The sequence below is a fragment of the Streptomyces sp. CY-1 genome (assembly GCF_047218265.1).
In the GTDB taxonomy this organism is placed as follows: Bacteria; Actinomycetota; Actinomycetes; order Streptomycetales; family Streptomycetaceae; genus Streptomyces; species Streptomyces niphimycinicus.
In genome coordinates this window covers 6275377-6390719 of the sequence record NZ_CP178393.1, presented here as the reverse complement: position 1 = coordinate 6390719, position 115343 = coordinate 6275377, and the positions used below count along the sequence as shown (strand labels likewise).

The following is a 115343-nucleotide window of genomic DNA, read 5'->3' as shown; positions in this document are numbered from 1 at the left end:
GACTCCGGCCACCACGCCTATCGTGACCAGGGCGGATTCATCCCCGTCGGTTTTGGCGGCGGAGGCGGCCGGGGTGGCGGCCGCATGGCGGCGGGGGGCGGACAACTCGGCCGAGGCCGGTGGCGCGGCCCGGTCCGCCAGCGCCTTGGCCGGGGCGATCACCCCATATCCATAGCGCGGGTCATGGCCCGCGGAGCCCTTGCGGTCGGCGGTGTCGATCAGCTTCTGGACCACCTGGTTGGCGTTCCAGCGGGGGTGCTCCGAGCGCAGCAGCGCGGCGCCCGCCGCGACCCAGGGCGCCGCGAAGCCGGTGCCGTCGCCGGTCCAGTAGTCGTCGTTGCCCGAGGTGGTGAGGATGGAGACGCCGGGGGCGGCCAGGAGGGTCTTCCCACCGTGGTGGGAGGAGGTCCAGACAGCGCCCTTCTTGTCGGTGGCCACCACGGCGACCACCCCGGGGAGGGCGGCGGGGTAGGTGGGCTTGTTGCCTTCCTTGCCGTTGTCGCCGGCGCCGGCCACGATCACGGCGTCCTTGGCGACGGCGTACTTGACCGCGGATCGCAGTGCGGGGGTCGGACGCTTGAAGGAGACGGCCAGATCGATGACGCGGACGCCCTGGCCGACCGCGTGACGTATGGCCTTCGCGGTGGGGTCGGCGAGGGCCTTTCCATCCCGGTAGACGCCGAGCGGCATCACCTTGGCCTGGGGGGCGAGGCCGTACACCCCGTCGCCGCGGTAATTGCGGCCGGTGCCGGCGATGATTCCGGCGGCATGGGTGGACTGCTCGGCCGCCTTGCCGCCGTCCCGGGTGCCGAAGCCGCCGGTGCCGCCCGCGAAATCCTTTCCGCGGACCACGCGCCCGCGCAGATCCGGATGTGTTGCGTCGACCCCGGTGCCGATGACCGCCACGGTCACTCCGGCACCTTTGCTGATTTTCCAGGCGCGTTCCGCTTTGAGCGCGGTCAGCGCCCATTCGGAATCATGCAGCCCACCGGAATGGGAATCACTTGCCGCAGCCGGCGTGGCCAGTGCGAGTGTCATCGCTGCGATGACCGCTCCGGCCCGGCCGGCGAATGGATGGCGTGACATCACGTGACCTGACATTACGTCACCTACTCTCTTCGCACGGGACGCAAGGCCGTCGGGCCCATTTCATCTTGGGCATCCCCCGCAGGTACTGACACCCGCGAGAGGGTGAGCGACCCGTCCCTTCTTTGGGGGACCGCTCGGGATACCCCGCACCCCGCTCTCCCCAATACGGGGGAGCGGCGGGGTCCGCCGAAGGTGTACCAACCGCTCCCCCGGTCGCGGGTACTACCTCCTTTTCGGGTGACGCACTCTTGGGTCAACGGCGATAAGAGCCTCCTGTAGAGGGAGTCGCGATGCAGCGTTTCCGAACGTTCAGCGAGCGCACCGGAGATCCGGACGAAGAGGCGGATACCTCCGCCGGCAAGGCCCGTAAGCGGACCGGAATACTCTCGCGAGTCCTCCCGGTCCGGAACCCGATGGCCGGTATGCCCGGGCTGGCCCTTCGGTTCGCGGTCGTCGGCGGGGGCGGTGTGCTCGTGAACACGGTGGTCCTCTTCGTTCTTTATCACTGGGCCGGACTTCCGCTTCTGGCGGCGTCGGCGATAGCGGTGGAACTCGCCGTGGTCCACAACTATCTGCTGAACGACCGGTGGACCTTCGCGGCCGGCACTCCGTCCCTGCGGCGATTCATCAAGTTCAATGTCTCGGTCCTCGGCGGACTCGGGGTCAATGTGCTCATCGTCTGGTCACTGGTGCGCGGCGGTACGCATCTGCTGCTGGCGAATTGCCTCGGCATCGCGGCGGCTTTCGCGGTCAACTTCGCGTCGAGTACCGGCTGGGTCTGGGGGAGGCGGAGCCGATGATTGTCTCCATCATCTACCTGGTGCTGATCGTGGTCTCGATTCTGCTCACCGTGCAGTCGGCCCACGTCCTCTACCTCATGCTCTACACCTGGGACCGGGCGGATGCCGAACGGAGGGCCAGGGCGCCGGATGAATTCCTGCCTCCCCAGATCTCCTTCAGTGTCCTGCTGCCCGCCCGGCATGAGGAAGACGTCATCCAGAGCACCATCGAGCGCGTGGTGGGGGCCAACTATCCGGCCGAGCTGCTGGAGGTCTTCGTGATCTGCTCACAGGACGACGACGGCACGATCAAAAAGGCCGAGGAGAAGATCGACGAGCTGAAGCGGAAAGGGCTGCGCAATGTGCGGGTCGTGGTGTTCGACGACAAGCCGATCAACAAGCCGCACGGCCTCAACACGGCCCTTCCGCACACCGCCAACGAGGTGGTGACGATCTTCGACGCGGAGGACGACATCCACCCGGAGATCTTCAGCATGGTGAACACCGTGATGGTCCAGGAGAAGGTCAAGGTGGTCCAGGCCGGTGTGCAGTTGATGAACTACGAGTCCAACTGGTACTCGACGCTCAACGTCCTGGAGTACTTCTTCTGGTTCAAGAGCCGGCTGCACTACCACGCCCACTACGGCTCGATCCCGCTCGGCGGCAACACCGTCTTCTTCGCCCGTGAGCTGCTGCTGCGGCTCGGCGGCTGGGACGACCGCAACCTCACCGAGGACGCCGATATGGGCCTGCGGATATCCGCCATGGGCGAGCGGGTGCGCGTCGTCTACGACGACCGGTACGTGACCAAGGAGGAAACCCCGCCGACCCTCGGCCACTTCATCCGGCAGCGCACCCGCTGGAGCCAGGGCTTTATGCAGACCCTGAAGAAGGGCACCTGGAAGAAGATGCCGACGCGCAAACAGCGCTGGCTCGCCGTCTATGTCCTGGCGTTCCCGCGCGGACAGGCGCTGCTCGGCCTCTATTTGCCGATCTCGCTCGGCATGATTCTGATCCTCAAGGTGCCGGTCCTGATCGCGCTTGTCTCCTATCTGCCCGTCCTGCTGCTGGCCGCGCACTTTCTGGTCCAGGCGGTCGGTCTCTACGAGTTCACCAGTGCCCATGGGCTCGAAGCCTCGCCGAAGGCCGTCCTGCGCATGGCCCTCGCCTGGTTCCCCTTCCAGATGGTCCTCGCGTACGCCGCGCTGCGGGCCATGCGGCGCGAGATGCTCGGCCGCCACGACTGGGAGAAGACAGCGCACGTAGGCGCCCACCGGGCCACCACCGAGGAGGCGGAGTCGCGTGTCGGATAACCCCACGCCCTCGCGGCCGACGGCCGCCGACGCGGAAGGCCGGAAGACCGCGGCGAGGAAGAGTACCGCGCCGGGCAGGAAGACCACGGCGAACAAGAACGCCGCGACAGGCAAGAACGCCACGACGGCCAAGACCACCGCCACGAGCAAGAGCACCACGACGGCCAAGACCACCGCCACAAGCAAGACCACCGCGACAGGCAAGACCACCGCGACAGGCAAGAAGACCGCAGCGAACAAGAACGCCGCGACAGGCAAGAACGCCGCGACAAGGAAGAACACCACAGCAGCCAAGACCACCGAGGCCCCCGCGCGAGGTCCGCGCCGCCGCCCGCGGTTCTCCGTGGAGCGCGGCTGGTTCCCGCCGCTCGGGACCAAGGGCCGAATCGCCCTGGTCGCCTCCCTGCTGACCGGGCTGCTCACCCACGGCTACCACCTGTTCCGCTACCCCCTCTACCTCACCGACGAGGGCATCTACATGCAGCGGGCGTGGTCGCTGGTGCGGGAGACCAGCCTGTCCCCGTACACCTACGACTACGACCACGCCCCGCTGGGGTGGATCACCCTGGCCGGATGGGTCCTCCCGCTGCCGAAGCAGTTCGAGACCTTCGGGAACGCGATCAACACCGGACGGTTCCTGATGCTGCTGGTGCACGTCGGCAGCGTCTATCTGCTGTTCGAGATCGCCCGGCGGCTGTCCGGCAGTGTGCTGGCCGCCACCGTCACCGCGTTCCTCTTCAACGTCTCGCCGATCGCGGTCTACTTCCAGCGGCAGGTCCTGCTGGACAACCTGATGATGCTCTGGCTGCTGCTGAGCCTGTTCATGCTGCTCAGGCGAGAAGTCACGATCAGATCGGTGTTCGGCGGCGGGATGGCGCTGGGGGTCGCCTTGATCACCAAGGAGAACGCGATCTTCTTCTTGCCCAGCTTCATGTACCTGCTCTACCGGAGGGTCAAGGGGTCGGCCAGCAGCCGGTTCACCAGCACCCTGTGGCCATTCGCCGCGGCGGCCCCGATCGGCGCCTATGTGACCTACGCACTGCTCAAGAACGAGCTGCTGCCGAGCGGTTTCGACTTCGATCTGAACAATCCACCAGCGGACCACGTCTCGCTGCTCTACACCCTGTGGTGGCAGCTCAACCGCAGCCAGGGCACCCTCTTCAGCCACTCCGGGCTGTTGCAGACGAGCTGGCTGGTCCGGGACAAGTTCCTGCTGATCGCCGGGGTGTGCGCGATGGTGATCTGCCTGTGGATCGGCATGCGGGACCGCAGGCGCAATCTGGGCTTTCTGATCGCCGGGACACTGGCCCTCGGATACGCCTTCTATCTGGTGCGCGGCAGCGTGGTGTTGGACTTCTATGTCACCCCGCTGATTCCCATGCTCGCGCTGAACCTCGGTATGGTGACGGACCGGCTGCTCAAGGGCACATTCGCCAATCGGTTCATGCGCGGCGCGCATTCTGTGACCCGGGTCGCCGTGCCGTCGTTCGTGGCCATTGTGCTGCTGGCGTCACCGGCCACCGGATATCTCGTCCACACCAATACCGAGGGCCATACGCAGATCGCCGACCAGTACCAGTCGAAGATCAATCTCACCGGAATGCAGCATGCCCAGATCGCCTGGGTGCGAAAGCACGTACCACCGAATTCGCGCATCATCATGGACGACGACCTGTGGGGTGACCTGCACGATGTGCGCCCGTTCTACCCGTACGCGCATTCCCACTGGAACGCCTCGTCCGACCCGGATGTCCGCGACAAACTGTTCAAGAAGAAATGGCAGTACGTGGACTACATCATCATGTCGAACAAGATGCGCAGATCCATGATGCTCAACAATGGCGACGGCCGAGAGAACTGGATTCTCAAGGCGCTGCAAAACTCCACCCGCGTCTGGTCGGAGACCCGGGGAAATATCAAGCTGGAAATCTACCGTGTGCAGTAGCCATGGGAAGAGGAGGTGAAGGCCATGCCTGAGTACGACGACGACTGGGATGTTCCGGAGGACAGGGATGATCCCGAGAACGAGGAGGATATCCTCGAGGACGAGGAAATCCCCGACGAGGAGAACACCCTCGAAGAGGAGGAAATCCCCGACGAGGAGAACACCCTCGGCGAGGAGGACACCCCCGACGGTGACAAGAAGAAAAAGCTCACCTGGAAGACCGTCCTGCTGGCTCTCGTGGTCTTCGCGATCGTCGGATCGCTCGTCCAGGTGGTCGCGCGCGGCGGCTTCGGAGGCGCCCTGAACACCACCGGCGGCGGCGGAGGCGGGAGCGCTCCGAAGAAGGAGCACTCCCGGCAGGAGCAGGAGATACGCCCGCCCAAGCAGCCCAAGACCATCAAGCTGGGCAACCAGCGGGTCCCCCAGGCATCGGGTCCGATCATCGTGATCAATCCGGGTCTGGTGAACCCCGGCGGCAGCGCCGCGGTCGAGGGCGGTGGCTTCGACAAGAAGGCCACGGTGGACATCCTGCTCAAGGCCCGGAAGTCGGACACCAAGGGCCGCGCCATCGGCAGCGTGCGCTCGGACAAGTTCGGATCGATCTACGCCCGGTTCACCATGCCCGAGAGCGCGGGCAACCGGCCCGCGACCCTGGTCGCCCAGCAGCGCGGCAGCACCAAGGCGGCGGAGGCCAAGGTGATCACCGGTGGCGCGGTCGGCACCGCGAAGATCAACAAGCTGGTCGGCCGCCCCGGCGACGTGGTGACGGTCACCGCCCGCGGCTTCCGCCCGGGTGAGACGATCGACGTCTTCTGGGGCCGGACCACCGGTATCCCCGTCACCACGCTGCACACCGACAGCAGCGGCGGCGTCGGCCAGGCGGCGATCAAGGTCGGCGTGGCCCCGACCGGCTCCAGCACCCTGGTCCTGGTGGGCAAGCGCAGCAAGACCACGGCCACCGCGCCCTTCCAGATGCTGGCCATGTACCCCTCGATGAAGTCCAAGCCGTACGCGCTCAAGGCCGGCCAGCGGATCACGCTGTCCGCCAACAAGTTCGCGCCCGGCGAGCGGGTGCTGGTCTACATCAACTCCACCGGCGGCCTGCCGGCCTTCACCGCCCAGGCCAACGGCATGGGGCAGATCCGCGATGTGGCGTTCAACGTCCCGTTCGGCCTCAAGGGGCGGCAGACGCTGATGGCGATCGGCGACCAGAGCCGGGCCGTGGTCCGCTCGGGCTTCACCGTGCTGCCGTACACCCCGTCCGCCGAGCCCAGCGCCTTCGGCGGCAGGGCGGGCACCACGCTCAGCTTCTATGTCGCGGGGTTCGCCCCGGGCGAGATGGTGAACGCCTACGCCGGATCGGGCTCGAAGGGCCAGCGCAAGATCGGGACCTTCCAGGTGGACAGCCGGGGCAAGGCGTCGGCCGTGGGCTCGTACAAGATCACCACGGCGGACGAGAGCGGTGTGGCCTTCCAGCTCATCGGCCAGAAGAGCGGTGGCGTCGCGAAGGCGAGCATCAACATGTCCCAGGGACGCGGAGATTAGGTACGGCCAACGGCACCGAGGAAGAACGTGGGCCGGACCGTGCCGGACGGCGACTACGGCCCGAAGGCAAGGCCCACGTTCCAGGGAGCGGCCGGCCGCCGGCGGCCGTAGGGCGGCTCACCAGTTCCGTAGATGTACCATGCGTCCTGGAGTGTCCTATGAGCGTAGTTTTCGGCCCTAACTCACGAAGAGTCCTACAATTCCTGACCCATATCGAGGACCTCACCCCAGAGGAAATCGACCGGGTGGCCGATCTGTGGAAGCAGACGTCCAGCCAGACCCGCGCCGAGGGCTGGGCAGTGGTCCATCGCACCACCACGCCCGAGGAGCGGTACCGGATCCTGGTCGCCGCCTCGGTGGCGCGCCGGGCCGCCCTGGACACCGCGCGGAATCACCAGAGACACGACTGGGCCTTCTGGGCCGCGGTATGGGACGCCGCGACGGCGGTCGCCGTATGCGACCGCATCGGAAGCCACTACAACGTGCTGGTCGCGCCACTGGCCGCGGTCATGCCCTCGCTGGCGCACTGCCGGCGCGATGAATTCAGCCCCCGCGAATTGCAGGGTGCCGTCCTCAAGGGAGGTGGGTAGTGATGGGCGACAACCGGATCGATGTTGTGGTGGCCGATGACGACCCGGCCGTCCGGGAGGCGCTCGCCGACCTCATCGACTCCCACCCCGACCTGGAGCTGGTGGGCCTGGCCATCAACCATGAGCAGGCCGTGCGCGCGGCGGTGGACCACCACCCCCGGGTCGTGATCATGGACGTGCATATGCCCCGGGGCGACGCCCCCAGCAGCGTCCGGGCCATCCGCGACCAGGTCCCCGACGCCCGGGTGGTGGCGCTGTCCGCCCACGGTGAACGCGAGACCGTGCTGAACATGCTCGCCGTCGGGGCCAGCGGCTATCTGGTCAAGGGCACCCCCGCGGAGGAGATCCTCGAAGCGATCATCCGGGCCGCGCGCGATCAGTTCAGCATGTCCGCGGAGCTGCTCGCGGACTGCGCCGAGCCGCTGCGCCGCGCCGAGCGCGCCTCCTGGCGGTTCGAGGACCTGGTCGGCAACCGCCTGGAGGACTCGTTCCTGGAACTGCTCGGCCACGCGCCGTGCGGCGTCCTGATCGTCGGCCCCCGCGGCCGGATCGAGTACGCCAACGCCCACACCCGGCACATGTTCGGCTACAGCTCGGCGGAGCTGCGCGACAAGCGGCTGCGGGACCTCGTCCCCGAGCGCTACCGCACCGCCTCCGAGCAACTGATCGGCCGGGTCTTCACCTCGCCGTCGGCGATGAGCGGGCGCCGCCGCGACGGCACCGAGTTCCCCGCCCAGTTCAGCGGTGGCCATCTTCAGGGCCGGCAGCCCCGCGGAGTGGTCTTCATCGCCGACCTGAGCCAGCTCCGGGCGGCCGAGAGCCGGTTCCGCCAGCTCATCGAGTCCTCCCCGGACGCGATGCTGATCGTGGACACCGGCGGCCGGATCCAGGCGGCCAACAACCGCACCGAGGCGCTCTTCGGCTACGACCGCGACCATCTGATCGGCCGGGCCGTGGAGGCCCTCCTCCCCGACCAGCCGCTCACCGTCTCGCTGCGCGAATGGGACGACAGCCTGGAGGAGCCGGTGGGCCACAGCATGGAGCTGGTGGGCCGGCGCAGCGACGCCAAGCAGTTCCCCGCCGACGTCAGCATCAGCCCGCTGCGTACGGAGGAGGGCCTGCTCACCGTTCTGACCATCCGGGACATCACCGAGGTGCAGCGCGCCCAGTTCGTCCTGGAGCGCAGCCTGGAGCTGCTGGAGGTCACCGACCGCGACCGCCAGGCGCTGCTCAGCCATCTGGTCCACGCCCAGGAGGCCGAGCGGGGGCGGATCGCCGCCGACATCCACGACGACACCATCCAGGTGATCACCGCCGCCAGCCTCCGCCTCCAGCAGTTGCGCCGACGGCTGCGGGACCCGGACGAGCAGCGGGTGATGGACAAGCTGGACGAGACCCTGAAGCTCTCGCTCAGTCGGCTGCGGCAGCTCATCTTCGACCTGCGGCCGTCCAGCCTGGAACACGGCTGCCTGGCCGGGGCGCTGCGCGGACTGCTGGAGCAGATACGCACCGAGACCGGTATCACCTACCGGCTGGAGGACCGGCTCACCGCCCACCCCCCGGCCGAGACGATGGCACTGATCTACCGGACCGCCCAGGAGGCGCTGGTGAACGTGCGCAAGCACGCCCACGCCAAGACGGTCCACGTACAGCTTCTCGGGCTCGACGACGGCTGCCTGGTGCGGATCGTCGACGACGGCGAGGGCTACAACCCGCTCGAGGTGGAGTCCCGCCCCGGCCATCTCGGGCTCTCCCTGATCCAGGAGCGGGCCCAGATCGCGGGCGGCTGGTGCCGGATCGAGAGCGAACCCGGCTCCGGCACCACCGTGGAGTTCTGGGTGCCGCTCGGCGCTCCCCCGGGCGCCTCGCTCGACCCCGCCGACTCCCCCGAAGGGGACCCCCAGCCGTGACCGCACCTCCCGAACTGACGAAGGTGCTGATCGTCGAGGACCACCGGGTGGTGGCCGAGGGGCTGTGGGCCCTGCTGGCCGAATACTCGGACCTGACGGTGGTCGGCTGGGCCGACTCGGTCGCCGAGACCGTGCCCATGGCCAAGGAGCTGAAGCCCGACGTGGCCCTGGTCGACTTCCGGCTGCCCGACGGCACCGGGGCCGACGCGGCGGCCGGCATGCGGGCCCATGACCCCTCCGTCGCCATCGTGATCCTCAGCGCCGACGCCAGCGACTCGGCGCTGCTGGCCGCGGTGGAGGCGGGCGCCTGCGGCTATCTGCTGAAGTCGGCGGGCGGCGACGAGATCGCGTCCGCCATCCGCTCGGCCGCCGAGGGCGAGACCCTCATCCCGGCCAGCACCCTGGTGGAGGTGCTGGCACGGCACCGCGAGGACGCGCGGTCGACCGCCGAGCAGACCGAGCGCCTGGACAGCATGACCCCGCGTGAGCAGGAGATCCTCACGCTGATGAGCCAGGGCCTGGACAACCGGGCCGTCGCGGAGCGGCTGAGCATCAGCTACGCCACCGTGCGCACGCATGTGCGCAGGATCCTGGAGAAGCTGGACGCGCGCTCACAGCTCGAGGCGGTCGCGAGGGCCGCCGAATTCGGCTTCAAGCCCGCGCAGCCGGAGGGGCCGGAGGAATGACGGACCGACCCCCGGAGCCGCCTTCGGCTTCGGGTACGGCCATGGCCCCCTCCGGCGCGGGGGCCATTCGCTTTGGGCCCCATCCCGTACGTACGGACTCCCCCGTCCGGGTCCGTACGAAGAGGGCGGGACCACCTGGGGCGGACCCCCGAGGGCCGAATGGGGCAGAAAGTCCCCCTTAGGATGGAATCGCTGGCATACCGAGACGGGTTTCCTCCCCATGCGAGTCCATGGACGGATCCGATGCCCGCTCAGCCGCGGACACACGATCGCCTTCCTGGTGGCCGCCGCCTGTTACGCGGCGGTCCTCGCGGCCGTCCTCACCGGCTCGCAGCTCGTCCGGCTCGACTGGCAGGTGGCCCTGTTCAAGCCGTACAAACAGTGGCCGCGGCTCCGGCCTTTCCTGGACGCCTTCGTCATCGCGGGCCAGCGCGGCCCCACCGCCCTGGCCGCCCTGGCCTGGGTCTGCCGGCGCGCGGGACGGACCCGAAGCCCGCGCCCGCCGCTGGTCCTGGGCCTGGCGCTGCTGCTGCTCAATATGAGCGTCGGCGCCGTCAAGATCCTCACCGGGCGGGTGGGCCCGCACTACGCCCAGACCCCCGGGTCCGCCGAGCTGTTCCACGGCGGAATGGTCTTCCCCTCCGGTCACACCGCCAACGCCGTCGTGGTCTGGGGCACCGTCGCCTATCTCGCCGGCCGTCACCGGCGCACGGGCGCGCTGATCGCCTGTGTGATGGCGTTCGGCGTCGGTCTGACCACCGTCTATCTGGGCACCCACTGGGTGAGCGACGTCCTGGCCGGGTGGCTGGCGGGCGTCCTCGTCCTGCTGGTCCTCCCCCTCTTCGAACCGCTGATCGCGACCGTTTCCGCGTCCGTCTCCGCTCGTGCGGCGATGTACTCCATGGGCAGGTGAACCAAGTGGCGCTTCGCGTGCTGATCGCAGACGACCATGCGGTGGTCCGGCAGGGCCTACGCATGATTCTTGGCCTCGACAACGAAATCAAGGTGGTGGGCGAGACGACCAACGGCCGGGAAGCCGTGCGGCTGGCCCGGGAGCTGTGCCCCGACGTCGTCCTGATGGATCTGCTGATGCCGGTGATGGACGGCGTATCGGCCACGGCCGAGATCCGCCAGGACCTCCCCGAGGTCGAGGTGGTGGCGCTGACCAGCTCCCTCGACGACGCCATGGTCATGGGCGCGGTCCGGGCGGGGGCCATCGGCTTCCTGCTGAAGAACGCCGAGGCCGACGACCTCCGTAACGCGGTGAAGGCCGCGGCCGCGGGCCAGATCCATGTCTCCCCGGCCGCGATCTCCCGGCTGATGGGCCAGGTCAGGGAGCCGAGCGGCCCGGAGCAGCTCACCGAGCGGGAGACCGAGGTGCTCACCATGCTCGCGCGCGGCAAGGCCAACAAGGAGATCGCCCACGATCTGCGGATCGGCCAGCAGACGGTGAAGACGTATGTCAGCCACATCCTGACCAAGCTGGGGGTGCACAGCCGGACCCAGGCGGCGGTCTACGCGGTGCAGTCCGGCCTGGTACCGGCGGGTGAACTCACCCCTCCGGAAGCACTGGAGTCGACGACGAGGGAGCAGTGGTGGTCGGCGTGATCAAGACACGATGGACCCCGATCCGGCGGCGACGGAGCGCCACCGCGCTCGCCGAGGTCACCCAACACATCCTGGCGGGCGAGACCGCCGACGACACGCTCCGGCTGATCGCCCGCCGGTTGCGTGAACTCCTGGGCGCCGATATGGCCCGGGTGATGGTGCTGGAGCCGGGCGACGTCCTGACGATACGAGCCACCGACGGCGCCCCGTGGACCGCGCCGAGCGGACCGCTGACGCCCGGCGGCTCCTCCCCCGCCCGCCAGGCGATCCGCGCCGGACGGCCCACGGTCTCCAGCCACGACCGGCGGCCGCGCCGGCTCGGCCGGGACCCCCGGCACGCGGTCCCGGCCTCGGTGCTGGACGCGCCGCTGCTGGTGCGCGGCCACCCCGTGGGGGTGATCGAGGTGGCGAACCGCGGCGGCGGGCGGCGGCTCAGCCACGCCGATGTGAGCACCGTGGGAAGCTTCGCGGCCCCCGCGGCCCATGCGGTCGCCCAGATCCGGCACCGGGAACATCTGCGGCGGCTGGCGTCCGCGGCCGCCGGGCCGGGCTCCGGCGGCTCCCCGGGCGCCACGGGGTCTTCGGGCCTGCCGGACCCTTCGGGGTTCGCGGGGGCTTCCGGTGCTTCCGGGGCTTCGGGGTCTTCCGGTTTCGCGGGGGCGTCCGGGTTGGCGGGAGCGTCGGGCTTTTCGGGTGCCGCTTGGGGCTCGTCCGGTTCCTCGGGGTTCACCCGTTCCTCCGGCCCCTGCGTACGGCGGACCCTGGACTCCCTGGCCGCGGGCGCGGTGGCCCGTACCGGCGCCGCGAGCTGCACGGTCTATCTGCTGGAGCCCGGACCGTCGGCCAACCTCCGCCTGGTCGGCGGCGGCCACGGCCACACCCCGCCGTCCCGGAAACCGGCGCTGGAGGCGATCGCCGGGGCCGCGCCCGTCATCCACGGCGGCGGCCGTACCGGCGCGGCGGGCGAGGGCCCGGCGCGGGGCGCGGTGGCCGCCTGGCCGCTGCTGCGCGAATCCACCGCGATCGGCGCGATGTGCTGCCATTTCCCGCCCGGCCGCGACCCCGGCGAGGCGGACATCACCCTCCTGGAGGTGATCGCGGGGCATGCGTCCTGCGCGGTGGAGAACGACCGGCAGCAGGGGGCCACCCAGGAGAGGTCCGTCCGGGAGGAGCGGCAGCGCATCTCGCGCGAGCTGCACGACTCGGTCTCGCAGGCGCTCTACGGCATCGCACTGGGTGCCCGTACCGCCCGCGAAATGCTGGAACGCGACATGGACAGCGCGGAGCCGGTGGGACGGATCGAGACGGCGAACCCGGTGGAAGGGGCGGTATGGGTCGATCCGGCGGGCGGCCACGAGGCCGTCGGGGAGGTGGTGGACCTCGCCGAGCTGGCCGAACTGGCCGAGCCCATCGAGTACATCCGGCGGCTCGCGGACGCCGCGATCGCCGAGACCCGGACCCTGCTGTGCCGGCTGCGGCCCGAATCGCTGGAGACCGAGGGCCTGGTCGCCGCGCTCACCCAGCATATCGAGGCGCTCCGGGCCCGGTACGGAATCGCCACCGAGGCGAAGCTGGACGCCGAACCGGAGACCACACCGGAGGCCAAGCACGCCCTGTACCGGATCGCCCAGGAGTCGCTGCACAACATCGCCAAGCATTCGCAGGCCCGGAACGTACGGCTCCATCTGCTCAACGAACCGGGCGCCGTCACCCTGACGGTCGCCGACGACGGCGTGGGCTTCGACTGCAAGGGCTCCTTCCCCGGCCATCTCGGGCTGCTCTCCATGCGGGAGCGGGCCCGTGAGGTGGGCGGCACGCTGAACGTGGACAGCCGTCCCGGGCAGGGAAGCCGCATCCGGGCCAGGGTTCCGGCCACGCCGGATTCCTGAGCCGCCGTCCTGAGACCGGTCACCGACGACATATGAGACATTTCTCCTCATGCAGCCGACCGTGCGGGACCGCGCGCTGGCGGACGGCCTCCGGGCCGGCCAAGCGGCGGTCGACGAGGGCCTGTTGAAGGCCACCAAGAGCGATGTGCCGTTCATCAACGAGGCCGCGCGGGAGCTGACCCGCACGGCCGGGCGGCGGCTCCGCCCGCTGCTGGTGCTGCTGGCGGCGCGGTTCGGCGACCCCGGCGCACCGGGCGTGGTGCCCGCCGCCGTCGTCGTCGAGCTGACCCATCTGGCCACCCACTACCACGACGGCGTACGGGACGAGGCGACCGTACGGCGCGGCGCCCAGCGCCCGGACGCCAACTGGGACAACACGGTGGCGGTGCTGATCGGTGACTTCCTCTTCGCCCGCGCCTCGCACATCCTCGCCGACCTGGGGCCGCAGGCCGTGCGGCTCCAGGCCGAGGCGTTCCGGCGGCAGGTCACCGGCCAGATCCTGGAGACGGCCGGACCGCGCCACGGCCGCGACCCCGTCGAGCACCATCTGGAGGTGCTGGCCGGCCGCACCGGCTCGCTGACCGCCGTCTCCGGACGGCTGGGCGCGCTGGCCTCGGGCGCGGACCCGAGCGCCGTGGAGGCCCTCGCGCGATACGGCGAACGGCTGGGCGTGGCGAGCCATCTCGCCGACGAGGTGGCGACCCCGACCGCCCGCCGCCCCACCCTGCCCGTCCTGCTGCTGGCGGAGCGGGCGGGGGCGGGGTCGGCGGAGCGCGCGGATCCTGGGGACCCCGGGGATCGTGCGGGCCGTGGGGAGCCTGGGGATCTTGGGGACCGGGAGCTGTACGAGCTGCTCACCGGGCCCGCCGATCGGCCGGGGTACGCGGAGGCGGTGGCACGGCTGCGCACCCATCCGGTCCTGGACCGCGCCCGCGAGGAGACCGCCCGTCAGGCCGACGCCGCCCGCGCGGCCCTGTCGACGCTCCCCGACTGCCCGGCGAGGGCCGCCCTGGAATCGCTCTGCGAGGCGGTGGTGCGGCGGGCCGCCACCGTTCCGCCGGCCGGGCCGGACGACCCTACGGCACCCAGTAGTTCTGGCTGACCACCAGCATCGACTGGAGTTGCACCCCGGCCGCGTAGGCGCGCGCCGGATCGGGCGGGGAGCCGCACATCCGCGCCCACAGCGCGTCCAGCCAGCCCTGCGCGGCCTCGCCCTCCCCCTCCCCCTCGCCCACGTCATCAGCCTTCTCCCCTTCCGTCATCGCGGCGACCGCGAAGGGCGCGAAGAAGGCGGGCGAGCCCACATCCCCATAGGCCGTGCCGTCGAGCCGGTATCCGCTCCGGATTGCCCCGGGGTCACCGCCCGTCGCCGTCCTCGCCCAGCGGCTGAGCCCGCGCGCGGCCGCCCGGGTCCGTGCGTCGCCGCTGGTCACCGCGTCGGCGCCGAGCCGCCAGGGGACACGGCAGGCGTTCCAGTGGTAGTCGCCGTCATGCGGGCTCTCCAGCACCTTCCCCGGCGCGGGCCTCGGCTCGCCGGACGTGGTGTCCACGACGAAGTCGGGGAGCAGCCCGGTGGCCGGGGCATGGCGGGTGCGCAGCGCACCGGCCAGCGCGAGATGCGCGTCCAGCACCTCGTCCCACCGCGGATCGCCGGTCGCCGCCCGGAACGCCCGGAAGTGGTCCGGCATCCAGTCCGATGTACGGGAGACCTCGTCGAAGCGGCCCGAGGACCAGTCGCCGAGCTTGGTCAGCCGGGTGCCGGGGTGCACCTCGCGCTCCATGACGGCGTCGATCCGCCGCAGTGCGAGCGCCTTGTAGTCGCCGTGGCCGCCACCCCACTGCCGGTCCGCGAGCAGCAGTCCGTACGCGATGTCGAGGTCGCCGTCGGTCGCGGAGTCCCGTCCCCCGACGTCCCGGCCACCGGCGTCCTGCTGGGCGGCGTGCAGATCGGAGTGGTTCACGGAGGGGTGGGCGAGCACATGCCGGAGGATGCCGTCGAAGAGGGCGTGGGCGTCGGGGTCGGCGCCCGCCATCAGCGCGGTGATCACCAGTCCGTAGCCCTGGGCCTCTGCGACGAAGGGGTGTGCCGCGTCGGGGGTGAACACCGCGCATCGGCCCCGGCCGCCCACCTCATCGCCCGACCGGAGGAAGGACGCCTTCCACCGCCGGTAGTGCTCCAGCACCTGCCGGTCGGCCGCCGCCGGGTCGCCGGAGGGCCGGAGCGTACCGGGGGCGTACGGGACGGAGTGCGCCCCGAACGGCACGCGGGCCGCATCGCGTCCCGTCATCGGATCCGGTGCCGCCGGGACCTCCGCGCCAGCCGCACAAGACCGAGGACGATGTCGACCACCAGCACCACCACACCGATGATCAGCAGATAGCCCAGCCCGTGCACCACCCAGCCGATGAGGCCGAGCACGATGGCCACGATCACCAGGAACAGGAAGAGCGCCACGGCCGACACCTCTCCTCGTACGTCAAGCGTCCTCGGCCATCAGCGGCGTGCGAGCTGCCGCCCGCCGCCCGGACCCGACTGGTACGTCTTCCCGTAGTGCTGGAAGATCGCCCCCTCCTGCTCCGCGGGCAGCACATCGTCGATGCCGAGCGAGGGGGCCTTCTTCACCAGCGACCGCGTGTAGGAGACCTTCACATAGCCCGGCCCGACCACCGCGTCGTCCACCGGGACGAACACCAGCCGGTGGCGGGTGGGCAGTCCGGTGCGGACCGTGGCCATGGCGGGTTCATCGGTGGCGGTGGCCACGTAGATCGCCTCGAGCACCCCGATCTTGCGGCCCTGCTCATCGACGACATCCCGGTCACGCCACTCACGGATATCGGCTGGCTGGATCATGACGTATCACCCTCTGACCTCTGCCCCTCCAGCCTGCCTCCGCTCACCGTGAGACGCCACGCCATCCAGCCACCAGGGGTAACGGGAGTGTTCGAAACAGCATGAATTGATCAGGTGTGCCGGATTCCCGATGGGGTACTCGCGGCGTCGAGGAGGTTGGTAATCATGGTTCCCCTGCTAGTCGTTCTTCTTCTCGCACTGCTTCTCTTCGGCGCCGGATTCGCCTTGAAGGCTCTGTGGTGGATCGCGGTCATCGTGCTCGCCGTCTGGCTGATCGGCTTCGTGGCCCGGCCGACGGTCGGCGGGCGACGTGGACGGTGGTACCGCTGGTAGCCCGAAGACCGTGCGGGACAGACCCGACACGGCGCAGACCGTAGGGGCCCGGCCGGAGATTTCTCGATGCTGACTCTGTCGGGGATCTTGGCGGTCTGTTCAGTCTTTGGCGGACCGCCAAGACCTCGGCCGGGTGATTCCGTGCTGGTCCAGGTAGTTCTGGAAGGCGGTCGGCGGCCGGGACGGAGGTGCTTCTCCGGTCGGCGGCCGTCGGCTGAGGCGCTCGATGTTTGCGGCGATGGCCGTGAACACGTGCTGTAGGTGGGCTTTGTGCTGTCCCCGGTAGCGGCAGTGGCGCATGCCGTGTCCGTGGGCGAGCTCGTTGACGGTGCCTTCCACTCCGGAGCGGACCGCATAGCGGGCCTGCCATTCGGATGTCTGCTGCTCGGCACGGACGCGGAGTTGCAGGTCACGGAGTTCTCGCGGGGGAAAGCCCACGCTCCGGGCGCTGTCGGCGGTGGTCGTGCAGCGGGTGCGGACCGGGCAGGGACGGCACTGGCCCTTGGTGAACCGCGCGATGATCAGAGGTGCCGCGGTGGGTGAGGAAGCCGGGTAGGGGCCGTGCCATCCCGCGCTGGTCTCGCCCTGTGGGCAGGTGACCTGCCGGCGGTCGAAGTCGATGTGGAAGTCGTCGCGGCCGAACCCGTTGTTCCTGCGGTGCTGGCGGGTGGTGTTGACCGGCAGTGGTCCGGTGACCGTGATCTGGTGTTCGCGGGCTGCCTGTTCCAGATGGACCAGGGAGGTGTAACCGCCGTCGACCAGGTGCTCGGCGGGCAGCAGCCCGCGGCGCCCCAGCCGGGTGTGGATGCCGGGCAGAGCCTTCGCGTCGTAGCCGGTGGCGTCGGTGGTGGCCACATCCGTGATCACGTTGACACCGTCCGGGTCACAGGTCTCGGTGAGATGCGCGACGAAGCCTTTCCAGCGGGTGTCGCCGCGGCGCGCGTAGCGGGCCGTCGGATCGTAGGGCGAGACGACCGCGACGGCCGAGGGCGGCAGGCCGCCGTCCTCGGCGGTGCGCCAGCGCAGGCGGCCGGCCCCGTCGCGGCAGTAGTTCTGCACCATGATCTGCCGCAGGGCCTGGACGCGGGGCCCGGACAAGCGTTCCGGCCCGTGCTGCCCGAGGTGCTCGATCAGCCGGACGGCATCGCCTCCGGTGGCGAGGATCCTGGACTTGGGGCGGGTGGGGTTCTTGCCCAGACGGACCGGACGGCCGTAGCGGCGCCCCCACTCCTCGTCGACCAGGCCGGCCAGCAGGTGCGGAGCTGTGCCGGCCAGTTCTTCCAGCGCGGCGCGGACCGCCTCGGTGACCAGTTCCAGCCGGGTCAGGTCGCGCACCGCGGCCAGGACATGGGTGGAGTCCGTGCGCTGGGTGGTGCGCTCACGGACGAGACCGGCCTCCTTCAGGCGCGCGAGCGCGAGGTCGAGGAGACGGTCGGCTCGGCCGTCCTCGGTGAGACGCTCACGGAAGTCGGCCAGCACGCTGTGGTGGAAGCCGGGGTCGTCCAGTTCCATGGCCAGCGCGTACTTGAAATCGATGCGGCAGCGAACCGCTTCGGCTGCCTGCCGGTCCGACAGACCGAGGAGGAACTGAAGCACGCAGACGGTGGCCAGCTGGGCGGGCGAGAGACCCGGGCGGCCATCACGCGGGTACCAGTCGGCGAAGTCCTCGTCACGCCACAGCCCGCCCAGGTGGTCTCTCACCCACATCGCCGTCGTACCGCCCGGATTGCTCGCCCGCGCCATCTGCACGGTCAGAGAAGGGACTTGCTCACCGGAACGGGGGCGGAGCGACAACGGGCACCTCGACAACTGCATTGGTTCTTGAACAGAGCCGAGCATGCCCGTTGATCACACTGCCCCGCCGGGGATCCTCAAGATCCCCGACAGAGTCAGCATCGAGATTTCTCCGGCCGGGCCCCTACGGTCTGTGTGTCTAGTCGCTAGTCGCTAGTCGGCGAGCATTCCGCGCCGCAACCGGCCCAGCGCCCGACTGAGCAGCCGGGAGACATGCATCTGGGAGACGCCGAGTTCGGCGCCGATCTCCGACTGGGTCAGCTCCTCGCCGAACCGAAGCTGCAAGATGCGGCGGTCCCGCTCACCCAGCTCTTCCACCAGCGGCTTGAGCGCGTGCAGATTCTCCACGGTCTCCATGGCCGGGTCGACGTCGCCGAACCGGTCCGCGTACGTGGTCACCCGCGTGGCCCCGCTCTCCTGCTCGGCGGGCGCGTCCAGCGAGGTGGTGAGATAGCCGTTGCTGGCCACCAGTCCGTCGACGACCTCGTCCTCGCTCAGCTCCAGATGCTCCGCGAGCTCGGCCGTGGTGGGCGACCGGTCCAGCCGCTGGAACAGCTCCTCGTTCGCCTTGGCGAGGTCGATCCGCAACTCCTGGAGACGGCGGGGAACATGCACCGCCCAACTGGTGTCGCGGAAGAACCTCTTGATCTCGCCGACGATGTACGGAACGGCGAAGGTGGTGAACTCGACCTCGCGGCTCAGATCGAACCGGTCGATCGCCTTGATCAGCCCGATGGTGCCGACCTGGACGATGTCCTCCATCTCCACCGAGCGGTTGTGGAACCGCCGGGCGGCGTACCGGACCAGCGACAGGTTGAGCTCGATAAGGGTGTTCCGCACGTACTGGTACTCGTGCGTCCCCTCCTCCAGCTCCGTCAGCCGGTCCAGGAACGTCTTGGTCAGCGCCCGCGCGTCCTTGGGCGCCACCTTTGCCGGATCGTCCACCGTGGGCAGATCGGACAGTCCGGCGTTCTCCATTCCATCCAGTGCAATGTCGCGTACCTGAACACCATGTGCTTGCTCAGCTTCGGCTGCCGTCAGTGTCGACATTGTCACGGGTGCCGTGTCGTTCACCGTCGCACTCCCTGTATCGGCTGCATGCATAGGCTGATTGGGGACCCGCCTACCCACCCTCGATGCCCCCATGCCTACTTCTTGCGGACGGATGGCGGGCCGGCGAGCACCACCAGCCCCCGACGAGGGCCAACGCCATGAGCACGGCCCCGAATACGGTCGCCCCCGTCGTCAGCCCCGCCGCATCGCTGAGGTAACCCGCCGTTACCGGCAGCACGCCCGCGGGCACATAGCCCCCGACGTTGAGCGCCGCGTTGGCCTCCGCCAGGCGGCTCGCCGGAACACTGGAGTTGAGCAGCGACAGCCCGCCGAGCTGCCCCATCCCCTGCCCCGCCCCGGCCAGCAGCGCGGCGGTGACGAGCAGCGGCACGGAGGAGGCGCGGACGGCGGCGATGAGCGCGCCCATGCCGATCGTCGTACTGACGGCACCGGCCATGAGGATCGTCCGCCGGTCCAGCCGCTGGACGGCGAACTGCGCACCGGTCGCGGTGAGGAACATCACGAAGGCCATGGCGCCCGCGGCCACCGGGCTGGTGGTGTCCAGCAGCCCCGAGAGCAGCGACGGCCCGAGGGACAGTACGAAGGAGGTGGCGGTGATGCCGGGCGCGAAGACGGCGATGCCCATGAGGAGTTGCCCCCCGCTGCCCCGCGGCACCCCGGGCATCCGCACCCACGCCCCCTTCGCGGGCGCGACGGGACGCCGTACCGGCATCCGCACCACGACCACGACCGCCGCCGCCAGCAGCACCGCCTCCAGGACGAACACCCCCTTGCCCAGCACCCCGGCGAGCAACGGCCCCAGCCCGGCCCCGAACACCATCGCGCACGAGGCCAGCAGCGCCGCCAGCCGCCGGCGCCCCGGCCCGGCCACATCGGTCACCGCCGCCATCCCGGCGGAGACGACGGCGCCCACCGCGATCCCGCTGAACAACCGCGCCACGATCAGCGCCGCCACGGCCGACGCACTCGCGAAGATCGCGCATGCCGCCATCGCGAGCCCGAGCGCGGGCAGCAGCACGGGCTTCCGTCCCACCCGGTCCGACACCACGCCCGAGACCAGCAGCGAACCGAGCAGCCCGACGATGTAGCAGGCGAAGATCACCGTCAGGGTGCCCTTGGAGAACCCGATCTCGCGCTGCCACCGCACATACAGCGGCGTCGCCGCGTTCGAGAGGACGAACACGGCGGTCACCGGCCATGCGGCCGTCCACACCCACCGGGTCGCGGCCGCCCCCTCCGCCTTCTCGCCCCTCTCCTCATGTGCCTCCCGCGCACCCGGCACCGCCACGGCCCGACTCCCCGTCACGACAGCTCCTCCCGACGACCTCAGTACGACTTAAATCGAACTTAGCATGCAGTACGATCGGACTCGTACAGCGAGCCGCGCGACGAGGACCCGACAATGACCGCTCAGACCACTCAGACCGCCCATCCACCGCAAACACCCCAAAGCGCCCGCCCCGCCATCAAGGCGCTCCCCGAACCCCCCGACCTCCCGCCCCCGCTCCCGGAACCGGCCGTGGAGGAGATCCGGCTGGAAACGGTCCTGGGCGCCCTGAGCGACCCCCTCCGCCTCCGCATCGTGCGCAAACTGCTCCTCGAATCGGAGCGGTTCGATCACACCTGCGGCTGGTTCGGTCTGGACCGCCCCAAGTCCTCGCTCACCCACCACTTCAAGGCCCTCCGCGAAGCAGGCGTCACCCGCCAGCGCCAATACGGCCTGGAGCGCCGCAGCCACGTCCGGATCGCCGACCTCAACGCACGCTTCCCAGGTCTCCTGGACCTCGTGGCCGACTGGACCCCGGCCGAGGGGTGACGGCGGGCGTTAGCCGGACGTTAGCGAATCGCCAGCGGTCGTTAAGAGAACGCCAGCGGCGGCCGACACCATGGATGGTGCGTGAGCAGGAACCGCACAAACCGGAAGCCCATGGGGGTCGTCATGTCGCACCACACTCTCAACCGCCGGGTCCGCAAGGCCGGTGTGGCCGCGCTGATCGCCGCCGCCTCGGCCGTCGCCCTCACCGCCTGCGGGAGCGACGACTCGTCGTCCGACGCCAAGGGGAGCTCCTCCTCCCACGCGTCGTCCTCCGCGAAGTCGTCGCAGTCGGACGCCTCGATCCACAACCAGGCGGGCCAGACGGGCAAGCAGGCAACGGCCCTTGGCTCGGGGTCCGACAAGGCGCAGGCGACCTCCGAATGCCAGCCGGGGACGCTGCGGGCGACCCTGGACTCGGCCGGCACCTCCCAGGCGGGGATGAACCACCGGGGCACATTCCTGCGGGTGAAGAACACCGGCGACGAGACCTGTGTGATCAGCGGCTACGCCGGGCTGGCACTGGAGGGCGCCGGACACACCGCCATCAAGACCACCGCCCGCCACGGCAGCACCTACTTCGCCACCGACCCGGGCTCCCACCCGATCACCCTCGGACCGGGCAAGAGCGCCTGGGCCGACCTGGTGTGGACCACCACCGGCGCCTCGACCGCCCACGCGAAGTACCTCCAGATCTCCCCGACGGGCAGCAACTCCCACAGCACCGTCGCCTTCGGCGAGGACCTCGACAACGGCACCCTGTCGCTGACCGCCTGGTCGTCCAAGCCGCCCATCAATAGCTGACAGCACGGCTGACGGCATAGAGAACCCCAGATCGGACCCGGTCCGTGCTGGGGTTCCGCGCGTCCCGGCCACCGGCGCGGGCCTCAGCCTCAGCCTCAGGTCACCAGACCCCGGCGGTAGGCGTAGACGACCGCCTGGACTCGGTCGCGGAGTCCGAGCTTGGCGAGGATGCGTGAGACGAAGGTCTTGACGGTCTCCTGGCTGATCACCAGGGTCGCGGCGATTTCGCTGTTGGAGAGGCCATTCGCGATGAGACGGAGGACTTCCAGTTCGCGGGGGGTCAGCGGGATGTCGCGCGGCGGCCCCTCGGCGGGCCGGATGCGGGCGGCGTACGTGCCCACGAGCTGCCGCGTCACCTCGGGGTCCAGCAGTGCCGCGCCGGTGGCCACGGTCCGGATGCCGTGCAGCAGTCGGGACGGCGGCGCGTCCTTGAGCAGAAACCCGCTCGCCCCCGCGCGCAGCGCCTCGTAGACGTACTCGTCCAGATTGAACGTGGTCACCACGAGCACCTTGACGGGATGCGGCACCCCGGCACCGGCCAGCAGCCGGGTGGCCTCGATGCCGTCGAGCACCGGCATGCGTACGTCCATCACCACGACCTCCGGGCGCAGCCGCCCGGCGAGTTCGACCGCGGTCCGCCCGTCCCCGCACTCACCCACCACTGCGAGATCGGGCTGGGCGTCGATGATCGTCACCAGCCCGGTGCGGACCAGTACCTGGTCATCGCAGACCAGCACCCGGATCGGCTCGGTCACGGCGCTCGGCTCGGTCATGACGGGCGCCCCGCGGGTATCCGTGCCCGTACGACGAAGCCGCCGCCCGTCCGCCCGCCCGCGCTGAAGTCACCGCCCAGGACGTCGACCCGTTCGCGCAGCCCGGCCAGGCCCCGCCCGCTCCCGCCGGGGGACCCGGCCCGCGAGCCGGAACCGTCCGTGCTGACCTCCACGGTGATCTCCCTTGCGCCGTGGTGCACCTGGACCGAGGTGCGGCTGCCGTGAGCGTACTTGAGGGCGTTCGTCAGGGCCTCCTGCACCACCCGGTAGGCCACGAAGTCGGCGCTGCCGTTCGACTCCGTCGGCGTGCCCTTCTCGGCGAACTCCACCGGCTGCCCGGCACGGCGGGTCTGCTCCACGAGCGTGAGAAGCCTGCCGACGGCCGGCGTCCTGGCCTCGGTGCCGTACTCGGGGTTGAGCAGATCGAGCAGGTGCCGCAGATCGGTGATGGCCCGTCGGCCGGTGTCGGTGACGGCGGTCAGGGCCTGGTCGAGCCGGTCGGGCGCGGCGGTCAGATAGCGTGCCGCCTCGGCCTGCACGACCATCGCGGTCACATGGTGGGTCACGACGTCGTGGAGCTCGCGGGCGATACGGGTGCGTTCGGCGGTGCGGGTGTGCTCGGCGACAAGGCGGCGGCGTTCCGCCTCCGCGGCCCGGGTGGAGCGCAGCCACGACCCCATGCCCCATGGGAGGGCCAGCGCCAGGTAGTACAGCGTGAACTCACCCGGCGATTCGGCGCCCGAACCGAGCCGGTAGAGCGCCACCGCCAGCGGCACATACGCCGCGGAGAAGACCAGCGCGGTGGGGCGCCGGTGCCGTTCCAGATGGGACCCCACGCTCAGCAGCGCGACGGGCACCGCGGTACCCGCGAACGAGTGGTAGCCGCGGAGCTGGTCGACGGCGAAGCCGACCGACACCAGGGCGAGACAGAGAACCGGCCACCGCCGCCGCACGGCGAGCGGAAGGCACTGGAGGGCGACCGCCACGACGGCCAGTGCGTCGAAGGGACGGCCCGGCAGCCCGCCGAGCTGCGTCCCGTGGTTGTGGAACGCCGGTACGAGCGACCCGGCGAAAATCAGCAGCCCGAGCGGCAGATCCCGGACCGTGACATCGAACCTGCGCCACAGCTCCGGCACCCGCCGAACACCGATCAACGGCACCGCCCTCATCATCGACTCCTTCGCCCCTCCGCGGCCAAAGCACCGCGGCCGAAGGGAACGCTACGCAGCGAGATCTCCAACGCGGGCCCTACGCGCGATCCGCGGCCTGCGAAGCGACGCGCTCGATCGCCCGAACGGCAACGTCAGGCTGATCCACATAGATGTAGTGCTCGCTGTTCTTGGCGGTGCTCAGCCTGCTGCGGCTGGAGACCGCGAGCCACTTGCGCTGACCGTTGGACCACGCCCGCTCCAGCCCCGGCCCGTATTCGGGAACCGCCGCGAGGTACTGCTTCCCGTGGTGGATCACCTCCACCGGAATGCTCCCGGCCGAACGGACCTTCCCATCCGGCACCGTGAGCATCTCCGGCTCCCCTCCGTGAAGGATCGCGAGGGTCTGATCACGCAATGCGACTGCCGGGCCGGTGGCGGATTCAGGAATCCCCTTGTTGAGATCGGCGGTCTGCGTCGGCGAGGTGGCATCCATCAAGACCAGCCCCTTGACCCTGTCCTGATGGTCGGGGGCATACCGGGCGGCGATCAGCCCGCCCAGCGAATGCCCCGCCAGCACGACCGGACGGTCACCGGCGACACGATCGAGCACCGCGGTCAGCACCTTCCCCGTGCTGTCGAGCGTCTGAGGCCCATCGGGCTGATCACTGGCCCCCTCGCCAAGCCGGTCGTAGGAACAGACTCGGTTCTTCTTGCTCAGGGTCTTCTGGATCCCGGCCATCTTCTCCAGCCCGTCGCCACCCCCGGCCACCAGCGTGATGACCGGCCTGCCGTCCGCCGAAGTCCCCGAACAGGAGACATTCACCAACCGGCCGCCGACCTCGATCTTCTTGGTACCGGTGAGCAAGCCCTCATCAGCCGCCTTCCCCGGAGCAGTAGTGGACCTCCCACCGGCGGACGCCTCCGCATCCGCCTTCGTGGAGTCCTCACAGCCGACCAGCCCCACACCTGCCACGGCACACGACAGCGCGAGCACAGCGGACAGCCGACCATTGCGGACCATGTTTGCTCCCCAGTAAGAGAATTGACGCCGAAAAGGCTGCATTCCGTGGCGGTCGACCCAATGCGCCGCCACATCCGCGGCCAAAGCGCCGCGGCGATCCCGAACGCTACGGATCCGACCCCCCGGAATCGTCACCACACGGTGGACACCCACACGTAGCTCCCCCGGGGGACAGCCCCCACAAGCCCCGGCCCAAGCCGGGTCACGGCATCCGCGCCAAACAAAAAAGGCCCAGGTCACAGAAAATGTGACCTGGGCCTCAAATGAGCCGCCTAAGGGAATCGAACCCTTGACCTACGCATTACGAGTGCGTCGCTCTGGCCGACTGAGCTAAGGCGGCATGCTGCGGTGCCGGATTGGCAGCAGCAGCGTCGCCAAGTCTACACAGCTTCGAGGGGTGCTCCGTACGGGGCCGGGTGGGGCCCGGGCGGGGCCGGGGCTGGTCAGCGGCAGCGGGTGTGGGGGGTGGGTGGGCGGCCGGTGAGGAGGTAGGTGTTGATCGCGTTGTCGATGCAGTTGCTGCCGCGGCCGTAGGCCGTATGGCCGTCACCGTCGTAGGTGAGGAGGGTGGCGGAGGAGAGCTGGGTGGCCAGGGCACGGGCCCAGGGGTAGGGGGTGGCGGGGTCACGGGTGGTGCCGACGACGACGATGGGGGCGGCGCCCTTGGCGTGCAGGGCGTGGGGGGTGCCGGTCGGGCGGACGGGCCAGTAGGCGCAGTTCAGGGCCGCCCAGGCGAGGGCACCGCCGAAGACGGGGGATGCCTTCCGGAAGGCGGGGAGGGACTTCTTGACCTCGGCGGGGGTGCGGAAGGCGGGTGGGAGGTCGAGGCAGTTGACGGCGGGGTTGGCGTACATGAGGTTGGCGTACGAGCCGTCGGCGTCGCGTTCGAAGTAGAGGTCGGCCAGGTTGAGCAGACCGCCGCCGTGGCCGCGCATCGCGGAGCGGAGGGCGGTGCGCAACTGGGGCCAGGCGGTCTCGTCGTACATTGCGGAGATCACGCCCATGGTGGCGAGGGGCTCGCCCAGGGCGCGGGACTCGCCGGTGGGGACCGGGTGGGAGTCGAGGCGGGTGAAGAAGGCGCTGAGCCGGTCGCGGGCGGCGGCCACGGAGCCGGTGCCGAGGGGGCAGCCGGTGCGGCGTACGCAGTCCTCGGCGAAGGCGGTGAAGGCGGTTTCGAAACCGGCGGTCTGGTCGCGGTTGATACGCCGGGAGGACAGCGTCGGGTCGAGGGCGCCGTCGAGGACGAGACGGCCGACGCGGTGGGGGTAGAGGTCGGCGTAGGTGGCGCCGAGGAAGGTGCCGTAGGAGGCGCCGACGTAATGGAGCTTCCGGTCGCCCAGCGCGGCGCGCAGCACATCCATGTCGCGGGCCGCCTCGACCGTCGAGACATGGCGGAGGATCCGGCCCGAGCGGGCCGCGCAGCCGTGGGCGAACTTCTTGTAGGCGGCGACGAGACGATCGGTCTCGCCGCGGCCGTCGGGCGTCTGGTCGGTCTGGGTGAAGGCGTCCATCTGCTTGTTGCTCAGACAGGTGACGGGCTCGCTGTCGGCCACGCCGCGCGGGTCCATCGCCACCATGTCGTAGCGGGCGCGCACCCGGGTCGGGTAGCCCACGGCCGCGAAGCTCTGTAGATAGCCGACCGCGGAGCCGCCGGGGCCGCCGGGGTTCACCAGGAGCGAGCCGAGGGGGCGGCCGGGGCCGGTCGCCTTCTTACGGGAGACGGCGAGTCTCAGATCCCGGCCGGTGCCGGGTCTCGCGTAGTCGAGCGGGGCCTTGAGGGTGGCGCATTCGAAGTCCGCGCCGCCGCAGGGACGCCAGCTCAGCGACTGCTCGTAGTACGGCTTGAGGGCGGCGGGGACGGCCTTCTTCGACATCGACGCGGCGGGCGGCGAGGAGACGCCGGCGGAGCAGCCGGAGGACAGCGGGGCGGCGGAGGCGAGGGCCGCGGAGACGAGGGCGGCGCCGAGGGTCCGGAGCGGGCGGCTGCTGTGCGGGGCGTTCATGGGCTGATCCCTCGGTTCGCGCGGTCGAGTCGCGGGATCGCACCGGTCGGATCATCCGGATCATGTCGAGCACGGTGATCCGGGTGGCCAGGGTCGTCAGGGTGATCACCCGGATCGCTCGGATCCTGGAGACCGGGCCCTGGAGATCGGGCCCCGGAGACCAGGTCCCGGAGACCAGGTCCTGGCGATACGGCCGGCTTGCCCCCTTACGGAGAGTATCCGCTCGGACACGCTTCATGCGCCCGATGGCGAACCCGTACGGGTGACTCAGCCGGCCCGCAGCGCCATGGTCATCGCCTCGACCGCCAGCAGCGGCGCCACATTGCTGTCCAGCGCCTGACGGCACGCCGTGATCGCCTCGATCCGGCGCAGCGTCCGCTCGGGCTTCGAGCCCGACGCGATCCGCTCCAGCGCGTCCCGTACGTCCGTGTTGGCGAGCGCGACCTGGGAGCCGAGCTGGAGGGCCAGCACATCGCGGTAGAAGGCGATCAGATCGGTGAGCGCGAGGTCGAGGGTGTCGCGCTGGGTGCGGGTGGCGCGGCGCTTCTGACGGTCCTGGAGATCCTTCATGGCCCCGGCCGTACCGCGTGGCAGCCGCCCGCCCGTACCGGCCGCGGCCCCCAGGGCGGCGCGCAGCTCCTCGGTCTCCTTGACGTCGACCTCCTCCGCCACCTGCTTGGCGTCCTCGGCCGCGGCGTCGATCAGCTCCTGGGCCGCCTTGAGGCAGCCGCCCACGTCGTCGACGCGCAGCGGGAGCTTCAGGACGGCGGCGCGGCGGGCGCGGGCCCGCTCGTCGGTGGCCAGTCGGCGGGCGCGGTCGATATGGCCCTGGGTGGCGCGGGCGGCGGAAGCGGCCAGCTCGGGGTCGATGCCGTCGCGCCGGACGAGGAGGTCGGCGACGGCCTCCACCGGGGGCGTGCGGAGGGTGAGGAGACGGCAGCGGGAGCGGATCGTGGGCAGCACATCCTCCAGCGAGGGCGTGCACAGCAGCCATACGGTGCGCGGCGCGGGCTCCTCGACGGCCTTGAGGAGAACATTGCCCGCACCCTCGGTAAGGCGGTCGGCGTCCTCCATGACGATCACCTGCCACCGGCCGCCGGCGGGCGACAACTGGGCACGGCGGACGAGCTCCCGGGTCTCCTTGACGCCGATGGTGAGCATGTCCGTACGGACCACCTCCACATCGGCGTGGGTGCCGACGAGGGCGGTGTGACAGCCGTCGCAGAAACCGCAGCCGGGGGCGCCGCCGAGCGCCCGGTCCGGGCTGACGCACTGAAGCGCGGCGGCGAAGGCGCGGGCCGCGGTGGCCCGGCCGGAGCCGGGCGGGCCGGTGAACAGCCAGGCGTGGGTCATCTTGGACGACGCCATGGGCTCCGCGGCCGGAATCGCCTCGCCCGCGGCCGTGACCAGGGCGTCCGCGTCCCGCGCGGCAGCCGTGAGCTGGGCCGCTACTCGGTCCTGCCCGACCAGGTCGTCCCACACCGCCATTGGCTGCCTCCGCCGTTCGTGCTTACGGCATCCCATTGTGGGCCACCCCACCGACAGCCGAGCACGACCGCCGCCGACGCGCCCGGTCGGCCGGGCCGCCAGCGGGTCGCCGTCGGTGCCCTGCCGTCTGGGGCTCTCCGTCAGCGGGCCTCGTCGGCGCCTGCCGTCACCGGCCACCCGCCAGCGCCCCTGCCGCCGGCGCCCCAACGCGTCACCGTGCCGTCGGCGGCGACCCTGTCCGCGGCCCCGTCCGTGACGTCCTCACCGAGATACGCCTATACGCCTCGGCGCCGCGCTCGTGCTTCTGCATCACCCGCGCGGGGGCCTCCCGCGCGGTGTAGCGCTTGCCGTCGATGCCGCCGGTGACGTGGTTCCGCCACCGGTCCTCGCCCATGTGGCCGTCGGCGGCCTGCCGTCAGCGGCGTCGGCCGTCCTCGTCGTCGCGCGGGCCGAGCAGCTCGTCGGCCAGCGACGGGAGGTCGTCCAGCGGGGTCTCCTCCGCCCACTCGGGACGGCGGCGGCGCGGACGCGGCGGCTCCGCACCGCCCTGCGCCTGGCCCTGGCCCGGACCGTGGCCGTACTGCGGCATCTCGCGTGTGCGCTCGTTCTCCTGGGCCTGGGCCTGGCCCTGGCCCTGCGCCTGGCCCTGGCCCTCGTCCGGCCGGAACAGCCACGGCGGGACCCGGTCCACCGGGTCGGCGGAGCGCTCGTCCCGTACGGGCGGCAGCACGGCCGTCTCCTCGGCCGCGTTCGTGGGCGGCTCGGCGGGCGGCTGGGGCAGGACGGCCGTCTCCTCGGCGTCCGGGCCGCCCCGGTGCCCCGGGCCGTCCTGGGGCCGTACGGGCGGCAGCACGGCGGTGTCGCCGGCGTCCGGGCCGTTCTGGGGAGGCACGGGCGGCAGCACCGTGGTCTCCTCCGCGTCCCGCCCGGTGGCAGAACGGTCGGTGGCGGGACGGCCGGAGCCGCCCTCGCCGACGTACTCCGCCCACGGGTCGAACCGCGGCGTCTGGACCGTCTTCGTCGAGTCCGGGTCGCCGGAGGCGGGACCCGCCGCGTCCCGGGCACCGCCGGTGTCCTGGGCACCGTCCGCGCCCCGCGAGCCCCTGGCGCCATCCGCGTCGTGCGGCGGCGGGGCCGGGGTCTCGGTCTCCACGGTCGGCGCATCGGCCCCGGAGGAGGACGCCGTATCCGCCGCGTCCGCCGCCAGCCGCGCCTGCTCCGCCCGCAGCAGCGCCTCCTCTGCCCTGCGCTGCTCCTCCTGGCGGCGCGCCTCGGCCTCGGCCCGCCGCAGGGCCTCCGCCTCCGCCTCCAGGCGGCGCCGCTCCTCGTCGGCGGCGCGGGCGCGGTCCTCGGCCTCGATGCGCTTACGGTCCTCCTCGGCCCTGCGGCGCGCGTCCTCGGCCCGCTGACGGGCCGCCTCCGCCTGTCGCTCGGCCTCGCGCCGGCGGGCCTCCTCCAGCTCGCGCCGCTTGCGCTCCTCCTCCTCGGCGCGCGCCTTGGCGAGCGCCTCCTGGCGCTCGCGCTCCAGCCGCTCCTCCTCGGCCTTACGCGCGGCCTCTTCCTCGGCGCGGCGGCGGGCCTCCTCCTCGGCGGCCTTACGGGCCTCCTCCTGGGCCTTCACCTCCGCCTCGGACAGCGGCAGCATCTGGTCCAGGCGGTGGCGCACCACGGAGGTGACCGCCTCCGGAAGCTGCCCGGCGTCGACGACGAGATAGCGGGCCGGGTCGGCGGCGGCGAGGGCCAGGAATCCGGCCCGTACGCGCTGGTGGAACTCGGCGGGCTCGGACTCGAGCCGGTCCGGGGCCTCGGTGAAGCGCTCGCGGGCGGTCTCCGGCGAGACGTCCAGCAGCACCGTCAGATGCGGCACCAGGCCGTTCGTCGCCCAGCGCGAGATACGGGCGATCTCGGTCGCGGCGAGGTCGCGCCCCGCGCCCTGGTAGGCCACGGAGGAGTCGATGTAGCGGTCGGAGATGACGACCGCGCCGCGCTCCAGCGCCGGGCGGACGACGGTGTCGACGTGCTCGGCGCGGTCCGCCGCGTACAGCAGCGCCTCGGCGCGGTGCGAGATCCCGGCGGACGAGACGTCGAGCAGGATCGAGCGGAGCCGCTTGCCGATCGCGGTCGCGCCCGGCTCACGGGTCACCACGACCTCGTGGCCCTTGGCCCTTATCCACTCGGCCAGCGCCTCCACCTGCGTGGACTTGCCCGAGCCGTCGCCGCCCTCGATGGCGATGAAGAAACCGGTGGCGGCCGGGCCCTCGTCCGCGCCCCCGCCACCGAGCAGCGCCTCGCGCAGATCGCGCCGCAGCGGCACTCCCTGCCGGTCGTCGGTCCGGCCGAGGACCAGCGCGGCGACGGGCAGCAGCAGCGCGCCCACCAGCATCAGGGTGAAGGCCGCGCCGCCGTGGGCGAAGACGAAATCGCCCCCGCCGAGCCGGTGCGGTCCGATGACGGCGGCGAGCAGCGGCGCGACGACCGCGCCGAACCCGACGCTGACGCGGACGACGGCCTGAAGATGCGCGGTCATCCGGGGCCGGCGGGCCTCCTCGGACTCCTGGTCCAGGAGGGCGTGGCCGGTGTGGGCGGCGATACCGGCCAGCACGCCCGCGACCCAGGCGATCAGCACGACGGTGGTCGTGTCGTGCACCAGGCCCACCGTGAGCAGCGCGAGCCCGGTCAGCGCGACCGACAGCGCCAGCAGCCTGCGCCGCGACAGACCCGGCAGGACCTTCGGGGCCCAGCGGATGCCCAGGGCCGGACCACCGGCCAGGACGAGGGCGAGCAGCGCGAAGGCGACCGGCCCGCCGCCGAGGTCCATGGCCTGAAGCGGTGCGACGCCCACGGCCGCGGCGATCGCGCCCGCCACCCCGGCGCAGGCGAGCACCAGCAGCGGAACGGCACCGGTGCGGCCCTTGTCGGCGCCGGTACCGGAGGCGGCGCGCGGGCGGCGCAGCCCCTCCAGGGGGGAGCGGGTGCGGCTGGTCTGCCCGCCGGGCAGTTCGAGGAAGGTGAGGATCGAGATCGACGCGGCGAAGAGTCCGGCGCCGACATACGAGCCGAGGGCGGCCTGGTGGGTGTGGAACCACTCCACACCGGTGCCCAGCAGCCTGCCGATGAGGGTGACGACGAGCAGCCCGGCGGCGGCGATCGGCAGCGTCAGGAAGTTCGTACGGAGCGAGAGCCGCCGCAGCGCGTCCAGGTGGTCGGGCAGCGGGCGCACGGCCGCGCCCTCGGCGGGCGGTGCCGGGAGCAGCGAGGGCGCCGCGCCGTCCTTGGCGACGGTCCAGAAGCGCTCCGCGACGCCGACGACGAAGGTCGTGATGAGCAGCCAGGCGACGGCGTCGGCCGGGGCCCAGTCGATCCACAGCGGCGCGATGAGGAGCAGCACCAGCCGCAGACCGTCCGCGCCGACCATGGTCCAGCGGCGGTCCAGCGGACCGGAGGGGCCGATGAGCGCCGCGAGCGGCCCGAGGAGCACCGCGCCGAACAGCACGGTCGCCAGGAGCCGTACGCCCAGCACCACCGCGACCGCGAAGGCCGCGCCGCGATACCCGCCGCCGAAGGAGTCGGCGGCCACGGACGCCTGGAGCGTCAGCAGCACCAGCACCAGCACGGCGAGCGCGTCCCCCGCGCCGCCGACGAGTTGGGCGCTCCAGAGCCGTCGCAGCGGCTGATAGCGCAGCAGGGCTCGTACGGCCCGCTCGCGGGAGTCCGCGGCAAGGGCACCGGAAGTGGCGGTCACGTCCGTTGGCTGCTCTCGCGTCATCCCGCCAGCCTATCCGGATCACATGAATCCACGGCCCCCCGGCCGAACAAACGGGCGGTGAGCCGTGGATGGCGCGGGGATTGCTCCGCCTTGCTCCGCTTTCCTACTCGGCGTTGGCCGACGACTTCTTGGCCGCTGCCGTCTTCTTGGCGGCGGTCTTCGCGGTCGTCTTCTTGGCGGTCGTCTTCTTCGCCGCGGTCTTCTTGGCGGCCGTCTTGGTCGCCGTCGTCTTCTTGGCCGCGGTCTTCTTCGCCGCCGTCTTCTTGGCGGTCTTCTTGGCCGGGCCCTTGGCGCGCTTCTCGGCGAGCAGCTCATAGCCGCGCTCGGGCGTGATGGTCTCCACGTCGTCGTCGCGGCGCAGCGTCGCGTTGGTCTCGCCGTCCGTGACGTACGGGCCGAAGCGGCCGTCCTTCACCACCACGGGCCGCTCGCTGACCGGGTCGGTGCCCAGCTCCTTCAGCGGCGGCTTGGCCGCGGCCCGGCCACGCTGCTTGGGCTGGGCGTAGATCGCCAGCGCCTGCTCGAGCGTGATGGTGAAGAGCTGCTCCTCGCTCTCCAGCGACCGCGAGTCCGTGCCCTTCTTCAGGTACGGGCCGTAGCGGCCGTTCTGCGCGGTGATCTCCACGCCCTCGGCGTCGGCGCCGACCACGCGCGGCAGCGACATCAGCTTGAGCGCGTCCTCCAGGGTCACCGTGTCCAGGGACATCGACTTGAGGAGGGACGCGGTGCGCGGCTTGACGGCGTTCTTACCGGTCTTGGGAGTGTCCTCGGGGAGCACCTCGGTGACATACGGGCCGTAGCGGCCGTCCTTGGCCACGATCATGCGACCGGTGTCGGGGTCGGGGCCCAGCTCGAACTCACCGCTCGGCTTGGCGAGCAGCTCCTCCGCGTATGCCACCGTCAGCTCGTCCGGCGGCATGTCGTCGGGGACGTCGGCGCGCCGGCCGGTGCCGCCCTCGATCTCCGTCGGGCGCTCGACGTACGGTCCGTAGCGGCCGACGCGCAGCACGATGCCGTCGCCCACGGGGAAGGACGAGATCTCCCGGGCGTCGATCGCGCCCAGGTCGGTGACCAGCTCCTTGAGGCCGCCGAGGTGGTCGCCGTCGCCGTTCCCGGCCTCGGCGGCGCCGGCCTGCGCACCCTCGCCGAAGTAGAAGCGCTTCAGCCACGGCACGGCCTCGGCCTCGCCGCGCGCGATGCGGTCGAGGTCGTCCTCCATCTTGGCGGTGAAGTCGTAGTCGACCAGCCGGCCGAAGTGCTTCTCCAGCAGGTTGACCACGGCGAAGCTGAGGAAGGAGGGCACGAGCGCGGTGCCCTTCTTGAAGACATAGCCGCGGTCGAGGATGGTGCCCAGGATCGTGGCGTAGGTCGAGGGGCGGCCGATCTCGCGCTCTTCGAGCTCCTTGACCAGCGACGCCTCGGTGTAGCGGGCCGGGGGCTTGGTCGCGTGGCCGTCGGCGGTGATCTCCTCGGCGGAGAGCCGGTCGCCCTCGGTGACCTGCGGCAGCCGGCGCTCGCGGTCGTCGAGCTCGGCGTTCGGGTCGTCGGCGCCCTCCACGTATGCCTTCATGAAGCCGTGGAAGGTGATCGTCTTACCGGAGGCGGAGAACTCGGCGTCCCGGCCGTCGCTCGCCTGCCCGGCGATCTTGACGGTGACCGAGTTGCCGATCGCGTCCTTCATCTGGGAGGCGACGGTCCGCTTCCAGATCAGCTCGTAGAGCCGGAACTGGTCGCCCGTGAGGCCGGTCTCCGCCGGGGTGCGGAAACGGTCTCCCGAGGGGCGGATGGCCTCGTGCGCCTCCTGGGCGTTCTTGACCTTGCCCGCGTAGGTGCGCGGCTTGTCGGGCAGATAGTCCGCGCCGTAGAGCTGCGTGACCTGCGCCCGGGCCGCCGTCACCGCCGTGTCCGACAGGACGGTGGAGTCCGTACGCATATAGGTGATGTAGCCGTTCTCATACAGCTTCTGCGCGACCTGCATGGTGGCCTTGGCCCCGAAGCCCAGCTTGCGGCTGGCCTCCTGCTGGAGGGTGGTCGTACGGAACGGCGCGTACGGCGAGCGGCGGTACGGCTTGGACTCGACCGAGCGCACCGTGAAGGCGGTGTCGGCGAGAGCCGTGACCAGGGAGCGGGCACCGGCCTCGTCCAGGTGCAGGACGTTGACGCCGCCCTCCCGTCGCCCACCACCGCCCTCAATCGAGGCTTCGCGCTGTCCATTCTTGAGCTGCCCGAGCGAGGTGAAATCGCGCCCCTGGGCGACACGGAGACCGTCGACGGCCGTAAGGCGGGCACCGAAGGTGCCGGGGTCGCTGACGTCACCGGCCCGGCCGGTGGCGAAGGTGCCGGTCAGGTCCCAGTACTCGGCGGAGCGGAAGGCGATGCGCTCGCGCTCGCGCTCGACGACGAGACGGGTGGCGACGGACTGGACCCGGCCCGCGGACAGGCCGCGCATGACCTTCTTCCACAGGACCGGCGAGACCTCGTAGCCGTAGAGGCGGTCGAGGATGCGGCGGGTCTCCTGGGCATCGACCAGGCGCTGGTTCAGCTCGCGCGGGTTGGCCACGGCGGCCCGGATGGCGTCCTTGGTGATCTCGTGGAAGACCATCCGGCGCACCGGCACCTTGGGCTTGAGGACCTCCTGGAGGTGCCAGGCGATGGCCTCGCCCTCGCGGTCCTCATCGGTGGCCAGGAAGAGCTCGTCGGAATCGGCGAGCAGCTCCTTGAGCTTCTTGACCTGGCTCTTCTTGTCGGAGTTGACCACGTAGACGGGCTGGAAGTCGTGCTCGACGTCCACGCCGAGCCGCCGGACCTCGCCGGTGTACTTGTCGGGGACCTCGGCCGCACCGTTCGGCAGGTCCCGGATGTGCCCGACGCTGGCCTCGACCACGTAGCCCGGGCCGAGGTAGCCCTTAATCGTCTTCGCCTTGGCAGGCGACTCGACGATGACGAGTCGGCGGCCGCCCTGTGCGGTCTCGCTGGTGGTCGGGGACAACTTGGCTCTTCTCTCCGGTCGACGCTCGGTGAACGGGCAGTGCCGTGTGGGTAACGCTCACACGGCCTCCCTCTGCGGTGACGCTGCGGAGTGTGACGGTACATCCCGCCCCCGTGTCAAACGGAAAAAGCCCGCAACGCCACTCGAACGGTAACCCGACAACCGACCTGTCTGCCGCCCGGACCGGCACGAGGCCGCGCGGAAGGCCCTGTCAGGCGTAACCGAGGCACCAGATTCCGCCGCCGAGCGCGGCGACGCCGAAGAGAAGGGAGAGCGCCGCGGAAGCGACAGGACTCACACCATGTGCCACCGGTGCGCGCAGCCTCAGGCGCGCCGCCGTCCACAGCAGCAGCGCGGCGCCGAACAACACGAATGCCGTTCCGGCGAAGATCGCAGGTCCGCTCTCCATGACGGGAGCGTGGCACGCACGGGAGGCGTGAGCGCGAACCCCGGGTGAACAGCGCGCGTCACCTCGTAGGGCCGTGTCCCGGGGGCCTGTTCCGCGCCCTGGCGGCAGCTTTCTGCCATACGGGGGCGCGGGGGCGGGTGCTGTACCACCGGCGCACGCCCCCAGCGCCCACCCGGTGCGCTCTATCGCGCCGCTATGCCGTCGTCATCGACCGGCCGCAGAAAACCCTGCTCGATCAGGAGCCGGATGGACTGCGGGGTGCGGTCGCGCAGCACCACCTGGTCCTCCCCGAGCAACTGGGCGATGGCGTCCAGGATCCGGCCCGCGCTCAATGTGCCGTCGCACACACCCGCGAAGCCCGCCCCGACCGTGTCCACCGTCGTCGCACGCCGCATCCCCCGGTACTGCCTGAGCACCACATGCTCGGGGTCCTCGGCCCCGGGCGGGCCCACCTGCTCCTGGACCACCTCGTCCGCCAGCCGGAAGCGGGCGGTCAGCAGCGCCGCGTCGTCATGCGTGCGCAGGAAGTCCTGCCGGTCGAAGTGGGCCATGACCTCGCCCCCCAGCGGCTGCTCGACCGGATGGGGCCACTCCTCCACGGTCACCGAGGGCCGGTCGGCGCCGGACTTGCGCAGGGTGATCCAGCCGAAGCCGACCGCCGTGGTCTTCCGCGCCTCGAACTCGTCCAGCCACGCCTCGTAGCGCGCCGCGTACGCCTCGGGGCCGGCCAGATGCTCACCGGCGTCGCGCAGCCACAGCTCGGTGTACTGGCTGACGTCCTGCACCTCGCGCTGCACCATCCACGCGTCACAGCCGGACGGGACCCAGGAGGCCACCCGCTCGCGCCAGTCCTCCCCCTCGACGTGCTGCCAGTTCGCCAGCAACTGACACCAGCCGCCGTCGGCGAGGTGCGCAGCGGACTGCTGGACGAGGGTGCGGCACAGGTCGTCCCCCGACATCCCACCCTCCCGGTAGACCAGCTCGCTGCCCTCCGGGGAGCGGGGAGAGATCACAAAGGGCGGGTTGGAGACGATCAGGTCGTACGTCTCGTCCCCGACGGGCTCGAACAGCGACCCCTCCCGCAGCTCCGGCTCCGGCGCCCCGGACAGGGCGAGGGTCAGCCGGGCGATCGCCAGGGCGCGCGGATTGCGGTCCGTGGCGGTGACGCGGGTGGCGTGGCGGCCCGCGTGCAGCGCCTGGATGCCGGAGCCGGTGCCGAGGTCGAGGACCCGGCCCACGGGCGCGGGCACGGTGAGACCGGCGAGCGTGGTGGACGCGCCGCCGACCCCGAGGACGAGCCGGGAGCGGTCCTCGCGGTCGCGCGCGCCGCCCGGGCCGCCGATCCCTCCGGCGCCGCCGACCGCGCAGCCCAGGTCGGAGACGACCCACCAGTCCTGGCCCTCGGGACCGCCGTAAGGCCGCACATCCACACTCGCGCGCACCTCGTCGCCCTCGCGCACCAGCCAGCCGTCGGCGAGGCAGTCCTCGGCCGGCAGGGCCGCGGCCGCCCGTCCGTACGCCACGGGGCGCTGCAACAGAAAGAGCCGCACCAGGGTCTCCAGCGGGCTACTCTCGCCCCGGGTGGCGCGCAGCGCCGGGACGGTCTCGCCGCGCGCCAGGGCCGCGTAGGCGGACGAGCCGAGCAGATCCAGCAGACCATCGGCGGTGAAGGAGGCAGCCGACAGCGCCTCACGAAGGCGGGCGGTGCGCTCGGGGTCGGCGACGGGGAGGCGGAACGGAGGCTGGTGCGTACTCACGCCCCCCATTGTCGGGGCAATGACCGACAGCGGGCGACGCCGGTCGGCATCGGGACGACATCGCCCGCGTCGCCCTGGCTGACGAGCCGACAAAGGGGGCGCGAGGCGGCGGCGTTGCCCCTGGGGCAGAACCTGGGCGGCCCTGGACAGCCCGAGGCGTTCCAGGGCGGCCCCGGGCGGTGCCCCCTGGGCAGCTCGCGGCGGTCCTGTGCGACCCCGGGCAGCCCGTCAGGACTGCGTCGTGGCGCCGCCGCTCGTCTTCGGCTTCTGGCAGCCGGACTGCTTGGCCATCGCCGAGCCGACCTTTCCTTCCTGGAGCTTCTGCAGGGCCTGGTCACCCGACTTGCTGAGCTTGTCGAGCTCGTCGGCGACGCCCTTGAGCCCCTGGGCGAACTTGGACTTGTCCGAGGTGTCCAGCTTGTCGACGGACGTCTTCAGCTTCGTGTACGCCCCCGAGGTGGCGTTGAGCTCCTTGACCGCCTGCTGCTGGGTCTTGTCGCCGTTGTCGACGGGCGGGGGGCCCGCCTTGTTCACGGCCTTGGCGAGTGCCCCGTAGGACTCGGAGATCTCCTGGAACGCCTTGGCGTCCGTCTGCTGAAGCTTCTTGGAGTCCTGCTCGTCGGCTGCGCCCTGGATCGCGGTGTTGGCACCCTGGATCTTCTTGAGCTGAGGCTGCACCTCGTCACAGACCGACTTGGCCCAGTCGTTGACCTTCTTGTCCTCGTCATCGCCGCCCCCGCAGCCGGTCAGCGCCAGTACGAGTGCCGCACCGCCGGACAGTGCAGCCACAAGCTTCTTGTTCACCGGATTGGTCCCTTCCATGGCTCTCGGCCCCGGAACATACACGTCCATCCGGCGAGACCCACCCGACGAGCGCCCCGTATGGATACTTTTAGGGCTATTTGCACCCCGCTCGCTGTGGACATGGCCTCATCGAGCGGACGGGACACCCCGGACAGGGACACGGGCGGACGATGTGCTGTCGCACCTCGCCCGCCCGCATGTCGCAGGGGCTTTCCCGGCCCCCTTGTCCCTTCCGGGGCTAGGACACCACCGCCGCGTCGGCTGACTTCGCCACGCGCTCGGAGTTGTCTTCGTCACCTACGACGATTCCGCGCCGCTTGGAGATGTAGACCGCGGCCACGATGATCACGACCGCGAGCCCGGCGACGGCCGCACGCAGCCCAGGGCTGGCGTTGTCCCCGTAGGAGAACTTCACCACCGCGGGCGCGATCAGCAGCGCCACCAGGTTCATCACCTTCAGCAGCGGGTTGATCGCGGGGCCCGCGGTGTCCTTGAAGGGATCGCCGACCGTGTCGCCGATCACCGTCGCGGCATGCGCCTCGCTCCCCTTACCGCCGTGATGACCGTCCTCGACCAGCTTCTTGGCGTTGTCCCAGGCACCGCCGGAGTTGGCGAGGAAGACGGCCATCAGCGTGCCGGTGCCGATCGCGCCCGCCAGGAACGAGCCGAGCGCGCCGACCCCGAAGGTGAAGCCGACGGCGATCGGCGCCAGGACGGCGAGCAGACCCGGTGTGGCCAGCTCGCGCAGCGCGTCCTTGGTACAGATGTCGACGACCCGGCCGTACTCGGGCTTCTCGCTGTAGTTCATGATCCCGGGCTTCTCGCGGAACTGCCGCCGCACCTCGAAGACCACCGCTCCGGCCGACCGCGACACCGCGTTGATCGCCAGCCCGGAGAAGAGGAAGACGACGGCAGCGCCGAGGACGAGGCCCACCAGGTTGTTGGGCTGCGAGATGTCCAGGTTCAGATTCATCTCCCCGGCCACCGAGGTGTGCACCTCGCTCACGGCCTCCGCGATGGCGTCGCGGTACGAGCCGAAGAGCGCGGCCGCGGCGAGCACCGCCGTGGCGATCGCGATGCCCTTGGTGATCGCCTTGGTGGTGTTGCCGACCGCGTCGAGGTCGGTGAGCACCTGCGCGCCCGCGCCCTCGACATCGCCGGACATCTCGGCGATGCCCTGGGCGTTGTCGGAGACCGGACCGAAGGTGTCCATGGCGACGATCACACCGACCGTGGTGAGCAGGCCGGTGCCGGCGAGCGCGACGGCGAACAGCGCCAGCATGATCGAGGTGCCGCCGAGCAGGAAGGCGCCGTAGACGCTCAGCCCGATCAGCACCGCCGAATAGACGGCCGACTCCAGACCGAGCGAAATGCCGGAGAGCACCACCGTGGCCGGGCCGGTCAGCGAGGTCTTGCCGACATCCCGCACGGGACGCCGGGTGGTCTCGGTGAAGTAGCCCGTGAGCTGCTGGATGAGCGCGGCCAGCACGATGCCGATGGCGACGGCGACGAGCGCGAGGACCCGCGGGTCACCGCTGTGGCCGAGGATCTCGCGGCTGGTGACGCCGTGGAGATCCGCGTAGCTGGACGGCAGATAGGTGAAGACCGCGACCGCCACCAGCGCCATCGAGATCACGGCCGAGATGAAGAAGCCGCGGTTGATGGCGCTCATTCCGCTGCGGTCGGCGCGGCGCGGGGCCACGGCGAAGATCCCGATCATGGCGGTGATCACGCCGATGGCCGGCACGAGCAGTGGGAAGGCCAGCCCGGAGTCACCGAAGGCCGCCTTGCCGAGGATCAGCGCGGCGACCAGGGTGACGGCGTACGACTCGAAGAGGTCGGCGGCCATACCCGCGCAGTCGCCGACGTTGTCGCCAACGTTGTCCGCGATGGTGGCGGCGTTGCGCGGGTCGTCCTCCGGGATGCCCTTCTCGACCTTGCCGACGAGGTCGGCACCGACGTCGGCGGCCTTGGTGAAGATGCCACCGCCGACCCTCATGAACATCGCGATCAGCGCGGCGCCGAGCCCGAAGCCCTCCAGCACCTTGGGCGCGTCGGCCGCGTAGACCAGCACCACGCAGGAGGCGCCCAGCAGTCCGAGGCCCACGGTGAACATGCCCACCACACCGCCGGTACGGAAAGCGATCTTCATCGCCTTGTGCGAGACGGCCGTGAGATCCACGCTCGGCTTACCGGGTGCGGAAGCGGCCGAATCGCCATTGACGGGTGTGGTGGGGGGCTCGGGGGTGGCCTCACGGGCGGCGGCGGCGACGCGCACATTGCTGCGCACCGCGAGCCACATCCCGATATAGCCGGTGGCGGCCGAGAATGCCGCACCGATCAGAAAGAACACCGAACGCCCGATGCGCTGCGACCAGTCGTCCGCCGGCAACAGCATGAGCAGGAAGAACACCACCACGGCGAATCCGCCGAGAGTGCGCAACTGCCGGGCCAGATAGGCATTGGCGCCTTCCTGAACGGCCTCGGCGATCTTCTTCATACTGTCCGTGCCCTCGCCCGCCGCGAGGACTTGTCGTACCAGCACCACCGCGACCGCGAGCGCCGCGATCGCGACGGCGGCGATCACCAGCACGATCACACGGTTGTCGTCGGTCAGCTCTGCGGCGGCCAGGGTTGGGGTGAGGTCAAGCTGATGAGGGGTGAGAGGCCCCGCCATTCGTCCTCCTTGACGTTTGGCACATGGGCGCGCAGCAGTTCTGCGACCGCAGAAGAGCCGCCGCGCTCAGGCGTCCTGAGCTCGAGATGTGGACGGATTGTAGGGAGCGTCACACGATCAAAACAGGGCGCCGGAATGGGAATTCGCCCGCACCAGCGAAGATCAATTGGTTTGGCGGTATGAATTCCTTCGGAAGAAGGAAGGTCGACAATTCACTGACGGATGTAAAATGATCTCTACAAATGATCTATATAGATGATCTAGCGGCAGTCTTGTGCCGTCGAGAAAAGCGCTGTTCAGAGCCTAAGCCAGAGATCGAAAAAGCGCGCGCCGAGAGGTGCGCCGGGACCATGCCGCCCACGGGGCGCGAGCATGCCAACAGCCGGACCGGCGATCATGAAACGGCAGGTTCGGTGGGTTCCAACGGGTCCTGCGGGTCGGGAGAGGGATGACGGACAGATGACCCTCAAGAGGGACCCGGCTTCGGCGATCAGGACGGGTGAGGCCCGCTCCCGGCCCCAGGAGAGGGCCTGCTGCTGTGTGCGAACAGGGCTCAGCCGGGCGCGAACAGGACTCAGCCCGGCGCGAGCAGTGCCCGAACCGGCGAGAGCAGAACGCAGCCGGACATGGCCAGGACCCGAACGAAGCAGGGCAAGAACCAGCCCCCTACAAGCAGGACCCGGCAAGGCGGGGCAGCACCAAGCAGCCCCAGTAGGACAGGACCCGGCACCGCGGGCAGAACCCAGCGGCCCCAGTGGGGCAGGGCCTGGCGCGGTGGGGCAAGACCCAGCAGCCAGGGCCCCTGGCGTCGGTGGGGCAAGACCGAGCAGCCCCAGTGAGGCAAGACCCAGCAACCCGCGGCGGGGCAGGACCCGGCGCGGTGCGCGGGCTAGGACACCAGAGGCTGGGGTGACGTCGGCCAGCTCATCCGGATCACTCCACCGGACTCGCTGCTCGTCACCTCGACATCGTCGACGAGCCCGCTGATGACGGCGAGACCCATCTCGTCCTCGCCCTCGGCCTCGTCGTCCACCTCCGGATGGGAGCCGGACGCCAGGGCCGCCGAGGTCGGGGATTCGTCACCGACCTCGATGGAGAACTTCTTCTCCTCCTCGGTCAGCGTCACCCGCACCGGTGCCTCCACCCCATTGCTCAGGTGGAGCCCGACCGCACGCGTGCAAGCCTCGCCGACCGCGAGCCGCACTTCGTCGAGCACGGCCTCATCCACCCCCGCCCGACGCGCCACGGCGGCCGCGACAAGACGAGCGGTCCTGACGTGCTCAGGCAGCGCGCTGAAGCGGAGTTCGACGGTGGCCATGCCATCCCCCTCGGGCGTATGGGCGTGCTTATCGGGAGGGCCGGGCGTACGCCGCCCGGAACCCCCTTCTGTGTCTTCCTTCGGCGATCTTGTCAGTCGGTCGCCGCGACAGCGTCCTCGACCGAGGTGTGAATCGGGAACACCTTGGTCAGGCCGGTGATGCGGAAGATCTTCAGAATGCGCTCCTGGTTGCAAACCAGGCGCAGCGAGCCCTCGTGGGCCCGCACTCGCTTGAGCCCGCCGACGAGCACGCCGAGTCCGGTGGAGTCGAGAAAGTCGACGCCCTCCATGTCGACGACCAGGTGGTAGTTGCCGTCGTTGACAAGCTCGACCAGCTGCTCGCGCAGCTTGGGCGCGGTGTATACATCAATCTCGCCACCGACCTCGACGACCGTGCGGTCGTCGACGGTCCGAGTCGACAGGGACAGGTCCACGGATCCTCCAGCACCTTGCATCGAGCGGTCGCCCCCCATGGATCGGCAGCCGCGATGGCATTCAATCACTTACCAGCAGGCGTGCACGACGCCTTGAGACCATTGTCCGTCAGACCAGTGACACACTCGGTGTCGATGGCCCACGACCAAATCCCGCGGCAGGCGGGCATACGCCCCTCACCCCGGGCCGTCCTCGGTCGGCTGAGCACCGGGGCGGGCCGGGGCGCGCGCATCACTCATACGGAGCACTTGCCCCCGCGTCCGGGAACCCATGCCGACTGGCCCTCGGCGATCCGGCCGGAGGTGATCAACGCCATTCGCGCGGCCGGCATCGAGCGCCCGTGGGCCCACCAGGCGCGTACGGCCGAACACGCGCTGCGCGGGGAATCCGTGGTCGTGGCCACCGGAACCGCCTCCGGCAAGTCCCTCGCCTATCTGGCCCCCGTCCTCAGCACCCTGCTGGATGGCTCGGAGGAGCCCAACGGGCGGGGCACGACCGCCCTGTACCTCTCCCCCACCAAGGCGCTCGCCGCCGACCAGCGTCGCGCGGTGGCCGGCTTCACCGCCCCGCTGGGCACCGGCGTCCGGGCGGCGGTCTACGACGGCGACACGCCCGTGGAGGAGCGCGAGTGGGTGCGCCAGTACGCGAACTACGTGCTCACCAACCCCGACATGCTCCACCGCGGCATCCTGCCCGGCCACCCCAGATGGTCCTCGTTCCTGCGCGCGCTGCGCTATGTGGTGATCGACGAATGCCACACCTACCGGGGTGTCTTCGGCTCCCATGTGGCCCAGGTGCTGCGCAGGCTGCGCCGCGTCTGCGCCCGCTACGGCTCCTCTCCCGTGTTCCTGCTCGCCTCGGCCACCGCCTCCGATCCGGCGGTCGCCGCGAGCCGGCTGACCGGCCTGCCCGTGGTGGAGATCACCGAGGACTGCTCGCCCCGCGGCGAGGTCGTCTTCGCCCTCTGGGAGCCGCCGCTGACCGAGCTCCACGGCGAGCAGGGCGCCCCGGTGCGCCGCACGGCCACGGCCGAGTCCGCGGACCTGCTCACCGACCTGGCCGTCCAGGGCGTCCGTACGGTCACCTTCGTGCGCTCCCGGCGGGGCGCGGAGCTCATCGCGCTCATCGCCCAGGAGCGGCTCGCCGAGGTGGACCGCTCGCTGCCGGACCGGATCGCCGCCTATCGCGGCGGCTATCTCCCCGAGGAGCGCCGCGCCCTGGAGAGGGCCCTGCACTCCGGTGAGCTGCTGGGGCTCGCCGCCACCACCGCCCTGGAGCTGGGGATGGACATCGCCGGGCTGGACGCCGTGGTCGTGGCGGGCTATCCCGGCACCCGCGCCTCCTTGTGGCAGCAGGCGGGCCGGGCCGGGCGCACCGGCGAAGGGGCCCTGGCGATCCTGGTCGCCCGGGACGACCCGCTGGACACCTATCTCGTCCACCATCCGGACGCCCTCTTCCGGCAGCCGGTGGAGTCCACCGTCCTGGACCCGGACAACCCCTACGTCCTCGCGCCGCACCTGTGCGCGGCCGCGGCCGAGCTTCCGCTCACCGAGCCGGACCTGGAGCTCTTCGGCCCCGCCACCGAGGAACTGATGCCGCAACTGGAGCAGCGCAAGCTGCTGCGGCGCCGGGCGACCGCCTGGCACTGGACCCGCCGTGAGCGCGCCGCGGACCTCACCGACATCCGCGGAGCGGGCGGCAGCCCGGTCCAGGTCGTGGAGGCGGCGACCGGGCGGCTGCTGGGCACCGTGGACGCCGCGGCGGCCCACACCACCGTCCACGAGGGCGCCGTCCACCTGCATCAGGGCCGGAGCTATCTCGTCCGGCAGCTCGACCTCGACGACTCGGTCGCCCTGGTGGAGGAGGCCGCTCCGCCCTACTCGACCACGGCCCGCGACACCACGGCGATCTCCATCCTGGAGACCACCACCGAGATCCCCTGGGGGGATGCGCGGCTGTGCTTCGGCTCGGTCGAGGTCACCAACCAGGTGGTCTCCTTTCTGCGCCGCAAGCTGATCACCGGTGAGGTCCTCGGCGAGTCCAAGCTCGACCTTCCGCCGCGCACCCTGCGCACCCGGGCCGTGTGGTGGACGGTCACCGACGACCAGCTCGAGGAGGCCCGGGTGCACCCCCAGGCCCTCGGCGGCGCCCTGCACGCCGCCGAGCACGCCTCGATCGGCATCCTGCCGCTCTTCGCCACCTGTGACCGCTGGGACATCGGCGGGGTGTCCGTCCCGCTGCACGCTGACACGCTGCTGCCGACCGTCTTCGTGTACGACGGGCATCCGGGTGGCGCGGGCTTCGCCGAGCGCGCCTTCCACACGGCCGCCCGCTGGCTGGCGGCCACCCGCGAGGCGATCGCCGCCTGCGAGTGCGAGGCGGGATGCCCGTCCTGCATCCAGTCGCCCAAGTGCGGCAACGGCAATGACCCGCTGGACAAGAAGGCCGCCATCCGCCTGCTGACGACCCTGCTCGCCGGGGCCCCGGAGCAGCCGCCGGCCGCCGAGTGAGCGATCCCCGCCGCCCGGCGCCGGCGCCGGTCCGGTGACGGGGGTGCCCGCTGGCCCCGCCCGCGCCCTGGCCCGGAGCGTGAACGGGCCGGTGCGCACCTCCGCCGTAAGGTCCGCGATCTCGCCGCTCAGGGTGCATCGCACCACGCGCGCCCCCTGAGCGGAGGCCACCCGCCGGGCGAGACCACAAGCCGTACGAGCCCCCTCCAGGCCGTGGTCCGCCGCCGCGAGCGCCGCCAGATCGGCGGCTCCGCCCGCCCGATGGCGCGCCACCATGGCCTGCCCGGCCGCCAGTACGACCGCGAACACCGCGCACAGGGCCGTCGCGGCCAGCGCCACCCAGACCGTGGCCGACCCCCGGTCGTCCGCCCTTCTCACGGGACCGCCTCCCGGGCCGCACCACCCGCGTCCACCGCGCCCACCGTGTCCTCGGCGAGCGCGGCCGCCTCGCCGCGCAGATTCACCGCCAGCGGACCGGGACCGGCGGCATGGGTCCGGACTCGCACCCGCACCAGGTCTCCGTCCCGCCACAGCTCGACCCGCGCTCCATCGGGTGCGGCCGAGCGGGCGGCGGCCATCGCGTCCGCCTTCGGCTCCGAACGCGCCGCCGCCCTCGCCCCGGCCCTGGCCGCGTCCACGCACTGAAGCTGCGCGGCCGCGGCCATCAGCCCCCAGATCAGCATCAGGGCGAACAGCGCCAGCACCGGCAGGGCGACGGCCGTCTCCGCCGTGACGAAGCCGCTGTCCCGCCCCGCGCGCTGGGCCCTTAGGACGCCTCGGGGTCCTAAGGCACCTCGGGCCCTCGGGACGCCTTGGGCCCTTGCGAGGGCCGGGCTCCGTGCAAGGCCCGGGGTCCTTGGGACGCCCCAGAGCCTTGCGAGGCCCCGGACCCTTGGGACGCCCCGCGCGCCGCTCCCGGCGCGCGGGCCCGTCCGCTCCGCCGTCGCCGACGCCTCAGAACTGCGCATCGAGCGCCCGTCCGATGACCGACTGAAGCGCGCCACTGACGGTCCCGCTGGTCACCACCTTGTAGAGCACCGCGGCGAATCCGCATGCCGCGATCGTTCCCATCGCGTACTCGGCGGTGGCCATGCCCGCCTCGGCCTTCGCACGCGCCGCCGCGTACCGCCGTACCCACCACTGCTTCACCATGTCGGCCCCCCTTGCCCTGCCCGCGGTGTCACTGACCGCGGTTCGTCGTTCGTCGTGCTGTTGTCGTGCCGCTGTCGCTCGTGCGGTGTCATCGCTGCTGGTGTGGTTGTTGCCGGTGTAATTGGTGGTCTGGCCGGGGTTCAGGGGCCGTGGCCCATCAGGCCGCGGGCCAGCCCGATCATCACCGGGGCCAGGCCGACCAGCAGGAACGCGGGGAGGAAGCAGCCCGCGAGCGGCGCGTTGACCAGCACACCGGTGCGGTCGGCCCGTTTCATCGCCGCCCGCCCCTGCTCGGCCCGGCATTCGGCCGCCAGTCGGGACACCGGCTCCACCGCCGGAGCGCCCGTTGTCCCGGCGCGTTCCAGGGCGCGCGCCAGCCCCTGTGCTCTGGGCAGAGCCCCGATACGTCCCCAGGCGTGGGCGGGTTCGCCTCCCAGCCGCAGCTCCGCCGCGGTCTGGGCAAGCCGCTCGCCGACCGGGCCGCCGAGCGAACCTCCCACCGCCTCCGCCGCTTTCCGTGGGCCCGCTCCGGCCGCCAGGCAGGCGGTCAGCAGATCGGCGGCCAGCGGGATTTGACGCGCGGCGAGGGCCTCGATGTACCGGTCACGACCGGAGCGCCCGGCCGTCGCGCGGCGGTGCCGTTGCCACCACCAGAGGCCGCAGGCCACGGTGAGCCCCAGCACCCACCCCGGAGGCCCTCCGACGAGGACGACGGCGATCGTCACAGCGCCGCACGGCGCGGCCCAGAAGGGCAGCGCGCCCCCAGTGGCCCTGGCGCGTCGGTGCCGCCACGGCCGGGCCCGCCTCGGCCGCCGGTCCTTCGCGCCCGGAAGCAGCGCCGTCAGCCGTCGCCGGGCGCCTCGCTCCCGATGGGCCTCGACCGTCGCCATCGCCGTGCACAGGACCGCCGCCAAGACGGACAGCGAAATCCCCAGGCTGTGGACAACCTCAGCGCTCATCGGCCACCGGCCGCCCCGGCTCACGCGCCGCCCGCACCATCCGGCCGGTCCACACCAGGCCCGCCCACTCCAGCAGGCCGCCCACCAAGAGGCAGCTCAGCCCGGCCGGGGTGTGCAGCAGCTCATGCAGTGGATTGGAGCCCAGCAGACCGCCCAGCACCAGCCCGACGACGGGCAGCACCGCCAGTGCGACGGCGGTGGCCTTGGCCCCCGCCAGCTTGGCGTCCAGGCTGTCCCGCTGGTCCCGCTCGGCGCGCAGCGCCGCCGCCACCCGGTCGAGCCCCGCCGCCAGCCCCGCTCCCTCGTCGACCGCCACCTGCCAGCAGGCCGCGACCCCGGTCAGCCCCTCGGCACCCGGCAGCCGGGCCACCCTCCGCAGCGCGTCCGGCACTTCACCGCCGAACCGCGCCGCGGCCGTCACCAGCCCCCAACGCTCCCTCAGGTGCCCCGGGTCCACCGCCAGCAGCGCCTCGCCGGGATGCCGCCCGGCCCGCAGCTCGCCGGCCACGGTGGCACAGAGGTCGATCACCCCGGCGGCGCGCCGCACACGGTCCCGCTCGCGCCGCCGGGACCGCAGCCACCGGCCGACGACCGGAGTGGCCACCACCGCCCCGAGCAGCGGCAGAACCGACGCGCCCAGCAGCGCGATCACACATCCAACCGGCAGACACAGCAGCTCACGCCCCATCCGCCCGCCATAACCGACCCGCCAGCGCTCCCGTAGCCAGGCGGCCGTCTCGGACAGCCGCCGCACCGGGTCGGGTCCCGCCGGCTCGACGGGTCCGCCGCCCGCGAACAGCAGCCTTACCCGGCGCAGCTCCCGGTCCCGCCCGGCGAGCAGCCATACGGCCGCCCCCGCGCACAGCATCGCGGCGCACAGCGTCAGCGCCCCCTGGTCCGCTCCCGCGCCCGTCATGCCGCGCCTCCGCCCCGTGCGCACAGCCGCTGGAGGCGCTGCCAGCCCGCCGCCCGTTCGAAGCCCTCCGGGCTCCAGAGGGCCGCGGGGACGGTCGTGACGAAGCCCGCCCGGTCCCGGTCCAGCACATGCAGCTCGGCGATCCTGCGCCGCCCGCCGCGGTCCCGCACCAGATGGACCAGGACCGACAGCGCCGCCGCCAACTGGCTGTGCAGCGCGGCCCGGTCCAGACCCGCGGTCGAGCCGAGCGCCTCCAGCCGCGCGGGTACGTCGGCCGCCGTATTGGCATGGACGGTGCCACAGCCGCCCTCATGGCCGGTGTTCAACGCCCCCAGCAGATCGGTGACCTCGGCGCCTCTCACCTCCCCGACCACCAGCCGGTCGGGGCGCATCCGCAGCGCCTGCCGCACCAGATCCCGCAGGGTGACCTGGCCCCGGCCCTCCTGGTTGGCAGGGCGGGTCTCCAGCCGGACCACGTGCGGGTGGTCGGGCCGCAGCTCGGCCGAGTCCTCGGCGAGGACGATCCGCTCCTGCGGGCCGACCAGCCCCAGCAGGGTGCTCAGCAACGTCGTCTTGCCCGAGCCGGTGCCGCCGCTGATCAGGTAGGACAGCCGGGCGTCCAGCATGGCCCGCAGCAGATGCGCGCCGCCCGGCGGCACCGTCCCGGCCGCCTCCAGCTCCGCGAGGGAGAACGCCCGTGGGCGCACCACTCGCAGCGACAGACAGGTCGAGCCGACCGCGACCGGGGGGAGCACCGCATGCAGCCGGGTCCCATCCGGCAGCCGGGCGTCCACCCACGGCCGGGCATCGTCCAGCCGCCGCCCGGCCACGGCGGCGAGCCGCTGCGCGAGCCTGCGCACGGCGGCCGCGTCCACGAAGGTGACGGCCGTGCGCTCCAGCCCCGAGCCGCGGTCCACCCACACCTCGTCGGGCGCGGTGACCAGGACGTCCGTGACATCGGGGGCGGCCAGCAGCGGCTCCAGGGGCCCGGTGCCGACCAGCTCCGAGCGCAGCGCCTCCACCACCCCGAGCACCTCGGTGTCGCCGAGCAGCCGCCCCTCCTCGCGCAGGGCCGCCGCCACCCGGGCGGGCGTGGGCTTCGCGCCGCTCCCGGCGAGCCGCAGCCGCACCGCGTCCAGCAGATCCGGCGATACGACGCTCATGCGGTGACACCTCCCTCGTCGGCGAGGGCACGCGCCCAGAACTCGGCGCAGAACCGGCCGAGCGGTCCGCGGGGGCTGCCGCCCGGGGGCTCCCCGCCCTCGAAGGCGTCCGCCAGACCGGGCTCCGGTGGCAGCTCACCGGCCAGCGGCAGCCCGAGCAGCCCCGCGATCTCCTCGTCGCCGAGCTCCGGCCCGCACGGGCCCCGCACCACCGCGCGCAGGTCCCGCAGCACCATGCCCACCGTGGACGCCACCCGGTGGGCGGCCGCGACCGCTCGCAGCTCCGCCGGGACGACCAGCAGCCCGAGGTCGATCTGGGCCAGGGCCTCGGCCGCCGCATCGTCGACGCGGCGCGGCAGATCCACCACCACGACCCCGCCACGCCGCCTGGCCGCGGCCAGCACCGCCCGCATCGCGGAGGGCGGGATGACGACCGAATCGCCGCGGTCCCAGCTCAGCACCCGCAGCGAGTGCAGCTCGGGCAGCGACTCCTCCAGAGCGCTTCCGGCGACCCGGCCGCGCGACTCGGCGAAGGCGGGCCATCTCAGCCCCTGCGCGCCCTCGCCGCCGAGCAGCACATCGAGCCCGCCGCCCAGCGGATCGCCGTCGATCAGCATGGTGCGCCGGCCGGAGCGGGCCGCGGTGACCGCCAGGGCGCAGGCGAGGGTGGAGGCTCCCGCGCCGCCGCGGCCGCCGATGACCCCGATGGTCAGGGCCTGCCGGCCCACGCCCTCGGCGACATCGGCGATCCGGTCCACCAGCCAGGTCTCGGCATCGGGCAGGAACGCCACGTTGTCCGCGCCGAGCGCCACGGCCCGCCGCCAGATGCCGTGGTCGTCCAGATCCCGCCCGATGAGCAACACCCCTTCTCTGCGGGCCCGGTCGCACAGCCGGGCGGCCGAGTCGTCGCCGACCAGAATCAGCGGTGCGGCCTCCCAACTGCCCCGGCGAGTGAGCGCGCCATGGGCCACTTCCGGTTCGGCCCCGGCCGCCGCGCACAGCCGCAGCAGATCGTCGAGAAGCTCCTCGTCCTCGGTGACGATGAGCGGTCTGCCCCGTTGTCCTTCGGCCGCCGAAGGGCGTTCCGGTGTGATGGATGCAGTCACGATCCCCTCCCATATCCGTTACGCGCTCTCACTCCCGCGAACAGCGAGTGCGAGCACCGCGGAGAATCACCGTGCTGCGATCCAGAAAATCTTGGGGATCTTGGTCCAAAACTGTGGACAACTCATCACTTGTGAATATCCCAGTCACCTAAAGCAGTGACTTCCGGAGAGCAGCCTAGCGATTACGTACGGTTACCTCTCAAGCTGTGGAGAGGCGGGGCCACACGGGCCCGAGGGAGGGGAGCAAGATCTCATGAGAACGCCGAAAATGCGTCCGGACATGCGACGACCCCCGCCGGGGGGGAGAGCGGGGGTCGTCCCCACGGCCGACTCGGGGGGGGAGGAGTCGGGCCGGGTTAGCACGGTCGCGAACGATCCGTGACTTCCATGGTGTACCCGAGAGCCTTCTCAGGCAAACCCACGCGCCTGAGCTTACGCCGAATGGTGGGCCCTATGCTCGGCGTCGTGGAAAACCACTCCTTGCCCCGGACAGCCGCCTTCTTTGACCTGGACAAGACGGTCATTGCGAAGTCAAGCGCGTTCACCTTCAGCAAGTCCTTCTACCAGGGTGGTCTGATCAACCGCCGCGCTGTACTGCGTAGTGCCTATGCGCAGTTCGTCTTCCTGGCCGGCGGCGCCGATCACGACCAGATGGAGCGGATGCGGGCGTATCTCTCGGCGTTGTGCCGCGGATGGAATGTCCAGCAGGTGAAGGAGATCGTCGCCGAGACCTTGCACGATCTGATCGACCCCATCATCTACGACGAGGCCGCCTCGCTCATCGAGGAGCACCACATCGCCGGCCGCGATGTGGTGATCGTCAGCACCTCCGGTGCGGAGGTGGTCGAGCCGATCGGCGAGCTGCTGGGCGCGGACCGCGTGGTGGCCACCCGCATGGTCGTCGAGGACGGAGCCTTCACCGGAGAGGTGGAGTACTACGCCTATGGCCCGACGAAGGCGGAGGCGATCGCCGAGTTGGCGGAGTCGGAAGGCTACGACTTGTCACGCTGTTACGCCTACAGCGATTCGGCGACCGATCTCCCGATGCTGGAGTCGGTCGGCCACCCTTTCGCGGTCAACCCGGACCGGGCGCTGCGGCGCGAGGCCGCGGCCCGCGGCTGGCCGGTGCTCTCCTTCAACCGCCCGGTCCGGCTGAAGCAGCGCAGGCCCTCACTCTCCATGCCACCGCGCCCGGTGCTCGCCGTGGCAGCGGCCGTCGGCGCGGCCGCCGCCACCGCCGGGCTGGTGTGGTACACCAATCGGCGTCGCGCCCTTTATGCCCGCGTTTAGGGGTAATAGCAAAGATCTGCGGTGAGGGGTTCCGCTTGGCCTCTCGCAGGAGTACAAAGGAATCGACGGCCCGCGAGACCAGGGGTATCCGGGAGGAAACCCTCAGACGCCAAGGCCCCACGGACCGAGCACAGATGCTGAGCACCCACGCGACGTCGACCCGTCGATTACGGGCCAGCCGCACCAGGTGACGGGCATAAGTTCCCGACCTGATGGGCGAATGAGATTGCACGCATGGTAACCCGGTAGCTGTGCCAGCGGCGGTGCCCTCGGGTACCGCCGCAACTCTTGTCAGGCGTCAGGCCGCCCCGCGTTGCAGGGCCTCACAGACCGCCGTGGACTCCCGCACTCCGAGCTCAACCGCCCGTCCGCAGTGCGCGATCCACACCGCCATACCCTCCGGCGTTCCGGACGCATAGCCCTCCAGCGCTGCCATATACGGCGCCACGCCCAGCTCCGCGTACCCCACCTCGGCCGGGCAGATCGACTTCGGATCGAGACCGCTGCCGACCAGCACGATCCGTTCGGCCGCGCGCGCCACCAGGCCATTGCGGGAGACAAAGGGCCGCAGAGCGAGCAGTTCGCCATGCACCACCGCCGCCGTCACCAGCGCCGGAGCCTCGCTGCCCGCAAGCAGCAGCCGGGCCAGCCCATCGAGCCGCCCCGCCACCTCCTCCGCGTCCGGCAGCGGCAGATCGGATCCGATCAGCGGCTCGTCCACCGGCTCACCCGACTGCCGGGGCCGTCCGACCCCCTCGTCGCCCTCCGCCCCGCCCGCCGCGACCAGATGCAGCCGGGCCAGAACGCGCAGCGGCGATTGACGCCAGATGCTCAGCAACTGCCCCGCCTCGGCGGTCAGCCGCAGCGCCGCCCCCACCGTGCGCGGCTCGCCCTCGGTCCCGAAGTCCGTGCGGCGGCGCACCTCTTCCAGCGCCCAGTCCGCGCCGGCCAGCGCGGCGGAGCCCCGCGCCCCGCGCAATGCCGCCTCTGAGGTGACCTCATTGCTGCGGCGGCGCATCACCCGGTGTCCGTAGACCCGGTCCACAGCGTTCCGTACGGCGTTCACGGACTCGGCCACACCGGGCAGCGCGGCCAGGGCGGCGAGCGGATCTGCTGACGTACTCATGAGTACGACACTACGCACACCACACCCGGCACCCCTCGTTGGAGTGGTGTTCTTCACGTAAATCCCGCATGGTCCGCGATCACTCACCTACGCTAGGTGAACATGAAGATCGCTTTCGTAGGCAAGGGTGGAAGCGGCAAGACCACGCTGTCCTCGCTGTTCATCCGCCATCTCGCCGCCGCCCACGCCCCTGTCGTCGCCGTCGACGCCGATATCAACCAGCATCTGGGCACGGCGCTCGGGCTCGATGAGGCGGAGGCCGCCGCACTGCCCGCCATGGGCGCCCATCTCCCGCTGATCAAGGACTACTTGCGCGGCACGAACCCCCGGATCGCCTCCGCCGAGACCATGATCAAGACCACCCCGCCGGGCGAGGGGTCGCGGCTGCTGCGGATCGGCGAGGACAACCCCGTCTACCAGGCATGCGCCCGCACCCTGCGGCTCGACGACGGGGCGGTGCGGCTGATGGCGACCGGCCCCTTCACCGAATCCGATCTCGGCGTCGCCTGCTACCACTCCAAGGTCGGCGCGATCGAGCTGTGCCTGAACCATCTCGTCGACGGGCCAGGCGAGTTCATCGTCGTCGATATGACGGCGGGCAGCGACTCCTTCGCATCCGGCCTCTTCACCCGCTTCGACATGACGTTCCTGGTGGCCGAGCCCACGCGTAAGGGCGTCTCCGTCTACCGCCAGTACAAGGAGTACGCCCGCGACTTCGATGTGGCGCTCCGGGTGGTCGGCAACAAGGTGCAGGGCCCGGACGACCTGGACTTCCTCCGTGCGGAGGTGGGCGATGACCTCCTGGTCGCGTTCGGCCACTCCGACTGGGTCCGGGCGATGGAGAAGGGCCGTGCGCCCCGATTCGAGGAGCTCGAGGAGACGAACCGGGACGCGCTGCGGACCCTTCGGGACGCGGTGGACGCCTCGTACGAGCGGCGCGACTGGCAGCGGTACACGCGCCAGATGGTGCACTTCCATCTGAAGAACGCACAGAGCTGGGGGAACGCGAAGACGGGTGCCGATCTGGCCGCCCAGGTCGACCCCGCCTTCGCGTTGCGGGAGTTCGCGCCGGAGGAGGGCTCGACGGCTACTCCCGCTCCCGCTTAGCCGTATGCGTGTGGTGCTCGGACGTCCGTTCATGCGCGGGTTCGCGGTCGGACGTCCGCCTGCGCTCGCCCGCATGCCGATCCATGTGCTTGCCCTCGGAGACGTGTTTGCCCTCTGAAACCTGCTTCCCGGATACGCCCGGCTCGGCGGCCAGGTAGCTCTTCCAGCCGCCCGGCGGCCGCCTCCCGACGTCCAGGACCCGCAGCTTCTCGAGGACGCGGGGGTTCTGCGCGTCCAGCCAGTCGGCCAGTTGTTTGAAGGAGACGCAGCGCACACCCTTGCGCGGGCAGACCTCCTTGATGACGTCCTCCACGGCGCGCATATACGTTCCGCCGTTCCAGGACTCGAAGTGGTTGCCGACGAACAGCGGCGCCCGGTTGCCCTCGTACGCCCGGTCGAAGGCGGCGAGCAGACCGTCGCGCATGGGACGGCCCCAGGTGGAGCGCTTGGGCCGCTTACCCTCCTTCTTACGTAGCTTGTTGGCAAGGAAGTTGTAGTCCATGGAGAGCGTCTCGAACGAGCGGCCCGGTACCGGGATCTGCTGGAGCGGGAAGTCCCAGACGCCGTGGAGCTTGCGGGGCCAGATCTGTAGCCCGCCGGGGGAGCTCGCGTCATAGCGCCATCCCAGCTTCGCGACTGCCCGGATCAGCTTCTGCTGCCCCTCCAGACAGGGCGCACGGCCGCCGATGAGTTCCTCGCCGTAGTCGAAGGGGAGCGGTTTCTCGTGCTCCAGGCCGGAGTTGGTCTTCCAGTTCTCGACGAACGACTCGGCCTGCTGGATCTCGCTGGTCCACTGCCGCGCCGACCAGGTGCCGACTCCGCGCTTGTCTCCGCAGAAGTGGCCGTTGAAGTGGGTGCCGATCTCATTGCCGTCCAGTCAGGCGCCGCTGAGCTGCTCCACCGTGGCCTTGATGCCCTTGACGTCGTTGAAGCCGATGGTCGAGGCGCCGCGCCGATGTCTGGGCGGATCGTAGAGGTACCCCTTCTCCGCGGGCAGCAGGTACACACCGCTGAGGAAGTACGTCATCGTCGCGCCGTACTTCCTGCCGACCGCGCGGAAGTGGGAGAACAGCTTCTGTTTGTCCTGCCCCGCGCCGTCCCAGGAGAAGACGACGAACCGCGGTGGTCTCTCACCCGGTGCAAGCCGCTCGGCCTTCGGCTGATGGGGCTGGGGGCCGGTGTCGGAGGTCGATCCGTCGCCGATGAGCCGTAGCACCTTCGGGGCCTTGTCAGGGCGGTTCGGTCCACCCGGCCCCCTCTGAGGACCGTCCCTGTCAAGGCGCGGGCCCGCGGTGCCGCCCGGTCCATGGGTCTGGGCGAAGTCTCCGGAGCAGCCGACCGGCATGGAGAGCGCCACCACCATGGCCAGCAGTGCAGTGACGTCTCTTCTGGCTCTCATACCGCCACCTCGCCCCTCATGTCGTGCTGTGTCGGAGAGATCCGGCCGGATGGGAGTCAACCTCGCATGGACCGAGGAAAAGGCAGGGGATGACAGGGCGTTTTAAATGACTATTCACCCTATAGATGGAATAACAACCCACTTCCCCCCAAAAGGCTTCCCAGCGACTTTACTCAGCATTACGATTCATTTACCAACGCTTGGGATTCAGTACCGCAGTACGCCGTGACCCACGGCCGCGCCCCTATCCGCGACCGAAGCCCCGGAGGAGACGGGAATGTTGAAGCTCTTGGACCGGATCCACCGGGTCTCCCGCCACAGACACGGAGATCTCTCCGCATCGGCCACCCTCTTCCTGTTCGCCGTCCCTCTCTCCCTGGTTGCCGCCCCGGCCTCACTGGGCATCGCATGGGCCTGCGGCGCATCGCTCGTAGTCGGGCTCATGGTCGCTGTCGCGGTCCTCGCGGTCACCCTCCTCACGGTCGCTCTGCTCATGGGGCTCCGCCGGTCCTCGAGCTCCGGACCGGCGGCGGACGATGGACGGCCGACTCGGCGGATCGCGGAAGCGGGCGACGCCCGGGCCTGCCGGCCCTGGACACCTTGGCGTGATCACCACTGCACCCGTCCCGCCCCGGCGGCCGCGAGTGTCGACGGGCACGCGGGCGGTCAGCTACTCGGCGGGGTGAGCGCGTTCCAGCGCCATACGGCACCGCTGGTCCGCAACGAGCTGGCGCGGCTGGCGCGGGAGGGGCAGCGGCCCAGCCAGCTCTTCCTCACCTGCGCCGACTCCCGCCTGGTGACCAGCATGATCACCTCCAGTGGCCCCGGCGACCTGTTCACCGTGCGCAATGTAGGCAATCTGGTGCCACCATCGGACGCCGATGGCTCCTGCGACTCGGTGGGCGCGGCGATCGACTATGCGGTGGAGGTACTGAAGGTCAGCAGCATCACGGTGTGCGGGCACTCCGGATGCGGTGCGATGCATGCACTGCTCGGCTCATCGGCCCCGGCCCGAACGCCGTCCCAGCCCGGGGCCGGGACAACCGCCGGCGGGGCCCCGACACCGCTTGAGCACTCGCCGCTTGAGCGCTGGCTGCGCCACGGCAGACCGGCGCTGGCGCGGATGGAGCGGATCGGTCGGTTGGGGCGCGGCGAGGTCGCTCTGTCGAGCCGGCCGGTCGCCGACGATGTGGAGCGGCTGGCGCTGGTCAATGTGAGACAGCAGCTCGACCATCTGATGGAGCACGCCTGTGTGGCACGGCGGGTGGCGGAGGGCGGGCTGGCGCTGCATGGAATGTATTTCCACGTGGCGGAGGCGCAGGCGTATGTCCTGGACACAGGCTCGGGGAGATTCCTGCCCGTCCGTCCGGACCATGGCGTACCGATGCCCGACTGTCTCGCAGCGGCGGCCCCCGCCCAGGCTGGAAGCGGCCGTTCCGGCGTCGCGGAACGGGGAGGGGACCCCGCCCAGGGGGCCCTGGAGCTGGGGCGGTGACATAGACCATGACAGGTCTAAACCAATTTTCGGCGACAGCCCTTGTCAGGGTGTGCCGTTGGCTGATGAGCTATGGCCTGGGACACAACGGACACCCTGGGAATGGGAGATGTCGTGAGTAACGAGAGCCTGGCCAACCTTCTTCGGGAGGAGCGTCGCTTCGCGCCGCCCGCCGAGCTGACCGCGAACGCCAATGTCACGGCCGAGGCGTATGAGCGGGCGAAGGCGGACCGCCTGGGCTTCTGGGCCGAGCAGGCCCGTCGGCTGTCATGGGCGACCGCGCCGACCGAGACACTCGACTGGTCGAACCCACCGTTCGCGAAGTGGTTCGCCGACGGCAAGCTCAATGTGGCGTACAACTGCGTCGACCGGCATGTCGAGAACGGCCTGGGCGACCGGGTGGCGCTCCACTTCGAGGGCGAGCCCGGCGACACCCGCTCCCTCACCTATGCCGAGCTACAGCGGGAGGTCTCCCAAGCGGCCCACGCGCTGACCGAGTTGGGGGTCCAGTCGGGCGACCGGGTCGCCATCTACCTGCCGATGATCCCGGAGGCCGTGGTCGCGATGCTGGCCTGCGCCCGTATCGGCGCACCGCATTCGGTGGTCTTCGGCGGCTTCTCGGCCGACGCTCTCGCCACCCGTATCCAGGACGCCGACGCCCGCGTCATCATCACCTCGGACGGCGGCTACCGACGCGGCAAGGCTTCCGCGCTCAAGCCCGCCGTCGACGAAGCGCTCACCCGGCCCGGCACCGAGAATGTGCGCAGTGTGCTGGTCGTCCGCCGCACCGGCCAGGAGGTGGACTGGCACGAGGGCCGCGACGTCTGGTGGCACGAGATCGTGGCGCGCCAGCCGGAGCAGCACACCCCCCAGGCGTTCGACGCCGAGCACCCGCTGTTCATCCTCTACACCTCGGGCACGACCGGAAAGCCCAAGGGCATCCTGCACACCTCCGGCGGCTACCTCACCCAGGTCTCCTACACCCACCACGCCGTCTTCGACCTCAAGCCGGAGACCGACGTCTTCTGGTGCACCGCCGACGTCGGCTGGGTCACCGGCCACTCGTACATCGTCTACGGCCCGCTCTCCAACGGCGCCACCGAGGTGCTCTACGAGGGCACCCCGGACACCCCGCACCAGGGCCGCTGGTGGGAGATCGTCCAGAAGTACGGGGTCACCCTCCTGTACACCGCCCCGACCGCGATCCGCGCCTGCATGAAGTGGGGCGACGACATCCCGGCCAAGTTCGACCTCTCCTCGCTGCGCATCCTCGGCTCCGTCGGCGAGCCCATCAACCCCGAGGCGTGGGTCTGGTACCGCAAGCACATCGGCGCGGACACCACGCCCGTCGTCGACACCTGGTGGCAGACCGAGACCGGCGGCATCATGATCAGTCCGCTGCCGGGCGTCACCGCGACCAAGCCCGGTTCGGCCCAGGTCCCGCTGCCGGGCATCGCCGCCACCGTCGTGGACGACGAGGCCAATGAGGTGTCGAACGGCCATGGCGGCTATCTGGTGCTCACCGAGCCGTGGCCGTCCATGCTCCGCACCATCTGGGGCGATGACCAGCGCTACCTGGACACCTACTGGTCCCGCTTCGACAAGCGCTACTTCGCGGGCGACGGCGCCAAGAAGGACGACGACGGCGACATCTGGCTGCTCGGCCGGGTCGACGATGTGATGCTGGTGTCCGGCCACAACATCTCGACGACCGAGGTCGAATCGGCGCTCGTCTCGCACCCCAAGGTCGCCGAGGCGGCGGTCGTCGGCGCCACCGACCCGCAGACCACCCAGGCCATCTGCGCGTTCGTGATCCTGCGCGGCAGCGCGGCCGAGGACGATGGCCTGGTCGAGGAGTTGCGGGCGCATGTCGGCAAGCAGCTCGGCCCGATCGCCAAGCCCAAGCGGATCCTGCCGGTGGCCGAGCTGCCCAAGACCCGCTCCGGCAAGATCATGCGCCGTCTGCTGCGCGACGTCGCCGAGAACCGCGCGCTGGGCGATGTCACCACACTCACCGACTCCTCCGTCATGGAGCTGATCCAGAGCAAGCTGCCCTCGGCGCCCAGCGAGGACTGATCCGACCCACCCCAGGGTCGCGGCACACCACAGGCAGCGCAGGCCGCCACAGGCAGCACATCAGCAACAGGCACCACATGAGCGAGGGGCGCTCCCGCCAAGCGGGGGCGCCACTCGCCGTGATTGCCGGGGCGCCACTCGCCGTGATTGCCGGAGGTGGCCGTCGCGTAAAAATTACGACAAGATGAGGGACAGGAGCGCCGGGAAGTCTGGTCGGCATACGCCACACGTGTATCCGCACCACCGACCCACCCAGGAGGCCCATCCGTGGCCGCGCCCACCAGCCGCAAGTTCCTCGGACGCCTGTCGCTCCCCGAGCGGACGTTCGTCGTCGACGCGCTGCGCACCGAGACCGTCGGCGGGGTGATCCTCCTCGTGGCCGCCATCGTGGCGCTGATCCTCGCCAACACTCCGCTCAGCGGCCTCTACGGCGACATCAAGGACTTCTCCTTCGGCCCCCAGGCGCTGCATCTGCACCTCTCGGTCGCCTCCTGGGCCACCGACGGCCTGCTCACGATCTTCTTCTTCGTCGCCGGTATCGAGCTGAAGCGCGAACTGGTCGCGGGCGAGCTGAGCGACCCCAAGGCGGCCGCGCTGCCCGTGATCGCCGCCGTCTGCGGCATGGCCATGCCCGCGCTCGTCTATGTCGCCGTCAGCGCGAGCGGCAACGGCGGCCTCAAGGGCTGGGCCGTGCCGACCGCCACCGATATCGCCTTCGCGCTCGCCGTCCTCGCCGTGCTCGGCACCGCCCTGCCCGCCGCGCTGCGCGCCTTCCTGCTCACCCTCGCGGTCGTCGACGACCTCGGCGCCATCCTGATCATCGCGATCTTCTTCACCCAGCACATCAACTTCATCGCCCTGGGCCTGTCCGTCGCCGCGCTCGTCCTCGTCTGGCTGCTGCACCGCAAGGGCGTCCGCACGGCCTGGATCCATCTCCCGCTCGCCGTGGTGGTCTGGGCGCTGATGCATGCCAGCGGTGTGCATGCCACCATCGCCGGTGTCGCGATGGGCCTGATGCTGCGCTGCACCGTACGGGAGGGCGAGGAGCGCTCCCCCGCCGAGCGCGTCGAGCACCGGCTGCGCCCTGTGTCGGCGGGTGTGGCGGTGCCGCTGTTCGCCCTGTTCGCGGCCGGGGTGCCGCTTTCCGGCGGCGCCGTGGCGGATGTCTTCACCCGCCCGGAGACCCTCGGCGTCGTCCTCGGCCTCGTCGTGGGCAAGGCCGTCGGCGTCTTCGGCGGCTCCTGGTGCGCCGCCCGCTTCACCAGGGCCGAGCTGAACGAGGATCTGGCCTGGGCCGATGTCTTCGCCGTGGCCGTTCTCGCCGGAATCGGCTTCACCGTCTCCCTCCTCATCGGCGAACTCGCCTTCCCCGCCGATCCCACGCTCGCCGGGGAGGTCAAGGCGGCGGTCCTCATCGGCTCGCTGAGTGCCGCTCTGTTCGCCGGCATCCTCCTCAAGCTGCGCAACACCACATACCAGCGGCTGTGTCAGGAGGAGGAGCGGGACGAGGACATGGACGGCATCCCGGACATCTATGAGCTGGACAGCCCCGATTACCACCTGCGGATGGCCGCCATTCACGAGGCAAAGGCCGCCGAGCACCGGCGGCTTGCCGAAGTGGCCGCCGCGAACGACTCCGGCGACGATGGTCCGGCATGATCTGAGAGGCTTGACACCCGCAGAAATGCGCAGAAGACGTAGCAAGCACAGACGACGTACCAAGCGACGATGTACCAAGCGCGGACGGCGCAGCACGAGCGAAGACGCACAAGAGCAGAGGGAGATGGCGATGAGCGCAGCCGACGACGGCGGCAACCGCAGCCTCGGCAAGCTGGTGGCGACGGCGACCACCGAGCTGTCGGCGCTGATGCACGACGAGATCGCGCTGGCCAAGGCCGAGCTCCGGGTGGGGGCCAAGAAGGCCGCGGTCGGCAGCGGCGCGGGGATGGCGGCCGGGGTGCTGCTGCTGTTCTCGCTGCCGGTGCTGAGCTTCGCCCTCGCCTACGGCATGCGCGCCTGGACCGGCCTCGGCCTCGCCTGGTGCTTTCTGATCGTGGGCGGTATCTACTGGCTGTTCGCCGGGATCCTGGGGCTGCTGGCGCTGCTGAAGTTCAAGAAGGTCAAGGCGCCGAAGCGGTCGATCGCCTCGTCCAAGGAGAGCGCCGCCGTACTGGGGAGCGTCAAGCCGCATCCGCGTGCCGAGAGCAATGGCGGACGCTCGGTGCGGGATATGACACGCTCGTCGGCATGACCGTCCCTGATAGCTCCGCGTCGGTCGTACGGCTCGACGGCCCCTGGACCCACCGGGATGTCGCGGCCAACGGCGCGCGCTTCCACATCGCCGAGCTGGGTGACGGCCCGCTGGTGCTGCTGCTGCACGGCTTTCCGCAGTTCTGGTGGGCCTGGCGGCACCAGTTGCCCGCGCTCGCCGACGCCGGCTACCGCGCGGTCGCGATGGATCTGCGCGGGGTGGGCGGCAGCGACCGTACGCCCCGGGGCTACGACCCGGCCAACCTCGCCCTCGACATCACCGGTGTGATCCGTTCGCTGGGTGAGCCGGACGCCGCGCTCGTCGGCCATGACCTGGGCGGATACCTGGCGTGGACGGCCGCGGTGATGCGGCCGAAGCTGGTGCGGCGGCTCGCGGTGGCCTCGATGCCGCATCCCCGCCGCTGGCGCTCGGCGATGCTGGCGGACGTCAAGCAGAGCGCGGCCAGCTCCCATGTGTGGGGCTTCCAGCGGCCCTGGCTGCCCGAGCGCCACCTGGTCGCGGACGACGCGGCGGCCGTGGGGCGGCTCCTCCGGGAGTGGTCCGGGCCGCGACTGCCCGAGGACGAGGCCGTGGAGGTCTACCGGCGGGCGATGTGCATCCCCTCGACAGCGCACTGCTCGATCGAGCCGTACCGTTGGATGGTGCGGTCGCTGGCACGGCCGGACGGTTTCCAGTTCAACCGGCGCATGAAGCGGCCGGTGCAGGTCCCGACCCTGCATCTGCACGGGTCACTCGACCCGGTGATGCGGACCCGTAGCGCGGCGGGCTCCGGGGAGTATGTCGAGGCCCCCTACCGCTGGCGGCTCTTCGACGGGCTCGGCCACTTCCCGCACGAGGAGGACCCCCGGGCCTTCACCTCCGAGCTGATCAACTGGCTGAAGGACCCCGAACCCGACCGCTGAGCGGCGTCGGCGGTACGCATTCCGACCGGCTCACGACGATCAGGCGAACATCTGTTTTTCGAACAGCCAATTGCCTGGAGCATAGGCCAATTGCCGCAGCCACCGGCGATTACGGACCTTGGGTCAGGGGCAGACACCGAGGTATGGGCTGGACTCACGACTACCGTGACGCACCAAACGGCCGCGGCCCCCAGGCCGCCGCTCCTGCCAATGCCGCGCTGAGTGTTTCCGAGCGGGGCGGCTCCGGGCCTACCCAAGGCCATGACCCGAACCTCGGGATTCCCCGCATCATCCGCCGCCGGGCCCGGTGGGTCTCGGCGCGGTTGCGCCATCCACGCAGCCGTTAGCAGTACCTCCGGGGCGGCCCGGGGCCCGGCGACACCGGAAACCCCTGGTAGCACGCTCGGCACCGGCGCATCACCCCGCTTGGGAGGGCCTCTCCGCTTTGGAGGGCCACACTCCGCCGGGCGCATCCGCTCCGGAGGGCCTATCCCTCGGCCACAGCTCTAGAGGGCACACCCCTGGCTGTCCACCGGCTGGTCGGCCGTACGCCCCTTCTCGATGTCCTGGCTCACCTCGTCCGCCGTCAGCGCGTACCCGGTGTTCGCATCGTCGAGGGACTTGGCGAAGACCACGCCGTACACCCGCCCCTGCGGGGTGAGCAGCGGACCGCCGGAGTTGCCCTGCCGCACGGTCGCGTACAGCGAGTACACATCGCGGTGCACGGTGGAGCGGCGGTAGATGTCGGGACCGTTGGCCTCGATACGGCCGCGGACCCGGGCGGCGCGCACATCGAAGGCGCCGTTCTCCGGGAAGCCGGCGACGATCGCGCCATCACCGGAGCGCGCGTCGTCCTGAGCGAACTGGAGCGCCGGGGCCTGAAGCGAGGGCACATCGAGGACCGCGATATCGCGCTTCCAGTCGTAGAGCACGACCTTGGCGTCGTACAGCCGGCCCTCGCCGCCTATCTGTACGGTCGGGTCGCTGACGCCGCCGACGACATGGGCGTTGGTCATGACCCGGTTCGGTGCGAAGACGAAGCCGCTGCCCTCGAGGACCTTGCCGCAGCTCGGGGCGGTGCCGACGACCTTGACGATGCTCTCCTGCGCCCGCGTGGCCACCGGGGACTGGGCGAGCGCGGGATCGGGCTGCGGCACCGAGGTGATCGGCTCGTTGGCGAAGGGCGAGAAGACCTGCGGGAAGCCGTTCTGCGCGAGCACGGACGAGAAGTCGGTGAACCACGTGTTCGCCTCGTCCGGAACGACGCGGGAGACCCCGAGCAGCACCTTGGAGTCACGGACCTCCCTGCCCAGGGTGGGGAGCGAGGTCTGGGCCACCAGGGAGCCGATCAGCCAGGCCACCAGCAGCATCGCCAGGACGTTCACCAGCGCGCCGCCGGTCGCGTCCAGGGCGCGCGCCGGTGACCAGGTGATGTACCGCCGCAGCTTGTTTCCCAGATGGGTGGTGGCGGCCTGGCCGACCGAGGCACACACGATCACCAGGACGATCGCCACCACGGCACCCACCGTGCCGGGGGATGTCTTGTCGGTTGTGCCGTCCCATATGAGCGGCAGCAGATAGACCGCGATCAGCCCACCCCCGATGAACCCCGTCACCGACAGCACACCGACGACGAAGCCCTGGCGGTAGCCGACGACCGCGAACCATACGGCGGCGAGCAGCAGCAGGATGTCCAGCACATTCACCGGAACACCGTCTCACGCGCGCCAGTCGAGTGAGACGTGCTTGGCGCGGTCCCACGGTCGCTCCCACCCCGCGAAATGCAGGATGCGATCGATCACTCCGGCGGTGAAGCCCCAGACCAGAGCGGATCCCACCAGGAAGGCGGGCCCCCGGTGGCCGCTGGGGTGGACGGTCGTGGCCCGGTTCGCCGGGTCCGTGAGATCCGCCACGGGAACCGTGAAGACCCGGGCCGTCTCGGCCGGGTCCACGGCCTCGACCGGGCTGGGCCGGCGCCACCAGCCGAGCACCGGCGTGACGACGAAACCGCTCACCGGAATGTAGAGCCGCGGAAGCACGGCGAAGACCTGCACCCCCGAGGGGTCGAGCCCGGTCTCCTCCTCGGCCTCGCGCAGCGCCGCGCGCAGCGGGCCCTCCTCGTCCGGATCCCCGTCCTCCGGGTCGAGGGCGCCGCCGGGGAAGGAGGGCTGGCCGGCGTGCGAGCGCAGCGAGCCGGAGCGCTCCATGAGGAGCAGCTCGGGGCCGTCGGCGCCCTCGCCGAAGAGCACCAGCACGGCGGAGGGGCGGCCGCCGCCCTGCGGGGGCGGCAGGAACCGGCTGAGCTGACGCGGCTCGATCGTCTCGGCCAGCCGCGCCACCGGCAGCAGCCACTCGGGCAGCCCGTGGGCGCTGACCTCCACATCCCCGCCGTACGTGCTCGTCACTCGGCGGCTCCCAGGGGGGCGGCGGGACGGCCGGGGTAGTCGGACGGCGGGCGCAGGCGCTGGCCCGGCTGGCCGCCCAGCTCGTACTTCAGCAGCTTCTTCGCCTTGTCCGGGTCGGTCTCGCCCTCCCCGTACGCCGGGCAGAGCGGGGCGATCGGGCAGGCGCCGCAGGCGGGCTTGCGGGCGTGGCAGACGCGGCGGCCGTGGAAGATGATGCGGTGCGAGAGCATCGTCCACTCGCTCTTGGGGAAGAGCGCGGCGATCTCCGCCTCGACCTTCTCGGGGTCCTCCTGGGCGGTCCACTTCCAGCGCCGCACCAGCCGCCCGAAGTGGGTGTCCACGGTCAGGCCCGGCACTCCGAAGGCATTGCCGAGCACCACATTGGCCGTCTTACGGCCGACACCGGGCAGGGTGACCAGATCCTCGAGCCGGCCCGGGACCTCGCCGCCGAAGCGGTCGCGGAGGGCGGCGGACAGGCCCAGCAGCGATCTGGCCTTGGCGCGGAAGAAGCCGGTCGGCCGGATCAACTGCTCCAGGGCCTCCGGGTCGGCCGCCGCCATGTCCTCGGGCGCCGGATAGGCGGCGAAGAGCGCGGGGGTGGTCTGGTTGACCCGCAGATCGGTGGTCTGGGCGGACAGGACCGTGGCCACCAGCAACTGAAAGGGGCTCTCGAAGTCCAGCTCGGGATGGGCGTACGGATACACCTCGGCGAGCTCTCGGTTGATGCGCCGGGCGCGGCGGACGAGGGCGAGCCGGGACTCGGGGCGGGTACCCTTCGAGCCCTTGACCGATTTATGCGGCTTCGCGGCTTCTGTCGACTCAGCGGATTCTTGTTCGCCCACAGCGGAATTACGAGGTGCGGTCACCCGTCCGGCCCCCTTGCCCTGTGCTCTCACCGGCGTATTGGACACCCGGCCAGCCTAAGCCCACCCACTGACATCCGCCCCGGCCACCGCGAAGAGGTCCCCAATCGGACCCCTGCCGCACAGCTCGGGAGGCCAGTGCGTCAAACTTGTGATTGATCGCACTGTTTTACCGTCCGGCATCATGGGGACGTCGGTCCCCTGTGCATGTCGACAAGGAGAGACTCGTGGACGACGTTCTGCGGCGCGCCCCGCTCTTCGCGGCGCTCGATGACGAGCAGGCCGCTGAGCTGCGCGCCTCCATGGGAGAGGTCACCCTCGCGCGGGGTGACGCGCTCTTCCACGAAGGGGACCCCGGCGATCGCCTGTACGTGGTCACCGAGGGCAAGGTGAAGCTCCACCGCACCTCTCCCGACGGCCGCGAGAACATGCTCGCCGTGCTCGGTCCCGGCGAGCTGATCGGCGAACTGTCGCTGTTCGACCCCGGCCCGCGTACCGCCACCGCCACCGCCCTTACCGAGGTCAAGCTGCTCGGCCTCGGCCACGGCGATCTACAGCCGTGGCTGAACGCCCGGCCCGAGGTCGCCTCCGCGCTGCTGCGGGCGGTCGCCCGGCGCCTGCGCAAGACCAACGACCAGATGTCCGACCTGGTCTTCTCCGACGTTCCCGGTCGGGTCGCCAGGGCCCTGCTGGACCTGTCGCGCCGCTTCGGCGTGCAGTCGGAGGAGGGCATCCACGTCGTCCACGACCTGACCCAGGAGGAGCTGGCCCAGTTGGTCGGCGCCTCCCGCGAGACCGTCAACAAGGCGCTCGCCGACTTCGCGGGCCGCGGCTGGCTGCGGCTGGAGGCGCGCGCGGTGATCCTGCTGGACGTCGAGCGGCTGGCCAAGCGCTCCCGCTGACGCCGGACGGAACCGCCGGACGGAACGGATTACGCGAAAACGGAACGTAAGGGCCTCGCCGGCATTCCGGCGGGGCCCTTACGGCGCTCATGAGCGGGCGGCCCACAGGCGGACCACAGGCTGTGAGGCCAGAGGGCGGACCCACAGCCCCGCAGCCCGCCAAGCTCCCGTAAGACCGGCCTCAGATCAGCCCGTGCTCGCGCAGATAGTCGAGCTGGGCCCGTACCGACAGCTCCGCCGCCGGCCACAGGGAGCGATCCACATCCGCGTACACATGCGCCACGACCTCCGAGGGCGTCCGGTGCCCGTCCTCGACGGCCGTCTCCACCTGCGCGAGCCGGTTGGCGCGATGCGCGAGGTAGTACTCCACGACGCCCCGGGCGTCGTTCAGCACCGGCCCGTGGCCCGGCAGGACGGTGTCCACCCCGTCGTCCACCGTCAGCGAGCGCAGCCGCCGCAGCGAGTCCAGATAGTCACCGAGCCGACCGTCCGGATGCGCGACGACGGTCGTGCCCCGACCCAGCACCGTGTCGCCCGTAAGGACCGCACCATCGGCCGGAAGGTGGAAGGACAGCGAGTCGGCGGTGTGGCCGGGCGTGGGCACCACCCGTAGCTCCAGACCGCCGGTGGTTATGACGTCCCCGAGCCCCAGCCCCTCCTCCCCGAGCCGCAACGCGGGATCCAGGGCCCTTACGGACGTCCGCGTCAGCTCGGCGAAGCGCGCCGCGCCCTCCGCGTGGTCCGGATGCCCATGGGTGAGCAGGGTCAGCGCGACCCGTCTGCCCGCCCGCTCCGCTGTCGCGATGACGTCCTTGAGGTGCGCGTCGTCGAGCGGCCCGGGGTCGATGACGACGGCGAGGTCGGAGTCGGGCTCGGCGACGATCCAGGTGTTGGTGCCGTCCAGCGTCATGGGTGAGGCGTTCGGGGCCAGGACGCAGACGGCCCGGTCGGTGGCCGGGCCACCGATGGTGCCCCCACGCGGCTGGCCGGGCAGAGCGGATGCGTACGTCATGCGGAGGGTCCCCCCGTGGCTCCCGGGATGTGCTTGGTGAACTCATCATGACCCGGCCAGCTCAACACCAGTTCCCCGTTTTCCACCCGCGCCTGGGCCAGGACCGGCGTCAGATCCCGGTCCGCCGCCGCGGCAAGTGCGTCGGCGACCGCGCCATGGGCCGCGAGCTGGCGCAGCGTCGCGATCGTGGGCGGCATCATCAGCAGCTCGCCCCGGTCGTAGCCGTCGGCCGCGTCGCCCGGGCGGATCCAGACGGTCCGGTCCGCCTCCGTGGAGGCATTACGGGTGCGCTGCCCCCGCGGCAGCGCAGCCACGAAGAACCAGGTGTCATAGCGGCGCGGTTCGAACTCCGGGGTGATCCAGCGCGCCCAGCAGCCCAGCAGATCCGAGCGGAGCACAAGCCCCCGGCGGTCCAGGAACTCCGCGAACGACAGGTCCCGGGCGACCAGCGCCACCCGGTCCGCCTCCCAGTCGTCCCCCGTCGTGTCCGCGACCACGGTGTGCGGTGTCGGGCCCGCGAGCAGGACCCCCGCCTCCTCGAAGGTCTCGCGGACCGCCGCGCACACGATGGCCTGAGCCTGCGTCGCCTCGCTCGGGTCCAGGCCCAGCCGCCGCGCCCACTGCGCCCGCGAGGGACCGGCCCAGGTGACCATCCGCTCGTCGCGCGGGTCCACGGAACCGCCCGGATAGGCGTACGCGCCTCCGGCGAAGGCCATGGAGGCGCGTCTGCGCAGCATGTAGACGGCGAGCCCGTCGGCCCCTCCCGCCGTGTTCCGCGGGCCCTCTGGGGGCGTTTCAGGGCCTTCCGGGGCCGCCGAGGGCTCCGGCACCGTGTCGAGCCTCTCCGCTGCGTCGAGCCCGTCCGGTGAGTGCTCCCCGGCCCCGCCCCGGGCGTTCCGGGCGTTCCGGACGTCCTGTGGTGTGTCCTGCCCGTCCGTTCCGTCCGGTCCGTCCCGCAGCAGCAGCACGGTGGCGGCCCGGCGCGGTGTCACCGGTGTGAGCTCGCCCGCCGACAAGAGGCGGATCCGCTCTGGCCACTCGGGTGGATACCACTGGCCATTCGTAGTGGACATGGCCGGATGCTATGCGCTTACGGGCTGATGTTCGAGTGGCACCGGCGGCGCCACGCCGGGGTCGGCCCGCGTACCGACGGTCACACCGGTACGCGCCCACCGGCCCACCGGCACGGCCCGCCCACGGGCCAGGCGCCCCGGTCCGTCACCGCGACGCTCGCTAGTCGGCGACCTCGACCTGGATCTCGACCTCGACCGGCGCGTCCAGCGGCAGCACCGCCACGCCCACCGCGCTGCGCGCGTGCACGCCCGCGTCGCCCAGGGCCTCGCCCAGCAGCTCGCTCGCACCGTTGACGACAGCCGGCTGACCGGTGAAGTCCGATGCCGAGGCGACGAAACCGACGACCTTCACGACACGCACGACGCGGTCGAGGTCACCGACGACCGACTTCACGGCGGCCAGCGCGTTCAGCGCACAGGTGCGCGCCAGCTCCTTGGCCTCCTCCGGGGTCACCTCCGCGCCGACCTTGCCGGTCACGCCCAGCTTCCCCTCGACCAGCGGCAACTGGCCCGAGGTGTAGACGTACGAACCGGTGCGCAGCGCGGGCACATAGGAGGCCAGGGGCGCCGCGACCTCGGGCAGCTTCAGTCCGAGCCCGGCGAGCCTGCCCTCGACGATGCCGCCCGCCATCAGCCCTTCTCCCGCTTCAGGTAGGCCACCAACTGCTCAGGGTTGGGCCCGGGGACCACCTGGACCAGCTCCCAGCCGTCCTCGCCCCAGGTGTCCAGAATCTGCTTCGTGGCGTGTACCAGCAGCGGTACGGTCGCATATTCCCACTTGGTCATGGGGGCGACTGTAATGCCTCTCCGCCGGGCCCTGGTGCGTAGGGCGAGGGGCGACTGGTTAGGCTCCCCAGTGTGAGCAGGCTCCATGTCGTCAGCGGTAAGGGCGGAACCGGCAAGACCACGGTCGCCGCCGCACTCGCGCTGGCCCTCGCGGCCGAGGGCAGGCGCACCCTGCTGGTCGAGGTCGAAGGCCGTCAGGGCATCGCACAACTCTTCGAAACGGAGCCGCTGCCCTACGAGGAGCGGAAGATCGCCACCGCGCCGGGCGGCGGGGAGGTGCACGCTCTGGCGATCGACCCGGAGTTCGCACTTCTGGACTACCTCCATATGTTCTACAAGCTGGGCTCGGCCGGACGCGCCCTCAAGAAGCTCGGCGCGATCGACTTCGCGACCACCATCGCCCCGGGGCTGCGGGACGTCCTGCTGACCGGCAAGGCGTGCGAGGCGGTGCGCCGCAAGGGCAAGGACGGCCGCTTCGTCTACGACTCCGTGGTCATGGACGCGCCGCCCACCGGCCGCATCACCCGCTTTCTGAACGTCAACGACGAGGTGGCGGGGCTGGCCAGGACCGGCCCGATACACAACCAGGCACAGGCCGTGATGCGGGTCCTGAAGTCGCCCCAGACGGCGGTCCACATGGTGACCCTGCTGGAGGAGATGCCGGTCCAGGAGACCGCGGACGGCATCTCCGAGCTGCGCGCCGACGGCCTCCCGACGGGCGGGGTCATCATCAACATGGTGCGGCCCGCGGTCCTCGACCACGAGGCCGTCGAGGCCGTCGCCAACGGGCGGCGTACGGCCGTCGCCAAGGCGCTCTCCCAGGCGGGCCTGGGCGGTGCGCGCCGTGGCGGCATGGCCGAGCGGCTGGTCGACCCGCTGCTGGAGCAGGCGCGCGAGCATGCCGAGCGGGTGGCGCTGGAGCGGGCGCAGCGCGCCGAGCTGACCGGCCTGAGGCTGCCGCTGCACGAGTTGGAGCTGCTTACGGACGGCATCGACCTGGCGGGGCTCTACCGGCTCGCGGCGGATCTGCGCAAGCAATGGCCGGCGTGAGCGGCGCCCGCCGTAAGGGCGCCACGGACAACGAGTCGTACGCAGGAGGCGGCATGAGCATGGACGTGGCACCCCGGCTGGACATCGACGTCCTGCTGGACGATCCGCAGACCCGCATCGTGGTGTGCTGCGGCTCCGGCGGCGTCGGCAAGACCACCACCGCCGCCGCCCTGGGCGTACGGGCCGCCGAGCGCGGCCGTAAGGTCGTCGTCCTCACCATCGACCCGGCCCGCCGGCTCGCCCAGTCCATGGGCATCGACGCGCTCGACAACATCCCGCGCCGGGTGGACGGCATCGGCGACGGAAACGGCGGCGAACTGCACGCCATGATGCTGGACATGAAGCGGACGTTCGACGAGTTCGTCGAGGCGCACGCCGACCCCGAGCGCGCCCGGGCCATCCTCGCGAACCCCTTCTACCAGTCGCTCTCGGCCGGTTTCGCGGGCACGCAGGAGTACATGGCCATGGAGAAGCTCGGCCAGCTCCGGGCCCGCGACGAATGGGACCTGATCATCGTCGACACCCCGCCCAGCCGGTCGGCGCTGGACTTCCTGGACGCGCCGAAACGTCTCGGCTCCTTCCTGGACGGGAAGTTCATCAAGGTGCTGATGGCGCCGGCGAAGGTGGGTGGCAAGGCCGGGATGAAGTTCCTGAACGTGGGCGTGTCGATGATGACGGGCACGGTCAGCAAGGTGCTCGGCGGGCAGCTCATGCGCGACGTCCAGACGTTTGCTGCCGCGATGGACACCATGTTCGGCGGATTCCGTACTCGCGCGGAGGCCACCTACCGGCTACTCCAGGCTCCCGGTACGGCCTTCCTCGTCGTGGCCGCGCCCGAGCGGGACGCGCTGCGGGAGGCCGCGTACTTCGTCGAACGCCTGGCCGCGGACCGGATGCCGCTGGCCGGGCTGGTGCTGAACCGGGTACACGGCAGCGGGGCCGAACAGCTCTCGGCGGAACGGGCGTTGGCCGCCGCGGAGATCCTTACCCTGACGGGCGACCCCGCGGATCCGGACGATCCGGCTGACCCGGACGATGCGGCTGACCCGGACGATGCGGCTGACCCGGCTGACCCGAACGATGCGCTCGCGAACGTGGCGGAGGGAAGCGATCCGGCCAAGAACGGTGCCGGGGCAGAAAATCTTGCCGACGGCGGATTTGTCGATCCCCCCTCAGGGAATGCTCAAGCGCGGAACCCCTCGGCAGCGGACCCCGACGTCTCCCCCACGTCGGCGGACACGTCGGCGGAGCGGCTCGCCGCGGGCCTGCTTCGGCTGCACGCGGAGCGTATGCAGGTGCTCGGACGCGAGCAGCGCACACACGACCGCTTCACGGCTCTCCACCCCGAGGTTCCGGTGGCCCAAGTGGCCGCACTCCCTGGCGACGTACACGACTTGGCAGGGCTGCGAGCGATCGGTGATCGCCTCGCGGTCCCAGTGGAACGGACCAAACGCGCGGGCTGAGTCGGTGCCCGTGCGGCGGTCGGCCGCGCGCACGAAGGAGACGCACGACAGACACCACGCATAACGGACAGCCATGACGGACAGCGGAGGCGTGCCGAAGCATGCAGACGCACCGAGGCAAGCCGAGGTAAGCAGTCGCGCGAGCGCGCGTAGCGGGGCCTTGACGGACACGGCGGCCACCCAGCAAGCGGCGCATGGCACACGGCGCACGCACAGCACACGGGCGGCACACAGCACACGGGCGGCACGCGGCAGGCCAGAGCCACCGGGGGCGCAAGTGGCGACAGCCCAGTCGCAGGCCAACCCCCGGCCCGCACCGACCCGTTAGCCCACGTCACGTCACCCGTGTCACACGCACACGCACTCGCGCCCCCACGGCCGACCGCGGCCAGGGCCGCGGTCGTGCTCGGAGGCGTGCGCGTACCCGTACCCGCCCCTGACGAGGCGCGCCGTACTCGCACCCCCACTCGTGCCGATGACGAGAGGTGGGTGAGGTGATGGTGAGGCGAGACGCTCACACCGGCAGGCCGTCAGCCGACCGCCGGCGCATCGCCGTCCGGCCTATCCGACCGCGGCCTATCCGACCGCGGCGAAGCGCTCGTAGTCCTCGTCGTCGAAGGGCAGAATCCCCGCGCTGCGCTCGTACTCGACACGCGCGGTCTCCAGGAGCCTGCGCCAGGAGGTCACCGTCGGCCGGCGGCGCAGCAGTGCTCGCCGCTCGCGCTCGGTCATCCCTCCCCACACGCCGAACTCCACGCGGTTGTCCAAGGCATCCGCAAGGCACTCGGTGCGCACCGGGCATCCGGTGCAGACCGCTTTGGCCCTGTTCTGTGCCGCGCCCTGGACGAACAGTTCATCTGGATCAGTAGTGCGGCAGGCGGCCTGCGCACTCCAGTCGGTTACCCAGCCCATGCTGGCGCCGTCCTCTCCCGAATCGGAGCTCCCCCACGGCGACAAACGGCATATTCACCGTCGCCAGTTGAGGACGTTACGGAAGCGAGACAAGGCGCAACACCCCCTGCGGGCCCAATCTTGGATGGTCCGAACGGACTATGGGTACGCGGCAGATCACCCAACGGAGTGAGCTGACGACATTTGCGATTACTAGTGCAAATACGGGCAGTTCACCCGCCGAACAGCGGGCAGCTCGGGACAGGGGCCACAATCCGGGCAGGTCTCATCGCTCACTTGAGTGAGGGTGGGGGTGTGGCTCAGCCACTCGCCTGTGACTGGCGTGAAACAGCGTATGCGAACACCCGGTCCCCTGTCCGGCGATTCGAGACGTAGGCTGCCTCCTATGGGAAACACGCGCTCGAGTGGCGGACTGTCCTCCGCTCAACAGGCCGCCAAGTTCCTCGGCGTCAGCGCGCTCGCCGGTGCCGTGATGGCCGGGCTCGCGCTTCCCGCCGTCGGGGCGCTCGGCCTCGCGGCCAAGGGAACCGTCGAGGAGTTCGACGGAATTCCGGCCAATCTCAAGACACCGCCGCTCAGCCAGCGGACGACGATCCTGGACGCCGAGGGCGGGGAGATCGCGAAGGTCTACTCCCGCGACCGGACGATCGTGAAGCTGAACGACATCTCCCCGTATATGCGGCAGGCGATCGTCGCGATCGAGGACGCCCGCTTCTATGAGCACGGGGCGGTGGACCTCAAGGGCGTGCTGCGCGCGGTCAACACCAACGCGCAGGACGGCGGGGTCTCCCAGGGCGCCTCCACGCTGACCCAGCAGTATGTGAAGAACGTGTTCGTCGAGGAGGCGGGCGACGACAAGGAGAAGGTCGCCCAGGCCACCCGGCAGTCCATCGGCCGCAAGATCAAGGAACTGAAGTACGCGATCAAGGTCGAGAAGGAACTGGGCAAGAAGCGGATCCTCGAGAACTACCTGAACATCACCTTCTTCGGGCAGCAGGCGTACGGCATCGAGGCCGCGGCGCAGCGCTACTTCAGCAAGCCCGCCAAGGACCTGAAGCTGGAGCAGGCGGCGCTGCTGGCCGGTCTCGTCCAGTCGCCCAGCCGCTACGACCCGGTCAGCGCCCCGAAGTCCGCCAAGGAGCGCCGCGACACCGTTCTGCGGCGGATGGCCCAGGTCAAGGACATCACTCCGGCGCAGGCCGCCGCGGCCCAGAAGAAGCCGCTCGGTCTGAAGGTCAGCATGCCCAGGAGTGGCTGCATCACGGCCGTCCAGGGCGCCGGGTTCTTCTGTGACTACGTCCGCGAGACCCTGCTCAACGACCCGGCCTTCGGCAAGACGGCGGAGGCGCGCGCCAAGCGCTGGACCCAGGGCGGTCTGACGATCCGTACGACGCTCGACCCGAAGGCCCAGAAGTCGGTCCAGAAGTCGATCAAGGATCATGTCTACCAGTCCGACCCGGTGGCCACCGCCGTGACGCTCGTCGAGCCGGGCACCGGCAAGGTGGTGGGGATGGGCCAGTCCAGGCCATACGGCTTCGGCGAGAACGAGACCCAGATCAACCTGTCCGCGGACAAGTCCATGGGCGGCTCGAACTACGGCTTCCAGGTCGGCTCCACGTTCAAGCCGATCACCGCGGCGGCCGCGATCGAGCAGGGCAAGAAGCCGTACCAGCGCTACTCCTCGCCGTACAAGATGGCGTACCCGAGCCCGGTCACCACCTGCAAGGGCACCTGGACCAACGACGAGGGCGCGACCGTCGAGAACGAGAACGAGGAGGAAGTCGGCCCGTACGGGATGAGGGACGCGACCGCCAAGTCGGTCAACACCTACTTCGTCCAGTTGATCAGCGACATCGGGGTCTGCCCGGTGACGCAGATGGCCGACAAGATGGGGGTGAAGCGCGCCGACGGCAAGGAGCACAACCAGGTGCCCTCCCTCACCCTCGGCTCCGAGGGCTTCTCGCCGCTGACGATGGCCAACGCCTACGCGACCTTCGCCAACCGCGGTATCTACTGCTCCCCGGTCTTCATCGAGTCGATCACCGGCCCGGACCATAAGGAACTCAAGGTCCCGCAGTCGAAGTGCTCCCGTGCGATGTCGGCGAAGACCGCGGACACCATCAACACGCTGCTGCGCGGGGTCGTCGAGGACGGCACCGGCAAGCAGGCCGGGCTCGCGAGCCGTGCGAGCGCCGGTAAGACGGGTACGACGGACGAGCGCAGGGCCGCGTGGTTCGTCGGCTACACCCCGAACCTGGCCGGTGCGGTGTGGGTCGGCGGCCCGGGCGCCAAGGGCGTCAAGATGGAGAACATCACCATCGGCGGCGTCCCCCACGACAAGGTCTACGGCGCGGACACCCCTGGCCCGATCTGGAAGGACGCGATGAGCGGCGCGCTGGCCGGCAAGCCGGCGCCGAACTTCGTGAAGGTCCCGATCAACGACCCGAACCAGCGCAAGCCCCACGACGGCAAGAAGCCGGGAAACCGCGACCACAAGCCGGGCCGTGGCAACAACGGCGGTGGCGGTGGCAACGGCGGCGACAACCCGTGGCCGGACATCTCCCTGCCCCCGGACCTGATCGGCGGCGGCAAAGGGAATGGCGGCAACGGCGGTAACGGCAATGGAGACGGCGGCTGGAACTGGCCGCGGTAGCGAAGCCTCGCGATGAAGCGCCGAAGGGGGCCGGACAGAGATGTCCGGCCCCCTTCGCGTGTGGTCGGGATGGCGACGCCGCGATCCTTACGGTTGCCCTGGCGACAGTCTGACGACACAGAGTGAGCAACCACAACGCAACGCGAGAACGCTCGACAAACGAAATCGAGCGACCCGCCCGCTACCCAGCTAGCCGGCTACCCGCCCGCGAGCTGCCGCTTCACCGCGGCGGCGACCCGGCCGCCCTCCGCCCGCCCGGCCATCTTCGGGTTCACGATCTTCATCACGGCGCCCATGGCCCGCTGCCCCTCCGCACCGCCCGCCGCGGCCTCCCGCACCGCCTCGGCCACCAGGGCGTTCAGCTCGTCGTCCGTAAGAGGCTTCGGCAGATACTCGGCGAGCACCTCGCCCTCCGCCCGCTCCCGCTCGGCCTGCTCCGCGCGTCCACCCTTCTCGAACGCCTCGGCCGCCTCGCGGCGCTTCTTGGACTCCCGCGCGACGATCTTCTCCACCTCGGCGTCGGACAGCTCACGGGCCCTCTCGCCCGCGACCTCTTCCTTCGTGATCGCGCTGATGGTGAGCCGGAGAGTCGAGGAACGCAGCTCGTCGCGCGCCCTGATCGCCGCGGTGAGATCGGCCTGAAGCCTGGACTTGAGCGTGGTGGTCATGGCGTCGAGTCTGCCAGCACTGGCCGGGAATCACCCGAAGATTTCTCCCCCGGCCGCGTTCTGCGACCATGGACGACATGCGCGCGCGATACGGAGTACCCCTGGGAATCACGGCGGTCGGCGCGGCCGGCCTCGCCTACGCCGCCGGCTTCGAAGTCCGGTCCTTCCGGCTCCGGCGGATCACCGTTCCGGTGCTCCCGCAGGGGATGCGACCCCTGCGCGTCCTCCAGATCTCCGACATCCACCTGGTGAGCGGACAGCGCAAGAAGCAGCGCTGGCTCCAGTCCCTCGCCGGGCTGCGCCCCGACTTCGTGGTGAACACGGGCGACAACCTCTCGGACCCGGAGGGCGTGCCGGAGGTCCTGGACGCGCTGGGCCCACTGATGGAGTTCCCCGGTGCCTATGTCTTCGGCTCGAACGACTACTACGGCCCGAAGCCGCGCAACCCCGCCCGCTACCTCTTGGAGAAAGCCAGCGGAAAGCACGGTCTGAACGGCAACCCCCCGGTCGTCGGCGCCATCCACAACCCGTGGACGGAGCTGCGTGACGCCTTCGACGCGGCCGGCTGGGTCGGGCTGTCGAACACGCGCGGCCGACTGAAGCTTGAGGACATCGAGATCGCCCTCACCGGCCTCGACGACCCCCACATCAAGCGCGACCGCTACGCCGAGGTGGCCGGTGGCCCCGAGACGGGCGCCGACCTCTCCCTAGCCGTGGTCCACGCCCCGTATCTGCGCGTCCTCGACGCCTTCACGGCCGACCGCTACCCCCTGATCCTCGCCGGCCACACCCACGGCGGCCAGCTCTGCATCCCCTTCTACGGCGCCCTGGTCACCAACTGCGACCTCGACGCCCGCCGGGTCAAGGGCCTCTCCCAGCACCAGGCCGGCGGCCACACCTCGTACCTCCACGTCTCCGCGGGCTGCGGCACCAACCGCTACACCCCGGTCCGCTTCGCCTGCCCCCCGGAAGCCACCCTCCTCACCCTGACCCCCCAGACCCCCTGACCCCATCCCGCCCGCCGGAACCGCCCGGAACGCCCCGACCTGCGAGACCTCGAAAACCGGATTTCGTCTCTGGCCACAGGTCCGCTAAAGTAGAGCTCGTTGCTTCGGGGTGTAGCGCAGCTTGGCAGCGCGCTTCGTTCGGGACGAAGAGGTCGTGGGTTCAAATCCCGCCACCCCGACTGAAGGAACACAGGTCAAGGGCCTGATCCTCACTGAGGATCAGGCCCTTCCTGCTTCTCCGGTGATCGTTTGGGAGAAACCTGGGAGAAGATCTTGGTCGGCTTCTCCCAGACAGCGGATCCGGGCCGTGTCAGAACGGCATGTACCAGATGACTGCCGACCTACGCGTCTGTGAATCCAAGGCCGAGGCTGAAGCCCCGAGCCAAGCAAGGAGCGCAGACCAGCGGGTTCGCAACCGATCCCGCTTCGCGATGGCTTCCTTCGCCCTAACACGATCGGAATCGCGGAGAGCCGCCCACACGAGTCACTCGCTCTGGAGCTCAAGATTCCCCGAGGACTAGGATCCCGGCACATGGCCAGTCGCCCCGTAAACACCGACGAACACGCCCGCGCTCGTGCCCTCGCGCGGCGTGTGCGCGGGCTTCGTGAGGAACGCGGTTGGACGCGTGAGCGGCTCGCCAAGGAAGCCAGCATCCAGCCCAGCACTCTTGCCCGCCTTGAAGGCGGCGGAGCGATCCAGCCGGGTTTCTTCACGATCGGTTGGGTCGCCGAAGCCCTCGGAGTCTCCCTCGATGACCTGTTCCGGCAGTCGAGGGTGAGCCCTGGCCTGTGGTCCGTCGGGTACGAGGGGCGGGACATCGACTCGTTCGTTGCGTCGCTGCTCGACGCACAGATCGATGTGGTGGCCGACGTGCGTCTCACACCGATCAGCCGGAAACCCGGCTTCAGCAAGACTCGTCTGGGTCAGGCTCTCGGCGAGGCAGGAATCGATTACACCCACCTTCGCGGCCTAGGCAACCCCAAAGACAACCGGGCGCCGTTTTGGGAAGGACGCATCGCCGAAGGCCGCGCCAGGTTCCGGAGCCTGTTGCGCTCCGACACCGCGCAATCCGACCTCGACGAGCTGGCGGATCACGCCATGCAGTCACGGGTCGCAGTGCTCTGCTTCGAGAAGGACGAGGACCGGTGCCACCGCCAAGTCGTCCTCCAGACCCTCCACAAGCGCACCTCGCTGACCGTCACACCGCTGGCCTGACCGCACCCCCTCTGCCTGCACGTCCCCTTGTGCTCGCCCAGGGACTCGCTTCCAATCTCTCCCAGGAGGTCACGAGTCGGGCGGGGGTGCTTGATGGCTGGGGCATGGCAGCGGGCACGCATCATGATCACGGTCAAGACCTATCCGGAACTTTCCACGAAGTACCACGAGACGAGTTGCGTGGCCGGCATACGGCTCGACCAGGGGACGCCGCAGCATGTGCGGCTCTTCCCAGTTCCCTTCCGGCTGCTGAACGAAGACAGCCAGTTCGCCAAGTACTCGATCGTCGAGGTCGACGTGCAGCGACACCATGGGGACCGTCGTCCCGAGAGCTTGCGCCCCAACCTGGAGACCCTCAAGGTCATCGAGCGCCTAGGGACAGAAGGCGGCTGGCGTGAACGCTTCTCGCATGTCCGGCCCCTGGTGGCGCCTTCCCTGTGCGCCATCAAGCGGGACCAGGAGGTGCGGAATACGTCGCTCGGCATCTTCCGCCCGGCGGAGTTCACCGGCTTCCGCTTCGCGCCCGCCGAGCCTTGGCCCGCCTCCAAGGCCGCCCTGGCGGATCAGTTGGATCTCCTCGCGCAGGACCTTCGCCAGCTGCAGTGGGTGCCACTGGAGTTCCGGTACAGCTTCCGATGTGCGGACGAGGAGTGCCGCGGGCACGACATGGGGCTGAGGGACTGGGAGGCAGGCGAGGCATACCGCAAGTTCCTCCGTCAGTACGGGAAGAGCGACGTGGAGGAGAAGCTGCGCGAGCGCTGGTTCGACCGGATGATCACTCCGGAGAAGGCCGTGCACTGCTTCGTCGGGAACGTCGCGGCTCGTCCCAAGACCTTCTTGCTGCTGGGCCTGTTCTACCCGCGACGAGACATCGTCGAGAACTTCCAGGAGGGTCTGTTCGACCTGTGAGAGCGAGCACGCAGGGTGTCTTCGGTGTGGGCCGCACCTGAGACTCCGGCACTGTCCCTACGCCCTAGTGGTACGCATTGTCTCAGCCACGACGCACCCGATGCCCCACTAAGAGCACACGCCGACGGCCTTGTCCAGCCCCGCCCTGGCGTCACCGCCAGCGGTGGCATCATGCTGTCGGTGAGGTGCAAGATTCGCATGTCCGCATCCGGCGTTCACCTGTTTGATCGTGTCTCCGGGGTGAACGTGCTGCTAGACGAGGTACCTGTTCCCGCTGAGCAGTTCTCCCGCGCTCCGCGGTACCTGTCCGTTGCGCTGACGAACGCATGCGAGCTCCACTGCGTCTACTGCTACGCGCCCAAGCATGCCGCGACGCTCGACAGAGAGCGTGTGCTGGCTTGGGCGGTTGAACTCGACGCCGCTGGGTGCCTCGGTGTCGGCTTCGGAGGCGGGGAACCGACCGCATACCGGAGGTTCGCCCAACTTTGTTGGGAAATAACCCAGTCCACGTCTATGGCGGTGACCTTCACGACGCATGGGCACCGGCTTACGCCCGAACTCGTCGATTCTCTGCGCGGGGCCGTGCACTTCGTGCGTCTGTCAGTCGACGGGATCGGAGACACCTACGAGCGGCTCCGCGGACGACCGTTCGCGTCCGTAGTCCAGGCCGCCAGGTTGCTCGGCTCACTCGCTCCGTTCGGCATCAATGCGGTTATCAACGCCGACACGGTCGGTGAACTGGACGACCTCGCCGAGTTCGCCAACGATATCGGCGCGTCCGAACTGTTGCTCTTGCCGGAACAGCCGACTGCGGCAACCCCCGGTATCAGCGACGCCGACACACAGCACCTCGTCGGATGGGCCGCGACCGCCAGGACCGGGGTGCGGCTCGCGATCTCCCGCACCGGCCTTGAAGCCGCACTGCCCACCGCAGAGACCATCCCAGGCGAACGCCCCCTCGACGCGCACATGCACCTCGACGCGACCGGCGTCTTGCGCCCTCACGCCTACGCGGCCACAGGAATGTCCGTCGGGGGCTCCATCATGGAAGCTGTGCAGGCGTTGAGGGAGGCACGATGAGGATCTGGAACGGCTATGGCTCGGAGCACTCGATGGACCTGGTCTTGATCGGCCGATTCCAGACGGTCACCGGCGCGAAGGCCGCGGAGGAGCGCATGGAGGCTCTGCAGGCCCTCGCCGAGGCCGCATGGTCCGACGACCATTGGCTGAGCCCCGACGAGCGCCTGCCTCGCGAACTCGGTGAATCACTACGCGAAATGAAGCTGTACGACATTGGGCGGTATGACGTCGACAACTTCGCGCTTGATCACAGCGTCACCCGCACAGCTGAGACTGTGCGGATCTGGACCGACGAATCCGACGTCCAGGGATTTCTGAAAGTGCTTCTCCACTACGGCGCGAAGGTCGAGATCTTCTCACGTCACGAATGGGACGAGGACGCGATCACACGGCCGGACACGAGCAACCGGAGCGACGGTGGATCTGACTGATCTGGCACGCCTACCCGGGGCCGCCGACCAGAACTTCGAAGCACTCACGCGGGCCATCGTGTCCCGACGCTACGGCGCGCTGGGCACGATGCGAGAGCGCCGGAACCAGCCCGGCGTCGAGTTCTACCTGCACGTCGACCATGCCGGTGCTCTGGGCGACCCCGGCCGGGTCTGGGGGTGGTCGTGTAAGTGGTTCATCCTCAACAACAAGAATGAGCTCAGCACAGGCCAGCGCAAGCAGATCGAGGACTCGCTCTCCAAAGCGATCGAGCACGTCGCCGGGCTGACCGACTTTGTGCTCTGTCTGCCAGAGCGGCCCGCCAAGGCTGACGAGGAGTGGATCAACCAACTCGGTCGGCAGAATGTCCGCGTCAAACTCTGGTCCACCGAGAACTACGACACCGAATTGGCCGGACACGACGAGCTCCGCTCCACCTTCTTCGGTGAACTCGCCCTCACCGCAGACGTACTGGCGAAAGCCCACAAGCGATCTGTTGCGCCCATCGAGGCCCGGTGGGCACCGCGGCTGCACACCTCCCACCATGTGGAGCACCGCATCGACCGAGCCTTGTTGCGCCCAGCATCGTTCGAGTGGCTGCAGCAACGCATCGACGACATCGCAGCCCGGATCCAGGCACTACGCGCAGCCCTCGACGGCCTCGACACCACCTTCCGCCAAGGCGCCGTCGAGATTGCCGACGACCTGGACCGGTTCGTCGACAACCTGCGGAAGGTTTTTGACGCCGGGAAGAACCTCCGGCCCGGGGAAGTACGCGAGCGCCTCGCCGGCCAACAGCCGCCTGCGGCCTCTCCCCGCACGCTGAGACGCCTTGTACTCAAACTGAGGCAGCGTCGCCTGCCCGAGGCGCTGCTGGTCACCGGCCTCGGCGCGGAGATCCGCGACATCGTTCAGTGGCTGAACGACACACGAGCGGACACCGAAGCCCCCCTGCTCGCCGTTATCGCCGCCGCAGGACAGGGCAAGACCCACCTCGCCGCGCAGATGACCTCACCGAACGACCAGCCCACGGCAGGCGTCTTCATCCAGGGCGGAAACCTGCGCGCCGGCGGGACCCTCGACGACCTCGCGCGACGGATCCCCGGACTGAAGATCGACCACTTCGAGGACCTGCTGGAAGCGCTCAACTCAGCTGGCAACCGCGCCGGCTGCCGTGTCCCTTTGATCATCGACGGCCTAAACGAGGCCGAGCGGCCCTCGGAGTGGAGGACACTGCTCGCCGGATTGGCACCGGCCCTGGGCGGCTACCCTCACGTGGCGATGATCGTCACCCTCCGCGAAGCACTCGCCGACCAGGCCCTCCCGAAGGACACGATGCCTCTGGAACTGGAGTGGCAGCGCGCGGAAGTTGACGACATCCTCCGCGTCTACTTCCGCCACTATCTGATCAACCCGGCCGACGCCTGGCTACCCATCGGGGAGTTCCACAACCCGCTGTTCGTCCGAATGTACTGCGAGGCCGCGAACCACGACCGCCGAGTGCCGGTGGGCGTGGAGGCGCTGCCTCAGTCACTCATCGGCGTCTTCGAGCTGTACCGCAAGGGGGTGGTCGAGCGGCTGGCCCAGGACCCGGCCCGCATCCCGGTGCCAGCCGACCAGATCCAGCGCCGCCTCGCCGCTCTGGCGAGACACATATGGACGCACAAAGTCCGTCGGCTTCCCTTCGAGGAAGCGCGAAGAATCCTCGACACCGACCAGCCGAACTGGGACGAAAGCCTGTTCCGGCGCCTCGTAGAAGAAGGAGTGATCTTCCGCGAGGAGATCAGGGGTTGCGACGACACTGAGTGCGGCTTCGTCTTTGACCGCCTCGCCGGATACCTGATCGCCGACGCGATTCTGGTGCGCATGCCCTACGCGGATGTCAACGAGCAGCTCGCGGAGGCGGCTCTCTGGCAGTCCCTCCTGGGCGACCATGGGCACCCCCTCGGCGAGGACATCCTCATCGGCCTCATCTCACTGGTGCCACGCCGCTTCACCAGGCACCACCTGTGGCGCGTCGCCCCGGATGAGCACCGTTCGTTGGTGCTCGCCCAGGAACTCACCACCGAGTCAGGCTTTCTCGACGACGAGACTGTCGACGCGCTCGCAACCGCGCTCGTTACGGGACATCCCGGCGAGAGGAAGGGCCGACCCGCGTTCGACCGTCTTTGGGAAATCCGCAGGTCAGCCCCGCACCGCCTGAACGCCACCTTCCTCGACCACGTCCTGCGCCAACTGCCCCTTCCCCAACGCGACCTACGCTGGACGGAATGGGCCCGTGGCCGGGCTCCAGGTCGGCTCACGGCAGACCTGGATCGAGCGATCGACAGGTGGACTGGGAACGACAGCCGCGCCGAGAGCGACGATCTGAACGCGCTGGCTATCGCCTGGCTGCTGACTTCCACGGACAAGAGCATGCGGGACCTGGCGACGAAGGCCCTCCAGCGCTACGGTCGGCCAGAACCCAAGCGACTGTTCGACCTCGCCGCCCGAATGCTCGATGTCGACGACCCCTACGTCGTCGAACGCCTCGTCGCCGCCGCGTTCGGCGCCGCTGGCGCCCACCAGATGCCCGATCCCGGCGGACCGCTCGAGCACGCGCTGCGGTACTGGCTGGTCCATCTGCGCGACCGCTTTCTCGACGGCGGGTCCGCACCCACCTCGCACGAGCAGCTGCGCGGCTATGTACGGGCCACCTACGAATTCGCCGGCACCCTCCACCCCGCCGCCGTCCCGGACGGGGTCGACGCCTTTGCGCCGAGGTTCGCCGCCATGGCGCCCGCCGAGGTTATGGAGGACGACGACCCAAACGCCGCGGAGTGCGACCGCACCTTCGGCATGGACTTCGAGAACTACATCATCGGGACCGCCATCAACGGCAGGGGCAACTACGACTTCAAGCACCCCGGCTACCGCAGGGCCCGCGCCGAGGTCATGTCCCGCGTCTGGAACTTGGGCTGGCGCGAGAAAGAATTCGGCAGCGTCGACCAGGCCATTGCAAGGAGCGCCGACCGGCCTTACACCACCAACAGGAATGTGGAGCGCTATGGCAAGAAGTACGGCTGGATCGCCTACCACGAAATGGTCGGTCGCCTCGTAGACGCCGGCCAGGCACCGGCCCCCTTCGGGTACGCAGAACGCTTGATGCCCGACATCGACCCGACGTTCCCCGACAGGCCCCCTGTGGCGCCCATACCCCTTCCGCCATGGGCGCCCGCGGAGCCAACGGACGACCAGACCTGGCTCATGTCCGGGACGGTTACCGTCCCGGGCCAGATGTGGTCACCCGAGGAGGTCCACGGAGTGGGCGGCGGCTGGCTTCTGGTCGAGGGGTATCTGGACCACCGCCACGAGGGACGAACGGTGTTTGGGTTCTTCCGTACCCTCCTGCTGAAGCCGGAGGATGCGGAACCCGCACAACAGCTCGCCAGCGAGCGCCCGTATCCGGGGAACGACTTCTTCCCCTCACTACCGATGGTCCGCGACCTGCTGGCCGCAGAGATGCCATGGAGCCCAAGGTTCAAGCTGACCTTCGACGACGATGCCCCAGGCGCCGTACCGCACCGGGCGCTGCGCCGCGACTGGCAGGACGACGGCATCGGGCTCGACCAGGTCGCCGTGGAGTTCGCCTCCGACAGTACTTCGGAGACTGGGCTCGACGGTTCCTTTGATGTGCCGTCCTTCGAGTTCGCCACCCAGTTCGGTCTTCGCCAACTGCCCGGCACCGTTGACCTCGTGAGTCTCGACGGCCGACGCGCCTCGGCGGTGTTCCGCGCGGATAAGCCCTGGCGCGGCCACCTGCTCTTCCTGCGCCGCGATCTTGTTGAGGGCTTCGCCGGTGATCGCCGGATCATGCAGGTGGCCTGGGGCGAACGCGAGGTGGCGGTCGACTGGCGCTCTGTTCCTTCCTGGGTGCGCGCCGCGCAGCGGAGCTACGCGAACGTGTGGCGCCACATCCGGATACTCGGGGCGGATCAGAGCAGTTCAAAGGACTGACGAGCCGTAGGCCACCGGGGCGCCGGTCCTGGCTGGGCGGCGCACCCCGCCGACGCGCCTATCGGCGCCCCTGACGTTGATGGAGGGGGTGACCTCCAACCGCGCCCGTAAGGCGACCGGGGCCGTCGCAAACGCGCCGAGCACCACGGTGATTGACATCCCGCCCCCTCGTGGTCGCGGTGAGACGGGTCACACTCTGCACCGGTGTTCAACCCGCTGCCACGTCGGGCTCTGGGCTCAGCCGAATCGCTTTCCCCTCGTCCACAACCACTTGCGCACAGGAGCCGCCCCCGTCGTGGGCCGAGAACGTGCCCAAGCCCTTCTCCGTTGCCGAACGAGCGGCTTCGACTGAGACCAATATGGTTCGTCCGCCCTTGGAACGGGCCGAGTAGTTCTGGAAAATTGCGATGGGAGCGGGGCCCATCCTTGGATTACGCGATCAGGTTGCCAATCGTAGCCCTGCATTGCAGGTACCCACAGAAGCATCGGACTGGTCAGAGAACTTCCTTCCTCGGCCCGAGGGACCGTCCGACCGAAGACTCGGAGGGCTCCAGCAGGCGACGCGCGTGTGGGCCAAGCCTGATTTGCGCAACATGCCCAGGGAATCGCTGCGGAGGCAGCCAGTACCCCCACACGCTCCCAGGAAGCTGCTTTGCACCCTGCGCTCGGCAAGAAGGAGCCTGCACAGTGAGAGCCATCAATCACCGCTAGTTCAAAGAAATCACCCCCCGGTGCCCAATGGGTGGCTAGTGCATGCGAAGCGCGGCTCCAAGCGATGTCCAGAGAACCGGGGCGCACCGACAGGACACGGGGTCGGTACGGCGTGGGGTCGGTCCCACCAGACCAGGCCGCCAGCCTGGGTGCGATGTGCCGTTTGAACCCCGGGTGCCGAAGCGCTGCGAACGGCGTGGGGAGTTCCGGCACCTCAGCCCACGGGTCCCGGATTGTGAAGCGTCGACGAGTGGTCGGTGCGGAGGAAGGCAGCGACTTCCCTTCTCCACTACGCCGTCTTCGATATGCCTTCTGCCGACACGCATTCGAGCAGTACAACCGGGTGCGACCTGTGGACGGTTGAGTGACGATGGCTTCACACTGCGCCCAGGCGCAGCGTTGCAGCACTACCACCTCGCTGGCGTGGGTCCTCACCACCTCGGAGTGAAGCGGACCGTGCTCCCACCACAGCTCTTCCAGAAGAGAGTCCGCGTACCCAGAAGTGCGGAGGGTCTCCAGCGCGTCTGCGACAACGGCTTCTACGTTGGACGGGGGCGTATCGAGTTGATGGGCCACCTGGGCAACTGGAGCGCCCTGCAACCTCAGGAGAAGCAGATCTCGTTGAGCGTCGTTCAGCTCTGCGAGAGCCTGACTCAGGACATCGCTGCCGATGTACCGAGCTGTAGGGTCACGAAAGGCCCTTCTACGCCTCGCTGCTCTCGTCCGCACCGCCTTCACCCCCTCCCGCTTCCATCGAGCGAAGGCCGCCACCCTGCTCGGGCCGAGCGGGCAGTGTCTCCGCGGCAGGTGACTGCCCAGCGCTCCGCCCCCGGCGTGACCATGGCACCAGGCTGGCCAGCGCTCGCCCAATGACCTCGACCATGTGCACCATGTCCTCCGGACGAGCTCGGCACACCGCAATGAGCGCAATGGCCCCGAAGACGACAAGGGCCACGATCCCAGTTTGGGCAAGATCGTGGGCCCAAGAAGCGAAGTTGGATGCGAGCAGGAGTGGTTGAGTCACAGGATGCCCTTCCAGGACAGACGCAAGAAGCCCCCGGCGGATCACCGCCGGGGGCTTCAACACGCAACTGAACAAGAAAAGGCCCGCCATCGGCGAGCCTCTGTGTCCGGACACAGATGTGCTGGACTTGGCTACCCTAGCGCGAACTCACGCTAAATGGAATCCACTTGAGCATCCGCCCAAACCTGCAGCTCAAAGCCCTTTACTGACCAGCATGACGACAGCCAGATACGAAAGAGAGTTTCGTAACGCGAATCCCATACCGCTATGCGGAGCACGCCCCCAGCATGTCGGTCGGTCATCGAGACCTACATAGGAAGTCGGGTGCCAGAACGTAAGCTCCCAGACAGAACTCACGTTCTGGCATCGGGCCGTGCCAGCAGCGCACCAACGGTGCCTAACTTCGAGTGCGCAGAAGGCTGTCAAGCACAGCTACCGGCGAGCGAGCGCATATCACGCGGCGAGCATCAAGAGATGCCTCCCACTGCTTGGTCAATCCGAGCATGAGGCGCTGGCGCATACCGGGGGTGACGTGGGAGTAGCGTGCCGAGACCGAGCCGTCGATGTGGCCCATGCGTTCGTCCATGAGGACCTTCTCGGTGCCAAGGTCCTCCATCATGGTCCGGTGGGTGTGACGAAGACCGTGGGGTGTGAGGCCCTTGGCGATCGGAAGCCAGCAGGCGTCCGCCCGATCGCCGGCGTTTCGCCCTCGGGCCGGGATGCCGGGCCACGGCTCGCCGAGGATCGGCACCGGGCGGGCCTCCTGTGGCGCCTTCTTCGGGTACCAGCCGGAGACCGCCGGAGTGAATAGCCAGGTCGAAAAACCGTTCCTGCGCCAGTGGGCCGCGTGCTCCGTCACCGCGCCACCCCGTACGAACCCGAGGTCGGCGATGGTCTGCTCCACCTTCACCCGTGTGGGTTCGGCGACGCAGTCGGGACGGTTGAGGACGTTGGACACCGTCCCCGTCGAGACCCCGGCGAGGCGTGCGACGTCGACGAGCTTCGCTCCATGGTGGCCGCCGGTGCAGGCTGCGCCCTGTCCACGGAAGACGTACGTCCTCCCGTGGCAGGGGCAGGGCGTCGGCTTCGTACGGGCGATGTGGTTGAAGACCAGCGCGGCCAGCCAGTCCATCGAGTCGACGGTGCGGTAGCTGTCGTCCTTGGGCGGGCAGCGCACCAGCTCGCCCGTGTCCAGCTCGTACAACTGCCATTCGATGCGGAACGCACCGGGTCGGACGAACTCCGTTTCCAAGCCAACGATTTCGCCCCAGCGCTTGCCGGTGTAGCCCTTGAGGACCACAGCGACGAACTCGTCGTCGCGGCCGGAGAGCAGGGCGGCCCGCTCGGCGGCCAGCAGGATGCCGAGCGCGTCGGTGACGACCTTCTCGGGACCGCGGTCTTGGGAGCGGCCAGCGCGCTTACCGCGCCCGCGTCGCCTGGCCGCCGGGTTGGACGTGAGCAGGCCCTCGTCGATCGCGTCCTCGAAGATCAGGTGGAGGGTCGAGCGCCAGGTCTTGACGCTGGAGGCCGCGTAGACGGTCTTCTCCTTCTTCTCCCACAGATCGACGTCCGTGCGCAGGATGGCGGCGAGCGCCTTGTCCTCGAACACGGGGAGCAGGTGCTGCTCGATGTGGCGCTTGTAGTTCTGCATGGTCGAGGCCGCGAGGTCCTGGGCCTCGTACCAGCGATTCGCATATTCGCCGAAAGTCTCCTGGCCCAGGCCCGGATCGCGCCATTGACCACGCCGGACATTCACCTCCTCCGCGTCTGCGGCCTGCTTGGCCTCGCGCTTGGTGGCGAACTTGACCACTGCACCCGTGGCATCGGCGACGGTGCCGTACTTGCCGTCCACGATCTTGTATCGGCCGCGCCAGTAGCCGCCACGCTTTTCGGCGTACCCCACAGAGTTCCCTCCCTTCTGTCGTGCGGGGTGCGCTAAGCAGCGGTTCCGTACTGGGACCTGAGTGTTCGACGCGGCGGTCGGGCCTTGAGGCGCGCCGTGGGAACGGCTGTCTCCGCCCGCTGTCGCGTCACGGGCTTCGGAACAGACGCAGCCATGCCGCGGGGGATCTGAGCATTCCGGTCCGGGCGCTCCTCGTGCATGCGAACGATCGCGGCAAGATGCTCGTCCGAAAAGCGGTACGCACGGCCGACACGGGTGAACGGGATGAGCCGTCGACGGGCACGGTCCTTGACCCACCAGGTAGAGCAACCGAGGACTGCGGCGACTTCATCCGGGAGGTATAGGCGCGGCAGGGCGGCGGAGTGCGGGTGGCGTGCGGAGGCAGCGGGTATTGCGGGTTGGTGCAAGGCGTGAGTCCTCCTCTGGCAGGCATATGGCACGGCAATACCGGCCTGCCGGTCGATCGCTAGGGATGAAGGTGAAGCTCCCACGCTGGGGGTTTGCGGGCCCAGGGCGGGAGTGGGAGCCGGAGGCTACGCCTCGTCGGCAGAGGTGTCGTCCGGATGCTCGCTGGGGCGCGGTCCGTGCATCTTCTGCAGGTACTTGGACGATTCCTCGGCGATGGCGTTGGAGACCATCACATCGGCTTCCTCGCGCACATCAGGGTGCTCGGCGAGGTAAGCATCGAGGGTGTCGCGCGCTCTGGTGAAGGCGGCGTTGGCGTGCTGGGTCTCGCGGAATGCGTCGACGACCGCGTTGATGAGTTCCATGGCGCGGGCCTTGGCCGCGAGCTTCGGAGGGCCGACGAGGTTGCGCAGGTCGAGGCCGAAGACCTCGGCGAACCCGATGGCCTCGTCGAGGTTGATGCGGCGCTTGCGGTTCTCGATGCGCCAGACTCCGGACGGGTTCATCTCGAAACCGGCCTCGTTCAGGCGGTCGGACAGGGCGTTGGTGCTCCAGCCGCGCGCCTCGCGCTCCAGCTTGATCCGTACCGCGACGTTCTCCTCGCCGCTGAGCAGGACCCCCTGCGGAGCGTCGTCGTCAACCACAGCCACCTCCTTCCATGCGTAGCAAGCCCCTGCCATTCGCAAGGACCCTTCAACAGTAACATGGCTTCTGCGAGATGCAGAACACTTCTGCGAATCGCAATTCATGTGGCATGCTGGTGGTACCCCCGCATCACACACCAGGAGCACGCCCCGACCCACACGCCACAACGCAAAGCCCCCCGGCGACTACCGGGGGGGCTGAAGCGCAAACCTCTCAACCGCCATCCCTAGCGATCAACCTGCGAGGCCGGGATTGCCGTCCCATATGGCCCGCAAGCAGAGGAGCTCGACGCCCAGTATGGACGACGCCCAGCCGAACACGCCATCCCTCACCCCGCCTGGCGACCCCACCGACGTTCCACTCTCACCGCCCGCGGGCGAGAAGGTGCTGCGCGATCTGCGGGCGCAGATCAAGCGGTTCGTCGTGCCGCCCAGCGAGGAAGCCCTCACCGCGGTGACCTTGTGGGTGGCTGCCACGCATCTGCAGACCGCGTGGCAGCACGCCCCGCGCCTGGCCGTGGTCGGTCCGGCCAAGCGGTGTGGCAAGTCGCGACTGCTGGACGTGGTGACCGAGACCGTCCGCGCCCCGTTGATCACGGTCAACGCCAGCCCTGCGGCGATCTTCCGGTCCATCACCGAGAAGAACCCGCCCACCCTGCTCGTGGACGAGGCCGACACCCTGTTCGGCAGCCAGAAGGCGGCCGAGCGCAACGAGGACCTGCGCGGCCTGCTCAACGCCGGACACCAGCGCAACCGGCCCACCCTGCGCGTCACCGGCCCCGAGCACACCCCCGTGGCCTTCCCCACCTTCGCGATGGCCGCCCTTGCAGGCATCGGCGACCTCCCCGACACGATCATGGACCGGTCGGTGGTCATCCGCATGCGCCGACGAGCCGCCGGAGAAAGCGTGTCGGCCTTCCGCACCGGCCGTGACACCCCCGCCCTCCGCGCCATCCGCGACCGCCTCACCGCATGGCTCCGCCCCCTGCACGCGAAGGCGATGGACATGGAGCCGGACATGCCCGTCGAGGACCGGGCGGCCGACACCTGGGAGCCCCTGGTCATCGTCGCCGACCTCGCCGGAGGCGACTGGCCCTCGCTCGCCCGCACCGCCTGCCGGACCATGTCCGCCCACGAGGACGGGCAGGACGAGAACGCCGGACTGCGGACCCGCATCCTGGTCGACATCCGCCGGGTCTTCGCCGCCGAGGACGACCCCGCCACCCTGCGCACGAGCCGCCTCATCGAGCAGCTCAATGCGGACACCGAAGCCCCCTGGGCCGAATACGGCCCACACGGACTGAATCCGCGCAGCCTGCGGGTGCTGCTGAACGACTACGGCATCAGGTCGGCCAACCACCGCTTCCCCGGCGGCACCCAGGCCAAGGGCTTCGCCCGCACACAGTTCCTCGACGCGTGGGCCCGCTACTGCCCCGCACCAACCCCCGAGCCCACCGAGGCCGACAGGTACTCCGACAGCACCGCCGCCTGACCCGACTCAACTCGTCCCACCCGTCCCCGCGCAGGTCAGTGCGGGGACGGGTGCGGGGCCCGCAACGGGTCGACCCGACATCACCGTTCCACCCGTACCTGCCCTGACCAGGCATGCGACGGGTGGGACGAGTCACCGCACCTCCCGGAGTGCCTCCGCTTGCCTTCCCTCAGCTCCACCACCGCCCCGGCTCCCCTATCCGGGACCGGTGCGATCCGCGTCGGCATCGCCCTGCTCGGCGCGATCGGCTTCGCCCTCTCCTACGACGCGCTTCGCCAGATGGCCGTCGCCATCCACATCCGCGGACTGCTCACCTACGCCTTCCCCCTCGTGATCGACGGCTTCATCGCCATCGGTGTCCGCGCCCTGCTCATCCTGCGTACCGCCCCCTCGCGCTCCCGCCTGTACGTATGGGCGCTCGTCGGGCTGGCCACCGCCACCAGCATCTGGGCCAACGCCCTGCACGCCATCCGCCTCAACCAGCAGACCCGCCACACCGGACTGCACCTGGACGACCTCACCGTCGGCGCCCTGTCCGCCATCGCCCCACTCGCCCTCGCCGGAGCCGTCCACCTCTACCTCGTCATCCAACGCCACATCACCAGCCCCCGGCACCCCCAGGAGGACAGCGCCACGCACCGCCACATCGACACCAGCCGCCACGACCACCAATCCACCGGACGCCCGCACCTCACTCACCCCGAAGTCGAGCCGGAGCACCTGGAGGCCGCGCCAGCGACCAGCGCCACGGATGTGGCGGGAGACGCCGATGACGTGGCGGAGGAACCGCCCGCCAAGCCCAAGGGCCGACAGCCCAGCGCCACCATGGGCGAACTCGTCGGCATCGGACGCACCGCTCCTCCGGGACGCGATGGGCGCATCTCACGCCGCGCTGTCGAAGCGGCGATCCGGGCCAAGGGACACAGCGTCGGCCGAGCCCGCCTGGACGAAGCCACCCACATCCTCCAAGCCGAACTCGACAAAGCGCGTACCAAGGCCGTCTGACCTCGAAGACCGCACTCGTCCCGCACGCCGCTGACCCGTCCCACCCGTCCCCGCGCAGGTCAACGCGGGGACGGGTGTCCAGCCCGTGACGAGTCCACCCGACATCAACCCCCGCCAACCCGTCCACGGAGACGCTTCCATGCACAACCCGCACAACGAACCCGCCACCAACCAGCAGGATATGACCACCACCGCAACCAGCGCAGCAAGGTATGGCGTTGGACCGTCCAAGAGCCGGTCCAACGCGAATCCCTCCGCCCCGGGGGTGGCGGACGGGGTCGGGCACCAGGGGGTGCCCGAGGAGGAACAGCCCGCCGACGTGTCCGAGCAGTCGCCCGTCGCCCGCGCCGACGACGCTGTGCACCGTGTCGCCCACCGTCGTGCCCGCGAAGACGTCCAGCGCAAAGAGCGTGTCGATGTCCGCTACAGCGTCGACGAGAAGCACGCGATCGTCGCCCTGGCCCGGGAGATGGAGATCGCCAGTGCCCATCTCGTCGGCGCCCTGGTCATGGCCTACCTCGACGGCAACCTCCGCCTCCCCGGCCAGCGCACCCAGTTCGACGATGTGATCGACGAGCTCGCCAACCTGCGCGCCCAGGTCGCCGCGATCGGCAAAAACGTCAACCAGATCGCGTTCCGCCTCAACTCCGGAGGCGACACACACCCTGTGGACACCACCGTCCTGACCCAGGCGGAGCGCACCTTGGACACCGTCCGCGCGACGATCCAAGACATCGCGGCGATCATGCATCACGCCGTCTCCGCGAAAGCGGCCGGATGATCGCGAAGATCAGCAGCGGCAAGGACACCGCCGGCCTGATCAGGTACCTCTACGGCCCCGGCCGAGCCAACGAGCGCACCGACCCGCACCTGGTCGCCTCCTGGGACGGCTTCGCCCCCGGCCCCGGCCGCAGCAACGACTTCAACGCCACCAGGAAACTCCTCGTGGCAGACCTCGACCTACGCCTCCACCAGGCCAACCGCCTCGGCCGAGCACCGAAGCAGCACGTGTGGCACTGCTCCCTGCGCGCCTCCCCCGAGGACCGGACCCTCAGCGACGACGAATGGGCGGCAATCGGCCGCCGCATCGTGGCCGCCACCGGCATCGCCCCCGAAGGCGACCCGGACGGCTGCCGCTGGGTTGCCGTCCGCCACGCGGAGGACCACATCCACATCGCCGCCACCAAGGTCCGCGGCGACCTGCGCACCGCCCGCCACTGGAACGACTACCTCACCGCCGACAAAGAACTCGCCGCCATCGAGAAGGATTACGGCCTCCAGCAGGTCATACGCGGCGGCCGCACCGCCGCGAAACGCCCCACCCGGGCCGAGCGGGAGACGGCCCTTCGCACCGGTCACCAGCGGGCCGCCCGCGAGCGCCTGCGCTCCACCGTCCGCACCGCGGTCTCCGACGCCACCAGCCCCGACGAATTTCTGGACATCCTCGCCCGCACCGACACCGTGCACGTGGACATCCAGTACTTCCCGTCCGGCGACATACGCGGCTACAAGATCGCCCTCGAAGGCGACACCAACGCGGCAGGCGACCCGATCTGGCACTCCGGCTCCAAACTCGCCCCCGACCTGTCCTTCCCCAAGATCCGCGAACGCCTCACCGACCTCGACACCCCACCAACCACCGCACCGGAAAACCGCCGTCCCAACCCCTGGCACCAAGCCACCGCAGCCGCCGAACGCATCCCCATCCGCCTCGCACGATCCGACGACGCAACCGCCCAGGCCCACATCGCCGCGTTCGGCGAAGCCCTCGACGCCCTGCCACTCCTCGCTCCCAAGGGCCTCCGGCCCCAACTCCAGCAAGCCGCGATCGTCTTCGAACGCGCCACCCGCTCCCGCATCCGCGCCCAACAGGACCAGGCCCGAGCCCTGCGCAGCGCCATCCGCGCCCTACGCACCGCACCCGTCACCGGGGACGGGTCCGGCCTCGCAATGTTCCTCGACGTCGCCCTCCTGGTCGTCACCGCCGCCGCCCACTGGCACCAGCTACGCCAACACAACCAGCAGGTCACCGCCGCCCACCAGACCCTGACTCATCTCCAGACCGCCTACCAAGAAGCAGCTCGCGCACCCCTGGCATCCCTCGCCCAGCGTCAGCCCCCAACGCACACCATCGAACGGCACGCGAAGCAGCTCCGAGCCGTCGTACCCGACTACGCGGAAGAGGTCCTCGAAGACCCTGCCTGGTCCACACTCGCCACCGTCCTCACCGAAGCCGAGACAGCCGGCCACGACCCGGAACGTCTTCTGCAACACGTCGCGCGCCAGCACACCCTGGACGACGCCCACTCGGCCGCACAAGTCCTCACCTGGCGCATCCTCCGCCTCTCCCAAAGGCAAGCCCCCAGCGCTCGGGCTCGGGCAGCCCAGACTCGGTCCACAGTGCGGATCGCTCCCTCACCAGCGCAGGTATCACCTGTCAGGAGCGTGAAGGGAGGGCCTGCTCCTCGTGGACCACGCCGGTAGGACGAAGAGACAGGTCATGCACCGGCGACCGGGTCCGCCCGCTTAGAGTCACTGCCCGATAGTCCTGGCAAGTTTGGGCAAGTTCCTGGCTAGGCAGCCGAGTCAGGGGCAAGCTCTGGCACAGAGATCGTTACCGGCACCCGAGGAGGTCATCATGGCCCTGATCAAGCTCGGTAAAGACCCGGAGAGCCCCAGTGGCGGCTCCCCCACCGTCTACCTCGACGACGAGAAGGACACCTACGTCGTGCAGGGGTGGAAGGTAGAGGACGACGAGCGGCTCGGGCAGATGGACATCCCCGGACATGAGACGGTGGTTGAGATCCCCCGGCGCATGGTGCAGTTCTTCCAGGAGGTGAAGCAGGGTGACGAGGACCCCGACGTTTGAGGAGCTGTTCCGCGAATGCCAGAGGACTGCGGTCCACCTGGAGATGCGTGACGCCTACATGAAGTCAGACCCGGCCTTCATCGACTGGAAAGCCGGCATGGTCCGCGATCCGGCCGCGCGCTGGGCCGACTGGCACGACATCGTCACGGAGGCGACCTCGCGAGGTGTCGAGGTTCGGCGCGCACGCGTCGTGTCGACACCGGCCAGCGAGTACATCCGCTTCGAGTACGACGTGACCGACGGGCTGAACATCGCTGCCGGGGAAAGCGTGCGGTGGCTCTCGCGGCGCAACGCGACCGACATCGCGCTTCCGGGCAATGACTTCTGGTTGTTCGACTCCAGCCTCGTACTCGTCAACCACTTCGACGGCGAGGGCGAGAACATGGAGGTCGAACTCACGGAGGATCCGGAGGCGGCGAAGCTGTGCGAGTCGGCCTTCGAGGCCGTATGGAAGCGGGCAACGCCGCACGCAGAATTCGAGTTGGCCTGACAGTCCGAACAGCACCGTCACCCTGACATGACATCGCCCTCTTCGAGCGTCCAGGAAGCCCGCAAGGCGCTCGGCCAACGCCTGGCCGAGATCCGGCAGGCAGCCGGACTTACCAAGCGAGCGCTGGCCCAGTGCCTGGGTTGGCATGAGTCGAAGGCTTCGCGCTTCGAGAGCGGCACTCGCGCCCCCTCGGAGCGTGACCTTCGCGATTGGTGTTCCGCGTGCGGCGCGGAGAACGAGATCGAGGATCTCACCTCCACAGCCCGCGGAATTGAGGGCATGTACGTCGAGTGGCGCAAGATGGAACGCCACGGACTCAAGTGGGCACAGGAGTCCGTGGTTCCTCTCTGGGAGCGCACCGAGCGCTTTCGCATTTACTCGCCCTGGCTCATCCCCGGCCCCGTGCAGACGGCCTCGTACATCACCGCACTTCTGACCTCTATTCGTGACCGCCGAGGGCTCATCGACGACGTGCCGGCGGCCGTGAAGGTGCGCGTGGAGAAGCAACAGGTCGTCTACGGGAAGCGTAAGTTCGCCATCCTCCTGGAAGAGAGCGTCCTGCGGTACCGCATTGGCGGCACTGAGGTGATGGCGGGCCAGCTCGGCTATCTCCTCAGCGTCATGGCCCTCTCGTCGGTGAGCATCGGCGTCATCCCCCAGGACGCCGACCGCTCCGGCCTATGGCCCGTCGAGGGATTCTTCCTGTACGACGACGAGCTGGTGAACGTCGAACTGATCTCGGCCCATCTCACCGTCGTCCAGAAGAACGAGCTTGCCATGTATGCCAGGACGTTCAGCGAGCTGGCCGAACTTGCCGTCTACGGCCCCGCCGCGCGTGAACTCATCACCGCTGCCATCGAATCTCTAGGGTGAACGTCTGGCAAGTTCGGGCACAGTCGTGGAGCCCCACCCCTGCCCCTTCCTAGCTTTATTGGCACGGCTGAAAGCGTGCTCGGGAAGGGTCAGTGATGGCTGTGGCAAGTACGGGCAAGGCGTTGGATGCGGCCGAGGACACTGAGGTCAATTTCTCCCTCATCGACGTGGCGGCGATCTCCTGGCAAACGGATATCGTCCTCCGTTTGCGGATGGGCACCACGACCCGCGCGGCAATGGACAGGCATTTGCCGAAGATGGCAAACGAGTTGAACCGTCTGCTCGGCGAGGACTTGGGCGCCGAAGACAACCGCGAGGTGCGGGAGCTGATCCGCGAGGGGACCAGGCTGATCGACCTCACGAATCGACCGACCGTCGAAACGCCTACGTTCGGGACTTTCGTGTACCTCCGCGATATCGCCCTTCTGACGCGACGGCTGCTGTGGATCTACTCCCGGCGGAACGGGCTGAATGCGCCGTGAGGACCTGATGAGTGCTCGAAACCAGCGACTCGTCTATGTGCTGTGCGTCATCGCAGTCAGCGGCTCCCTCCTTCTAGGTACCTGGGGAGGCTGAATGTACGAGCACCGGACCACGGAGCAGCCCTCCATACCCACTCCCCCCGTCGGCACGGTGGGGGCCACGAGGCCGCCGTCCGATGTCCGCATCGGCGACTTCATCCTCCTCGACGGCCAGTACCAGCGGGTCCAGGACATGAGGTCCGCCGACACTCCGGCCCACCGCGTTCTGCACTTCGCCGGACGCGCCCCGTTGATCATGCGAGAGGCCCTGACCACCTACCGGCCCCTCGAACACCGCTGAACACGACCCGCTCGGTCACCGCATCTCCTTCTCACCTCATCACGCGAGGAGCCCTGTCATGCGCTTTCGCAAGATCCACGGTGCAGGAAACGACTTCGTTCTGCTCTCCGGCCACGAACCGGACGACGAAAAGGACTGGCCCAAGAAGGCCGAGCGCCTGTGCGCCAGACGTACCGGCGTAGGCGCGGACGGGCTGGTCCTCAGCCGGTTGGTCAGCGAGGACCCCGCCGTCCTCGACGTCGCCTGCTTCAACGCGGACGGGTCGATCGCAACGATGTGTGGCAATGCCCTGCGATGCTCCGCCTGGGCCGCTCGTCACGATCACGGCTTCCAGCAGATGAGTCTCCGCATGGCCGGAGTAGTGCATGAGGCGGTCGTGTCAGATGACTCCGTGTGGGTCACGGTCGAGGTGAGCGAAATCCTCCCCCGGCGCTTACAAACGGTCATCAACGGCAGACCGACCTGGTTCGACAGCGCCCACACCGGCACGGAGCACGTCGTAGCCATCGTGGGCAATGTGGACGCCATCGACGCGGTGGTGGTCGGTCGCATCATCCGTCACCATCCCGATCTGGCCCCGCTGGGCACGAACGTCAACTTCGTTCAATCCGCCGGCCACCAGGCGCTGAAGATCCGCACCTACGAACGCGGCGTCGAGGCGGAAACCCTGTCGTGCGGAAGCGGGGCCGTCGCGGCCGTCGTCGTCGCGACCATGCGCGGGCTCGTCGCACGCGGCGCCGTCACCGTTCACAACCGCGCCGGGCAGCCGCTCACGGTCCGGCCCCACGACGCCCGGCCGAACCGAACGCAGTGGGTCGGCGGCCCAGTCACCAACACCTTCGAAGGGGTACTCGCATGACTCTCTTCCTCAGCCCTAGCTCGGCTCCCTCGGTACGGAAGGCCGCCGAGGACCTTCGCGAGTGGGGACAGAGCCGTCGGGGCCTCGGGGTCGCGCTGATCTACGGGCCCGTGTCCGCCGAGGACCGGCTCTACCACGCGAAGTGCCCCGTCGAACAGCGATCCGTCACCGCCCTGGGCGAGGCGCTGGAGGAGATCGGCGCCCGCTGGAAGGTGCTGGACCCGTGCGAACCGGACTTCATCATGGATCTTGTCGGGTACGACGTGGTCCTCTCCAACCTCCACGGCCCGTATGGCGAGGACGGCCGATTGCAGGGCCTGCTCGACTACCTTCGCGTGCCCTACTGCGGCAGTGGGGTCGGGGCATCCGCGGTGGCCGCCGACAAGGTCCTGTGCAAGCGGGTGATGCTGACCCTCGGCGTCCCCACTCCTGGCTGGCATGTCTGGACCGGTGGCCCGGCGGCCTGGAAGGGCCGCCCCGTGATGGTCAAGCCGCCCTTCGGCGGGTCCAGCGTGGGCATGAGCCTCGTACGCAGCAGGGCCGAGCTGCCCGCAGCTCTGGCAGACGCTGCCGTCGACGAGGGCACGGCCGTGCTCGTGGAGGACTACGTGAGCGGCACGCCGCTGACCGTGGGGCTGCTGGAGCTTCCGGGCGGCTCCGTCATCGTCTTCCCGCCGCTGGCCACCGAAGCCAACGAAGCCGAGTTCTACGACGCCGACACGAAGATCGACGTGCACTCCAAGGGCACCGTAAATGTGCGCGCCGCCGAGCTGGCGCCCGACGTACTGGCCAGGATCACCAGGGGCGTCCGAACCCTGTGGGACGGGATCGGGCTGCGCGGTTCAGCCCGTATCGACTTGATCCTCACCGAGGACGGCGAGCCGTACGTGCTGGAAGTCAACAGCACGCCGGGCATGTCCCGTGACAGCAACTTCGCGGTGGGGGCCGCGATGATCGGGCTCACGCACACGGATGTCGTCTTGGCGATGCTGCACGAGGCCCTGGCCCGCCCGCCATACGATGTGCCCCTGCCCGCTCCCGCGTTCTCCAGCGCCACACCGACGCGGGAGGCTGCCGTCTCCCCGTAGGAGCTTGCCGCTGTGCCGCGCGTCCACGATGTCCCCATGTGCCGTCAGCTCATCGCCCCCGCCGAGTGGGATCTCCACGGGGGCTGGGCACTGGGAGACAGGACAGAATGGTCCAACCGGGCGTGCGGCCTGGCATCGCTGAGGATGATCCTGCTCGCCTATGGGCATCAGGCGCCCACGGTGACGGAACTCCTGAAGCTCGCGGTCAAGCATGAGGTTCTGACCCCGCGCGGAGCACTCCACGCGGGGATCGCGAGCCTGGCGACCGACCTGGGAGTGCCCGCTCTCGCAGAGCCCGTGCCCGTCGAAGAACTGCTCGGCCGCCTCGATGACGCTCCGCTCATCGTGTCGGTGACCGAGCAGTTCCCCGACGACGGCCGTTCAGGCGGTCATCTCGTCATCCTCCGCGGCTACGAGGACGGCCCCGACCCGACGATCCTCTTCCGGGACCCGTCGGCCTGGGGCCAGACGCACGATCGCCTCCCTCTTAGCCGCTTGTCCCCTTCGTACACCGGCCGCGCGATCACCTTCGCGCCCCTGATTCACAACGGAGACTCTCGATGACCGAGACAGACGGCGAGACGACCGAGCCCGCAGGCGGCCGAAGGATCGCCGTACTCGGCGAGATGCTGGAGCTGGGCGACGAAGCCGTTGAAGCCCACCGCGAGATCGGGCGCTTCGCAGCGGAAGCCGGCGTCGACTTCGTCTTGGCGGTCGGCGGAGACCTCGCCAAGCAGCTCGCCCTCTCAGCAGGCGCAGCGGGGGTTCCCGAGATCGGCCTAGTCCGCGACAACAAGACCGCTGCCGCCTACCTCGAATCCATCCTCCGCCCCGATGACGTGGTGCTCGTCAAAGCGTCCCGCGGCGGCCAGCTCTGGCAGATCGCCCAAGCACTCACTGGGCAGCCCGTCACGAGCCTGTGAGCAAGCCCCCTGCGCTTTGCGTCGCGCCCCAGGACGAACTCGATGATTCAGCGTCGTTTCGTACACATCGCTCGTCAAGCAGAGGTTTGATGGTCCCATGCAGAGGTGGAGGAGATACACGCTGATTGCGTGCGCGGCCGGATGCGGAACGGCGGCCGTGTGTCTGGTAGCGGTCGCCCTCTCCATGGATCTGGCGATTGCAGACCAGCTTGGGAGCGTGATGGGAGCGATCGCCGGACTCGTGGGTCTGGCGCTCTCAGTGTGGGGGCTCACCCAATCCGGACGGGGCTCGGTGGAGGCTCATGACAGTGCCGTGGCATCAGGCGGACATGTCGGACGCGTCATCGTCGGCCATCGCAACCAGGCCACACAGCCTGTAGCGACACCGTGCAACAGCCAACTCACGAGTAGCAGGGGCGTGCATGCTTCGGGAGCGGGCAGTACAGCTGCCGCTGGAAACATCGGTGAGGTCATAGCCGGAGACGAGAATCGTACGTGACACCCGTTTGGGGCCGCCGAGACCACGGCTCGCAGGATGACGAAGGTGCCACCTCCATGCCAACGCGCGGCCGCGTACAAGCGAGTAAGGACTCGGTGGCCGCAGGGGGAGACATTGGGGCAGTCGTCACCGGCGATCACAACGCAGTCACGCATGTCTATGTCATCGGTTCCTCCCAACCAGTCAGCGACGCAGGCCAGAAGGCGTTGTCCACTCGCCTCATCAGCGAGTGCCATCCGCTCGACCTGGAGGTGCACCACGCGATCCACGTCGCCGCACGGAACGATGCGCTGCCTGCGTACGTGCCACGAGAGCACGACGCCCATCTGCGGGGCATAGTGGAGGCCGCACAGGGCGGCACAAGCCAGATGTGTGTGCTGGTCGGCGAATCCTCTACTGGTAAGACCCGAGCGTGCTGGGAGGCCATCCAAGATTTGGCAGCCGATGGCTGGCGGCTGTGGCATCCCCTAGCCCCCACCCGCGCGGAGGCAGCCTTGGCCGGCCTGGCCACGGTGGGGCCAAAGACGGTGGTCTGGCTCAACGAAGCACAGCATTACCTGGCTGTGCCCCAGGTCGGAGAGCGGATTGCTGCAGCGCTTCGGACTCTGCTGACGGACGCCGCCCGTGCCCCGATCCTGATCGTGGGCACTCTCTGGCCCGTGCACTGGGGCGAGTTGACCTCCCTACCGGCCAGCCGGGATCACGATCCGCACGCACAGATCCGCCCCCTACTGACGGGCCGACAAGTGCACGTGCCGGACGCCTTCGCCGAACAAGATGTACTTGCTCTGCGCAGCGCTGCAGAGAATGACGAGCGCCTTGCACAGGCGCTGGCAGGGGCAGCCGACCGCCGTATCACCCAGTTCCTGGCCGGTGTGCCCGCCCTGCTGGACCGACACAAATACGCCGGCCCGAGTGCCAGGGCGGTCCTCGACGCCGCGATGGACGCCCGCCGCCTGGGCTGCGGAGTGGATCTACCCGCAGCGTTCCTCGAAGAGGCGGCTGCTGGCTACCTCCCCCCGTCGGTGTTCCAGTCACTGGAGGAGGACTGGTTCGAGCAAGCCGTCGACTACACCGCACGCCCCGTACACGGCAACGCGACACTGCTGCAACAGTCTCGCCGCACGCCCGAATACCGCTCTGCGGACCGCTGCTTTCGGCTGGCCGACTACATGGAGCAGCACGGCCGTCGCACACGCCGTGCCTTGTGTCCGCCTTCCTCATTCTGGGAGGCGGCTCTGGAGCACCTGTCGCACCCCAGCGACATCGACGCACTGGCCCAAGCAGCGTCCTCGCGGTGGCGGCTGCGCTACGCTCGCCTCCTAACCGAGCGTGCCCGTCAACTGCCAAGGCCCGAACACGCCGTCAGGTTTTATGGGGAGATACCTGATCACGACTGGCGGGACGTGGAAGCCGGTCGACCGGTGGACCACCTGACGTGCAGGGCCCTGGCCGATCTTGCGCAAACCACCGCTGAGCAGGGCGACTACGAACAGGCGGCGGCTCTGGCCGTGCAAGTTGCCGAATGTTGCCAACCGGATGGGCTCGCCGAGATCGCGTTGCGGCACGAGGAGGCCGGACTTACCGTCGAGGCATCCGACCTGGCTCACCACGCAGCAGCCATGGGCGCACCTTCGTGCCTGAGCCATCTAGCCATGATGCGGGAGGATGCGGCCTTGTTCGACCAGGCAGAGCATTACGCGCGGGCCGCAGCCGAATACGGACTCACCGAGACGCTGGCGGACCTGGCGATGCGCCGCGAGGCAGCCGGCGACAGAGACCGTGCTCAGGACCTGTGGGAAGCTGCCGCCGTATACGGACACCACGAGGCTCTCGCCATCATCGCTCGCTTCCAGTACGAAGCCAACGACATCGACGGAGCAGTCCACACCGCCCGTGAAGCACTCGACCGAGGAGACGCCGCTCGCCACCGCCTCCACCGGGTTGAGCCGTTATGGATACGGCTGTGGCCACATGGCATTGAACCAGACGGCACTCCCACCTCCTCTATCCAAGACCATCGCTCCTGGTGGGAGTATTGAGGCGATGTCGCCTTCGGCCCCTGCCTGTGCACTGCCTGGCTGATACCGAGGACACGCATGCCCTCACGCAAAGAGACACGCCCGGTGTTTGACCGGCGGACCAGCCGTCCGGATGAGCCTCCAGGCAAGGTTGCTCCCGCAACGCCACAGGCACCTGTCGCTCGACTACGAGCATCGAGCAGTACGCCGTGCTCTGGGAGGAATTTGGGAGATGATCTTCCCTTCGAGACCATGCCAATCCCTGCCAGGCCAACCCTCACCAAGTCTTTGACCTGCATGTTTCACAAGGCCCACCGGTGACGGTCTTCGCCGAACCTCGTTCGGGACGAAGAGGTCGTGGGTTCAAATCCCGCCACCCCGACTGAAGGAACAGAGGTCAGGCCCGGTACTGAGAGATCAGTACCGGGCCTGATTCGTTGTGTGTGTCAGGAGGTCTGAAGTCGGGGGTGCTGCCGCTGAGCTGGTGGTCGGACGGCAGTCGTTGACGGCAGTTCCCTACCTTCGGCGCTTGTGCAGCCGGTCCATGTGGCCCATGGCCTCCCGGCGGCTGTCGTCGTTCGCCGGGTCCCGGCGTCGGGCGATTCCTGGCCATGGCCGAACCGGACCGGGCAGGACACCGTTCAGTAGGCGTAGATCGATGTTGCCTTGATCCTCCGGTAGGCACCCCACGTCGTGCACAACGTGGTGCTGGTCTTGTTGTACTGGGTGCCGTGCGCCGCGATCTTCCAGCCCGGGTACGCGATGAAGCCGCCGCCCTTCTTGTACAGGCCGCCGTTGCCGCCCATCGTGTAGCCCTCCAACAGATAGTGGTATCCGGCCGCGGAGCGCAGGTACACGCACCCGTCGGAGTGCTGGTAAGTGCCGTAGAACGTCCCCGTGCGGGACGCGGCCGTCGTCGGCGCGGCCGCTGCCGGTACCGCGGCGCCGAACACGATGGCCAGAGCGCTTGCCGCCAGAGCCGCGTTCCTCTTCATCATGCTTCCTGCTTTCTCCGGTGCTCCGAGTCGATCACTGCCCCGTCGCGGGGCCCTGGCATCGAATCCTTCCTAGTCTCAGGAGGAATGTCCTTGACGCTCAGCGCACTCGTATTGACCCACAACGCCCTGCCGCCCGCGGTGAGTGACGGACTGCGTGACAACGACGAGTTCGCCAACGGCACATCGATGACGCCCGCCAGATGGTCGCCGTCATGAGCCGGCGCCAACTGCGAACACCGGTGCCCCTGCGGGGTTCCGCGAGATCACCGGTGTTCTTTCCGAGATCGTGCTCGGTTCTATGCAGCCATGGCAGGGGTGGCAGGAGTCGAACCTGCGACATCCGGTTTTGGAGACCGGCGCTCTGGCCTCTGAGCTACACCCCTTCGAGGCCGCCCAGCCTGGCATGGCTAAGCACGTGATTCCACGGGTTTTTGGGCAGCGTCGGCTGTGGCGGCTGGTCCGCGGCCGCCCTGCACCTCAAGCAGCCCGCGCCGCAGGAGAGGACCGGTTCCGCTCACGCCTGCCGACCGAGCAGGTCGGACCGCGGGTCGACGTCAACTCTGCGGTGCGGTAGCAAAGATGGCGTCGGGGCGGTACGTATCCGTCCGGCCGGACCGCTATTGGCGGCTCAGGGAGCGGGTGATGCCCGCCGCGATGGTGGTGGCCAGGATCCAGCCGGTGACGATGAGGATGTAGGAGAGCCACTGAGACCAGCCCTGTGGCGCGAAGGCCGACTGCTGACCGAAATCGGTGATCGGCAGGAGCAGGTCCACGGTGTAGAAGACGGGGTTGAAATCGGGCGCCTCATCCGCTTTCAGGGGGCGGGGGTGGTTCAAGGCGAAGGCGAGGGCGCCGGTGAGGAGAAGGGCCAGCAGCCAGCCGGCGGCACGCATGGGCCGGAAGCCGTAGCCGACGGTGAGGTCCTGGAGATGGCCCCAGGCCCTGGCGTACCGGGGAAGGGTGCGGCGGTGCCGGCGGAGCTTGGCCAGTTGCACCGTGCGGGCGGCGGCGTCATCGCCCGCGGTGCGGTAGGCGGCGGTCAGCTCCTCGTAGGCGTACGGCAGATAGCCCGACTCCTCGCGCTCCAGCAGGGTCAGGCGTTGTTCGGCGGGGAGGTCGGGGGTGAGCCTGCGATAGCTGAGGCCGTCGATCCTGACTCGGTCGGGCCACGTCTCCGGGGCGATGTGCAGCAGATCGACCTGCGAGCCGCGGAGGTTCACCGCGCCCTCGATCGGGACGGCTTCGCGCAGCCACAGCTCGCCGATGACGCAACTGCTGGCGCGCAGGGCCTGGCCGCCGGGGTTGGAGAGCCGGGCGTACGCGAGGTTCAGATGACGGGGGATTCTGGCGCCGCTGAGGTTGACCCGCCCATGGGCGCGCAGCCGCATGGCACGCAGGTCGGTGCCGACCGACAGCGTCTCGGCGTGCAGGGCGGTGTGGCCGGGGTGGTGCAGCAGGGCGTCGTCGAGGTTGACCTCACCGGTGACGGTGGCCCCGTTCAGCCGGACCTGGCCGTGGCAGACGAGCCCGGCCGCCGCTATGTCGTTGCCCACGACCACGTGGTTGAGCTCCAGTGCCGGCTCCTGGAGCGCGTCGGGGCCCGCGGCATCGGGGGCGTGGGACGCGGCAGAGACGTCGGGGGCGTCCGGGGAGACGCCGAGACGCGCCCCGTCGAGGAAGATCGCCCCGGCGATCTGGGCCCCCGCAAGCCTTACGGGGCCCGCGATACGGCAGCCGCTCATCCGCAGCACCCCATCGACACGGAGCGCTCCCGCGGTGAGGTCGGGCAGCACCGAATCGCTGAGCACCAGGGCACGCAGCTCCGCCCCGTAGAGCATCGGGCCCCGCGTGAAGTGGCAGGACCGCAGCCGTATGGGGTGCTGGACCGACCCGTATCTGAGGTCGAGCTGCCCGATGATGCGCGCACCCGCCAGCTTCAGCCCCGCTATCTCCCCGCCCCGGCTCGGCCCGTCGACCAGCAACGCCCGTAATACCTCGGCCCTTACGGTCCGCTCCGGCCCCCAGGACCCACCGGCCGCCGGGTCGTCGTCGGCGCTCTCGCGCATATCAACGCCCTCGCCCAGCGGGAACGCCTCCCAGACACGGCGCTCGGCAGGGGTCAGGTCGGCGATCTCCATCGGCGGGATGGTGGCGTGGGGGTGCTCGGGGTGTCAACTGCCGGGGCGTCGGTCGCCGGGCCGCCGGTCGCCGGGCCGCCGGGCGGCGGGCGGCGGCGGCGGGCGGCGGGCGGCGGGCGGCGGGCGGCGGGCGGCGGGCGGCGGGCGGCGGGCGGCGGGCGGCGGCGGGCGGCGGGCGGCGGGCGGCGGGCGCCTATTCGGATGCGGCGGACGCGTTGGATGCGTCGGACGCCGTGGATGCGGTGGACGCGTCGGTCCAGCCCTGGCGGCGTAGGACGGCCGGGATGTCGGGGGGCTGGTAGTGGGCGCCCTTGAGGACCTTGCCGTCGGCGCGCAGGGTGGGGCGGCCGTCGGGGCCGAGTTTGGTCATATTGGCCCGGTGGATCTCGGCGATCACCTCGTCCAGGTCGATGCCGTGGACCAGGGCGGTACCGTAGGCGACGTAGACGACGTCGGCCAGTTCGTGGGCCAGGTGGTCGACGGCGCCATGGGCGCTCGCCTCGGCTACCTCGGCGCACTCCTCGGCCAGTAGGTCTTGGCGGTGGGCGGCGAGTTCCGGTGAGACCTGGGTGGGGGTCGTACGGGCGTCGAGGCCGAAGGCCAGGTGGAATTCGCGGACGAGGTCGGCGGGAGAAGGGCGCATCCGTCCGATCGTACGTGGGGGTGGGCCATCGGGGCGCCTGGGTGGGTCGGGTCCCCGGGATGGTCGGTGCCTGTGTGGTCGGTGTTGGGCGGGCGGGTGCCGCGCGTCGTACAGGGTCCGGTGGTCGTGTGGGGCGGTGCGCCGTGGGGGGGGAGGCGTCGTGGGGGGAGGCGTCGTGCGTCGGCGCGCGGATCCTTGGGCGGGTGCCTAGGGTGAGGCGTATCAGGCCGTTGACCTCCGCCTCCGGGGTGGTGCACCCATGAGTCTCAGCATCCGCAATCAGCTCCCGGCCACCGTCGTGTCCGTGACCCCGGGCGAGGCCATGGCCACGGTCCAGGGACGGCTGTCCGGGGGTCAGATGGTGACGGCCGCCGTGACCATGAGCGCCGTGAAGGAGCTCGGTATCGGGGAGGGATCGCAGGTGACGGCGCTGGCCAAGGCCACTGAGGTGGCTCTGGCCACCGGGGAGGTCTCGGGGCTGAGCATCCGCAATCGTTTCCCGGGTACGGTCACCCGCCTCACCCTCGGTGCCACCATGGCCACCGTTGTCGTCGCCATCGGCGGCGACCAGGAGCTCACGGCCGCCATCACCCAGGACGCCGCGGCGGAGCTGGGGCTCACCGAGGGCAGCCGCGTCACCGCGCTGATCAAGTCGACCGAGGTGTCGCTCGCCACCGCGTAGTCCGATGCGTCGGTGGTAGCCGGTCGTGGTCTGTGGCGGTCGTGGTGGTCTGTGGCCAGCAGGCGGTCGGTCGATGGGCCGATTGCCTGCGTCCCCGGCCCGGTCCCGGCACCGTCCCGACCCGGTCCCGGCACCCCAGATCGCGCCAACCTCTCCGGCCCTCACCTCAGCTACTTCTACAGTGCTGTAGATTTTAACTCCGGTCCACCGAGCACCTGGAGGAAAACGTGGGAGTTTCCCTGTCCAAAGGCGGCAACGTCTCGCTGAGCAAGGAGGCGCCGGGCCTGAGCGCGGTCATCGTCGGCCTGGGCTGGGACGTACGGACGACGACGGGCGCCGCCTACGACCTCGACGCCAGCGCCCTGCTGTGCGACGAGGCCGGGAAGGTCGCGTCCGACCGGCACTTCGTCTTCTACAACAACCTCACCAGCCCCGACGGCTCCGTGGAGCACACCGGCGACAACCTGACCGGTGAGGGCGAGGGCGACGACGAGGCCATCAAGGTCAATCTGGCCGCCGTGCCGGCCGAGATCGCCAGGATCGTCTTCCCGGTCTCCATCCACGACGCGGACGGCCGCGACCAGAACTTCGGCCAGGTCCGCAACGCCTTCATCCGGGTGGTCAACCAGGCCGACAACGCCGAACTCGCCCGCTACGACCTGAGCGAGGACGCCGCGACCGAGACGGCGATGGTCTTCGGCGAGCTCTACCGCAATGGCGCGGAGTGGAAGTTCCGCGCGGTCGGCCAGGGCTACGCCTCGGGGCTCGCGGGCATCGCCTCCGACTTCGGCGTCAATCTCTGACGCCCTCCCCAGCGGCCGTCGGGCCCGCCCTTCCCCCCTGAGGCGGGCCCGACGGCTGGTTCACACGGCGCGCGCAACTGGCCGGTACGCCGCGCGGCTACGCGGTTCGGACACATCGAGGAAGCGGATATGACCGCCCCACCCGGGTTACAGGCCGAGGACAGGCCCGACTTCGAGCGGGCGCTGCACCAGGCGCTGCGTACGGCGGAGATCCATGAGGCCCTGCGGCGCAACGGGGCCACCGGGGACGCGGACATCCAACGGCTGCGCTCCCAGGCGCTGGTGGAGAGCGAAGCCATCGCGACGGCCGCCGCGCCCGAATACGCCGCGTACCTCCGGCAACGCGCCGCCGCGGCGATGAGCCCGTCCACCGCGCCCGCTACGCCCGCCCTTTCTTCCCCGGCTGCCCCGCCTGCCTCGGCTGCCCCGCCTGCCTCGGCTGCCCCGCCTGCCCCATCTCCTACGGGCGCCTCCTCCCGCACGGCAGGCGTCCGTGGGCTGCTGCCGGCGCTCGCCGTCCTCGCACCGGCTCTGGCCGGTGTCTCGGCCGCGGCCTTTCTGCTCCTCGGCGGACTGCTGAAGCTCTTTCACTCCCAACGCGAGCTTGGCGAGGCACTGTTGACCGCCGGGCTGACCAGCGCGACGATCGCGGCGGTCACTCTGGCGGCGGGAGTGGCCTGCCTGCTCGCCACCGCCGTACGCCACCGCACCTCGGCCCCCGACCAGCACCCGCGCTCCCAACGTTCCCCGCGCTCCCCGCGCTCCCAACGGCATCCGTACACACACCCGCCCCACATCGGGCGCCGGGATGACGCGGCCGTGGCCACGGCCCGCGACGCCTGGCTGAGGGCCCTTCTGCACCGCGGCATCCTGCCGTTTCTGCGCGACCGGCTGAAAATGTCGCAAAACCATCCCGGATCAATCAGAAGAGCGAGAAAGGAAGCACATGACCGTAAATCTGGCCAAGGGCCAGCGGATCAGCCTGAGCAAGTCCGACGGGGGCGAGCTCAGCGCGGTGCGCATGGGCCTGGGCTGGCAGGCCGCGCCGCGCAAGGGGCTGCTCGCCCGGTTGACCGCCAAGGAGATCGACCTGGACGCCTCGGCCGTGCTCTTCGCCGGGAGGGAAGCCGTCGACGTCGTGTTCTTCCAGCATCTGACGAGCGACGACGGGTCCGTACGGCACACCGGCGACAACCTCGTCGGTGGCACCGGTCAGGGCGGCGACGATGAATCGATCCTGATCGATCTACAGCGCGTTCCGGCCCATGTCGATCAGATCCTGTTCACGGTGAACTCCTTCACCGGACAGACCTTCGCCGAGGTGCAGAACGCCTTCTGCCGTCTGATCGATGAGACCAACGGACAGGAACTGGCCCGCTACACCCTGAGCGGCGGCGGCCCCTACACGGCCCAGATCATGGCCAAGGTGCACCGCGAGGGCGGGGCGGGCGGGGCCTGGCAGATGTCGGCGATCGGCGCGCCCGCCACCGGCCGGACGTTCCAGGATCTGCTGCCGGTCCTCGCCTCCCACCTCTGAGCTGACGGAGCAAGCCTCCCCCTCTCCGCATCTGACAAGTCTCCGCATCTGACAAGCGGGCCGAAACGGGCTGTGGCGCGTTTCGGGACATCCGAGGGAGAATCTCAGGGTGACCGAGCGAAAGCCACCGGGCATCAGCTTCGAAACATGGGCCGACCGGCAGATCCGCGAGGCGGAGGAACGCGGCGCGTTCGCGAACCTCCCGGGAAGGGGAAAACCTCTCCCGAACCTCAACAAGCCCTACGACGATCTGTGGTGGGTCAAGGAGAAGATGGCCCGCGAGAATCTGTCATTTCTGCCGCCGACACTTGTGCTGCGCAAAGAGGCGGAGGACGCGCTCGCCGCCGTGGAAAAGGCGCCCTCGGAACGGCGGGTGCGGGAGATCCTCTCGGAGGTCAATGACAAGATCCGGGAGGCTATCCGGCGGCCCCCGCCCGGCCCGCCGCTCCATCTCACGCCCTTCGACATCGACGAGGTCGTACGGGAGTGGCGAGAGCGCCGGGACGGGATGGAGCGCGACGAGGATCAGCCCGGCTGACCGCCGGCTGCCGACTGCTGAACACAGACCGCTGATCGCCAACCACTGACCACTGACCACCACCCAGTGACCACCACCCAGTGACCGCGACGAAGGTGGGCCGGGGCGCGTGCGCCCCGGCCCGCTCGTGGTTCAGGGTCCGCCCGATTCGGAGCCCATGTTCCAGGGCCTCCCCGGGCTACTCCTCGTTGCCGTACGGGCGAGTGATGATCTCCATGCCATGACCGGCCGGGTCCAGGAAGTACAGCCCGCGGCCGCCGTAATGGTGGTTGATCTCGCCCGGCTGCTTCAGATGAGGATCGGCGTAGTACGTGACCCCCTGCTGCCGGATCCGCTCGAAAGCCGCGTCGAACTCCTCGTCCGAGATGAGAAACGCGTAATGCTGCATGACGATCGACTCACCGGGAATGGTGGCGAAGTCCAGGGTGACACCGTTACTCGTCTCCAGCGGAACGAACGGGCCCCATGCTTCTCCCACCTCGAGGTCGAGGATGTTCGCCAGGAATTCCGCGGATTCGCGGTTGTCCAGAGAATGGACGATCGTGTGATTCAACTCGACAGACACTGTGGAATGCCTCCGTAAGGCAATCTCACGGGCACCTCCATGCCTCACCCGGCCGGTGACCGACACGCGATGCCGTATCTCCGATCGTAGGCGGCACCACCTCCGACCGTCGAGGCCCAGTGCGACGTCGAGGCCCAGTGCGACGTCGGGGCCCAGTTCCTCAGCCGCACGCCACGGAAGCGGAATCCCCGTCGGCGGCTTCCTTCCTGACCGCCGCCACGTTGAAGATCCCGCCCTCCGGGTCGCGCAGCGCCGCGACGCGCCCATAGGGGGTGTCGGCCGGCGGGGAGAGGATGCCGCCGCCGAGTTCCGCGGCTCGTTCGGCGACCTCGTCGACGTCCTTCACGCAGAAGTACACCCGCCAGCGGGGCCGAACGTTCGGGTCCGGGGCGGCCTCGATGGCGCCGCCACGCAGCCCCGCGACCGCCTTACCGTCGATATGGAGGACCACCCGGTCATGTTCGAAGCGGACGTCACAGCGCTCGCGCTCCTGGCTGTCCCAGCCGAAAACCTGCCCATAGAAGAGCGCCGCCTCGAAGGCGTCGCGGGTGCGCAGCTCCAGCCATACGGGCGCGCCCGGTCTGCGCTCGCCCCACCAGGCGGAGGTCAGATCGCCCTCCCAGATGCCGAAGTTGGCCCCGTCCGGGTCGGCCGCCCAGGCCACCCGCCCGCTGCCGAACTCCAGCGGCCCGACCGCGACCGTGCCACCGCGCTCCTGGACGCGCGAGGCCACCTCGTCCGCGCTGTCCGCCGCGAAGTACGTGGTCCAGGTGACCGGGAGGGTCACCCCCGCCGAGGGGGACGAGGCGCCGATGCCTACGGTCGGTACGCCGCCCTCGGTATACGCGATGGTGTAACGGCCGTGCCCCTGCCGGGTGGGCCGGAAGCCCCAGCCGAAGAGCTCTCCGTAGAAGGTGTGCGCGCGGTCCAGATCCGCTGCCATGAGACTCACCCAGCACGGTGCGCCCTGGACAGCACGGAACCTCTCCCGCAAGGCCGCTCACCTCACTCATGTCCCTGGGGGCGCCGCAGGCGTCCCGCAGGCAGCCGTCATCGCTCGCGCTTCCTGCCCGATATCTCCACTTTGCTCTGATTTCGCGGTCGGCGCCACCTTGATGCCCACCGGCGCGCCCGCCCGAGCAGGTAGCACATGCGTTGTGGCGCATCACACCGGGGCACGTCCGGCACCGGAGCATGGCCGGCCGGCCATGGCAGGGCAGTATTGCGCCCATGTCGAATCTCCGCTCAAACATCGTGTCCTGGCTGGGCCGCAAGTACTTTTCGAGAATTCAGAAAAATGGCTTCGACTTGTCCAAGATGTCGTTCCTCCCGGACGCCACGCTGGCGCCGCTGAGGCGCGATGGACTCGACCCGATTGCCGATCTGTCCCGAACCAGGGCAAAAGAACCCATCAGCAAGATATGGCTGCCTTTCGGCATCAATGCCTGGCTTGTCACCGGATATGACGAGACCAAGGCGGTGCTCGGAAAGGCGAAGGGGTTCAGCTCCGATTTCACCAACCTCGCGGAACGGAACATCGGCGTCGCCCCGCAGCAGAATCCGGGAGGTCTCGGCTTCAGCGATCCACCGACGCATACGAGACTGCGACGCCTGCTGACGCCCGAATTCACCATGCGGCGACTCAGCAGGCTCACCCCGCGCATCCACTCCATCGTCGAGGAGCGCCTCGACGAGATGGCGGCGGCCGAGGGCCCGGTGGATCTCGTGGAGGCGTTCGCCCTCCCCATTCCCGCGCTGGTCATCTGCGAACTGCTCGGGGTGCCGTACGAGGACCGCGACGACTTCCAGCGCCACAGCACCGCGCGGTTCGATCTCTTCAGCGGGGCGAACGCCTCTCTCGGCGCGATGTCGGACTCCCTTTCCTATCTGCACGGGATCGTCCGTAAGCAGCGTGAGACACCCGGCGACGGGCTGCTCGGCATGCTGGTGAAGGAGCACGGCGATGAAGTCGACGACCAGGAGCTGGCCGGGCTCGCCGACGGGGTGCTGACCGGCGGTCTGGAGACGACCGCGAGCATGCTGGCGCTCGGCACGCTGGTGCTGCTCCAGGACCCCGAGCACTTCGCCGCGATTCGTGATCACGACGATGCCGTGGACCCGTTCGTGGAGGAGCTGCTGCGCTATCTCACGGTGGTGCAGGTGGCCTTCCCGCGGTTCGCCCGCGAGGACATGGAGATCGCGGGCACGCGCATTTCCGCCGGTGATCTGGTGCTGTGCTCACTGAGCGGGGCCAACCGCGACGAGAAGCTGGGCCCGGACATGGAGCGGGTCGATCCGCACCGGCAGGCCCCCTCGCATCTGGCCTTCGGATACGGCATCCACCGCTGCATCGGCGCCGAGCTGGCCAAGATGGAACTCCGGGCCGCCTATCCCGCGCTCATACGGCGGTTCCCGGAGATGCGACTCGCCGTACCGGCGGAGAAGCTCTCCTTCCGGAAGCTCTCCATCGTCTATGGCGTGGACGAGCTGCCGGTGCTGCTGGGGTAGCGGAGCCCGGGGACCCAAGGACCCGAGGACCCAAGGACCCGGGGACCCAAGGACCCGAGGACCCGGGGAGGGGACGAGGTGAACGGGAGGGGGAGGGGCAGGGGCTGGGGCCGGTGAAGTGGGGGCCGGAGGGGTGGGAGCCGGAGGGGTAGGGACCGAAGGGGTGGGACCCGGGGGAAGGGGCGGAATCGCGCGCGTAGGGGCTACGGACGGGTGCGGACGGAAGAGTTCAAGCTGCTGCCCGGCATCGTCTGCGAGCAGTCGGAAACGTCCAGAAGCACTCAGAAGCGCTCGACCATTTGCTCGCGCTCACGCGGAGGCTCGTACGGCGCCGGCCAGAAGTCGGTGATGGTCTGGATCCGGCCGTCCGCCGAGGCGGTGAAGAAGCTGATCGCCTGCGTCTCCTCCTCGTCCTCGCTGAAGCGCACCCAGGAGACCGCCTGCGCGCCGTCGGCGATGACGCGCTCGACCTCCAGACTCCACTCGCCCAGGTACTCGGCGTTGAAGCGGACCACACCGTCCCGGCCGAGCACCCGCTCGCGGGTCTGCGGCAGTTCGTAGCGGACGTCGTCGGCGAGCGTGGCACCGAACGCCCGCCAGTCCCTGGCCTGGGCCGTTGCCCAGTATGTCTCCACTGTCGCGGCTATGTCGGCCATCAGCTCCCCCTCGGTGTACGGGCCCCCGTCCATCCCGCCGCGAACGTTATCCACAGGCGCGGGGCGACGCCAGCGCGCATGTCGGGGTGCGGCGCAGAATGGTGAGCATGACTGAGAGCACGGAGTCCATGCCGGACTGGGAAAAGCGCTTCCGGGCGCCGCGAGTGGGGCTGCCCGACTGGGCGGAAGAAGCCCCGGACCACTCGCTGTTCGTCTCGAACGCCACGGGCACATACGAGCTGTACGCATGGGATCGGGCGACCGGTGCGCAGCGGCAGGTCACGGACCGGCCGAACGGGACGACCGACGGGGTGCTGTCGCCGGACGGCCGGTGGATCTGGTGGTTCTCGGACACCGATGGCGATGAGTTCGGGGTCTGGCTGCGTCAGCCGTTCAGCGGCGGCGAGGGGGACGAGCGCCCGGCCGACGAGCCCGCGACCCCCGGCCTGGACCCCTCCTATCCCGCGGGGCTCGCGCTGGGCCGCGACGGCACGGCGGTCGTCGGGCGGTCCACCGACGAGGACGGCTCGACCATCCATGTGGTGCGGCCGGGCGGCGAGCCCGAGGAGATCTACCGGCATCGCGAGTCCGCCGGAGTGGGCGATCTCTCCCATGACGGGACGCTCATCGCCATCGAGCACACCGAGCACGGCGACGCGATGCACTCGGCGATCCGGGTCCTGCGGCTGGACGGGACGGCCGTCGCGGAGCTGGACGACACCAAGGGCGGCACCGAGGAGCTGGGCCTGTCCGTGATGGGCTTCGCGCCCGTCGAGGGGGACACCCGGCTGCTGGTCGGGCACCAGCGGCGCGGCCGGTGGGAGCCCATGGTGTGGGATCCGGTCACCGATGTGGAGACCGCGCTGGCGATCGATCTGCCCGGCGACGTCGGGGCGGACTGGTTCCCGGACGGATCGGCGCTGCTGGTCGAGCACAGCCATCAGGCGCGCAGCGAGCTGCTGCGGTACGACCTCGGCTCCGGCGAGCTGACCCGCCTGGAGACCCCGGCGGGCACGATCTCGGGCGCCACGGCGCGGCCGGACGGCACGGTGGAGTTCCTGTGGTCGTCGGCCGAGAAGCCGCCCCAGGTGCGGTCGACGAGCGGGCGGACGGTGCTGGACCCGCCCGGTTTCGCGGCCCCGGAGTCGGTGCGGGTCACCGACGCGTGGGTGGACGGCCCCGGTGGGCGGGTGCACGCGCTCGTGCAGAAGCCCGCGGGCGAGGGCCCCTTCCCGACGGTCTTCGACATCCACGGCGGGCCGACCTGGCATGACAGCGACGCCTTCGCGGCAGGCCCCGCGGCCTGGGTGGACCACGGCTTCGCCGTGGTGCGGGTCAATTACCGCGGCTCCACGGGGTACGGGCGGGCGTGGACGGACGCGCTCAAGCACCGGGTCGGGCTGATCGAGCTGGAGGACATCGCGGCCGTGCGGGAGTGGGCGGTGGCCTCCGGGCTCGCCGACCCCGAGCGGCTGGTGCTGGCCGGCGGCTCCTGGGGCGGCTATCTGACGCTGCTGGGGATCGGGACTCAGCCGGATTCCTGGGCGCTGGGGCTGGCCGCGGTCCCGGTCGCGGACTATGTGACGGCCTACCACGACGAGATGGAGGCCCTGAAGGCGATGGACCGCACCCTGCTGGGCGGCACCCCGGAGGAGGTGCCGGAGCGGTTCGAGGCGTCGTCCCCGCTGACCTATGTGGATCAGGTGCGGGCGCCGGTCTATATCTCGGCGGGGCTGAACGACCCCCGCTGCCCCATACGGCAGATCGACAACTATGTGGAGCGGCTCGAGCAGCGCGGCACCCCGCATGAGGTCTACCGCTATGACGCGGGGCACGGCTCGCTGGTCGTCGAGGAGCGGATCAAGCAGTTGCGCTTGGAGATCGAGTTCGCTCGGCGTCATCTGGGGTCCGGTCCGCACCCGGCGCCGTCGGAGCCGTCGGCTCGGGCGGTGTGATGCCAAGGGCCAGATCGCGGGCCGTCTCGGCCTCGCGGCGGAACAGCCGGAACCACATGAAGATCACGAAGCCCGCGAAGACGAACCACTCACCGGTGTAGCCCAGGTTCTGGAACGCCTTGATGTCGAGCCCGGTGCCCTCCGCCGCCATGGGGGGCACCGGCTCCAGGGCCCCGGAAGC

General features: G+C 69.8%; 98 protein-coding genes, 3 tRNA genes and 4 pseudogenes (2 of these 105 only partly in view). 55 read left to right on the top strand and 50 right to left on the bottom strand.

Translation table 11 applies throughout. From position 1 onward, the window contains the following. Positions 1 to 912, bottom strand: the 5' portion of a protein-coding gene (locus ACK1X7_RS27600) for a S8 family serine peptidase (protein WP_390793154.1). 78 nt of this gene lie to the left of the window's left edge; the window shows 912 of its 990 coding nt (coding positions 1-912); its start codon is at positions 910 to 912; the stop codon falls past the left edge of the window. A 467-nt stretch (positions 913 to 1379) separates the two neighbouring features. Here ACK1X7_RS27600 and ACK1X7_RS27595 point away from each other — a divergent pair, with 467 nt between their 5' ends. From ACK1X7_RS27595 to ACK1X7_RS27545, 11 genes are all read left to right on the top strand, one after another. Then, positions 1380 to 1889, top strand: a complete 510-nt coding sequence (locus ACK1X7_RS27595) for a GtrA family protein (protein WP_413115780.1) — start codon at positions 1380 to 1382, stop codon at positions 1887 to 1889. Beyond that, on the top strand, positions 1886 to 3181 hold the full coding sequence (locus tag ACK1X7_RS27590; protein ID WP_385143932.1) for a glycosyltransferase: 1296 nt from the start codon (positions 1886 to 1888) through the stop codon (positions 3179 to 3181). The genes ACK1X7_RS27595 and ACK1X7_RS27590 overlap by 4 nt, the downstream gene beginning before the upstream one ends. Beyond that, entirely contained in the window at positions 3171 to 5126 is a 1956-nt protein-coding gene (locus tag ACK1X7_RS27585; protein WP_413115779.1) for an ArnT family glycosyltransferase, read from the top strand. Before ACK1X7_RS27590 ends, ACK1X7_RS27585 begins: the two co-directional genes overlap by 11 nt. Before the next feature lie 24 nt (positions 5127 to 5150). Beyond that, entirely contained in the window at positions 5151 to 6671 is a 1521-nt protein-coding gene (locus ACK1X7_RS27580; RefSeq protein WP_413115778.1) for a hypothetical protein, read from the top strand. A gap of 158 nt (positions 6672 to 6829) precedes the next feature. After that, the gene (locus ACK1X7_RS27575) at positions 6830 to 7261 is read left to right on the top strand and encodes a hypothetical protein (protein ID WP_216339708.1); all 432 of its coding nucleotides are present in this window, start codon (positions 6830 to 6832) and stop codon (positions 7259 to 7261) included. Between the two features lie 2 nt (positions 7262 to 7263). Then, positions 7264 to 9171, top strand: a complete 1908-nt coding sequence (locus ACK1X7_RS27570; RefSeq protein WP_361493525.1) for a PAS domain S-box protein — start codon at positions 7264 to 7266, stop codon at positions 9169 to 9171. Continuing rightward, positions 9168 to 9857 carry a response regulator gene (locus tag ACK1X7_RS27565; RefSeq protein WP_385143940.1) on the top strand — a complete coding sequence of 230 codons (690 nt, stop codon included), beginning with the start codon at positions 9168 to 9170 and terminating at the stop codon, positions 9855 to 9857. The genes ACK1X7_RS27570 and ACK1X7_RS27565 overlap by 4 nt, the downstream gene beginning before the upstream one ends. A gap of 220 nt (positions 9858 to 10077) precedes the next feature. Further along, the gene (locus tag ACK1X7_RS27560) at positions 10078 to 10770 is read left to right on the top strand and encodes a phosphatase PAP2 family protein (RefSeq protein ID WP_398159527.1); all 693 of its coding nucleotides are present in this window, start codon (positions 10078 to 10080) and stop codon (positions 10768 to 10770) included. Positions 10771 to 10775: 5 nt separating this feature from the next. Continuing rightward, positions 10776 to 11465 carry a response regulator gene (locus ACK1X7_RS27555; RefSeq protein WP_059142423.1) on the top strand — a complete coding sequence of 230 codons (690 nt, stop codon included), beginning with the start codon at positions 10776 to 10778 and terminating at the stop codon, positions 11463 to 11465. Beyond that, positions 11462 to 13354: a GAF domain-containing sensor histidine kinase gene (locus ACK1X7_RS27550; protein WP_413115777.1), complete on the top strand. Its 1893-nt coding sequence runs from the start codon at positions 11462 to 11464 to the stop codon at positions 13352 to 13354. Before ACK1X7_RS27555 ends, ACK1X7_RS27550 begins: the two co-directional genes overlap by 4 nt. 49 nt (positions 13355 to 13403) lie before the next feature. Continuing rightward, entirely contained in the window at positions 13404 to 14456 is a 1053-nt protein-coding gene (locus ACK1X7_RS27545) for a polyprenyl synthetase family protein (protein WP_398159528.1), read from the top strand. Here ACK1X7_RS27545 and ACK1X7_RS27540 read toward each other — a convergent pair. From ACK1X7_RS27540 to ACK1X7_RS27530, 3 genes are read right to left on the bottom strand one after another with little or no spacing between them, the layout of a single operon-like run. Then, complete coding sequence (locus ACK1X7_RS27540) at positions 14431 to 15642, bottom strand: glycosyl hydrolase family 8 (RefSeq protein ID WP_390793159.1); 1212 nt, start codon at positions 15640 to 15642, stop codon at positions 14431 to 14433. The genes ACK1X7_RS27545 and ACK1X7_RS27540 overlap by 26 nt on opposite strands. Beyond that, entirely contained in the window at positions 15639 to 15809 is a 171-nt protein-coding gene (locus ACK1X7_RS27535; RefSeq protein WP_382952821.1) for a hypothetical protein, read from the bottom strand. The genes ACK1X7_RS27540 and ACK1X7_RS27535 overlap by 4 nt, the downstream gene beginning before the upstream one ends. Positions 15810 to 15848: 39 nt before the next feature. Beyond that, complete coding sequence (locus ACK1X7_RS27530; RefSeq protein ID WP_385143950.1) at positions 15849 to 16205, bottom strand: PRC-barrel domain-containing protein; 357 nt, start codon at positions 16203 to 16205, stop codon at positions 15849 to 15851. Positions 16206 to 16370: 165 nt separating this feature from the next. Here ACK1X7_RS27530 and ACK1X7_RS27525 point away from each other — a divergent pair, with 165 nt between their 5' ends. Further along, positions 16371 to 16538 carry a hydrophobic protein gene (locus ACK1X7_RS27525; RefSeq protein ID WP_078642219.1) on the top strand — a complete coding sequence of 56 codons (168 nt, stop codon included), beginning with the start codon at positions 16371 to 16373 and terminating at the stop codon, positions 16536 to 16538. A gap of 99 nt (positions 16539 to 16637) precedes the next feature. On the opposite strand, the gene ACK1X7_RS27520 is transcribed toward ACK1X7_RS27525, so the two are convergent. From ACK1X7_RS27520 to ACK1X7_RS27510, 3 genes are all read right to left on the bottom strand, one after another. Next, on the bottom strand, positions 16638 to 18245 hold the full coding sequence (locus ACK1X7_RS27520) for an IS1182 family transposase (RefSeq protein WP_390796165.1): 1608 nt from the start codon (positions 18243 to 18245) through the stop codon (positions 16638 to 16640). A gap of 240 nt (positions 18246 to 18485) precedes the next feature. After that, positions 18486 to 19310, bottom strand: a complete 825-nt coding sequence (locus tag ACK1X7_RS27515; RefSeq protein ID WP_385139986.1) for an RNA polymerase sigma factor SigF — start codon at positions 19308 to 19310, stop codon at positions 18486 to 18488. Positions 19311 to 19455: 145 nt separating this feature from the next. Continuing rightward, complete coding sequence (locus tag ACK1X7_RS27510; protein ID WP_413116913.1) at positions 19456 to 20619, bottom strand: MFS transporter; 1164 nt, start codon at positions 20617 to 20619, stop codon at positions 19456 to 19458. Between the two features lie 189 nt (positions 20620 to 20808). Here ACK1X7_RS27510 and ACK1X7_RS27505 point away from each other — a divergent pair, with 189 nt between their 5' ends. Then, positions 20809 to 21222, top strand: coding sequence for an ArsR/SmtB family transcription factor (locus ACK1X7_RS27505; RefSeq protein ID WP_385139989.1), 414 nt, complete (start codon positions 20809 to 20811; stop codon positions 21220 to 21222). Between the two features lie 123 nt (positions 21223 to 21345). Further along, entirely contained in the window at positions 21346 to 22023 is a 678-nt protein-coding gene (locus ACK1X7_RS27500; RefSeq protein WP_385139991.1) for a DUF4232 domain-containing protein, read from the top strand. A gap of 95 nt (positions 22024 to 22118) precedes the next feature. Here ACK1X7_RS27500 and ACK1X7_RS27495 read toward each other — a convergent pair whose 3' ends face one another. The 14 genes from ACK1X7_RS27495 to bldG all read right to left on the bottom strand — a co-directional run bounded on the left by ACK1X7_RS27495 (position 22119) and on the right by bldG (position 42613). Then, entirely contained in the window at positions 22119 to 22778 is a 660-nt protein-coding gene (locus ACK1X7_RS27495; RefSeq protein WP_385140114.1) for a response regulator, read from the bottom strand. A 14-nt stretch (positions 22779 to 22792) separates the two neighbouring features. Next, positions 22793 to 23965 carry a sensor histidine kinase gene (locus ACK1X7_RS27490; RefSeq protein WP_398162003.1) on the bottom strand — a complete coding sequence of 391 codons (1173 nt, stop codon included), beginning with the start codon at positions 23963 to 23965 and terminating at the stop codon, positions 22793 to 22795. Between the two features lie 79 nt (positions 23966 to 24044). Beyond that, positions 24045 to 24968 (bottom strand): alpha/beta fold hydrolase, encoded by a 924-nt coding sequence (locus ACK1X7_RS27485; RefSeq protein ID WP_385140117.1) that lies wholly within the window; start codon positions 24966 to 24968, stop codon positions 24045 to 24047. Positions 24969 to 25234: 266 nt separating this feature from the next. Continuing rightward, positions 25235 to 25308: transfer RNA gene (locus ACK1X7_RS27480), tRNA-Thr, on the bottom strand. A 103-nt stretch (positions 25309 to 25411) separates the two neighbouring features. Further along, the gene (locus tag ACK1X7_RS27475; RefSeq protein ID WP_385140062.1) at positions 25412 to 26971 is read right to left on the bottom strand and encodes an alpha/beta hydrolase; all 1560 of its coding nucleotides are present in this window, start codon (positions 26969 to 26971) and stop codon (positions 25412 to 25414) included. A gap of 267 nt (positions 26972 to 27238) precedes the next feature. Next, positions 27239 to 28459, bottom strand: coding sequence for a DNA polymerase III subunit delta' (locus ACK1X7_RS27470; RefSeq protein WP_385140065.1), 1221 nt, complete (start codon positions 28457 to 28459; stop codon positions 27239 to 27241). A gap of 415 nt (positions 28460 to 28874) precedes the next feature. After that, positions 28875 to 32225 (bottom strand): dTMP kinase, encoded by a 3351-nt coding sequence (gene tmk / locus ACK1X7_RS27465; protein WP_413115776.1) that lies wholly within the window; start codon positions 32223 to 32225, stop codon positions 28875 to 28877. Positions 32226 to 32328: 103 nt separating this feature from the next. Continuing rightward, on the bottom strand, positions 32329 to 35214 hold the full coding sequence (topA, locus tag ACK1X7_RS27460; protein ID WP_385140073.1) for a type I DNA topoisomerase: 2886 nt from the start codon (positions 35212 to 35214) through the stop codon (positions 32329 to 32331). Positions 35215 to 35425: 211 nt separating this feature from the next. Then, a complete protein-coding gene (locus ACK1X7_RS27455) occupies positions 35426 to 35623 on the bottom strand; it encodes a hypothetical protein (RefSeq protein ID WP_014061724.1) in 198 nt (65 codons plus the stop codon). 182 nt (positions 35624 to 35805) lie between these two features. Next, entirely contained in the window at positions 35806 to 37389 is a 1584-nt protein-coding gene (locus tag ACK1X7_RS27450) for a DUF7059 domain-containing protein (RefSeq protein ID WP_413115775.1), read from the bottom strand. A 219-nt stretch (positions 37390 to 37608) separates the two neighbouring features. After that, complete coding sequence (locus ACK1X7_RS27445; protein WP_385140079.1) at positions 37609 to 38184, bottom strand: small secreted protein; 576 nt, start codon at positions 38182 to 38184, stop codon at positions 37609 to 37611. A gap of 238 nt (positions 38185 to 38422) precedes the next feature. Continuing rightward, a complete protein-coding gene (locus ACK1X7_RS27440) occupies positions 38423 to 40861 on the bottom strand; it encodes a sodium-translocating pyrophosphatase (protein WP_385140081.1) in 2439 nt (812 codons plus the stop codon). An 889-nt stretch (positions 40862 to 41750) separates the two neighbouring features. Then, a complete protein-coding gene (locus tag ACK1X7_RS27435; protein WP_385140084.1) occupies positions 41751 to 42179 on the bottom strand; it encodes an ATP-binding protein in 429 nt (142 codons plus the stop codon). A 92-nt stretch (positions 42180 to 42271) separates the two neighbouring features. Next, on the bottom strand, positions 42272 to 42613 hold the full coding sequence (bldG, locus tag ACK1X7_RS27430) for an anti-sigma factor antagonist BldG (RefSeq protein ID WP_014061729.1): 342 nt from the start codon (positions 42611 to 42613) through the stop codon (positions 42272 to 42274). A gap of 54 nt (positions 42614 to 42667) precedes the next feature. Here bldG and ACK1X7_RS27425 point away from each other — a divergent pair, with 54 nt between their 5' ends. After that, positions 42668 to 45124 carry a DEAD/DEAH box helicase gene (locus tag ACK1X7_RS27425; RefSeq protein WP_413115774.1) on the top strand — a complete coding sequence of 819 codons (2457 nt, stop codon included), beginning with the start codon at positions 42668 to 42670 and terminating at the stop codon, positions 45122 to 45124. A 111-nt stretch (positions 45125 to 45235) separates the two neighbouring features. Here the strand turns inward: ACK1X7_RS27425 and ACK1X7_RS27420 are convergent. The 7 genes and pseudogenes from ACK1X7_RS27420 to ssd form a co-directional block, all read right to left on the bottom strand. Then, a pseudogene (locus ACK1X7_RS27420) lies at positions 45236 to 45433 on the bottom strand (Rv3654c family TadE-like protein); the annotation flags it as partial. A gap of 65 nt (positions 45434 to 45498) precedes the next feature. Beyond that, a pseudogene (locus ACK1X7_RS27415) lies at positions 45499 to 45891 on the bottom strand (TadE family type IV pilus minor pilin); the annotation flags it as partial. A 187-nt stretch (positions 45892 to 46078) separates the two neighbouring features. Next, positions 46079 to 46276, bottom strand: coding sequence for a DUF4244 domain-containing protein (locus tag ACK1X7_RS27410; protein WP_059142404.1), 198 nt, complete (start codon positions 46274 to 46276; stop codon positions 46079 to 46081). 140 nt (positions 46277 to 46416) lie between these two features. Continuing rightward, the gene (locus ACK1X7_RS27405) at positions 46417 to 47235 is read right to left on the bottom strand and encodes a type II secretion system F family protein (RefSeq protein WP_413115773.1); all 819 of its coding nucleotides are present in this window, start codon (positions 47233 to 47235) and stop codon (positions 46417 to 46419) included. Beyond that, the gene (locus ACK1X7_RS27400; protein WP_385140093.1) at positions 47225 to 48151 is read right to left on the bottom strand and encodes a type II secretion system F family protein; all 927 of its coding nucleotides are present in this window, start codon (positions 48149 to 48151) and stop codon (positions 47225 to 47227) included. The genes ACK1X7_RS27405 and ACK1X7_RS27400 overlap by 11 nt, the downstream gene beginning before the upstream one ends. Continuing rightward, the gene (locus ACK1X7_RS27395; RefSeq protein ID WP_385140096.1) at positions 48148 to 49314 is read right to left on the bottom strand and encodes a TadA family conjugal transfer-associated ATPase; all 1167 of its coding nucleotides are present in this window, start codon (positions 49312 to 49314) and stop codon (positions 48148 to 48150) included. Before ACK1X7_RS27395 ends, ACK1X7_RS27400 begins: the two co-directional genes overlap by 4 nt. Continuing rightward, positions 49311 to 50420: a septum site-determining protein Ssd gene (ssd, locus tag ACK1X7_RS27390; RefSeq protein WP_382952768.1), complete on the bottom strand. Its 1110-nt coding sequence runs from the start codon at positions 50418 to 50420 to the stop codon at positions 49311 to 49313. Before ssd ends, ACK1X7_RS27395 begins: the two co-directional genes overlap by 4 nt. Positions 50421 to 50873: 453 nt before the next feature. On the opposite strand from ssd, the gene ACK1X7_RS27385 reads away from it, so the two are divergent. Further along, positions 50874 to 51710 (top strand): HAD family hydrolase, encoded by an 837-nt coding sequence (locus tag ACK1X7_RS27385; RefSeq protein WP_385140098.1) that lies wholly within the window; start codon positions 50874 to 50876, stop codon positions 51708 to 51710. A gap of 298 nt (positions 51711 to 52008) precedes the next feature. Here ACK1X7_RS27385 and ACK1X7_RS27380 read toward each other — a convergent pair whose 3' ends face one another. Further along, the gene (locus ACK1X7_RS27380) at positions 52009 to 52836 is read right to left on the bottom strand and encodes an oxidoreductase (RefSeq protein ID WP_390795260.1); all 828 of its coding nucleotides are present in this window, start codon (positions 52834 to 52836) and stop codon (positions 52009 to 52011) included. Positions 52837 to 52938: 102 nt separating this feature from the next. Between ACK1X7_RS27380 and ACK1X7_RS27375 the strand changes: the two genes are divergently transcribed. After that, the gene (locus ACK1X7_RS27375; RefSeq protein WP_390795261.1) at positions 52939 to 53943 is read left to right on the top strand and encodes an ATP-binding protein; all 1005 of its coding nucleotides are present in this window, start codon (positions 52939 to 52941) and stop codon (positions 53941 to 53943) included. Here ACK1X7_RS27375 and ACK1X7_RS27370 read toward each other — a convergent pair. Next, positions 53924 to 55342: pseudogene (locus ACK1X7_RS27370) on the bottom strand (hypothetical protein). The gene ACK1X7_RS27375 and the pseudogene ACK1X7_RS27370 overlap by 20 nt on opposite strands. A 538-nt stretch (positions 55343 to 55880) precedes the next feature. On the opposite strand from ACK1X7_RS27370, the pseudogene ACK1X7_RS27365 reads away from it, so the two are divergent. From ACK1X7_RS27365 to ACK1X7_RS27340, 6 genes and pseudogenes are all read left to right on the top strand, one after another. Beyond that, positions 55881 to 56837, top strand: a pseudogene (locus tag ACK1X7_RS27365) (carbonic anhydrase); the annotation flags it as partial. 114 nt (positions 56838 to 56951) lie between these two features. After that, the gene (gene acs / locus ACK1X7_RS27360) at positions 56952 to 58913 is read left to right on the top strand and encodes an acetate--CoA ligase (protein WP_385140106.1); all 1962 of its coding nucleotides are present in this window, start codon (positions 56952 to 56954) and stop codon (positions 58911 to 58913) included. 267 nt (positions 58914 to 59180) lie between these two features. Beyond that, positions 59181 to 60572 carry a Na+/H+ antiporter NhaA gene (nhaA, locus tag ACK1X7_RS27355; protein ID WP_390795264.1) on the top strand — a complete coding sequence of 464 codons (1392 nt, stop codon included), beginning with the start codon at positions 59181 to 59183 and terminating at the stop codon, positions 60570 to 60572. Between the two features lie 130 nt (positions 60573 to 60702). Next, the gene (locus ACK1X7_RS27350; RefSeq protein WP_014061744.1) at positions 60703 to 61164 is read left to right on the top strand and encodes a phage holin family protein; all 462 of its coding nucleotides are present in this window, start codon (positions 60703 to 60705) and stop codon (positions 61162 to 61164) included. Next, positions 61161 to 62087, top strand: a complete 927-nt coding sequence (locus tag ACK1X7_RS27345) for an alpha/beta fold hydrolase (RefSeq protein WP_361503118.1) — start codon at positions 61161 to 61163, stop codon at positions 62085 to 62087. Before ACK1X7_RS27350 ends, ACK1X7_RS27345 begins: the two co-directional genes overlap by 4 nt. Positions 62088 to 62230: 143 nt before the next feature. Then, positions 62231 to 62434, top strand: coding sequence for a hypothetical protein (locus ACK1X7_RS27340; RefSeq protein ID WP_253208696.1), 204 nt, complete (start codon positions 62231 to 62233; stop codon positions 62432 to 62434). 159 nt (positions 62435 to 62593) lie between these two features. Here ACK1X7_RS27340 and ACK1X7_RS27335 read toward each other — a convergent pair whose 3' ends face one another. From ACK1X7_RS27335 to nth, 3 genes are read right to left on the bottom strand one after another with little or no spacing between them, the layout of a single operon-like run. Beyond that, the gene (locus ACK1X7_RS27335; RefSeq protein ID WP_385150683.1) at positions 62594 to 63793 is read right to left on the bottom strand and encodes a MarP family serine protease; all 1200 of its coding nucleotides are present in this window, start codon (positions 63791 to 63793) and stop codon (positions 62594 to 62596) included. Between the two features lie 12 nt (positions 63794 to 63805). Next, complete coding sequence (locus ACK1X7_RS27330) at positions 63806 to 64492, bottom strand: NUDIX hydrolase (protein WP_413115772.1); 687 nt, start codon at positions 64490 to 64492, stop codon at positions 63806 to 63808. After that, positions 64489 to 65334: an endonuclease III gene (gene nth / locus ACK1X7_RS27325; RefSeq protein WP_398158561.1), complete on the bottom strand. Its 846-nt coding sequence runs from the start codon at positions 65332 to 65334 to the stop codon at positions 64489 to 64491. The genes ACK1X7_RS27330 and nth overlap by 4 nt, the downstream gene beginning before the upstream one ends. A gap of 248 nt (positions 65335 to 65582) precedes the next feature. Here nth and ACK1X7_RS27320 point away from each other — a divergent pair, with 248 nt between their 5' ends. Next, the gene (locus ACK1X7_RS27320; RefSeq protein WP_014061749.1) at positions 65583 to 66257 is read left to right on the top strand and encodes a Crp/Fnr family transcriptional regulator; all 675 of its coding nucleotides are present in this window, start codon (positions 65583 to 65585) and stop codon (positions 66255 to 66257) included. Positions 66258 to 66438: 181 nt separating this feature from the next. Here the strand turns inward: ACK1X7_RS27320 and ACK1X7_RS27315 are convergent, their stop codons facing one another. The 4 genes from ACK1X7_RS27315 to ACK1X7_RS27300 all read right to left on the bottom strand — a co-directional run bounded on the left by ACK1X7_RS27315 (position 66439) and on the right by ACK1X7_RS27300 (position 69128). After that, positions 66439 to 67269, bottom strand: a complete 831-nt coding sequence (locus tag ACK1X7_RS27315; protein WP_385150689.1) for an MBL fold metallo-hydrolase — start codon at positions 67267 to 67269, stop codon at positions 66439 to 66441. Continuing rightward, a complete protein-coding gene (locus tag ACK1X7_RS27310) occupies positions 67266 to 68342 on the bottom strand; it encodes an NUDIX hydrolase (RefSeq protein WP_385150692.1) in 1077 nt (358 codons plus the stop codon). The genes ACK1X7_RS27315 and ACK1X7_RS27310 overlap by 4 nt, the downstream gene beginning before the upstream one ends. A 160-nt stretch (positions 68343 to 68502) precedes the next feature. Beyond that, entirely contained in the window at positions 68503 to 68973 is a 471-nt protein-coding gene (locus ACK1X7_RS27305) for a RidA family protein (RefSeq protein ID WP_390795268.1), read from the bottom strand. Then, positions 68973 to 69128, bottom strand: a complete 156-nt coding sequence (locus ACK1X7_RS27300; RefSeq protein WP_020870215.1) for a DUF4177 domain-containing protein — start codon at positions 69126 to 69128, stop codon at positions 68973 to 68975. The genes ACK1X7_RS27305 and ACK1X7_RS27300 overlap by 1 nt, the downstream gene beginning before the upstream one ends. A gap of 72 nt (positions 69129 to 69200) precedes the next feature. Between ACK1X7_RS27300 and ACK1X7_RS27295 the strand changes: the two genes are divergently transcribed. Together ACK1X7_RS27295 and ACK1X7_RS27290 are read left to right on the top strand one after the other, a co-directional pair. After that, the gene (locus ACK1X7_RS27295) at positions 69201 to 70178 is read left to right on the top strand and encodes an ArsA-related P-loop ATPase (RefSeq protein WP_413115771.1); all 978 of its coding nucleotides are present in this window, start codon (positions 69201 to 69203) and stop codon (positions 70176 to 70178) included. Positions 70179 to 70231: 53 nt separating this feature from the next. Further along, positions 70232 to 71641 (top strand): ArsA family ATPase, encoded by a 1410-nt coding sequence (locus tag ACK1X7_RS27290; protein ID WP_413115770.1) that lies wholly within the window; start codon positions 70232 to 70234, stop codon positions 71639 to 71641. Positions 71642 to 72217: 576 nt separating this feature from the next. On the opposite strand, the gene ACK1X7_RS27285 is transcribed toward ACK1X7_RS27290, so the two are convergent. Continuing rightward, positions 72218 to 72553, bottom strand: coding sequence for a WhiB family transcriptional regulator (locus ACK1X7_RS27285; RefSeq protein ID WP_014061756.1), 336 nt, complete (start codon positions 72551 to 72553; stop codon positions 72218 to 72220). 385 nt (positions 72554 to 72938) lie between these two features. On the opposite strand from ACK1X7_RS27285, the gene ACK1X7_RS27280 reads away from it, so the two are divergent. Continuing rightward, positions 72939 to 75206, top strand: a complete 2268-nt coding sequence (locus ACK1X7_RS27280; RefSeq protein ID WP_390795270.1) for a transglycosylase domain-containing protein — start codon at positions 72939 to 72941, stop codon at positions 75204 to 75206. Positions 75207 to 75403: 197 nt separating this feature from the next. Here the strand turns inward: ACK1X7_RS27280 and ACK1X7_RS27275 are convergent, their stop codons facing one another. Next, positions 75404 to 75874, bottom strand: a complete 471-nt coding sequence (locus tag ACK1X7_RS27275) for a GatB/YqeY domain-containing protein (RefSeq protein WP_413115769.1) — start codon at positions 75872 to 75874, stop codon at positions 75404 to 75406. Positions 75875 to 75951: 77 nt separating this feature from the next. Here ACK1X7_RS27275 and ACK1X7_RS27270 point away from each other — a divergent pair, with 77 nt between their 5' ends. From ACK1X7_RS27270 to ACK1X7_RS27240, 7 genes are all read left to right on the top strand, one after another. Next, positions 75952 to 76881: a metallophosphoesterase gene (locus tag ACK1X7_RS27270; RefSeq protein ID WP_385150704.1), complete on the top strand. Its 930-nt coding sequence runs from the start codon at positions 75952 to 75954 to the stop codon at positions 76879 to 76881. Positions 76882 to 76986: 105 nt separating this feature from the next. Next, a tRNA-Pro gene (locus ACK1X7_RS27265) sits at positions 76987 to 77060 on the top strand. Positions 77061 to 77413: 353 nt separating this feature from the next. Continuing rightward, a complete protein-coding gene (locus tag ACK1X7_RS27260) occupies positions 77414 to 78097 on the top strand; it encodes a DUF488 family protein (protein ID WP_413115768.1) in 684 nt (227 codons plus the stop codon). Positions 78098 to 78220: 123 nt separating this feature from the next. After that, a complete protein-coding gene (locus ACK1X7_RS27255) occupies positions 78221 to 79006 on the top strand; it encodes a hypothetical protein (protein ID WP_413115767.1) in 786 nt (261 codons plus the stop codon). Between the two features lie 198 nt (positions 79007 to 79204). After that, entirely contained in the window at positions 79205 to 80086 is an 882-nt protein-coding gene (locus tag ACK1X7_RS27250; RefSeq protein WP_413115766.1) for a radical SAM protein, read from the top strand. Continuing rightward, the gene (locus ACK1X7_RS27245) at positions 80083 to 80517 is read left to right on the top strand and encodes a DUF6375 family protein (RefSeq protein ID WP_413115765.1); all 435 of its coding nucleotides are present in this window, start codon (positions 80083 to 80085) and stop codon (positions 80515 to 80517) included. The genes ACK1X7_RS27250 and ACK1X7_RS27245 overlap by 4 nt, the downstream gene beginning before the upstream one ends. Then, a complete protein-coding gene (locus tag ACK1X7_RS27240) occupies positions 80504 to 84511 on the top strand; it encodes an NACHT domain-containing protein (protein ID WP_413115764.1) in 4008 nt (1335 codons plus the stop codon). Before ACK1X7_RS27245 ends, ACK1X7_RS27240 begins: the two co-directional genes overlap by 14 nt. 2132 nt (positions 84512 to 86643) lie before the next feature. On the opposite strand, the gene ACK1X7_RS27235 is transcribed toward ACK1X7_RS27240, so the two are convergent. The 3 genes from ACK1X7_RS27235 to ACK1X7_RS27225 all read right to left on the bottom strand — a co-directional run bounded on the left by ACK1X7_RS27235 (position 86644) and on the right by ACK1X7_RS27225 (position 89234). Beyond that, positions 86644 to 88149, bottom strand: coding sequence for a LacI family DNA-binding transcriptional regulator (locus ACK1X7_RS27235; protein WP_413115763.1), 1506 nt, complete (start codon positions 88147 to 88149; stop codon positions 86644 to 86646). 32 nt (positions 88150 to 88181) lie between these two features. Then, a complete protein-coding gene (locus ACK1X7_RS27230; protein ID WP_413115762.1) occupies positions 88182 to 88556 on the bottom strand; it encodes a DNA-binding protein in 375 nt (124 codons plus the stop codon). Positions 88557 to 88682: 126 nt separating this feature from the next. Then, positions 88683 to 89234 carry a helix-turn-helix domain-containing protein gene (locus tag ACK1X7_RS27225; RefSeq protein WP_413115761.1) on the bottom strand — a complete coding sequence of 184 codons (552 nt, stop codon included), beginning with the start codon at positions 89232 to 89234 and terminating at the stop codon, positions 88683 to 88685. Positions 89235 to 89496: 262 nt separating this feature from the next. Between ACK1X7_RS27225 and ACK1X7_RS27220 the strand changes: the two genes are divergently transcribed. The 14 genes from ACK1X7_RS27220 (at position 89497) to ACK1X7_RS27155 (ending at position 102160) form a co-directional block, all read left to right on the top strand. Further along, a complete protein-coding gene (locus tag ACK1X7_RS27220) occupies positions 89497 to 90690 on the top strand; it encodes a DUF3631 domain-containing protein (RefSeq protein ID WP_413115760.1) in 1194 nt (397 codons plus the stop codon). Between the two features lie 159 nt (positions 90691 to 90849). Beyond that, complete coding sequence (locus ACK1X7_RS27215) at positions 90850 to 91695, top strand: DUF2637 domain-containing protein (protein ID WP_413115759.1); 846 nt, start codon at positions 90850 to 90852, stop codon at positions 91693 to 91695. A gap of 139 nt (positions 91696 to 91834) precedes the next feature. Beyond that, a complete protein-coding gene (locus tag ACK1X7_RS27210; protein WP_413115758.1) occupies positions 91835 to 92476 on the top strand; it encodes a plasmid mobilization relaxosome protein MobC in 642 nt (213 codons plus the stop codon). Then, the gene (locus ACK1X7_RS27205; RefSeq protein ID WP_413115757.1) at positions 92473 to 94179 is read left to right on the top strand and encodes a relaxase/mobilization nuclease domain-containing protein; all 1707 of its coding nucleotides are present in this window, start codon (positions 92473 to 92475) and stop codon (positions 94177 to 94179) included. The genes ACK1X7_RS27210 and ACK1X7_RS27205 overlap by 4 nt, the downstream gene beginning before the upstream one ends. Before the next feature lie 154 nt (positions 94180 to 94333). Then, entirely contained in the window at positions 94334 to 94564 is a 231-nt protein-coding gene (locus ACK1X7_RS27200; RefSeq protein ID WP_174882637.1) for a hypothetical protein, read from the top strand. Continuing rightward, positions 94542 to 95054, top strand: coding sequence for a DUF6879 family protein (locus ACK1X7_RS27195; protein ID WP_413115756.1), 513 nt, complete (start codon positions 94542 to 94544; stop codon positions 95052 to 95054). The genes ACK1X7_RS27200 and ACK1X7_RS27195 overlap by 23 nt, the downstream gene beginning before the upstream one ends. A gap of 27 nt (positions 95055 to 95081) precedes the next feature. Further along, entirely contained in the window at positions 95082 to 95927 is an 846-nt protein-coding gene (locus ACK1X7_RS27190; protein WP_413115755.1) for a helix-turn-helix domain-containing protein, read from the top strand. A 95-nt stretch (positions 95928 to 96022) separates the two neighbouring features. Continuing rightward, on the top strand, positions 96023 to 96409 hold the full coding sequence (locus ACK1X7_RS27185) for a hypothetical protein (protein ID WP_413115754.1): 387 nt from the start codon (positions 96023 to 96025) through the stop codon (positions 96407 to 96409). A 94-nt stretch (positions 96410 to 96503) separates the two neighbouring features. After that, the gene (locus tag ACK1X7_RS27180) at positions 96504 to 96749 is read left to right on the top strand and encodes a hypothetical protein (protein ID WP_413115753.1); all 246 of its coding nucleotides are present in this window, start codon (positions 96504 to 96506) and stop codon (positions 96747 to 96749) included. Between the two features lie 58 nt (positions 96750 to 96807). After that, a complete protein-coding gene (dapF, locus tag ACK1X7_RS27175) occupies positions 96808 to 97608 on the top strand; it encodes a diaminopimelate epimerase (protein WP_413115752.1) in 801 nt (266 codons plus the stop codon). Further along, positions 97605 to 98696: a D-alanine--D-alanine ligase family protein gene (locus tag ACK1X7_RS27170; RefSeq protein WP_413115751.1), complete on the top strand. Its 1092-nt coding sequence runs from the start codon at positions 97605 to 97607 to the stop codon at positions 98694 to 98696. The genes dapF and ACK1X7_RS27170 overlap by 4 nt, the downstream gene beginning before the upstream one ends. A 36-nt stretch (positions 98697 to 98732) precedes the next feature. Further along, the gene (locus ACK1X7_RS27165; RefSeq protein ID WP_413115750.1) at positions 98733 to 99260 is read left to right on the top strand and encodes a C39 family peptidase; all 528 of its coding nucleotides are present in this window, start codon (positions 98733 to 98735) and stop codon (positions 99258 to 99260) included. Continuing rightward, positions 99257 to 99619: a glutamate ligase domain-containing protein gene (locus ACK1X7_RS27160; protein WP_413115749.1), complete on the top strand. Its 363-nt coding sequence runs from the start codon at positions 99257 to 99259 to the stop codon at positions 99617 to 99619. The genes ACK1X7_RS27165 and ACK1X7_RS27160 overlap by 4 nt, the downstream gene beginning before the upstream one ends. 555 nt (positions 99620 to 100174) lie before the next feature. After that, positions 100175 to 102160 carry a hypothetical protein gene (locus ACK1X7_RS27155; RefSeq protein ID WP_413115748.1) on the top strand — a complete coding sequence of 662 codons (1986 nt, stop codon included), beginning with the start codon at positions 100175 to 100177 and terminating at the stop codon, positions 102158 to 102160. Between the two features lie 620 nt (positions 102161 to 102780). Here ACK1X7_RS27155 and ACK1X7_RS27150 read toward each other — a convergent pair. Further along, the gene (locus tag ACK1X7_RS27150; RefSeq protein ID WP_382954474.1) at positions 102781 to 103137 is read right to left on the bottom strand and encodes a hypothetical protein; all 357 of its coding nucleotides are present in this window, start codon (positions 103135 to 103137) and stop codon (positions 102781 to 102783) included. A gap of 90 nt (positions 103138 to 103227) precedes the next feature. On the opposite strand from ACK1X7_RS27150, the gene ACK1X7_RS27145 reads away from it, so the two are divergent. Beyond that, positions 103228 to 103353 carry a hypothetical protein gene (locus tag ACK1X7_RS27145; protein ID WP_385150707.1) on the top strand — a complete coding sequence of 42 codons (126 nt, stop codon included), beginning with the start codon at positions 103228 to 103230 and terminating at the stop codon, positions 103351 to 103353. Between the two features lie 91 nt (positions 103354 to 103444). Here ACK1X7_RS27145 and ACK1X7_RS27140 read toward each other — a convergent pair. From ACK1X7_RS27140 to ACK1X7_RS27130, 3 genes are all read right to left on the bottom strand, one after another. Further along, positions 103445 to 103520, bottom strand: a tRNA-Trp gene (locus ACK1X7_RS27140). A 234-nt stretch (positions 103521 to 103754) separates the two neighbouring features. Further along, the gene (locus ACK1X7_RS27135) at positions 103755 to 105275 is read right to left on the bottom strand and encodes a membrane-associated oxidoreductase (protein ID WP_390793959.1); all 1521 of its coding nucleotides are present in this window, start codon (positions 105273 to 105275) and stop codon (positions 103755 to 103757) included. A gap of 193 nt (positions 105276 to 105468) precedes the next feature. Then, complete coding sequence (locus ACK1X7_RS27130) at positions 105469 to 105918, bottom strand: MazG nucleotide pyrophosphohydrolase domain-containing protein (protein ID WP_390793960.1); 450 nt, start codon at positions 105916 to 105918, stop codon at positions 105469 to 105471. A 259-nt stretch (positions 105919 to 106177) separates the two neighbouring features. On the opposite strand from ACK1X7_RS27130, the gene ACK1X7_RS27125 reads away from it, so the two are divergent. The 4 genes from ACK1X7_RS27125 (at position 106178) to ACK1X7_RS27110 (ending at position 109478) form a co-directional block, all read left to right on the top strand. Then, positions 106178 to 106600, top strand: coding sequence for a TOBE domain-containing protein (locus tag ACK1X7_RS27125; protein WP_385150715.1), 423 nt, complete (start codon positions 106178 to 106180; stop codon positions 106598 to 106600). A gap of 227 nt (positions 106601 to 106827) precedes the next feature. Further along, positions 106828 to 107403: a TerD family protein gene (locus ACK1X7_RS27120; protein ID WP_078642276.1), complete on the top strand. Its 576-nt coding sequence runs from the start codon at positions 106828 to 106830 to the stop codon at positions 107401 to 107403. Between the two features lie 946 nt (positions 107404 to 108349). Further along, positions 108350 to 108940 carry a TerD family protein gene (locus ACK1X7_RS27115; RefSeq protein ID WP_216345076.1) on the top strand — a complete coding sequence of 197 codons (591 nt, stop codon included), beginning with the start codon at positions 108350 to 108352 and terminating at the stop codon, positions 108938 to 108940. A 109-nt stretch (positions 108941 to 109049) separates the two neighbouring features. Next, positions 109050 to 109478 carry a DUF1992 domain-containing protein gene (locus ACK1X7_RS27110; protein ID WP_385149003.1) on the top strand — a complete coding sequence of 143 codons (429 nt, stop codon included), beginning with the start codon at positions 109050 to 109052 and terminating at the stop codon, positions 109476 to 109478. 178 nt (positions 109479 to 109656) lie between these two features. On the opposite strand, the gene ACK1X7_RS27105 is transcribed toward ACK1X7_RS27110, so the two are convergent. Both ACK1X7_RS27105 and ACK1X7_RS27100 read right to left on the bottom strand, forming a co-directional pair. Then, positions 109657 to 110043: a VOC family protein gene (locus ACK1X7_RS27105; protein WP_216345074.1), complete on the bottom strand. Its 387-nt coding sequence runs from the start codon at positions 110041 to 110043 to the stop codon at positions 109657 to 109659. A gap of 160 nt (positions 110044 to 110203) precedes the next feature. Next, the gene (locus tag ACK1X7_RS27100; protein ID WP_385149006.1) at positions 110204 to 110986 is read right to left on the bottom strand and encodes a VOC family protein; all 783 of its coding nucleotides are present in this window, start codon (positions 110984 to 110986) and stop codon (positions 110204 to 110206) included. Between the two features lie 287 nt (positions 110987 to 111273). On the opposite strand from ACK1X7_RS27100, the gene ACK1X7_RS27095 reads away from it, so the two are divergent. Then, entirely contained in the window at positions 111274 to 112551 is a 1278-nt protein-coding gene (locus ACK1X7_RS27095; RefSeq protein ID WP_385149009.1) for a cytochrome P450, read from the top strand. A 281-nt stretch (positions 112552 to 112832) separates the two neighbouring features. Here ACK1X7_RS27095 and ACK1X7_RS27090 read toward each other — a convergent pair whose 3' ends face one another. Next, positions 112833 to 113207 (bottom strand): nuclear transport factor 2 family protein, encoded by a 375-nt coding sequence (locus ACK1X7_RS27090; RefSeq protein ID WP_216345080.1) that lies wholly within the window; start codon positions 113205 to 113207, stop codon positions 112833 to 112835. A gap of 107 nt (positions 113208 to 113314) precedes the next feature. On the opposite strand from ACK1X7_RS27090, the gene ACK1X7_RS27085 reads away from it, so the two are divergent. Next, complete coding sequence (locus tag ACK1X7_RS27085) at positions 113315 to 115162, top strand: S9 family peptidase (RefSeq protein WP_385149013.1); 1848 nt, start codon at positions 113315 to 113317, stop codon at positions 115160 to 115162. Here the strand turns inward: ACK1X7_RS27085 and ACK1X7_RS27080 are convergent. After that, positions 115068 to 115343: the 3' end of an SURF1 family protein gene (locus tag ACK1X7_RS27080; protein WP_385149016.1), read on the bottom strand. The gene runs 657 nt beyond the window's last position; only the last 276 of its 933 coding nucleotides appear in the window; its start codon lies beyond the right edge, outside the window; its stop codon occupies positions 115068 to 115070. The genes ACK1X7_RS27085 and ACK1X7_RS27080 overlap by 95 nt on opposite strands.

Bases quoted from the DNA above. Each gene is read 5' to 3' on its own strand.
- ACK1X7_RS27540 (WP_390793159.1), bottom strand. From the start codon at position 15,642: ATGACGGGACGCGATGCGGCCCGCGTGCCGTTCGGGGCGCACTCCGTC.
- ACK1X7_RS27515 (WP_385139986.1), bottom strand. From the start codon at position 19,310: ATGGAGAACGCCGGACTGTCCGATCTGCCCACGGTGGACGATCCGGCA.
- ACK1X7_RS27525 (WP_078642219.1), top strand. From the start codon at position 16,371: ATGGTTCCCCTGCTAGTCGTTCTTCTTCTCGCACTGCTTCTCTTCGGC.
- ACK1X7_RS27305 (WP_390795268.1), bottom strand. From the start codon at position 68,973: ATGGCGGGCGGCATCGTCGAGGGCAGGCTCGCCGGGCTCGGACTGAAG.
- ACK1X7_RS27165 (WP_413115750.1), top strand. From the start codon at position 98,733: ATGTGCCGTCAGCTCATCGCCCCCGCCGAGTGGGATCTCCACGGGGGC.
- ACK1X7_RS27380 (WP_390795260.1), bottom strand. From the start codon at position 52,836: ATGAGTACGTCAGCAGATCCGCTCGCCGCCCTGGCCGCGCTGCCCGGT.
- ACK1X7_RS27575 (WP_216339708.1), top strand. From the start codon at position 6,830: ATGAGCGTAGTTTTCGGCCCTAACTCACGAAGAGTCCTACAATTCCTG.
- ACK1X7_RS27250 (WP_413115766.1), top strand. From the start codon at position 79,205: ATGTCCGCATCCGGCGTTCACCTGTTTGATCGTGTCTCCGGGGTGAAC.
- ACK1X7_RS27205 (WP_413115757.1), top strand. From the start codon at position 92,473: ATGATCGCGAAGATCAGCAGCGGCAAGGACACCGCCGGCCTGATCAGG.
- ACK1X7_RS27450 (WP_413115775.1), bottom strand. From the start codon at position 37,389: ATGGGGGGCGTGAGTACGCACCAGCCTCCGTTCCGCCTCCCCGTCGCC.
- ACK1X7_RS27560 (WP_398159527.1), top strand. From the start codon at position 10,078: ATGCGAGTCCATGGACGGATCCGATGCCCGCTCAGCCGCGGACACACG.
- ACK1X7_RS27160 (WP_413115749.1), top strand. From the start codon at position 99,257: ATGACCGAGACAGACGGCGAGACGACCGAGCCCGCAGGCGGCCGAAGG.
- ACK1X7_RS27595 (WP_413115780.1), top strand. From the start codon at position 1,380: ATGCAGCGTTTCCGAACGTTCAGCGAGCGCACCGGAGATCCGGACGAA.
- ACK1X7_RS27580 (WP_413115778.1), top strand. From the start codon at position 5,151: ATGCCTGAGTACGACGACGACTGGGATGTTCCGGAGGACAGGGATGAT.
- ACK1X7_RS27290 (WP_413115770.1), top strand. From the start codon at position 70,232: ATGAGCATGGACGTGGCACCCCGGCTGGACATCGACGTCCTGCTGGAC.
- ACK1X7_RS27505 (WP_385139989.1), top strand. From the start codon at position 20,809: ATGACCGCTCAGACCACTCAGACCGCCCATCCACCGCAAACACCCCAA.
- ACK1X7_RS27400 (WP_385140093.1), bottom strand. From the start codon at position 48,151: ATGACGGGCGCGGGAGCGGACCAGGGGGCGCTGACGCTGTGCGCCGCG.
- ACK1X7_RS27280 (WP_390795270.1), top strand. From the start codon at position 72,939: ATGGGAAACACGCGCTCGAGTGGCGGACTGTCCTCCGCTCAACAGGCC.
- ACK1X7_RS27125 (WP_385150715.1), top strand. From the start codon at position 106,178: ATGAGTCTCAGCATCCGCAATCAGCTCCCGGCCACCGTCGTGTCCGTG.
- tmk (WP_413115776.1), bottom strand. From the start codon at position 32,225: ATGACGCGAGAGCAGCCAACGGACGTGACCGCCACTTCCGGTGCCCTT.
- ACK1X7_RS27385 (WP_385140098.1), top strand. From the start codon at position 50,874: ATGCTCGGCGTCGTGGAAAACCACTCCTTGCCCCGGACAGCCGCCTTC.
- ACK1X7_RS27155 (WP_413115748.1), top strand. From the start codon at position 100,175: ATGCCAACGCGCGGCCGCGTACAAGCGAGTAAGGACTCGGTGGCCGCA.
- ACK1X7_RS27220 (WP_413115760.1), top strand. From the start codon at position 89,497: ATGGACGACGCCCAGCCGAACACGCCATCCCTCACCCCGCCTGGCGAC.
- ACK1X7_RS27350 (WP_014061744.1), top strand. From the start codon at position 60,703: ATGAGCGCAGCCGACGACGGCGGCAACCGCAGCCTCGGCAAGCTGGTG.
- ACK1X7_RS27085 (WP_385149013.1), top strand. From the start codon at position 113,315: ATGACTGAGAGCACGGAGTCCATGCCGGACTGGGAAAAGCGCTTCCGG.
- ACK1X7_RS27300 (WP_020870215.1), bottom strand. From the start codon at position 69,128: ATGACCAAGTGGGAATATGCGACCGTACCGCTGCTGGTACACGCCACG.
- ACK1X7_RS27405 (WP_413115773.1), bottom strand. From the start codon at position 47,235: ATGAGCGCTGAGGTTGTCCACAGCCTGGGGATTTCGCTGTCCGTCTTG.
- ACK1X7_RS27245 (WP_413115765.1), top strand. From the start codon at position 80,083: ATGAGGATCTGGAACGGCTATGGCTCGGAGCACTCGATGGACCTGGTC.
- ACK1X7_RS27475 (WP_385140062.1), bottom strand. From the start codon at position 26,971: ATGAACGCCCCGCACAGCAGCCGCCCGCTCCGGACCCTCGGCGCCGCC.
- ACK1X7_RS27100 (WP_385149006.1), bottom strand. From the start codon at position 110,986: ATGGCAGCGGATCTGGACCGCGCGCACACCTTCTACGGAGAGCTCTTC.
- ACK1X7_RS27260 (WP_413115768.1), top strand. From the start codon at position 77,414: ATGGCCAGTCGCCCCGTAAACACCGACGAACACGCCCGCGCTCGTGCC.
- ACK1X7_RS27135 (WP_390793959.1), bottom strand. From the start codon at position 105,275: ATGGAGATCGCCGACCTGACCCCTGCCGAGCGCCGTGTCTGGGAGGCG.
- ACK1X7_RS27590 (WP_385143932.1), top strand. From the start codon at position 1,886: ATGATTGTCTCCATCATCTACCTGGTGCTGATCGTGGTCTCGATTCTG.
- ACK1X7_RS27375 (WP_390795261.1), top strand. From the start codon at position 52,939: ATGAAGATCGCTTTCGTAGGCAAGGGTGGAAGCGGCAAGACCACGCTG.
- ACK1X7_RS27095 (WP_385149009.1), top strand. From the start codon at position 111,274: ATGTCGAATCTCCGCTCAAACATCGTGTCCTGGCTGGGCCGCAAGTAC.
- ACK1X7_RS27185 (WP_413115754.1), top strand. From the start codon at position 96,023: ATGGCTGTGGCAAGTACGGGCAAGGCGTTGGATGCGGCCGAGGACACT.
- ACK1X7_RS27275 (WP_413115769.1), bottom strand. From the start codon at position 75,874: ATGACCACCACGCTCAAGTCCAGGCTTCAGGCCGATCTCACCGCGGCG.
- ACK1X7_RS27470 (WP_385140065.1), bottom strand. From the start codon at position 28,459: ATGGCGGTGTGGGACGACCTGGTCGGGCAGGACCGAGTAGCGGCCCAG.
- ACK1X7_RS27180 (WP_413115753.1), top strand. From the start codon at position 96,504: ATGTACGAGCACCGGACCACGGAGCAGCCCTCCATACCCACTCCCCCC.
- ACK1X7_RS27485 (WP_385140117.1), bottom strand. From the start codon at position 24,968: ATGGTCCGCAATGGTCGGCTGTCCGCTGTGCTCGCGCTGTCGTGTGCC.
- ACK1X7_RS27410 (WP_059142404.1), bottom strand. From the start codon at position 46,276: ATGGTGAAGCAGTGGTGGGTACGGCGGTACGCGGCGGCGCGTGCGAAG.
- ACK1X7_RS27500 (WP_385139991.1), top strand. From the start codon at position 21,346: ATGTCGCACCACACTCTCAACCGCCGGGTCCGCAAGGCCGGTGTGGCC.
- ACK1X7_RS27130 (WP_390793960.1), bottom strand. From the start codon at position 105,918: ATGCGCCCTTCTCCCGCCGACCTCGTCCGCGAATTCCACCTGGCCTTC.
- ACK1X7_RS27440 (WP_385140081.1), bottom strand. From the start codon at position 40,861: ATGGCGGGGCCTCTCACCCCTCATCAGCTTGACCTCACCCCAACCCTG.
- ACK1X7_RS27490 (WP_398162003.1), bottom strand. From the start codon at position 23,965: ATGAGGGCGGTGCCGTTGATCGGTGTTCGGCGGGTGCCGGAGCTGTGG.
- ACK1X7_RS27200 (WP_174882637.1), top strand. From the start codon at position 94,334: ATGGCCCTGATCAAGCTCGGTAAAGACCCGGAGAGCCCCAGTGGCGGC.
- ACK1X7_RS27115 (WP_216345076.1), top strand. From the start codon at position 108,350: ATGACCGTAAATCTGGCCAAGGGCCAGCGGATCAGCCTGAGCAAGTCC.
- ACK1X7_RS27190 (WP_413115755.1), top strand. From the start codon at position 95,082: ATGACATCGCCCTCTTCGAGCGTCCAGGAAGCCCGCAAGGCGCTCGGC.
- ACK1X7_RS27570 (WP_361493525.1), top strand. From the start codon at position 7,264: ATGGGCGACAACCGGATCGATGTTGTGGTGGCCGATGACGACCCGGCC.
- dapF (WP_413115752.1), top strand. From the start codon at position 96,808: ATGCGCTTTCGCAAGATCCACGGTGCAGGAAACGACTTCGTTCTGCTC.
- ACK1X7_RS27225 (WP_413115761.1), bottom strand. From the start codon at position 89,234: ATGGCAGGGGCTTGCTACGCATGGAAGGAGGTGGCTGTGGTTGACGAC.
- ACK1X7_RS27340 (WP_253208696.1), top strand. From the start codon at position 62,231: ATGGGCTGGACTCACGACTACCGTGACGCACCAAACGGCCGCGGCCCC.
- ACK1X7_RS27520 (WP_390796165.1), bottom strand. From the start codon at position 18,245: ATGTGGGTGAGAGACCACCTGGGCGGGCTGTGGCGTGACGAGGACTTC.
- ACK1X7_RS27310 (WP_385150692.1), bottom strand. From the start codon at position 68,342: ATGTCCACTACGAATGGCCAGTGGTATCCACCCGAGTGGCCAGAGCGG.
- ACK1X7_RS27530 (WP_385143950.1), bottom strand. From the start codon at position 16,205: ATGATCCAGCCAGCCGATATCCGTGAGTGGCGTGACCGGGATGTCGTC.
- ACK1X7_RS27315 (WP_385150689.1), bottom strand. From the start codon at position 67,269: ATGACGTACGCATCCGCTCTGCCCGGCCAGCCGCGTGGGGGCACCATC.
- ACK1X7_RS27345 (WP_361503118.1), top strand. From the start codon at position 61,161: ATGACCGTCCCTGATAGCTCCGCGTCGGTCGTACGGCTCGACGGCCCC.
- ACK1X7_RS27090 (WP_216345080.1), bottom strand. From the start codon at position 113,207: ATGGCCGACATAGCCGCGACAGTGGAGACATACTGGGCAACGGCCCAG.
- ACK1X7_RS27270 (WP_385150704.1), top strand. From the start codon at position 75,952: ATGCGCGCGCGATACGGAGTACCCCTGGGAATCACGGCGGTCGGCGCG.
- ACK1X7_RS27170 (WP_413115751.1), top strand. From the start codon at position 97,605: ATGACTCTCTTCCTCAGCCCTAGCTCGGCTCCCTCGGTACGGAAGGCC.
- ACK1X7_RS27210 (WP_413115758.1), top strand. From the start codon at position 91,835: ATGCACAACCCGCACAACGAACCCGCCACCAACCAGCAGGATATGACC.
- ACK1X7_RS27455 (WP_014061724.1), bottom strand. From the start codon at position 35,623: ATGGAGAGCGGACCTGCGATCTTCGCCGGAACGGCATTCGTGTTGTTC.
- ACK1X7_RS27545 (WP_398159528.1), top strand. From the start codon at position 13,404: ATGCAGCCGACCGTGCGGGACCGCGCGCTGGCGGACGGCCTCCGGGCC.
- ACK1X7_RS27435 (WP_385140084.1), bottom strand. From the start codon at position 42,179: ATGGCCACCGTCGAACTCCGCTTCAGCGCGCTGCCTGAGCACGTCAGG.
- ACK1X7_RS27255 (WP_413115767.1), top strand. From the start codon at position 78,221: ATGATCACGGTCAAGACCTATCCGGAACTTTCCACGAAGTACCACGAG.
- ACK1X7_RS27150 (WP_382954474.1), bottom strand. From the start codon at position 103,137: ATGATGAAGAGGAACGCGGCTCTGGCGGCAAGCGCTCTGGCCATCGTG.
- ACK1X7_RS27395 (WP_385140096.1), bottom strand. From the start codon at position 49,314: ATGAGCGTCGTATCGCCGGATCTGCTGGACGCGGTGCGGCTGCGGCTC.
- ACK1X7_RS27285 (WP_014061756.1), bottom strand. From the start codon at position 72,553: ATGGGCTGGGTAACCGACTGGAGTGCGCAGGCCGCCTGCCGCACTACT.
- ACK1X7_RS27425 (WP_413115774.1), top strand. From the start codon at position 42,668: ATGGCATTCAATCACTTACCAGCAGGCGTGCACGACGCCTTGAGACCA.